The sequence below is a fragment of the Micromonospora sp. NPDC005686 genome, assembly GCF_042871665.1.
Classification (GTDB): domain Bacteria; phylum Actinomycetota; class Actinomycetes; order Mycobacteriales; family Micromonosporaceae; genus Micromonospora.
Map to the genome: position 1 here is coordinate 230,687 of NZ_JBIAIY010000005.1, position 113,426 is coordinate 344,112.

At 73.3% G+C, this 113,426-nt stretch carries 107 protein-coding genes and 1 pseudogene (2 of these 108 running past the window's edge); 34 read left to right on the forward strand and 74 right to left on the reverse strand.

Annotated elements, in window-relative coordinates; translation table 11 throughout:
- The 3 genes and pseudogenes from ACFYON_RS14280 to rimP form a co-directional block, all read right to left on the reverse strand.
- Window positions 1-5: pseudogene (locus ACFYON_RS14280) on the reverse strand (YlxR family protein) (it extends 332 nt beyond the left edge of the window).
- A 15-nt stretch (window positions 6-20) separates the two neighbouring features.
- Window positions 21-1,067 (reverse strand): transcription termination factor NusA, encoded by a 1,047-nt coding sequence (gene nusA, locus ACFYON_RS14285; protein ID WP_354865651.1) that lies wholly within the window; start codon window positions 1,065-1,067, stop codon window positions 21-23.
- Window positions 1,064-1,711 carry a ribosome maturation factor RimP gene (gene rimP / locus ACFYON_RS14290; RefSeq protein ID WP_354865653.1) on the reverse strand — a complete coding sequence of 216 codons (648 nt, stop codon included), beginning with the start codon at window positions 1,709-1,711 and terminating at the stop codon, window positions 1,064-1,066. The genes nusA and rimP overlap by 4 nt, the downstream gene beginning before the upstream one ends.
- A 205-nt stretch (window positions 1,712-1,916) precedes the next feature.
- On the opposite strand from rimP, the gene ACFYON_RS14295 reads away from it, so the two are divergent.
- From ACFYON_RS14295 to ACFYON_RS14325, 7 genes are all read left to right on the forward strand, one after another.
- A complete protein-coding gene (locus tag ACFYON_RS14295) occupies window positions 1,917-2,423 on the forward strand; it encodes a hypothetical protein (protein WP_387187449.1) in 507 nt (168 codons plus the stop codon).
- Complete coding sequence (locus tag ACFYON_RS14300) at window positions 2,420-2,860, forward strand: ferritin-like domain-containing protein (protein ID WP_357707700.1); 441 nt, start codon at window positions 2,420-2,422, stop codon at window positions 2,858-2,860. The genes ACFYON_RS14295 and ACFYON_RS14300 overlap by 4 nt, the downstream gene beginning before the upstream one ends.
- A gap of 69 nt (window positions 2,861-2,929) precedes the next feature.
- A complete protein-coding gene (locus ACFYON_RS14305; protein WP_357707698.1) occupies window positions 2,930-3,511 on the forward strand; it encodes a PadR family transcriptional regulator in 582 nt (193 codons plus the stop codon).
- A 19-nt stretch (window positions 3,512-3,530) separates the two neighbouring features.
- Window positions 3,531-4,262, forward strand: a complete 732-nt coding sequence (locus ACFYON_RS14310) for an ABC transporter ATP-binding protein (RefSeq protein WP_354865659.1) — start codon at window positions 3,531-3,533, stop codon at window positions 4,260-4,262.
- Window positions 4,259-6,937, forward strand: a complete 2,679-nt coding sequence (locus ACFYON_RS14315) for an FtsX-like permease family protein (protein ID WP_387320796.1) — start codon at window positions 4,259-4,261, stop codon at window positions 6,935-6,937. The genes ACFYON_RS14310 and ACFYON_RS14315 overlap by 4 nt, the downstream gene beginning before the upstream one ends.
- Window positions 6,938-6,987: 50 nt before the next feature.
- Window positions 6,988-7,455, forward strand: coding sequence for a nitroreductase family deazaflavin-dependent oxidoreductase (locus ACFYON_RS14320; protein ID WP_354865663.1), 468 nt, complete (start codon window positions 6,988-6,990; stop codon window positions 7,453-7,455).
- Between the two features lie 247 nt (window positions 7,456-7,702).
- Window positions 7,703-8,431: a nucleotidyltransferase domain-containing protein gene (locus tag ACFYON_RS14325; protein WP_354866008.1), complete on the forward strand. Its 729-nt coding sequence runs from the start codon at window positions 7,703-7,705 to the stop codon at window positions 8,429-8,431.
- A gap of 20 nt (window positions 8,432-8,451) precedes the next feature.
- Here the strand turns inward: ACFYON_RS14325 and ACFYON_RS14330 are convergent, their stop codons facing one another.
- Window positions 8,452-9,168: a VIT1/CCC1 transporter family protein gene (locus ACFYON_RS14330; protein WP_354865665.1), complete on the reverse strand. Its 717-nt coding sequence runs from the start codon at window positions 9,166-9,168 to the stop codon at window positions 8,452-8,454.
- Window positions 9,165-10,022 (reverse strand): type I methionyl aminopeptidase, encoded by an 858-nt coding sequence (gene map, locus ACFYON_RS14335; protein WP_354865667.1) that lies wholly within the window; start codon window positions 10,020-10,022, stop codon window positions 9,165-9,167. The genes ACFYON_RS14330 and map overlap by 4 nt, the downstream gene beginning before the upstream one ends.
- A gap of 94 nt (window positions 10,023-10,116) precedes the next feature.
- Here map and ACFYON_RS14340 point away from each other — a divergent pair, with 94 nt between their 5' ends.
- Window positions 10,117-10,431: an STAS domain-containing protein gene (locus tag ACFYON_RS14340; RefSeq protein ID WP_354865669.1), complete on the forward strand. Its 315-nt coding sequence runs from the start codon at window positions 10,117-10,119 to the stop codon at window positions 10,429-10,431.
- Window positions 10,432-10,628: 197 nt separating this feature from the next.
- Here the strand turns inward: ACFYON_RS14340 and ACFYON_RS14345 are convergent, their stop codons facing one another.
- The 8 genes from ACFYON_RS14345 to ACFYON_RS14380 all read right to left on the reverse strand — a co-directional run bounded on the left by ACFYON_RS14345 (window position 10,629) and on the right by ACFYON_RS14380 (window position 22,108).
- Window positions 10,629-11,876 carry an FUSC family protein gene (locus ACFYON_RS14345; RefSeq protein WP_354865670.1) on the reverse strand — a complete coding sequence of 416 codons (1,248 nt, stop codon included), beginning with the start codon at window positions 11,874-11,876 and terminating at the stop codon, window positions 10,629-10,631.
- Window positions 11,877-11,939: 63 nt separating this feature from the next.
- Window positions 11,940-15,605, reverse strand: a complete 3,666-nt coding sequence (locus tag ACFYON_RS14350; protein WP_387320820.1) for a SpoIIE family protein phosphatase — start codon at window positions 15,603-15,605, stop codon at window positions 11,940-11,942.
- A 234-nt stretch (window positions 15,606-15,839) separates the two neighbouring features.
- Window positions 15,840-16,526 carry a gamma-glutamyl-gamma-aminobutyrate hydrolase family protein gene (locus ACFYON_RS14355; RefSeq protein ID WP_387320798.1) on the reverse strand — a complete coding sequence of 229 codons (687 nt, stop codon included), beginning with the start codon at window positions 16,524-16,526 and terminating at the stop codon, window positions 15,840-15,842.
- Between the two features lie 55 nt (window positions 16,527-16,581).
- The gene (locus ACFYON_RS14360) at window positions 16,582-17,349 is read right to left on the reverse strand and encodes a 3-oxoacyl-ACP reductase (protein ID WP_121685892.1); all 768 of its coding nucleotides are present in this window, start codon (window positions 17,347-17,349) and stop codon (window positions 16,582-16,584) included.
- Between the two features lie 5 nt (window positions 17,350-17,354).
- Entirely contained in the window at window positions 17,355-18,701 is a 1,347-nt protein-coding gene (locus ACFYON_RS14365) for an aldehyde dehydrogenase family protein (RefSeq protein WP_387189114.1), read from the reverse strand.
- Window positions 18,702-18,847: 146 nt separating this feature from the next.
- Entirely contained in the window at window positions 18,848-20,212 is a 1,365-nt protein-coding gene (locus ACFYON_RS14370; protein WP_354865676.1) for a glutamine synthetase family protein, read from the reverse strand.
- A 46-nt stretch (window positions 20,213-20,258) separates the two neighbouring features.
- A complete protein-coding gene (locus tag ACFYON_RS14375; RefSeq protein WP_354865678.1) occupies window positions 20,259-20,954 on the reverse strand; it encodes a response regulator transcription factor in 696 nt (231 codons plus the stop codon).
- Entirely contained in the window at window positions 20,942-22,108 is a 1,167-nt protein-coding gene (locus ACFYON_RS14380; RefSeq protein ID WP_354865680.1) for a histidine kinase, read from the reverse strand. The genes ACFYON_RS14375 and ACFYON_RS14380 overlap by 13 nt, the downstream gene beginning before the upstream one ends.
- A gap of 173 nt (window positions 22,109-22,281) precedes the next feature.
- Here ACFYON_RS14380 and ACFYON_RS14385 point away from each other — a divergent pair, with 173 nt between their 5' ends.
- Window positions 22,282-23,472, forward strand: coding sequence for a serine hydrolase domain-containing protein (locus ACFYON_RS14385; RefSeq protein WP_354865682.1), 1,191 nt, complete (start codon window positions 22,282-22,284; stop codon window positions 23,470-23,472).
- Window positions 23,473-23,819: 347 nt separating this feature from the next.
- Here the strand turns inward: ACFYON_RS14385 and ACFYON_RS14390 are convergent, their stop codons facing one another.
- Both ACFYON_RS14390 and ACFYON_RS14395 read right to left on the reverse strand, forming a co-directional pair.
- Window positions 23,820-24,068 carry a flavin reductase gene (locus tag ACFYON_RS14390; protein ID WP_184683135.1) on the reverse strand — a complete coding sequence of 83 codons (249 nt, stop codon included), beginning with the start codon at window positions 24,066-24,068 and terminating at the stop codon, window positions 23,820-23,822.
- Window positions 24,068-24,214: a hypothetical protein gene (locus ACFYON_RS14395; RefSeq protein ID WP_260412869.1), complete on the reverse strand. Its 147-nt coding sequence runs from the start codon at window positions 24,212-24,214 to the stop codon at window positions 24,068-24,070. Before ACFYON_RS14395 ends, ACFYON_RS14390 begins: the two co-directional genes overlap by 1 nt.
- 555 nt (window positions 24,215-24,769) lie before the next feature.
- Here ACFYON_RS14395 and ACFYON_RS14400 point away from each other — a divergent pair.
- Window positions 24,770-25,570: a helix-turn-helix transcriptional regulator gene (locus tag ACFYON_RS14400; protein WP_013474421.1), complete on the forward strand. Its 801-nt coding sequence runs from the start codon at window positions 24,770-24,772 to the stop codon at window positions 25,568-25,570.
- Entirely contained in the window at window positions 25,561-25,755 is a 195-nt protein-coding gene (locus tag ACFYON_RS14405; protein ID WP_184683131.1) for a DUF397 domain-containing protein, read from the forward strand. The genes ACFYON_RS14400 and ACFYON_RS14405 overlap by 10 nt, the downstream gene beginning before the upstream one ends.
- Before the next feature lie 39 nt (window positions 25,756-25,794).
- Here the strand turns inward: ACFYON_RS14405 and ACFYON_RS14410 are convergent, their stop codons facing one another.
- From ACFYON_RS14410 to pcaF, 6 genes are all read right to left on the reverse strand, one after another.
- Window positions 25,795-26,172, reverse strand: a complete 378-nt coding sequence (locus ACFYON_RS14410) for a nuclear transport factor 2 family protein (RefSeq protein WP_354865689.1) — start codon at window positions 26,170-26,172, stop codon at window positions 25,795-25,797.
- Between the two features lie 29 nt (window positions 26,173-26,201).
- On the reverse strand, window positions 26,202-27,776 hold the full coding sequence (locus ACFYON_RS14415; protein WP_354865691.1) for an amino acid permease: 1,575 nt from the start codon (window positions 27,774-27,776) through the stop codon (window positions 26,202-26,204).
- A 262-nt stretch (window positions 27,777-28,038) separates the two neighbouring features.
- Window positions 28,039-28,539: a DUF456 domain-containing protein gene (locus ACFYON_RS14420; RefSeq protein WP_355094556.1), complete on the reverse strand. Its 501-nt coding sequence runs from the start codon at window positions 28,537-28,539 to the stop codon at window positions 28,039-28,041.
- A 9-nt stretch (window positions 28,540-28,548) separates the two neighbouring features.
- Window positions 28,549-30,699 carry an EAL domain-containing protein gene (locus ACFYON_RS14425; RefSeq protein ID WP_354865695.1) on the reverse strand — a complete coding sequence of 717 codons (2,151 nt, stop codon included), beginning with the start codon at window positions 30,697-30,699 and terminating at the stop codon, window positions 28,549-28,551.
- Between the two features lie 4 nt (window positions 30,700-30,703).
- Window positions 30,704-31,522 (reverse strand): SAM-dependent methyltransferase, encoded by an 819-nt coding sequence (locus ACFYON_RS14430; RefSeq protein ID WP_354865697.1) that lies wholly within the window; start codon window positions 31,520-31,522, stop codon window positions 30,704-30,706.
- 114 nt (window positions 31,523-31,636) lie between these two features.
- Complete coding sequence (pcaF, locus tag ACFYON_RS14435; RefSeq protein ID WP_355094554.1) at window positions 31,637-32,842, reverse strand: 3-oxoadipyl-CoA thiolase; 1,206 nt, start codon at window positions 32,840-32,842, stop codon at window positions 31,637-31,639.
- A 98-nt stretch (window positions 32,843-32,940) separates the two neighbouring features.
- Here pcaF and ACFYON_RS14440 point away from each other — a divergent pair, with 98 nt between their 5' ends.
- The 4 genes from ACFYON_RS14440 to ACFYON_RS14455 all read left to right on the forward strand — a co-directional run bounded on the left by ACFYON_RS14440 (window position 32,941) and on the right by ACFYON_RS14455 (window position 37,118).
- The gene (locus ACFYON_RS14440; protein WP_354865701.1) at window positions 32,941-33,906 is read left to right on the forward strand and encodes a glutathione S-transferase C-terminal domain-containing protein; all 966 of its coding nucleotides are present in this window, start codon (window positions 32,941-32,943) and stop codon (window positions 33,904-33,906) included.
- Window positions 33,899-34,567, forward strand: coding sequence for a DUF998 domain-containing protein (locus tag ACFYON_RS14445; RefSeq protein ID WP_354865702.1), 669 nt, complete (start codon window positions 33,899-33,901; stop codon window positions 34,565-34,567). The genes ACFYON_RS14440 and ACFYON_RS14445 overlap by 8 nt, the downstream gene beginning before the upstream one ends.
- Before the next feature lie 136 nt (window positions 34,568-34,703).
- Window positions 34,704-35,984, forward strand: a complete 1,281-nt coding sequence (locus ACFYON_RS14450; protein ID WP_354866012.1) for a dicarboxylate/amino acid:cation symporter — start codon at window positions 34,704-34,706, stop codon at window positions 35,982-35,984.
- A gap of 66 nt (window positions 35,985-36,050) precedes the next feature.
- Window positions 36,051-37,118, forward strand: a complete 1,068-nt coding sequence (locus tag ACFYON_RS14455) for an NADH:flavin oxidoreductase/NADH oxidase (RefSeq protein ID WP_354865704.1) — start codon at window positions 36,051-36,053, stop codon at window positions 37,116-37,118.
- Window positions 37,119-37,138: 20 nt separating this feature from the next.
- Here the strand turns inward: ACFYON_RS14455 and ACFYON_RS14460 are convergent, their stop codons facing one another.
- The 4 genes from ACFYON_RS14460 to ACFYON_RS14475 form a co-directional block, all read right to left on the reverse strand.
- On the reverse strand, window positions 37,139-40,624 hold the full coding sequence (locus ACFYON_RS14460; protein ID WP_354865706.1) for an ABC transporter ATP-binding protein: 3,486 nt from the start codon (window positions 40,622-40,624) through the stop codon (window positions 37,139-37,141).
- A gap of 89 nt (window positions 40,625-40,713) precedes the next feature.
- Window positions 40,714-40,971, reverse strand: coding sequence for a hypothetical protein (locus tag ACFYON_RS14465; RefSeq protein ID WP_354865708.1), 258 nt, complete (start codon window positions 40,969-40,971; stop codon window positions 40,714-40,716).
- 22 nt (window positions 40,972-40,993) lie between these two features.
- Window positions 40,994-41,833 (reverse strand): GNAT family N-acetyltransferase, encoded by an 840-nt coding sequence (locus ACFYON_RS14470; RefSeq protein ID WP_387320801.1) that lies wholly within the window; start codon window positions 41,831-41,833, stop codon window positions 40,994-40,996.
- Between the two features lie 55 nt (window positions 41,834-41,888).
- Window positions 41,889-43,115, reverse strand: coding sequence for an MFS transporter (locus tag ACFYON_RS14475; protein ID WP_354865712.1), 1,227 nt, complete (start codon window positions 43,113-43,115; stop codon window positions 41,889-41,891).
- A gap of 121 nt (window positions 43,116-43,236) precedes the next feature.
- On the opposite strand from ACFYON_RS14475, the gene ACFYON_RS14480 reads away from it, so the two are divergent.
- On the forward strand, window positions 43,237-43,827 hold the full coding sequence (locus ACFYON_RS14480; protein WP_354865714.1) for a PadR family transcriptional regulator: 591 nt from the start codon (window positions 43,237-43,239) through the stop codon (window positions 43,825-43,827).
- 111 nt (window positions 43,828-43,938) lie between these two features.
- Here the strand turns inward: ACFYON_RS14480 and ispG are convergent, their stop codons facing one another.
- The 5 genes from ispG to ACFYON_RS14505 all read right to left on the reverse strand — a co-directional run bounded on the left by ispG (window position 43,939) and on the right by ACFYON_RS14505 (window position 49,588).
- Complete coding sequence (gene ispG, locus ACFYON_RS14485; RefSeq protein ID WP_354865716.1) at window positions 43,939-45,114, reverse strand: flavodoxin-dependent (E)-4-hydroxy-3-methylbut-2-enyl-diphosphate synthase; 1,176 nt, start codon at window positions 45,112-45,114, stop codon at window positions 43,939-43,941.
- 9 nt (window positions 45,115-45,123) lie between these two features.
- Complete coding sequence (locus tag ACFYON_RS14490; protein ID WP_355015022.1) at window positions 45,124-46,368, reverse strand: site-2 protease family protein; 1,245 nt, start codon at window positions 46,366-46,368, stop codon at window positions 45,124-45,126.
- Complete coding sequence (gene dxr / locus ACFYON_RS14495) at window positions 46,365-47,588, reverse strand: 1-deoxy-D-xylulose-5-phosphate reductoisomerase (protein WP_354865720.1); 1,224 nt, start codon at window positions 47,586-47,588, stop codon at window positions 46,365-46,367. Before dxr ends, ACFYON_RS14490 begins: the two co-directional genes overlap by 4 nt.
- A 162-nt stretch (window positions 47,589-47,750) precedes the next feature.
- A complete protein-coding gene (locus ACFYON_RS14500) occupies window positions 47,751-48,980 on the reverse strand; it encodes a PP2C family protein-serine/threonine phosphatase (protein ID WP_354865722.1) in 1,230 nt (409 codons plus the stop codon).
- Window positions 48,981-49,042: 62 nt separating this feature from the next.
- Window positions 49,043-49,588, reverse strand: coding sequence for a GNAT family N-acetyltransferase (locus tag ACFYON_RS14505; RefSeq protein WP_354865724.1), 546 nt, complete (start codon window positions 49,586-49,588; stop codon window positions 49,043-49,045).
- Window positions 49,589-49,639: 51 nt separating this feature from the next.
- Between ACFYON_RS14505 and ACFYON_RS14510 the strand changes: the two genes are divergently transcribed.
- Complete coding sequence (locus ACFYON_RS14510) at window positions 49,640-50,482, forward strand: YhjD/YihY/BrkB family envelope integrity protein (protein WP_354865726.1); 843 nt, start codon at window positions 49,640-49,642, stop codon at window positions 50,480-50,482.
- Window positions 50,483-50,492: 10 nt separating this feature from the next.
- Here the strand turns inward: ACFYON_RS14510 and ACFYON_RS14515 are convergent, their stop codons facing one another.
- Both ACFYON_RS14515 and ACFYON_RS14520 read right to left on the reverse strand, forming a co-directional pair.
- Window positions 50,493-51,662 carry an alkaline phosphatase PhoX gene (locus ACFYON_RS14515; protein WP_354865728.1) on the reverse strand — a complete coding sequence of 390 codons (1,170 nt, stop codon included), beginning with the start codon at window positions 51,660-51,662 and terminating at the stop codon, window positions 50,493-50,495.
- 105 nt (window positions 51,663-51,767) lie between these two features.
- Window positions 51,768-52,187: a 50S ribosomal protein L7/L12 gene (locus ACFYON_RS14520; RefSeq protein ID WP_354865730.1), complete on the reverse strand. Its 420-nt coding sequence runs from the start codon at window positions 52,185-52,187 to the stop codon at window positions 51,768-51,770.
- 124 nt (window positions 52,188-52,311) lie between these two features.
- On the opposite strand from ACFYON_RS14520, the gene ACFYON_RS14525 reads away from it, so the two are divergent.
- A complete protein-coding gene (locus ACFYON_RS14525; RefSeq protein ID WP_354866014.1) occupies window positions 52,312-53,907 on the forward strand; it encodes an NAD(P)/FAD-dependent oxidoreductase in 1,596 nt (531 codons plus the stop codon).
- A 71-nt stretch (window positions 53,908-53,978) separates the two neighbouring features.
- Here the strand turns inward: ACFYON_RS14525 and ACFYON_RS14530 are convergent, their stop codons facing one another.
- Window positions 53,979-55,559, reverse strand: a complete 1,581-nt coding sequence (locus tag ACFYON_RS14530; RefSeq protein ID WP_354865732.1) for a Rieske 2Fe-2S domain-containing protein — start codon at window positions 55,557-55,559, stop codon at window positions 53,979-53,981.
- Between the two features lie 247 nt (window positions 55,560-55,806).
- Between ACFYON_RS14530 and ACFYON_RS14535 the strand changes: the two genes are divergently transcribed.
- Window positions 55,807-56,031, forward strand: coding sequence for a hypothetical protein (locus tag ACFYON_RS14535; protein ID WP_354865733.1), 225 nt, complete (start codon window positions 55,807-55,809; stop codon window positions 56,029-56,031).
- 86 nt (window positions 56,032-56,117) lie between these two features.
- On the opposite strand, the gene ACFYON_RS14540 is transcribed toward ACFYON_RS14535, so the two are convergent.
- The 8 genes from ACFYON_RS14540 to ACFYON_RS14575 form a co-directional block, all read right to left on the reverse strand.
- Entirely contained in the window at window positions 56,118-57,425 is a 1,308-nt protein-coding gene (locus ACFYON_RS14540; protein WP_387320803.1) for a DivIVA domain-containing protein, read from the reverse strand.
- A 22-nt stretch (window positions 57,426-57,447) separates the two neighbouring features.
- Window positions 57,448-58,593, reverse strand: a complete 1,146-nt coding sequence (gene rlmN / locus ACFYON_RS14545; protein ID WP_354865737.1) for a 23S rRNA (adenine(2503)-C(2))-methyltransferase RlmN — start codon at window positions 58,591-58,593, stop codon at window positions 57,448-57,450.
- A 104-nt stretch (window positions 58,594-58,697) separates the two neighbouring features.
- On the reverse strand, window positions 58,698-59,960 hold the full coding sequence (locus ACFYON_RS14550) for a phosphatidate cytidylyltransferase (protein ID WP_354865739.1): 1,263 nt from the start codon (window positions 59,958-59,960) through the stop codon (window positions 58,698-58,700).
- Between the two features lie 257 nt (window positions 59,961-60,217).
- Window positions 60,218-60,775 (reverse strand): ribosome recycling factor, encoded by a 558-nt coding sequence (gene frr / locus ACFYON_RS14555; protein ID WP_354865741.1) that lies wholly within the window; start codon window positions 60,773-60,775, stop codon window positions 60,218-60,220.
- A gap of 86 nt (window positions 60,776-60,861) precedes the next feature.
- Complete coding sequence (gene pyrH, locus ACFYON_RS14560) at window positions 60,862-61,629, reverse strand: UMP kinase (protein ID WP_354865743.1); 768 nt, start codon at window positions 61,627-61,629, stop codon at window positions 60,862-60,864.
- Window positions 61,630-61,786: 157 nt separating this feature from the next.
- Entirely contained in the window at window positions 61,787-62,614 is an 828-nt protein-coding gene (tsf, locus tag ACFYON_RS14565; RefSeq protein WP_354865745.1) for a translation elongation factor Ts, read from the reverse strand.
- 257 nt (window positions 62,615-62,871) lie between these two features.
- Window positions 62,872-63,777: a 30S ribosomal protein S2 gene (gene rpsB / locus ACFYON_RS14570; RefSeq protein ID WP_354865747.1), complete on the reverse strand. Its 906-nt coding sequence runs from the start codon at window positions 63,775-63,777 to the stop codon at window positions 62,872-62,874.
- Window positions 63,778-64,075: 298 nt separating this feature from the next.
- Complete coding sequence (locus ACFYON_RS14575; protein WP_387187514.1) at window positions 64,076-65,116, reverse strand: hypothetical protein; 1,041 nt, start codon at window positions 65,114-65,116, stop codon at window positions 64,076-64,078.
- A gap of 244 nt (window positions 65,117-65,360) precedes the next feature.
- Here ACFYON_RS14575 and ACFYON_RS14580 point away from each other — a divergent pair, with 244 nt between their 5' ends.
- The 3 genes from ACFYON_RS14580 to ACFYON_RS14590 are packed head-to-tail and all read left to right on the forward strand — an operon-like array spanning window position 65,361 to window position 68,417.
- Window positions 65,361-65,720: a YraN family protein gene (locus ACFYON_RS14580; protein ID WP_355096899.1), complete on the forward strand. Its 360-nt coding sequence runs from the start codon at window positions 65,361-65,363 to the stop codon at window positions 65,718-65,720.
- Between the two features lies 1 nt (window position 65,721).
- Window positions 65,722-67,242: a YifB family Mg chelatase-like AAA ATPase gene (locus ACFYON_RS14585; protein ID WP_354865753.1), complete on the forward strand. Its 1,521-nt coding sequence runs from the start codon at window positions 65,722-65,724 to the stop codon at window positions 67,240-67,242.
- Window positions 67,239-68,417 (forward strand): DNA-processing protein DprA, encoded by a 1,179-nt coding sequence (locus ACFYON_RS14590; RefSeq protein ID WP_354865755.1) that lies wholly within the window; start codon window positions 67,239-67,241, stop codon window positions 68,415-68,417. Before ACFYON_RS14585 ends, ACFYON_RS14590 begins: the two co-directional genes overlap by 4 nt.
- A 5-nt stretch (window positions 68,418-68,422) precedes the next feature.
- On the opposite strand, the gene ACFYON_RS14595 is transcribed toward ACFYON_RS14590, so the two are convergent.
- Window positions 68,423-68,764, reverse strand: coding sequence for a hypothetical protein (locus ACFYON_RS14595; RefSeq protein ID WP_355095848.1), 342 nt, complete (start codon window positions 68,762-68,764; stop codon window positions 68,423-68,425).
- A gap of 394 nt (window positions 68,765-69,158) precedes the next feature.
- Between ACFYON_RS14595 and ACFYON_RS14600 the strand changes: the two genes are divergently transcribed.
- A complete protein-coding gene (locus tag ACFYON_RS14600) occupies window positions 69,159-70,142 on the forward strand; it encodes a tyrosine recombinase XerC (protein WP_354866016.1) in 984 nt (327 codons plus the stop codon).
- A gap of 160 nt (window positions 70,143-70,302) precedes the next feature.
- Complete coding sequence (locus ACFYON_RS14605) at window positions 70,303-71,484, forward strand: aminotransferase class V-fold PLP-dependent enzyme (protein WP_354865759.1); 1,182 nt, start codon at window positions 70,303-70,305, stop codon at window positions 71,482-71,484.
- 70 nt (window positions 71,485-71,554) lie between these two features.
- Here the strand turns inward: ACFYON_RS14605 and ACFYON_RS14610 are convergent, their stop codons facing one another.
- Entirely contained in the window at window positions 71,555-72,163 is a 609-nt protein-coding gene (locus ACFYON_RS14610) for a murein hydrolase activator EnvC family protein (protein ID WP_387187424.1), read from the reverse strand.
- Between the two features lie 131 nt (window positions 72,164-72,294).
- On the opposite strand from ACFYON_RS14610, the gene ACFYON_RS14615 reads away from it, so the two are divergent.
- On the forward strand, window positions 72,295-72,954 hold the full coding sequence (locus ACFYON_RS14615) for a methyltransferase domain-containing protein (RefSeq protein ID WP_354865761.1): 660 nt from the start codon (window positions 72,295-72,297) through the stop codon (window positions 72,952-72,954).
- On the forward strand, window positions 72,951-74,057 hold the full coding sequence (locus ACFYON_RS14620; protein ID WP_354865763.1) for a sulfite oxidase: 1,107 nt from the start codon (window positions 72,951-72,953) through the stop codon (window positions 74,055-74,057). Before ACFYON_RS14615 ends, ACFYON_RS14620 begins: the two co-directional genes overlap by 4 nt.
- A gap of 25 nt (window positions 74,058-74,082) precedes the next feature.
- Here the strand turns inward: ACFYON_RS14620 and ACFYON_RS14625 are convergent, their stop codons facing one another.
- The 12 genes from ACFYON_RS14625 to proS form a co-directional block, all read right to left on the reverse strand.
- Window positions 74,083-74,406 (reverse strand): DUF2469 domain-containing protein, encoded by a 324-nt coding sequence (locus tag ACFYON_RS14625; protein ID WP_011905215.1) that lies wholly within the window; start codon window positions 74,404-74,406, stop codon window positions 74,083-74,085.
- A complete protein-coding gene (locus tag ACFYON_RS14630) occupies window positions 74,403-75,281 on the reverse strand; it encodes a ribonuclease HII (protein ID WP_354865766.1) in 879 nt (292 codons plus the stop codon). Before ACFYON_RS14630 ends, ACFYON_RS14625 begins: the two co-directional genes overlap by 4 nt.
- Window positions 75,275-75,742: an NUDIX domain-containing protein gene (locus tag ACFYON_RS14635; protein WP_354865768.1), complete on the reverse strand. Its 468-nt coding sequence runs from the start codon at window positions 75,740-75,742 to the stop codon at window positions 75,275-75,277. The genes ACFYON_RS14630 and ACFYON_RS14635 overlap by 7 nt, the downstream gene beginning before the upstream one ends.
- Window positions 75,743-75,832: 90 nt before the next feature.
- The gene (gene lepB / locus ACFYON_RS14640) at window positions 75,833-76,465 is read right to left on the reverse strand and encodes a signal peptidase I (protein WP_354865770.1); all 633 of its coding nucleotides are present in this window, start codon (window positions 76,463-76,465) and stop codon (window positions 75,833-75,835) included.
- The gene (gene lepB / locus ACFYON_RS14645; protein ID WP_354865772.1) at window positions 76,462-77,343 is read right to left on the reverse strand and encodes a signal peptidase I; all 882 of its coding nucleotides are present in this window, start codon (window positions 77,341-77,343) and stop codon (window positions 76,462-76,464) included. Before lepB (ACFYON_RS14645) ends, lepB (ACFYON_RS14640) begins: the two co-directional genes overlap by 4 nt.
- A gap of 169 nt (window positions 77,344-77,512) precedes the next feature.
- Entirely contained in the window at window positions 77,513-77,872 is a 360-nt protein-coding gene (gene rplS / locus ACFYON_RS14650; protein ID WP_354865774.1) for a 50S ribosomal protein L19, read from the reverse strand.
- Between the two features lie 140 nt (window positions 77,873-78,012).
- The gene (trmD, locus tag ACFYON_RS14655) at window positions 78,013-78,801 is read right to left on the reverse strand and encodes a tRNA (guanosine(37)-N1)-methyltransferase TrmD (RefSeq protein WP_354865776.1); all 789 of its coding nucleotides are present in this window, start codon (window positions 78,799-78,801) and stop codon (window positions 78,013-78,015) included.
- A 27-nt stretch (window positions 78,802-78,828) separates the two neighbouring features.
- The gene (gene rimM / locus ACFYON_RS14660; protein WP_354865778.1) at window positions 78,829-79,368 is read right to left on the reverse strand and encodes a ribosome maturation factor RimM; all 540 of its coding nucleotides are present in this window, start codon (window positions 79,366-79,368) and stop codon (window positions 78,829-78,831) included.
- Complete coding sequence (locus ACFYON_RS14665; protein ID WP_030500803.1) at window positions 79,368-79,628, reverse strand: RNA-binding protein; 261 nt, start codon at window positions 79,626-79,628, stop codon at window positions 79,368-79,370. Before ACFYON_RS14665 ends, rimM begins: the two co-directional genes overlap by 1 nt.
- Complete coding sequence (gene rpsP, locus ACFYON_RS14670) at window positions 79,603-80,079, reverse strand: 30S ribosomal protein S16 (protein WP_354865780.1); 477 nt, start codon at window positions 80,077-80,079, stop codon at window positions 79,603-79,605. Before rpsP ends, ACFYON_RS14665 begins: the two co-directional genes overlap by 26 nt.
- A 242-nt stretch (window positions 80,080-80,321) precedes the next feature.
- Window positions 80,322-80,942, reverse strand: a complete 621-nt coding sequence (locus ACFYON_RS14675) for a DUF402 domain-containing protein (protein ID WP_354865782.1) — start codon at window positions 80,940-80,942, stop codon at window positions 80,322-80,324.
- 49 nt (window positions 80,943-80,991) lie between these two features.
- Entirely contained in the window at window positions 80,992-82,407 is a 1,416-nt protein-coding gene (gene proS, locus ACFYON_RS14680; RefSeq protein ID WP_354865784.1) for a proline--tRNA ligase, read from the reverse strand.
- 92 nt (window positions 82,408-82,499) lie between these two features.
- On the opposite strand from proS, the gene ACFYON_RS14685 reads away from it, so the two are divergent.
- Window positions 82,500-83,075: a TetR family transcriptional regulator gene (locus ACFYON_RS14685; protein WP_354865786.1), complete on the forward strand. Its 576-nt coding sequence runs from the start codon at window positions 82,500-82,502 to the stop codon at window positions 83,073-83,075.
- A gap of 12 nt (window positions 83,076-83,087) precedes the next feature.
- Here ACFYON_RS14685 and ACFYON_RS14690 read toward each other — a convergent pair whose 3' ends face one another.
- From ACFYON_RS14690 to ftsY, 12 genes are all read right to left on the reverse strand, one after another.
- Window positions 83,088-84,167: an amidohydrolase family protein gene (locus ACFYON_RS14690; protein ID WP_354865788.1), complete on the reverse strand. Its 1,080-nt coding sequence runs from the start codon at window positions 84,165-84,167 to the stop codon at window positions 83,088-83,090.
- An 18-nt stretch (window positions 84,168-84,185) separates the two neighbouring features.
- Window positions 84,186-84,764, reverse strand: coding sequence for a Uma2 family endonuclease (locus ACFYON_RS14695; RefSeq protein WP_354865790.1), 579 nt, complete (start codon window positions 84,762-84,764; stop codon window positions 84,186-84,188).
- A 67-nt stretch (window positions 84,765-84,831) separates the two neighbouring features.
- Window positions 84,832-86,385 (reverse strand): signal recognition particle protein, encoded by a 1,554-nt coding sequence (ffh, locus tag ACFYON_RS14700; RefSeq protein ID WP_354865792.1) that lies wholly within the window; start codon window positions 86,383-86,385, stop codon window positions 84,832-84,834.
- A gap of 145 nt (window positions 86,386-86,530) precedes the next feature.
- Entirely contained in the window at window positions 86,531-87,187 is a 657-nt protein-coding gene (locus ACFYON_RS14705; RefSeq protein WP_354865793.1) for a response regulator transcription factor, read from the reverse strand.
- Window positions 87,184-88,296: a sensor histidine kinase gene (locus ACFYON_RS14710; protein WP_354865794.1), complete on the reverse strand. Its 1,113-nt coding sequence runs from the start codon at window positions 88,294-88,296 to the stop codon at window positions 87,184-87,186. The genes ACFYON_RS14705 and ACFYON_RS14710 overlap by 4 nt, the downstream gene beginning before the upstream one ends.
- Before the next feature lie 19 nt (window positions 88,297-88,315).
- Complete coding sequence (locus ACFYON_RS14715) at window positions 88,316-89,137, reverse strand: ABC transporter permease (protein WP_354865796.1); 822 nt, start codon at window positions 89,135-89,137, stop codon at window positions 88,316-88,318.
- Window positions 89,127-90,029: an ABC transporter ATP-binding protein gene (locus ACFYON_RS14720; protein WP_377638568.1), complete on the reverse strand. Its 903-nt coding sequence runs from the start codon at window positions 90,027-90,029 to the stop codon at window positions 89,127-89,129. The genes ACFYON_RS14715 and ACFYON_RS14720 overlap by 11 nt, the downstream gene beginning before the upstream one ends.
- Before the next feature lie 128 nt (window positions 90,030-90,157).
- A complete protein-coding gene (locus ACFYON_RS14725; protein WP_387320807.1) occupies window positions 90,158-92,419 on the reverse strand; it encodes a [protein-PII] uridylyltransferase in 2,262 nt (753 codons plus the stop codon).
- A 17-nt stretch (window positions 92,420-92,436) separates the two neighbouring features.
- Complete coding sequence (locus ACFYON_RS14730) at window positions 92,437-92,775, reverse strand: P-II family nitrogen regulator (RefSeq protein WP_013284578.1); 339 nt, start codon at window positions 92,773-92,775, stop codon at window positions 92,437-92,439.
- Between the two features lie 25 nt (window positions 92,776-92,800).
- The gene (locus ACFYON_RS14735) at window positions 92,801-94,156 is read right to left on the reverse strand and encodes an ammonium transporter (RefSeq protein ID WP_354865802.1); all 1,356 of its coding nucleotides are present in this window, start codon (window positions 94,154-94,156) and stop codon (window positions 92,801-92,803) included.
- Window positions 94,157-94,323: 167 nt separating this feature from the next.
- The gene (locus ACFYON_RS14740; RefSeq protein WP_269701506.1) at window positions 94,324-95,187 is read right to left on the reverse strand and encodes an aminoglycoside phosphotransferase family protein; all 864 of its coding nucleotides are present in this window, start codon (window positions 95,185-95,187) and stop codon (window positions 94,324-94,326) included.
- Window positions 95,188-95,195: 8 nt separating this feature from the next.
- Window positions 95,196-96,386 (reverse strand): signal recognition particle-docking protein FtsY, encoded by a 1,191-nt coding sequence (gene ftsY, locus ACFYON_RS14745; protein WP_355015017.1) that lies wholly within the window; start codon window positions 96,384-96,386, stop codon window positions 95,196-95,198.
- A 146-nt stretch (window positions 96,387-96,532) separates the two neighbouring features.
- Between ftsY and ACFYON_RS14750 the strand changes: the two genes are divergently transcribed.
- The 5 genes from ACFYON_RS14750 (at window position 96,533) to ACFYON_RS14770 (ending at window position 101,452) form a co-directional block, all read left to right on the forward strand.
- Window positions 96,533-98,245 (forward strand): alkaline phosphatase D family protein, encoded by a 1,713-nt coding sequence (locus ACFYON_RS14750; RefSeq protein ID WP_354865806.1) that lies wholly within the window; start codon window positions 96,533-96,535, stop codon window positions 98,243-98,245.
- Window positions 98,242-98,685 (forward strand): MarR family transcriptional regulator, encoded by a 444-nt coding sequence (locus ACFYON_RS14755; protein ID WP_354865808.1) that lies wholly within the window; start codon window positions 98,242-98,244, stop codon window positions 98,683-98,685. Before ACFYON_RS14750 ends, ACFYON_RS14755 begins: the two co-directional genes overlap by 4 nt.
- Window positions 98,686-98,791: 106 nt before the next feature.
- Entirely contained in the window at window positions 98,792-100,381 is a 1,590-nt protein-coding gene (locus ACFYON_RS14760; RefSeq protein ID WP_354865810.1) for an MDR family MFS transporter, read from the forward strand.
- Window positions 100,382-100,383: 2 nt separating this feature from the next.
- Complete coding sequence (locus tag ACFYON_RS14765) at window positions 100,384-100,872, forward strand: universal stress protein (protein WP_354865812.1); 489 nt, start codon at window positions 100,384-100,386, stop codon at window positions 100,870-100,872.
- 49 nt (window positions 100,873-100,921) lie between these two features.
- Entirely contained in the window at window positions 100,922-101,452 is a 531-nt protein-coding gene (locus ACFYON_RS14770) for a DinB family protein (protein WP_354865814.1), read from the forward strand.
- 6 nt (window positions 101,453-101,458) lie between these two features.
- Here ACFYON_RS14770 and ACFYON_RS14775 read toward each other — a convergent pair whose 3' ends face one another.
- From ACFYON_RS14775 to ACFYON_RS14785, 3 genes are all read right to left on the reverse strand, one after another.
- Window positions 101,459-102,076, reverse strand: a complete 618-nt coding sequence (locus ACFYON_RS14775; protein ID WP_387320809.1) for an HAD family hydrolase — start codon at window positions 102,074-102,076, stop codon at window positions 101,459-101,461.
- Window positions 102,073-105,672: a chromosome segregation protein SMC gene (gene smc / locus ACFYON_RS14780; protein WP_354865818.1), complete on the reverse strand. Its 3,600-nt coding sequence runs from the start codon at window positions 105,670-105,672 to the stop codon at window positions 102,073-102,075. The genes ACFYON_RS14775 and smc overlap by 4 nt, the downstream gene beginning before the upstream one ends.
- Before the next feature lie 315 nt (window positions 105,673-105,987).
- Window positions 105,988-106,182 (reverse strand): hypothetical protein, encoded by a 195-nt coding sequence (locus ACFYON_RS14785; protein ID WP_354866020.1) that lies wholly within the window; start codon window positions 106,180-106,182, stop codon window positions 105,988-105,990.
- A 372-nt stretch (window positions 106,183-106,554) separates the two neighbouring features.
- On the opposite strand from ACFYON_RS14785, the gene ACFYON_RS14790 reads away from it, so the two are divergent.
- Both ACFYON_RS14790 and ACFYON_RS14795 read left to right on the forward strand, forming a co-directional pair.
- Window positions 106,555-107,766, forward strand: a complete 1,212-nt coding sequence (locus ACFYON_RS14790; RefSeq protein ID WP_355015014.1) for a CAP domain-containing protein — start codon at window positions 106,555-106,557, stop codon at window positions 107,764-107,766.
- Window positions 107,767-107,843: 77 nt separating this feature from the next.
- Window positions 107,844-108,713 (forward strand): endo alpha-1,4 polygalactosaminidase, encoded by an 870-nt coding sequence (locus tag ACFYON_RS14795; protein WP_387320811.1) that lies wholly within the window; start codon window positions 107,844-107,846, stop codon window positions 108,711-108,713.
- A 148-nt stretch (window positions 108,714-108,861) separates the two neighbouring features.
- Here ACFYON_RS14795 and ACFYON_RS14800 read toward each other — a convergent pair whose 3' ends face one another.
- The 4 genes from ACFYON_RS14800 to ACFYON_RS14815 all read right to left on the reverse strand — a co-directional run.
- Window positions 108,862-111,075, reverse strand: a complete 2,214-nt coding sequence (locus ACFYON_RS14800; protein WP_355015013.1) for an MMPL family transporter — start codon at window positions 111,073-111,075, stop codon at window positions 108,862-108,864.
- A gap of 239 nt (window positions 111,076-111,314) precedes the next feature.
- On the reverse strand, window positions 111,315-112,172 hold the full coding sequence (mutM, locus tag ACFYON_RS14805; protein ID WP_354865826.1) for a bifunctional DNA-formamidopyrimidine glycosylase/DNA-(apurinic or apyrimidinic site) lyase: 858 nt from the start codon (window positions 112,170-112,172) through the stop codon (window positions 111,315-111,317).
- Window positions 112,165-112,959, reverse strand: a complete 795-nt coding sequence (gene rnc, locus ACFYON_RS14810; RefSeq protein WP_354865828.1) for a ribonuclease III — start codon at window positions 112,957-112,959, stop codon at window positions 112,165-112,167. The genes mutM and rnc overlap by 8 nt, the downstream gene beginning before the upstream one ends.
- Window positions 112,956-113,426, reverse strand: the end of a protein-coding gene (locus ACFYON_RS14815) for a phosphate acyltransferase PlsX (protein ID WP_354866022.1). 489 nt of this gene lie beyond the right edge of the window; the window shows 471 of its 960 coding nt (coding positions 490-960); its start codon lies off the right edge, out of view — the gene reads right to left on this strand; its stop codon occupies window positions 112,956-112,958. Before ACFYON_RS14815 ends, rnc begins: the two co-directional genes overlap by 4 nt.

Sequence of the window (113,426 nt, forward strand, 5' to 3'; positions counted from 1 at the left end):
GCCACTGAGTCAGTCTACCCCTAGCTGCCCGAGATCGCGCCGCCCGGCTCCGGTACGTGATCAGCTCCGCCCCGGCCGCCGCCCGGCGCGACGGTCTCCGCGTCGGACCGGATGTCGATGCGCCAACCGGTCAGACGCGCCGCGAGGCGGGCGTTCTGTCCTTCCCGGCCGATCGCGAGCGAGAGCTGGAAGTCCGGGACGGTCACCCGGGCGGTACGGGTGGCCAGGTCGACCACCTCGACCCGCAGCGCCTTGGCCGGCGACAACGCGTTGCCGACGAACGTCGCCGGGTCGTCCGACCAGTCGATGATGTCGATCTTCTCGCCGTGCAGCTCGCTCATCACGGCGCGCACCCGCTGGCCCATCGGGCCGATGCAGGCGCCCTTGGGGTTCACGCCGGGTGTGGTCGACCGTACGGCGATCTTCGTACGGTGACCTGCCTCACGCGCGATCGCGGCGATCTCCACGGTGCCGTCGGCGATCTCCGGGACCTCCAGCGCGAACAGCTTCTTCACCAGCGCCGGGTGCGTGCGGGACAGCGTGATCTGCGGCCCGCGCATGCCCTTGGCCACGTGCACGACCACGCAGCGGATCCGCTCGCCGTGCTGCGGATCCTCGCCCGGGACCTGCTCGGACTGGGGCAGGACGCCTTCGAGCTTGCCGAGGTCGACGCTGACGATGCCCTTCTCCCGGCGCGTCTCGTGCGCCTGCACCACGCCGGTGACCAGGTCACCGTCGCGGCCGACGTACTCGCCGAAGTGCACCTCGTCGGTGGCCTCGCGCAGCCGCTGGAGGATCACCTGCTTGGCGGTCATGGCGGCGATCCGCCCGAAGTCGTGGGGTGTGTCGTCCCACTCCCGGGCCACCGTGCCGTCGGCGTCCATCTCCTGCGCGTAGACCAAGGCGGCCCCGCTCTTGCGGTCGATCTCCACCCGGGCGTGCGGCTCGGCGCCGTCGGTGTGCCGGTAGGCGGTCAGCAGCGCGGTCTCGATCGCCGCGAGGATCGTGTCGAACGGGATCTCCCGCTCGCGCTCCAGGGCGCGCAGCGCCGCGAGGTCGATGTTCACCTCTCCTCGTCCTCCAGATCTTCGTCGTCGGTGTCGTCACCGAAGTCCTCGTCGGCCAGGTCGTCCAGGCGGTTGAACTCCACCTGGACCCGGCCGGGCCCGAGTTCGGCGTACGGGTGTTCGGCGGGGCCGGCGTCGGTCTCCAGCACCACGCGTTCGTCGTCGGCGGCCGTGATCCGGCCGGTGAGCTGACGGTCCCCCGCGTCGCCGCGGACGGTGACCTTGACCAGCCGTCCGGCGTTGCGCCGCCAGTGCCGGGGCAGGGTGAGAGGGCGGTCCACGCCGGGCGAGCTGACCTCGAGCTGGTACTCGCCGGCCACGATGTCGCCACCGGCCTCCTCGGCCGCGTCCAGCGCCGCCGAGACCGCGCGGGAGACGTCCGCCACGCCGTCCAGGTTGATCCCGCCGTCGGCGTCCACGATCACCCGGACCACGTGCCGCCGGCCGGCGCGGGAGACGGAGAGGTCTTCAAGGTCGTAACCGGCAGCGGTGACGACCGGTTCGATCACCTCGCGCAGCCGGTTGCGGCGGGCGGCGAGATCGCCGCGGGGTGCGCCGCTCCGGTCGGTGCCGCGGGGGCCGTCGGACCGGCGGGGCCGCCCGGCGGGCCCCGTCGGCCGGGTGGCACGGCCACGCTGCGTCATTGCGCGCACCTCTCCTGCTGTTGCCACGACCCGCGGGCCGTGTTGTCCGGGCCGGTGCGGGCGTTCGGCCCGTCATACCGGCACGCCACCGGGGCGTCCGCGCCCGGTGGTTGCGCAGAGCGTAACGCTTGTGGCCGTCGACGGACCCGGCGGCGCACCGAGACCCTGGCCCACGAGGCGGCGCGGATGGTGTTGACTCTGTCAGGTGGGGACCGGCAGAACACCATCCAACCAGGTCGGAGCGGGGCATTCCCGGCGCTGGCTGCTGCGCGCCGGCGGGCTCGTGGCGCTCGGCGGCGCGACCGCGCCGCTGACCGGTTGTGATCTTTTCGACCGCGACGAGGAGCCACCGACGCCGGACGCGCTGGAGCCGCTGGCCGCCGAGGCGCTCGCGCTGGAGGCCCGCTACCGGGCCGCCGCCACCGCCGCCCCGGCGCTGGCCGGCCGGCTCACCCCGATTGCCGACGCGCACCGGGCGCACGCCGACGAGCTGCGCCGGGTGATCGGGCGGCCGGCGCCCTCCGGCACACCGGCGGCCGGCACCTCGGCGGGCGCGCCCGCACCCGACACCGTGCTCACCGAGCTGCGCCGGGCTGAGCAGGAGGGCCGGACGAACGCGGCCAGGGCCTGCGCCGAGGCGCCGGCCGAACGGGCCGCCCTGCTCGGCTCGGTCGCGGCCGCGCGGGCCACCCACGTGGAGGCGCTCAAGTGAACCCGACTGCCGACCCGGCCACGGCCCTCTCCGACGCGCTCGCCGCCGAGTACGCGGCGATCTGGGCGTACGGGGTGATCGGCGTGCACCTGACCGAGGCGGCGCGAACCGCGGCCCGCGCCGCCGAGGCGGCCCACCGGTCCCGCCGCGACGCGTTGCTGCTCCAGCTCGCCGAGGGCCCCGGGCAGGTGCCCGCCGACCGGGCCGGGTACGCACTGCCCTACCCGGTGACGGACCGGGCGAGCGCGCTGCGCCTGGCGGTGGAGATCGAGGAGCGGACGGCCGGCCACTGGCGGGCCGCGCTGCCGCACACCACCGGCGCGGACCGGAACACGGCGCTCGCCGCGCTCACCGACTGCGCGTTGCGTGCCACCCGCTGGCGCCGCACGGCGGGCGTGACACCGGTCACCGTTCCGTTCCCCGGCCGCCCGGGGTGAGCGCCGGGCCGGTCACCCGGCGGAATCCTCCGGTTGCATAGCGCATACCAGGTATGCATACTCACGAGCATGTCCATCCGTCACGGCCTGCTCGCCCTGCTCGAACGCGGCCAGATGTACGGCTACCAGCTCCGTGCCTCGTTCGAGGAGTCCACCGGGTCGACCTGGCCGCTGAACATCGGACAGGTCTACACGACGCTGGCCCGGCTGGAACGGGACGGCCTGGTGCGCCCGCTGCCGGAGAACGAGAGCGGGCAGCGGCCGTACGAGATCACCGACGCCGGACGGGCGGACCTGGCGCTGTGGTTCGCCACGCCGATCAGCCGCGCCGACCGGCCCCGCGACGAACTTTCGATCAAACTGGCGCTGGCGCTCACCACCCCGGGCGTCGACGTGCAGGCGGTGGTGCAGACTCAGCGCACCGCCACCATGCGCGCGCTCCAGGAGTTCACCCGGTTGAAGTACACGAGCGACAAGCCGGAGGATCTACCCTGGCGGCTGGTGCTGGACGCGATGATCTTCCAGACCGAGGCCGAGGTGCGGTGGCTCGACCACTGTGAGACGAGCCTGGTCCGGCACCGCCCGGCGCCGATCCGGGCGGTCGACCACAGCGAGGCGGTGGACCGGGCCGGCGACGAAGCCCGCCGGTGACCCGGCACGGGAGGCGCTGATGAACCCGATCGACGGGGTGCTGGAACTACGGGACGTACGCCGGACCCACGGCGCCGGTGAGGCCGCCGTGCACGCACTGCGCGGCGTGAGCCTGACCGTGCGGGCCGGCGAGCTGGTGGCCGTGATGGGCCCCTCCGGGTCCGGCAAGTCCACGCTGCTGGCGTTGGCCGGCGGCCTGGACCGGCCCACCGGCGGCGAGGTGGTGGTCGAGGGCGAGGCGCTGGTCGGCCTCTCCGCCCGCGGGCTGGCCCGGCTGCGCCGCCGCCGCATCGGGTACGTCTTCCAGGACCTGAACCTGCTCGGCAGCCTGACCGCCGTGGAGAATGTGGCGCTCCCCCTGGAACTGGACGGCACCGGCGTACGGGCAGCCCGCCAACTGGCCCTGGCCGCGCTGCGCGAGGTCGACCTGGAGGACCTGGCCGACCGTTTCCCGGACCAGATGTCCGGCGGCCAGCAGCAGCGGGTGGCCATCGCCCGGGCCCTCGTCGGCGAACGCCGCCTGGTCCTCGCCGACGAGCCGACCGGCGCGCTGGACTCCCAGACCGGCGAGGCCGTGCTGCACCTGCTGCGCCGCCGGGTGGACGCCGGAGCGGCAGGGGTGCTGGTCACCCACGAGGCCCGCCACGCCGGCTGGGCGGACCGGGTGGTGTTCCTGCGCGACGGCGTGATGGTCGACTCGACCGCCCCCCTGATCGGCGTCGACCACCTGCTCAGCGGCAGCATCCGGTGACCGGCGGGCGCCTCGCCGCCGCCTACGGGTCGTGGCGGACCGCGCTGCGGATCGCCCGCCGGGAGGCCCGGCGCGCCCGGCGACGCACGCTGCTGGTGCTGGTCATGATCGCGCTGCCCGTGCTCGGCCTCAGCTTCGCCGCGGTCAGCTACGACATGGGGGACCTGACCCGCGCCGAGCGCATCGAACGCCAGCTCGGCGGCGGGGACGTCGCCTTGCGCTGGGACAGCCTGACGCCGGTGAACCAGGACGCCTGGGGCGATTCGGTCTGGCCGGTCCAGGGCGACTGGCTTGCCCGGACCCGTCCGGCGACCGCGGACGAGGTGCGCGCGCTGCTGCCCGAGGGCAGCCGGCTGACCCGCGCGCGATGGTGGATGACGTTCTCGACGCGGGTCGGCCGGCACGTCGAGTCGCTTGAGGCGCGCGCCCTGGACCTGACCGACCCGCTCACCCGGCCGCTGGCCCGGGTCCGCGACGGCCGGCCGCCGGTACGCCCCGACGAGATCGCGGTCAGCCCGGCGGCGCTGCGCAAGCTGGACACCCGCATCGGCGACCCGGTGCGCAGCATCGACGGCACCACGTACCGGGTGGTCGGGGTGGTGGAGTACCCGGACAACCTCCGGGACGTGATCACGCTGCCGGGGGTGACCCCGGAGGGCGCGGTCGGCAGCGACACCTGGCTGGTGGACCTGCCCGGCCCGCTGGACCGAGGGCTCGTCGACCGGCTGAACGCGCAGGGCATCCAGGTCGTCGCCCGCGACCCGCTGCCCTGGCGGCAGGAGGTCACCCACGGCATGCGCATGCCGGACGCCGACGAGGCGGGCGTCGTCGGCGTGGTCGCCGGCCTGGGCCTGCTGGAGGTGGTGCTGCTGGTCGGCCCGGCCTTCGCGGTGAGCGTCCGGCGCCGGCGGCGGGATCTGGCACTCGTCGCGGTGGCCGGTGGCGACGCCTCCCACCTACGCCGGATCGTGCTCGCCGACGGGGTGGTGCTCGGCGCCGGCGGAGCCGTCCTCGGCCTGCTGCTCGGCGTCGGCGCCGCTTTCGCCGGCCGGCCGATCGTCGAGCAGTACGTGCTCGGGGAGCGCCTCGGGGCGTACCGGATCTTCCCGGCCGCGCTGGTGGCGATCGCCGCGACGGCGGTGCTGGCCGGGATGCTGGCGGCGATGGCCCCGGCCTGGACGGCGGCCCGGCAGGACGTGGCGACCGGCCTGGCCGGCCGGCGCGACGCCACCCGGCCACGCCGCCGCTGGCTGCTGGTCGGGGTGGCGCTCACCGTCGCCGGGACCGCGCTCGCCGCGTACGCCGCCGGCCGCACCTCGCAGACCGGCGTGCTGGCCGGCGTCGCCCTGGGCGAGCTGGGGCTGGTGTTCTGCACCCCGACGCTCCTCGGCGTGCTGGGCCGGGCCGGCCGGCTGCTGCCGCTGACCCCCCGGCTCGCGTTGCGCGACGCCAGCCGCAACCGGTCGTCGGCCGCGCCCGCCATCTCGGCGGTGATGGCCGCGGTCGCCGGAAGCGTCGCGATCGGCGTCTACGTGGCGAGCGACGAGACCCGGTCGCGGGAACTCTGGCAACCCGGCCTGCCGCCGGGGAACGTGCTGCTCACCCACTCCGGCGAGACCCCGGCGGACCCGCCGTCGGCAGAGATCGTCGCCACCCGGGCCCGCACGGTCCTGCCCGACGCCACTGTGACGCCCGTCTCCGTACCCGGTTGCGCCGCTCCCGCCGGTGAGAAGGACGACTGCGCACCGTCCGCGATCCTGCCGCCCGAGCAGCGCTGCCCGCACTTCTCCGACGACCCGGTCCCCGACGCGGCCCGGCGCGATCCGCGCTGCGTGAGTCCCTTCCAGGAGCCGGTCGACGTCCATCTGCCGACGCTCGTGGACGACGGCGCCGCGCTGGCCGCGCTCACCGGAGCGCCGCCCGACGAACTGGCCGCCGCGCGCCGGACGCTCGCCGCTGGCGGCGTCGTGGTCACCGACGCCCGGCGGACGGTGGACGGGCAGGCCCAGGTGGAGGTCAACTACAGCTCCGGCCGCTCGCCCACCGGGCGCCTCCTGCCCGCGTACGTGCTGCGCGGCGGTCTCCCGGTCGCCCGGCTGGTGCTCTCCCCCGCCGCCGCGGACACCCTCGGCCTGGCCGCCGTGCCGATGGGCTACCTGCTGGACACGGCCGGCTCGCCCACCGACCGGCAGATCGAGATGCTGACCGACGAGCTGTACGACATCGGGCCTCTGTCGGCGCAGGTGGCGACCGCCGACCCGCCGTCGGACCAGCGCCCCATGCTCCTCCTGCTGGCGGTGGCCTCCGGGGTGATCACGCTCGGCGCCGCCGCGGTCGCCACCGGCCTCGCCGCGGCCGAGGGCCGCCGGGACCTGTCCACGCTCGCGGCGGTCGGCGCCGATCCCCGGGTACGCCGCCTGCTGTCGCTCTGCCAGGCCGGAGTGATCGCGGTGCTCGGCTCCGCGCTGGGCATCGTCGCCGGGCTCGGCTCCGCCGTGGTCGTCCTCGCCGCGCTCAACCAGCGGTACGCGGAGTCCTGGCCGGTGCAGCCGCCGTACCCGGTGACAGTGCCCGGCGTGACGCTCGCCGCGCTGGTCGTGGTGCCGCTGGTGGCGATGGGCGGCGCGGCGCTGTTCACCCGCTCCCGCCTGCCGATCGAACGCCGCCTCGACTGACTGACCGTCCGAGGGATGACGGGGCACGGCGCGGACGGCACACTTGTCGGATGTCAGCCCTGGGATCCCTCACCCGCCGTCTCGGTCACCAGCGTTGGTTCGGCGCCACCATGCGCCTGCTCGTCCCGGCCGACCGGCTGGTCGGCCGGATCACCAAGGGGCGCGTGGTCGCCTTCGGGCTCGTGCCCACGCTGGTGCTCACCTCCACCGGCCGCCGCTCCGGCAAGCCCCGCAGCAACCCCCTGGTGTACGTCCCCGACGGCGACGCCTACGTGGTGATCGGCTCGAACTGGGGGCAGCAGCACCAGCCGTCCTGGACGTTCAACCTGATGGCCGACCCGGCCGCCGAGGTGGACGTCAAGGGGCGCCGGGTCCCGGTCACCGCCGAACAGGTCACCGGCGAGGAACGGGAGCGGTTGTTCGCGCGGCTGGTGCAGGAGTGGCCCGCGTACCGCACGTACGTCGAGCGGGCCGGCGGCCGCGAGATCCGCGTGTTCCGCCTGATCCCGAACGCCTGAGCGACGGCTCACCGTGGCCGGAATCGTGGAGACCTTCGACCGTTGCCGTCCGGATCAGCTGACCTGTGTCGTCGACGCTCTCGCCGACCTGTACGCCCTGGTCTACGCCGAGCCGCCCTACCTCGAAGGCCCGGCCCAGGTCGCCCGGTTCCGGGCCGGGTTGCCCGCCGAGGCGGCACAGCCGGGATTCCGCCTCGTCCTCGCGAGGGAGGGCGAGGAGCTGATCGGAGCGGCATACGGGTGGACCGTGGCTGTCGACGTGAACGCCGAACGGCGTCTGGACGATCCGCGGTGGCGGGTGGCCGAGCGGGTCGGTGACGCCGTCCTGCGGCGGTTCCCGGCCGACGCGCTGGCGGTCGCCGTACACGGTCCGCTCGCGCACGGCGACGACGACGGCGGCGGGGACCGCGAGGTCGGCCTGCTGGTCGTCACCTACCGGCCGGGCGCCGGGCCGCCACCTGCGACCCGGCGGGTGGACGAAGTGCTCGTGGACCTCACGGTGGCCGGGGCGGACGACTACCTGCGCCGCGCGATGACGATCACGTCCGGCTGGCCGCTGGCCGCGGACCGGTACGTCACCACCCGCGCTCTGCACGACCCGACCGGCTGGCTGCGGAAGCTGCGCGACGAGCACCTGGCGCGGCTGGCGCGGGCCCGGCCGGCGGAGTTCACCACCGCCGCGCGGCAGGCGTGGTACCGGGGCAGCGCGGCGCACGCCCGGGCGCTGCGGCTGGCCGAGTGGTACGAGACGGATCAGGCGCTGGTCATGCTCGGCGAGGCGCGGCTGGCCGCCGCGACGGTGCAGGGGCTGTTCAGCCGCACCTACTTCCGCGATTCCGGGGACGCGGTACGACGTACTGGGCTGGCGGGCGCGGACATGACCGAGGTGGGCGCGGCGCTGACCCGCCAGGCCGAGGAACTGGCCGCCCGGGGCCGCCCGGTCGACGGCACCATCGACGACCTGCTGGACGGTTGACGGCCGCGGCCGGCTGACGGTCAGCCGATGCCGCCGCCGACGCCGATCAGCGTGCCGATCAGGTAGGTGGCGCCGGCCGCCAGCGCGCCGAGCAGCAACTGCCGCAGGCCGCTAGTCCACCATGGCCGGTAGGTGAACCGGGCCACCACCGCACCGGCGACGAAGAGACCCACGCCGCCGACGGCGAGCGCCAGCCAGAGGCTGGTGAAGCCGAGCAGGTACGGCAGCAGCGGCACCAGCGCGCCGACGGAGAAGCAGACGAACGACGAGATCGCGGCGGCCCACGGGCTGGGCTGGTCGTCGGGGTCGACGCCCAGCTCCTCCCGTACGTGCACCCGCAGCGCCTCCTCCGGGTTGGCGCGTACCGCCTCGGCGACCTGCGTGGCCAGCTCCCGGGGCAGCCCGCGGGCCACCCAGACGTCGGCCAGCTCCCGGGCCTCCGCCTCCGGGTGGCGTTCCAGCTCGCGCCGTTCCTTGGCCACCTCGGCGGCGACCTGCTCGTTCGCGGAGCGGACGCTCGTGTACTCGCCGAGGCCCATCGAGATGGCGCCGGCCACCAGCCCGGCCGTGCCGGTCAGCACCACGCTGCGCGAAGACACCCCGCCGCCCCCCACGCCGGCGATCAGCGCGATGTTCGTGACCAGCCCGTCCATCGCGCCGAAGACGGCCGGACGCAGCCAGCCGCCGGAGACATCCGCGTGGTGCGCCTCGCGCAGCGCCGCCGGGGTGTCGGTCACGGCAGCGTCAGGATCTCGTAGCCGTCGTCGGTCACGACGATGGTGTGCTCGAACTGGGCCGTCCACCTGCGATCCTTTGTGACCACGGTCCAGCCGTCGTCCCACGTGTCGTACTGGTAGGTGCCGAGCGTGATCATCGGCTCGACGGTGAACGTCATGCCGGGCTCCATCACGTCGGTGGGGCGCGGGCTGTCGTAGTGCGGCACGTAGAGGCCACTGTGGAACGCCTCGCCGATGCCGTGCCCGGTGAAGTCGCGGACCACGCCGTAGCCGAAGCGTTTCGCGTACGACTCGATCACCCGGCCGATGACGTTGATCTGCCGCCCCGGCGCGATGGCCTTGATGCCGCGCATCATCGCGGTGTGGGTCCGCTCGACCAGCAGGCGGGCCTCCTCGCTCACCTCGCCCACGCAGAACGTGGCGTCGGTGTCGCCGTGCACGCCGTTCAGGAACGCGGTGACGTCGACGTTGATGATGTCGCCGTCCTGGAGCACCGTGGAGTCGGGGATGCCGTGGCAGATCACCTCGTTGAGGCTGGTGCAGCACGATTTGGGGAAGCCCCGGTAGCCGAGCGTCGACGGGTAGGCGCCGTGGTCGCAGAGGAACTCGTGCACCACCCTGTCGATCTCGTCGGTGGTCACCCCGGGCTTGCAGTGCTCACCGGCGAGCTGGGTGGCCTGGGCGGCGAGACGCCCGGCCACGCGCATCTTCTCGATGGTCTCCGGCGTCTGCACGTGCGAGCCACGCCACTCCTGGGGACGCTTCTTGCCCACGTACTCCGGGCGTGGGATGTGGGCGGGGACCGCTCGCCACGGGGAGAGCGTGCCGGGGGTCAGCGGCGCACGGACGGTCATTGCTCAAGCCTATCGCCGGGACGGGTGTGCCCCCCGCCACAGGCCCGCCGGGCAGGTTGTTGCCGCGCCGGAAACGCTGTGCCATTGTTGCTCCGTGGATCAAGAGGGCGCGGCGCCCGTCTTCTCCGTGACCGCGCAGGTCGACGGCGGCCAACTCCGCGTCCAGGTGACCGGCCAGGTCGACATGGCGACCGCCGACACCATGTTCCAGACCGCGCTCCGCGAGCCCGCACAGCGGCTCACGCTCGACCTGCGGGCGGTCACCTTCTTCGACTCGGCCGCCATCCACGCGGTGGTCCGGCTCGCCCGACGGTTCCCGGCCGCGCTGACCGTACTGCCCTCCCCGCAGGTCCGGCGCGTGCTGGACATCTCCGGCCTGGGCGAACAGGACTGGCTCGCCGAAGCCTGAGACCGGGCTCCGTCCTCCGGATTCCGGAGGGGCACTCGCCCGTTCGGGTGCCGAAGGGGACGAAGCTGGTGAAGCTGGTGTTCGACGCGGGGCTCTTCACCCTCGCCGAGGACGCGGAGGTCACCCTCTGACAGCGCCGGTATGACCTGCGACTCCACAGACGGGCGGGCGCCTGACCGGCTCGGGCACCCGCCGGTCTAGGAGGCGTCTCCCATGCCGGGCGGCAGGGACGGCCGGGATTCCGGCCGCCTGCGGTCCGACGCGAGGCTCCGCCCGCCCACCTCCCCCGCGGTGTCCGGGGCGAGCTCACGACGTAACGACTCGGCGTCGCGCTTGCGTACCCCACTCGCCCGGATCGTGTTCACCGCGATGATGGTGACGTCGTTCGCCACGTTGATGCCGCTGACCAGCAGGCCGCTGGTCAGCGCCTCCTGGGCCAGGCGGAGGGCCGACATCGCGGCTCGCTGGGAACGGGAGGGCCGGCTGGTGGACGGGGACCAGCCCCCCGTGACGGTCCGCGCGGCCTCGGCGAGACACCGCGCGGCCTCGCCGAGCGACGACGGAACGGGCTCGTCGTCACGGATCGCGCGTTCGAGGTTGAGCGCGACGTCGCGGCACTGCAGCAGGGATCGGATCATGAGTTCGGCGCCGTGCCGCCAGCCCTCCAGCGTGCTCTGGTTGTGCCACCGCAGCGGCGAGATGCGCACCACCTCCTCGGCGGCCGACAGCTCGGTCTCGACTTCCGAGGTGTCGATGCCCCGCAGCGTGTCGAGAACCTGGTGGGCCAGGTCGGCGTTCCGGGTCCGGGCCGCCTCGGCGATGCGGTCCAGTTGGGTGGCCATCTGGTGGAGCAGGGGCCGGCCGGCCCGCCGGATCCGGTAGACCGGGTGCAGCGGCAGCACCACCACCGCGACCAGGAGGCCGACCACCCCACCGACGACGCCGTCGACGAAACGGGGCAGCGCGATGTGGGTATTGGCCGGGAACAGAACGGCGATCACCATCGCGCTGCCGCCGACCTGGCTGACGAACGCCCCCTCGTCGCTGAGCAGGACGGCGAAGAGAAGGGAGATCGTCACGACGACGCCGATCTGCACGTATCCCTGCCCGACCCAGGAGACCAGCAGGTCACCCAGCGTGATGCCCACCGCCACGCCGGCAATCAGCAGCAGCGTACGGCGGAAGCGCTGGCTCACCGAGCTGGCGATGGTGCCGACCGCGACGGCGGGCGCGAACAGCGGTTGCGGGTTGTGGATCAGATCCTTCGCGACCCACCACGCGAGCGCGGCGGCCGTCCCGGACTGCACCGCCACGAGCAGGCTCAGGCGCACCCGCCGTAGCCGCTCCCGGACGGTGGCCCGGCCGGTACGTCGGACCGCTGCCCACGCCGCGCCGACCGGGTCGTGTCGACCGCTCCGAGATCCGCGGAACGACTCACGTCCCATGAGGCAATCCTAGTGATTCCGCCCCGTTTGATCCGCTTTACCCGACAATCCGGCTCGGCCGGATCAGTTCTGGTCGGCCAGCCGACGACGCAGCGTCAGCTCGGTGCCGTGCTCGGTACGAGTCACGTCCATCTCCCCGAGCGCCTGGATCAGCGCCAGCCCACGCCCCCGGAAACTCGACCCGCTCGACTCCCGCCAGCGCCCGCTGTCCCGGATCGTCGCCGTGACCGTGCGGTCGGCGATGGTCACCTCCACCTCGATCGTCGGGTCCACCGGGTCGACCGGGTGCTCGATCGCGTTCGCCGCCGCCTCGGAGACCGCCACGGTCAGGTCGAACAGATCGGGCTCACCGACCTGGTGGGCGACGAGGAAGTCCTCCAGCCGCTTACGGAGCACGCTGAGCCGGGTCGGGTCGGCGGGCAGGCGCAGCGCGAAGCGGTTCAGCTCGGTCGCCTCCAGCGCGAGCACCGCCACGTCGTCGTGCCGGGACCGGCCGGCGACCCGCTCGACCACGGCGTCGACCAGGTCCGCCACGTGCCCGCCGCGGCCCGTCGCGTCCGCCCGCAACTGACTCAGACCGGCGTCGATGCCCGCGGTCCGGTCCTCGATCAGGCCGTCGGTGTAGAGCAGCAGCCGGCCACCCGGGGCCAGCTCCCCGTCGACGGTCGGGTAGACGACGCCGGGGATCGCCCCGATCGGCGCTCCGAGGGCCCGATCGTGCAGGAACGCCACGTCCTCTCCGCGGATCACAAGGGGTGAGGGATGACCCGCGCTGGCGTACCGGATCCGCCCGGTGCGCGGGGAGAAGCCGAGGCAGACCACTGTGGCGAAGGAGCCGCTGCCGGCGGAGTGCACCAGCCGGTTGAGCCGGGTCAGCGCCTCGCCCGGGTCATAGCCCTCCAGGACGTACGCCCGAAGCGCGTTGCGGAGCTGGCCCATCGCCGCGGCGGCCCGCACGCCCTTGCCCACCACGTCACCGATGACCAGCACCAGGTCGTCGTCGGGGGTGACCATCACGTCGTACCAGTCGCCGCCGACCTCCACGTCGGCGCTGCCGGGCAGGTAGCGGCTGGCCATCACCGCGCCGGGCAACTGCGGCAGGGTACGCGGCAGCAGGCTGTGCTGGAGCGTGGTGGCGATGTGGTGCTCGGCCTCGTAGAGCTGAGCGTTCTCCAGCCGCACGCCGACCAGCCGGGCCAGCTCGGCCAGCGCCGCCTGCTCGGCGCCGCCACCCTCGCGCCACACCCGCAGCTCGCCGAGCTGCTCACCGGACGTGCCGGTGAGCGGCAGCACCACCGCCGGTTCGGCGGGCATGTCGCCCCCGGCGTCCTCCTCGTGACGCGCCCCGGTGGCGGTGACCCGGACCCGGCCGGCCTCGGCCAGCGTCAGGGCGTGCCGGGCGGCCACCCGTACCACCTCGGCGGTGGACCGGGCCGTGTTGATCGCCACCGCGGCGTCGGCGAGCGCCCGCAGCCGGCGGATGATCTGCCCGCGTAGCTGGCCCAGCTCGACGTTGGCCCGGACCCGGGCCACCAGCTCGTGGCTGGAGAAGGGCTTGGTGAGGTAGTCGTCGGCGCCCGCTGACAGACCGGCGACCTCCTCGGCGGCGCCGGCCCGGGCGGAGAGCAGCACGATCGGCACGTGCCGGGTGGCCGGCTCGGCACGCAACGCGGCGACCAGCCCGAAACCGTCCAGCCGGGGCATCATCACGTCGGTCAGCACCAGGTCGAACGGGGCCTCGACGGCCAGCCGCAGCGCCTCCGCGCCGTCCGGCACGGCCACCACCTCGTACGCCGGGGAGAGCAGCCGTGAGACGTGCTCGCGCAGGTCGGGGTTGTCGTCGGCGAACAGGATGCGCCCGGAGCCGCCCGCCGCGCCGTTCGACGCGGGCAGGCCGACCGGACGTGCCACCGCGTCGGTCCAGGGCGCCGTCTCGGCGACGTAGAGCCGGGCCTGTTCCGATTCGGTCAGCGGAACCGGGGACAGCGCGGCCACCCGGTCGGCGGGCAGGTGCGCGTACCCGAACGGCAGCGTGACGGTGAACGTGGTGCCCCGGTCGACGACGCTGTGCGCGGTCACCGTGCCGCCGTGCATCTCGACCAGTTCGCGGACCAGGGCGAGCCCGATGCCGGTGCCCTCGTGGGTGCGCGAGCGGGCGCCGGCCACCCGGTGGAACCGCTCGAAGACCTGCGGCAGTTCCTCCGGTGCGACGCCGACGCCGGTGTCGGCCACCTCCAGTACGGCGGCGCCGTCGGTGGCGCGTACCCGGACCCGGATCTCGCCGTCGAACGTGAACTTGACCGCGTTCGACATCAGGTTGAGGACGATCTTCTCCCACATGTCCCGGTCGACGTAGACCGGCGCGGGCAGCGGCGGGCAGTCCACCACCAGACGCAGCCCGGCCCGCTCGGTGGCCGAGCGGAACGTGCTGGCCAGCCGGGAGGTGTAGTCGGACAGGTCGGTGGGCTGGTAGCGGGCGGCCAGCCGGCCGGACTCCAGCCGGGAGAAGTCGAGCACCGTGTTGACCAGCTTGAGCAGGCGCAGCCCGTTGCGGTGCATGACGGCGAGCCGGTCGAGGTAGCGGTCCGGCAGGTCCCGGTCGGCGAGCATCTCCTCCATCGGCCCGAGCACGAGCGTGAGCGGGGTACGGAACTCGTGGCTGACGTTGGCGAAGAAGTTGGTCTTGGCGCGGTCCAGCGCGGCCAGCTCGGCGGCCCGGGCGCGTTCCTGCTCGTACGCCCGCTGCTTGCCCACCGCCCGGGAGACCTGCGCGGCGACCAGGTCGACGAAGTCGCGGTAGTCGTCGGTGAACGGCAGCCGGCGCGACATCCCGAGCAGCAGCATCCCGGCCGGCTCGTTCGTGGCGGTCAGCGGCAGCAGGAGCGCCTGGTCGGCGGCGTCCGGCGGCACCGCGCCGGGCAGCTCGGCGGTGCTGATCCAGCGCGGCTCGGTGAACGGCTCGCCGTCGGGCAGGCCGGGCGGCGGACCGGCGACGGTGGCCGGGTCCACGCCGGAACAGCCGCCCGCTACGAGCGTCCCGCGCTCGTCGGGGAACCACAGCGCGCTGAACGGCACGTCGGCGCGGTTGGCGTCGAGCACCCGGGTGACGGCCCGGCCCAGTTCCAGCATGCCCGGCACGTCGCCCAGCTCGTTGCCCAGCTCGGCGAGGGCGCGCAGCCGGCGTTCGCCGAGCACCCGGCCGGTGGTCTCGTTGACGAAGCAGAACACGCCGCCGACGGCGCCGTCGGCGTCACGGATCGGGTCGTACGAGATGTCGAAGTAGACGTCCTCCAGGAAGCCGTGCCGGTTGAGCACGAAGGGATGGTCCTCACCCCGGTAGGCCACGCCGGTGCGGCGTACGCCCTCCAGCAGCGGGCCGAGCACGTCCCAGGTCTCCGCCCAGTGGCGTCGCGCGGACCGGGCGATCACGGCCGGGTGCTTCTCGCCGATCGTCGGCCGGTAGGCGTCGTTGTAGAAGGCGAGGTGCTCCTCGCCCCAGAAGACGACGATCTGGGCGCGGGACGACAGCATGGTGCTCACCGCGTGGGCGAGCGCGGCGGGCCAGCGCTCCGGGCTGCCGAGGGGTGTCGTGGACCAGTCGAAGCCGCGCAGCCGGCCGCCCATCTCACCGCCGGCGTCGAACGCCGCGTCGAGCAGCGGCGGCAGTGACGTCTCGCCGGCCTCCGGAGACGAACGACGGTCGTCCCCGCCCCGCAGGGCCGAGCCCATGTAGCCTCCCGCTCCGGCCATGATCACGACGGTCCGCGATGCTCTTCGCCGACCGTCCCCGCCTACTACCCCGACGGACGAGCAACGTAACGCACCCGCACCGGTAGACGCTGCTCACCTCCGCCTCATCCTGGCGTAACCGACCTGCGGGTGCGACTCGGGCGGTCCCCGGCCGGGGCGACGGGACGGCTGATCCGGCTGTCCCCACCTACGACACGCGTTGTGTGATCTGGCCTACATCGCGGCACGGACCAGCGCGGCCACCGGCCGGGGGTCCGGCTCGTTCTCCGGATGCCACTGCACGCCGAGCACGAAGCGCCGCGCGGGATCCTCCACCGCCTCGATCACCCTGTCGTCGGCCCAGCCGGTGACCGCCAGGCTGCCGGGGTCGGCCACCGCCTGATGGTGGTACGAGTTGACCCGGTCCACCCCGGCCATCACCCGCCCGGCCCAGCTGTCCGGGACGAAGCGCACCGGATGCGACCCGTACACGCCCGGCGCGGGACGGTGCCGGTCGTGCCCGACCACGTCCGGCAGGTGCTGGTGCAGCACGCCGCCGTACGCCACAGCGAGCAGTTGCATCCCCCGGCACACGCCCAGCACGGGCAGGTCGGCGGCGAGCGCGGCGGTCAGCAGCATCGTCTCACCGGCGTCGCGCTCCGGGCGGCTCTCGGTACGCGGGTCCGGCGGCTCGCCGTACCGCTCCGGACCGACGTCCGCGCCGCCTGCGAGCAGCAGCCCGTCCAGCAGCCCCAGCACGTCCGCGTCGGCGTCGTCGGGAGGCAGCACCACGGCCCGGCCACCCGCCGCGGTGACCGCCCGGACGTACGCGTGCGGCACGAGCGTCGCCGGCACGTCCCGCCAGACTGCCCAGCCGGCCGGCTCGACGTACGCGGTGATGCCGATGACCGGCCTACTCACGCTGCTGGCCTGGTTCGCGACTGCGGGGCTCGCAACCCCGGCTCACTCCTCGCGCTCACAGGGGAGTGACGTAGGCGCCGGTGATGCCGCCGTCGACGACGAACTGCGCGGCGGTCATGAACGACGCGTCGTCGCTGGCGAGGAACGCCACCGCGGCGGCGATCTCGGCCGGGTCGCCGAACCGGCCCATCGGCACGTGCACCAGCCGCCGGGCGGCCCGCTCCGGGTCCTTGGCGAACAGCTCCAGCAGCAGCGGCGTGGCCACCGGCCCGGGGCACAGCGCGTTGACCCGGATGCCCTCGCGGGCGAACTGCACACCCAGCTCCCGGGTCATCGCCAGCACCCCGCCCTTGCTCGCCGTGTACGCGATCTGCGACGTGGCCGCGCCCATCAGCGCCACGAACGAGGCGGTGTTGATGATCGAGCCCTTGCCCTGCCGGCGCATGTGCGGAATGACGTACTTGCAGCACAGGTAGACGCTCGTGGTGTTGACCCGCAGCACCCGTTCCCAGGCGTCCAGCCCGGTCTCCAGGATGGAGTCGTCGTCCGGCGGCGAGATGCCGGCGTTGTGGAACGACACGTCCACCCGGCCGTGCCGCTGCACCACCCCGTCGAACAGGTCGCGGACCGCCGTCTCGTCGGCCACGTCGGCGGCCACGAACTCCCCGCCCACCTCCTGCGCCGCCCGGGTGCCGGCGTCGGCGTCGATGTCCACGCAGACCACCCGGGCGCCTTCGGCGGCGAAGCGCCGTACGGTGGCCAGCCCGATGCCGCTGCCGGCGCCGGTCACGACCGCCACCCGGTCGGAAAGCCGTCCCTGCACTGTGATCACTCCTCGGTGCCGATGAACACGTTCTTGACGTCGGTGAAGGCGTGCAGCGCGTCCGGACCCAGCTCCCGGCCGAGGCCGGAGCGCTTCATCCCGCCGAACGGGGTCCAGTAGCGCACCGAGGAGTGCGAGTTGACGCTGAGGTTGCCGGACTCGACGGCGCGGGCCACCCGTACCGCCCGCCCGACGTCCCGGGTCCAGATCGAGCCGGAGAGCCCGTACTCGGTGTCGTTGGCGAGCCGGATCGCGTCCGCCTCGTCGTCGAACGGCAGCACCGAAACGACCGGGCCGAAGATCTCCTCCCGCCAGTGCCGGTCCGCCGGGGAGCCGGCGAGCAGCACCGTCGGGGCGTGCCAGAAGCCGGGGCCGTCGGGGCACGAGCCGGTGAAGGCCACGTCCGCCCCGTCGACGTACCCGGCGACCCGGTCCCGGTGCGCGGCCGAGATCAGCGGGCCCATCTCGGCGGTCTCCCGGGCCGGGTCCTCGACCCGGAACGCCCGCACGGCCGGTTCGAGCAGTTCCAGGAACCTGTCGTACGCCTGGCGCTGGACCAGGATGCGGGAGCGGGCGCAGCAGTCCTGGCCGGCGTTGTCGAAGACCGCGTACGGCGCGGTGGCCGCCGCCTTCTCCAGGTCGGCGTCGGCGAAGACGATGTTCGCGGACTTGCCGCCCAGCTCCAGCGTCACCCGCTTCACCTGGGCGGCGCAGCCGGCCATGATCCGGGTGCCGACCTCGGTCGAGCCGGTGAAGCAGATCTTGCGGACCGCCGGATGGGTGACGAATCGCTCCCCCACCACGCTGCCCTGGCCGGGCAGCACCGTGAACACGCCCTCGGGCAGGCCGGCGTCGCGGGCCAGCTCGGCCAGGCGCAGCGCGGTGAGCGGGGTCAGCTCGGCCGGCTTCAGCACCACCGTGTTGCCGGCGGCGAGCGCCGGGGCGAATCCCCAGCCGGCGATCGGCATCGGGAAGTTCCACGGCACGATCACGCCGACCACGCCGAGCGGTTCGTGGAACGTGACGTCGAGCCCGCCCGGCACCGGGATCTGGTGTCCGGTCAGCCGCTCCGGCGCCCCCGCGTAGTAGTCGAGCACGTCGCGGACGTTGCCCGCCTCCCAGCGCGCGTTGCCGACGGTGTGCCCGGCGTTGCGCACCTCCAGCTGGGCCAGCTCCTCCAGGTGCGCGTCGACGGCGGCCGCGAATCGCCGCAGCAGCCGCCCCCGATCCCCCGGCGCCACCCGACGCCACGTCTCGAAGGCGGCGGAAGCCCGCGCGACAGCCGCATCCACGTCCTCGACGGAGCACCCCGCGACCTCCCCGATCCCTGCCCCGTCGACAGGCGAAATCACCTCACCCACGCGTCCCCCTCCCCCGTCGATCTTGCGGTTGGCGCCCCGGCAAAAGCCGCACAGCACCCCGGCCGAGGGCTGCAAGTACAAGATCGCCGGGACCGAGGTCGAGGGCTGGGGCGCACCGGAGAGGGAGCGGCGCGGCGTCAGAGGCGTTCGAAGCCACGGGTCAGCTCCCAGTCCGTCACCGCGGCGTCGAAGGCGGTCAGCTCTACCTTCGCCTGGTTGGCGTAGTGGTCGGCCACCTCGTCGCCGAACGCCTCCCGGGCCACGGCCGAGCGCTGCCACAGGTCCAGCGCCTCGCGCAGCGTGGTCGGCACCCGCTCGGCTTCCGGGTCGTCGTACGCGTTGCCGGTGCACTCGTCGGCCAGCTCCAGCTCGTTCTCGATGCCGTGCACCGCCCCGGCCACCAGCGCGGCGATCGCCAGGTACGGGTTCACGTCGGCTCCCGGCACCCGGTTCTCCACCCGCATCCCCTGCCCGTGCCCGACCAGCCGCAGCGCGCAGGTGCGGTTGTCGGTGCCCCAGCGCAACGCGGTCGGCGCGAACGAGCCGGGCTGGTAGCGCTTGTAGGAATTGATGTTCGGCGCGAAGAACAGGCTGAACTCGCGCATGGTGGCCAGCAGACCGGCCAGCACCCGCTGCCCGGTGACGCTCAGGTGCGCCGGCCCGTCCCCCAGCATCGCCGACGAGCCGGAGGCGTCGCGCAGCGAGAAGTGGATGTGGCAGGAGTTGCCCTCCCGCTCGTTCGGCTTGGCCATGAACGTGATCGCCATGCCCTCCTGGGCGGCGATCTCCTTCGCGCCGTTCTTGTAGATGACGTGGTGGTCGGCGCAGCGCACCGCCTCGTCGTACCGGAACGCGATCTCGTGCTGGCCGAGGTTGCACTCGCCCTTCGCGCTCTCCGGGGTGAGCCCGGCGCCGGCCATCTCGGTGCGGATGCGGCGCAGCAGCGGCTCGACCCGGGCGGTGCCGAGCAGCGAGTAGTCGACGTTGTACTGGTTGGCCGGGGTCAGGTCGCGGTAGCCGCGCCGCCACGCCTCCTCGTACGAGTCGCGGTAGAGCACGAACTCCAGCTCGGTGCCGGCGTACGCGGTCAGCCCGTGCGCGGCCAGCCGGTCGAGCTGTTTACGCAGGATCTGCCGGGGCGAGGCCACCACCGGGCCGGAGCCGTCCAGCCACTCCAGGTCGGCAAGCAACAGCGCGGACCCGGGCTGCCAGGGTGTCCGGCGCAGCGTGTCCAGGTCCGGGCGCATGGCGAAGTCGCCGTAGCCGCGTTCCCAGCTCGACATCGCGTACCCGTCGACGGTGTTCATGTCGACGTCCACGGCGAGCAGGTAGTTGCAGCCCTCGCTGCCGTGCGAGACCACCTGGTCGAGGAAGTAGGGCGCGTGGAACCGCTTGCCCTGCAGTCGCCCCTGCATGTCGGTGAGGGCGAGCACCACCGTGTCGATCTCACCCTCGCCGACCGCGACGCGCAACTGTTCCAGCGTGAGCGGAGTCTTCCTCATCGACGCGCCTCCATCACCAAGGTCTACTGGCAGAACCGGATCACCGTCAATGCCCCCTGCGGCCACCGTCGCAAACGCGATCGGTCGAGGGCGGAAGCCCACCCGCCCCGTTGAGGTAGGTGAGAACGGCCAGGACGCGGCGGTGGCCGCTGTCGGTCACGGCGAGGCCCAGCTTGGTGAAGATGTTGCCGATGTGCTTGTGCACGCCGTTGTCGGTGATGACGAGCCGGTCGGCGATGGTGGTGTTGTCGTGTCCCTGGGCCATCAGCGCGAGCACCTCGCGTTCGCGGGGCGTGAGGACGGCGATGGGGTCCCGGCGGCGGGCGAGGAGTTGGGCGATGACCTCGGTGTCCATGGCGGTGCCACCGGCGGCCACCCGGCGCAGCGCGTCGACGAACTCGTCAACCCGGCTGACCCGATCCTTGAGGAGGTAGCCGACACCGCCGCCGGTGGTGGCAAGGAGTTCCGCGGCGTACTGCTGCTCGACGTACTGCGACAGCACCAGGACCGGCAGGTCGGGATGCTGTCGACGGGCCGTCAGGGCGGCCCGGATGCCCTCGTCGCGGAACGACGGCGGCAACCGGACATCGACTATGGCGACGTCCGGCCGGTGGTCCCGCACGGCGGTGAGGAAGCCCGCCGCGTCGCCCGCGATGGCGGCGGTGTCGAATCCGACGCTGTTGAGCAGCAGTTTCAGCCCGGTGGCCAGCAGCACGTTGTCTTCGGCGATCACGACCTGCACGGCAGCTCCATGGTGATCGTCGTCGGCCCGCCGGCCGGGCTGTCGACGTCGACGGCCCCGTCGAGCGCGAGCACCCGGCGACGGATTCCAGCCAGGCCGGTGCCGCCCCGGTCGTCGGCGCCGCCGACGCCGTTGTCGGTGATCGCCACCGACAACCGGTCGGCCCTGCGGATCACCGTGATGCCGGCCGCGGTCGCCCGGCTGTGCTTGGTGACGTTGGTGAGCGCCTCGGCGACGGCGAAGTAGACGACGGCCTCCACGGCCGCCGGTACGGTGTCGAGGTCGCCGACGTCCAGCCGGGTCGGCACGCCGCAGCGGGCCGTCACCGCGGTCAACGCACCGGTCAGGCCGCGGTCGGCGAGGATCGGCGGGTAGACGGTGCGGATCACCTCACGGAGTTCGGTCATCGCCTCCTCGGTTCCTTCGTGGGCGTCCCGGAGAAGATCCTCCAGGAGCTGCTCGTTCCGGGGGTTGTCGTACAGCACCCGTCGGGCCACGGCCAGCCGCATGGCGATGGCCACCAGCCGGGCCTGGGTGCCGTCGTGCAGGTCGCGCTCGATCCGGCGCAGCTCCGCGCCGTGCGCGTCGAGCACGTCCGCCCGGGTACGGGTCAACACGGCGACGCGGTCGGCGAGCTGTTCGGCCGTGGAGTGCGACAGCACCGCCAGACAGATCCGGGCGTGCGCGCGGGCGATCGGCGGCAGTGCCAGGTACGCCAGCGCCGCGAGCAGGAGCATCTGTAGGGGCCCGAGGGTGAGAGCCGACGTCCAGCCGGTCACCGGGATGTCGATGAACAGCCGGGGCCGTTCTTCCGGCGCGAACGCCCACCACAGTGGTGTGGCGACCGCGGCAGGCACGAGGTTGCCTACGCACAGCAGCGTGAGCAGGCCGAGCACCGTCCCGGTGAGGGCGTTCACCGGTAGCCAGAGCAGGTCGCGGAGCGTGGCCGGATCGGCCCAGGCCCGGCGGCCCGGCGCGGGCAGGGCGGGACGCGCCGTCAAGGGCGTCCCGAGCAGGCGGCCGGCTCGGCCCCGGTGCCAGTTCGCCCACCTCCGGGCGAGCCTCGGATGGCACAGCAGCGGCAGCGCGAGCAACGTCGCGACTCCGGTGGCCAGTGCCGCCAGCAGGAACACGGCGGCACGCCACACCTGCACCCACCGTCGTCCTGACGTCACAGCATGCCTTTCCGCGTACCGCCGGGGCGGTGTCCCGGCCCGACGCCAAGTCTGCCCGGCGCCTGCCGCCCGGGGCACTACAGGCAGCTGTACCTGAAATCCGGTGGTACGAGGTATCGGCCCGCGTCAACGCCGCTCCTAGCGTCGACGGCATGAGATCGAACAGCAGAAACCCCTCGCTACGACGAGTCGCGTTGGGTGCGGCGGCCGGACTTGTCGCCCTCGGGGTCACGGTCACCGGGCTCGGCCCCGCGGAAGGATCGGCGACCCGTCCGGGCCACCCGGACAGCAGGCTGCAACGGGACACCGACGCGATCCACGCCCTCGGGGTGACCGGCGTCCAAGCCCGGGTGACCGCCCCCCTCGGCCGGCACCTGGTCGCCACCAGCGGCGTCGCCGACCGTGCCACCGGACGCCCGGTGCCACCGACCGGACGCTTCCGGATCGCCAGCACCCGCAAGGCGTTCGAAGCCGTCGTCCTCCTCCAACTGGTCGAGGAGCACCGGCTGTCCCTCGACGACACCGTCGAGCGGTGGCTACCCGGCGTGGTCCGCGGCAACGGCAACGACGGCCACCGGATCACCGTGCGCCACCTCCTGCAGAACACCAGCGGCGTCCACGACGACCTGCCCGGCTACACCACACCCGAGGAATACCTCCAGCAGCGGTACGACGTCTACACACGCGAGCAACTCGTGGCGCGGGCGATGAACCACCGGCCGGACTTCGCGCCCGGAGCGGGCTGGAACTACTCCAACACCGGCTTCGTCCTGGCCGGCATGATCATCGAGCGGGCCACCGGCCGGTCGCTGCGACAGGAGGTCACCGACCGGATCGTCAGTCCGCTCGGCCTGCGCGACACCACCTGGCCCGGGACCTCGCCGTCCCTGCCCCGGCCGCACGCCCGGGCATATCAACTGTTCGAGACCGGTGAGCTGGTGGACGTCACCGAGCAGGTTCTGGTCGACCCGGACTCCATCGTCTCCAGCACCCGGGACCTCGACCGGTTCTTCCGGGCACTGCTGGGCGGCCGGCTGTTGCGCCCCGCACAACTGGCCGAGATGAGACGTACGGTCGGGATCAACGAGGACATCGGCGCGATCTGGCCGGGCGGCCGCTACGGGCTCGGCCTGGTCAGCCGCCCGCTGCCCTGCGGTGGCGTCTACTGGGGCCACGACGGCGGCGACGGCGGCTACATCACCGTCACCGGCGTCAGCGACGACGGCCGGCGCAGCGCCGTCGTGTCCATGTCCGCCTCGCTCGGCGACTCGCTGGACCACCTCCTCGGGCAGCAACGCGGCGCCGACACGCTGATCCAGAACGCGCTGTGCGGCCGGGTGTGACCGGACCAAGCCGCGTGCTGTGAACGAGAGCCCGACCGGCGAGCACGCCGGTCGGGCTCGTTTCGGCGGCAGGCGAGTGCCCAGCTCAGCCGCCGGAGCGGCATGGGCGTAGGCCGTCGAGGACGGCCGCGCCGTACTGCCGCACCTACGCTCCCAGGGCGCCGGCCACATCGTGCAGATGTCGAGCATCGCCGCGGGTGGCGCCCGGCGGCGCGCTCTGGGCCGCGACCAGCAACCGCGACGGCCGCGGCACCCCGACGGCCGGCGACGACCGCATCCTCCGCTTCCCGCTCACCCACCGCCGCCCCACGATCTGACCCCGGGGGTACGCGGACAGCGTCCCCGCGTCAGCCACGAACCCGCGCCCAGGCCAGGAAGCGGCCGTGCAGATCCGGCGCGTGGTCGGGATTCAGCCGGGCGAGGTGTTCCCGCGCTTCGGCCATCAGCCCGCCGAGATAGAGAAGCAGCGCGGTGCGGTTCTCCCGGTACTCGACGAGCAGCGACAGCCGGGCCGGCTGGCAGGGCCACTCCGCCCCGCAGTTGCGGCACCGCCAGAGCGGGCGCATAGGCAGGTGCGGAACCACGCGCCGGCCCATCACCGCAGCCGACGGGCGATCGCACGCGCCTCGTCGTCGGTGAGCGGAAGGAACCAGAAGAACCGCCTGACGATCTCGGGCGGTTCCGGCCCCTCGACGCGGCCACGCAGATCCCGGATCGCGCCGCGTACGAGGAACGCCATCATCCGGATGAGCGCAGCCGGATCGAGCTGATCTCGCGGAATGCGACGCAGGGTGGGACACGGCCACGGCTCCCGACAGCGCTCGCATTCCCAGTCCGGCTGGTACCCGACGTGCCCGATGGCGCTGAGGACACCGACCAGAGCCGTCACCAACGGCCCCCGTTCGCCCGCCACTCCTGCGCCCGTGTCAGACGACCGGGGCTGCCCGGGCGAACCGTGGGAAACACCCGGGTCGGCTCGCGCATCCACGCCGGCAGGTTGCTGCCGGGGTCGCGCTTCGGCAGGGTGGACAGCTCCCGGGTACGGCACCGGAACCATCGGACACGCACATCGGCCTCCTCGTTGTATGGAGGGGGCCGCCCGGCATCGTCGGGACCGGGCGGCCCCGGGCTGGAATCCGCCCGTGCTCGCCTGCGACGAGCGGATCCGCATGCGTGACAGTCTGGTGAGGACACCGCTACGGTCGGAAGGCATCGAGCCTGGTCACGGCGCACGAGTGAAGCACCGGGCCGGCCGGCAGATGTCGAATGAAGTTCACGCACGGACTGTGGAGGAACTGTGGAGGAACCGACCGCCGAGTTGATCCGTGCGCAGCTCCGCCGACTACGGAACGTTGCCGGTCTCAATCAGGAGGAATTCGGCCGGTTGGTCCACTACTCGCCGTCAATGGTGTCCGCCGTCGAAACCGGCAGCCGTCCGTACGACCGGCTCTTCTTGGCTCGTGCCGACGAGGTGCTGAACTCCGGCGGCCTGCTGGTGTCCCTGCTCAAGATGGCCGAACGCGAGGGCTTGCCGTCCTGGCTCCGACCATGGCTCGATGCCGAACGCAACGCTCGACAGCTTCGGTGCTTCCACCCGACTCTCATTCCAGCCCTGCTTCAGACGGAGAACTACGCCCGAGCGGTGATTCGCTGTGACGACCTACTCAGCGATGCCGACGTGGAGAGCCGCGTGGCAGCCCGTATGGATCGCCAGGAAGTCCTGCGGCAGCCATCTCCGCCCCAGCTCATCGCTGTACTCGACGAGGGAATGCTGCACCGCCGCGAAGAGAGCTTCCGCGGCCTGATGGCTCAGCAGATCGAGCACCTGGTCGTCTGTGCCGAGCGCCCGCACATCAGTATCCACGTGCTTCCACTACAGGTCGGGTTGCACATCGGCTTGTCCGGTCCGTTCACTCTGGCGAGAGGCGCGGAGGGCGGTTGGGTCGCCAGTATGGAATGCCAGCTCACCACGAGCGTGATCGACGGCGACGCCGACGTGGCTACGCTTCAGTCGAGATGGGAGATGATCCGGAGTGAAGCTTTGCCCCGCCGGCAGTCTCTCGAACTTCTGAAAGAGGTGGAGACGTCATGGATTTGAGCGGCGCGACCTGGCGAAAGGCGACCCGGAGCGGCAACACCGACTGCGTCGAGGTGGCTGACAACCTGACGGAAGTGGTGCTGGTACGCGACAGCAAGGACCGCGACGGCGCCACCCTCCACCTCACCCCGTCCTCGTGGCGGTCCTTCATCGCACTGGCCAAGCAGATCGGGCCTGCGACCTGACCGACAAGCCGTCGCCGAGATCTCCGGACGGCCCAATACTCACATCGGCTGGACCCAGGCGGCTCGCCACTGGGGGGACGGGTCCGCCCCGAGGCTGGTCCAGTACTCCCGGCCCTCGGCGATCCTCCCGTCGCGCACGGTCCAGAACGAGGCGACCCGGAACACACCCACCCCCTCGTGCGGCACCTCCACCTCGGACACGACCGTGTCGCCCGCCGCCACCACCCGCAGCACCCGGATCGACCAGCCCTCCGGGTACTCGGCGTTGATCCTCACGTAGTCGTCCCGGCCCACGATCCGCTCGGCGCTGACCGGCCACTCCACCACCACGTCCTCGGCCAGCAGCTCGCCGACGCCGGTCCAGTCCCGGGCCTGCATGCGCTCCCACAGCGTGCGTACCACCGCATCCGTCTCCATCGCCGGATCATGGCAGTACCCACCGACAGCTACGACGGCTCGGCGGGTTCCGGCTCCGGTTCGGACTGCTCGACGGTGCGGCGCGGGCCGGTGAACCACTTGCGGGCAGAGGCGTACCACCAGATGCCGACGGCGAGCAGCACGCCGCCGATCGCGATGGGCGCGTAGTTGACAGCCGTCCAGCTGAAGTCGGGGTTGCCGGGCACGCCGGCCGGGACGATCGGCAGCACGAAGTAGATCGAGATGACGGCGATCTCGACCACCGCGATCCAGCCGAGCAGCTTGTAGCGGCGGCCGAGCGTCCACGGGCCGGGGGTGAACCGGTCGCCCATCCGCAGCCGGAGGAAGATCGGGATGATGAAGGACAGGTACAGCCCGATCACCGCCACCGACACCACCGCGTAGAACGCCACCGGGATGCCGCCGCGCTGGTAGAGCGCGGGCAGCGTGAGCACCAGCCCGGCCAGCGTCGCCCCGATGATGGCCTTGACCGGCGTGCCGTTGCGATCGACGGTCGACCAGAGCCGCCAGCCCGGCACCGCCCGGTCGCGGCTGAACGCGTACGCCATCCGCGACATCGACGTCACGCAGCTCATCCCGCAGAAGAACTGCCCGATGGTGGAGATGATGATGACGGCCTTGAAGAAGAACGGCGTCAGCGCGGTCTCGAAGATGGCCCCGGAGAAGCCGCCCGCCTCGTTTATCGCGTCCACGTCGGTCGCCGCGAACAGGAACGCCAGCAGCAGGATCCAGCCGCCCACCGCCGAGTAGAAGATCGACCGCCACAGCCCTTGCGCGGCGGCCTTGGAGGCGCCGCGCGTCTCCTCGGAGACGTGCGCGCAGGCGTCGAAACCGGTGATCGTGTACTGCGTCAGCAGGAAGCCCAGCGGCAGCACGTAGAACCAGAACGCCAGCCCGCCGGTGTCGCCGTCACCGAAGCCGGAGTTGTTGAACCGCTCGGTGAAGACGAACCGGAAGCTCTGGTGGTCGTCCGGGACCAGGACCAGGATCAGCACCACGACGGCCGCGCCGGCCACGTGCCACCAGACCGAGACGTTCTGGAGTACGTCGATGACGCGGTGCCCGTAGATGTTGATCAGCCCGTGCAGCGCGAGGATCACCACGAACAGCCCGAACGTCTGGTGCCCGGTGCCGGCCCAGCCGTCGAAGAGCGCCGACAGCGTCAGGTTGAGGAACGTGGCGCAGCCGTAGTCGACAGACGCGGTCACCGCGACCAGCCCGATCAGGTTGAGCCAGCCGGTGAACCAGCCGTGCACCGGCCGGCCCATGGTCGCCGCCCACCAGTAGATTCCGCCCGCCGTCGGGTACGCCGACACCAGCTCGGCCATGCAGAGCCCGATGATCAGGATGAACAGCGAGATCAGCGGCCAGCCCCAGGAGATCGCCACCGGGCCGCCGTTGTTCCACGCCTGGCCGAACGTGGTGAAGCAGCCGGCCAGGATCGAGATGATGGAGAACGAGATCGCGAAGTTGGAGAAGCCGCTCCACTTGCGGCGCAGCTCCTGTTTGTAGCCGAGTTCGGCGAGTCGCCGGGCGTCGTCGTCCATCGGCTGCTCGGCGGTCGGCGCGGGCGTCGTGGCCACTGCACACCTCCTCGAGGCGATGCTCGTGCGAGTGCTCGCAGTGTGCTCCCGGCCGATCAAGCCGGTCAATACGTACTCCCGTAATTACGTTGTGGCCGGATTCCACCGCGGGCATCATTGTGGGCGTGACCAGGCCCGACCCGACGGGCCGGCACCGGGCGCTCGGCAACGTCCGGTCCGCGGCGGCGCGCGGTGTCCACCTCTCTCTCACTGATGTACGGCGATCGGCCGTACCCTCCGGACACCCCGCGCCGCCGCACCTCTAGACGAACAGCAACCCCGCGACCCACAGCGCGGCGATCATCAGGCCGGCGGTGAGCTCCAGGACCATCGACAGGCCGGCCGCCTTGAGCGCCTGCACGGTGGCCGGCCAGGCCAGGCGGGTGTCGCCGAGCCGCAGCCGCTCGGCGCCGAAGATCCCGCCGACGAAGCCGATCGGCAGCCCGACCACCGGGATGACGAAGAACCCGATCACGCCGAGCAGCCCGCCCGCCAGCAACGACATGGCGGGCACCCCGGTCCGCTTCAGGTTGCGGCCGGGCCAGAGGTACTTGAGCACGGTGCCGCCGGCGGCGATCACGGTGGCGCCGGCGAGCACCACCCAGCGGCCCGGCCCGGCGTCGCCGAACAGCGTCCACACCAGCACGCCGCCCCAGCACAACGGCAGCGCCGGCAGCCCCGGCACCACCACCCCGGCCAGGCCGGCGACGATCGCCAGCGCGGCGACCACGGACACCACGGCCTGCGCATCGGTGAGGCTCACGGTGCTCCCTTACCCACCCAGGCGGGCGCGGATGCCGTCGGCGGGCATGGGGGCGCCGAACAGCCGGCCCTGCCCGGTGTCGCAGCGCAGCGCCCGCAGCCGTTCGGCCTGCACCTCGGTCTCCACCGCCTCGGCCGTCACCGACAGCTCCAGCGCGTGCGCCAGCCGGACCAGCGCGTCCACGATCCGCTCGTCCCGGTGGTCGGCGACCTCGTCCCCGCCGTCACCCCTTATCCCCTCGACGAACGGGCCCGCCAGCTTCACGCAGTGGATCGGCAGCCGCCGCAGGTACGCCAGGTTCGAGTAGCCGGTGCCGAAGTCGTCGATGGCCAGCCGCAGCCCGAGGCCGGCGAGCTGGTGCAGCGTGCGCAGCGGCTCACCGGCGCTGCCCATGACGGCGCTCTCGGTCAGCTCCAGCTGCAACAGCTCGGCGGGCAGGCCGGTGTGCTGCAACGCCTCGGCAACCGTCTCCACGATGGTCGGGTCGTCGGCCTGCCGGGCGGCCAGGTTGACGCTGACCACCGGTGTGGTGTCCGGGTACGCGCGCCGCCACGACTCGGCGTCGCGGCACGCCTGGCGCAGCACCCAGGCGCCGAGCCGGACGATCAGCCCGGTCTCCTCGGCCAGCCCGATGAACCGGTCCGGCCCGATCAGCCCCAGCTCCGGGTGCTGCCAGCGCACCAGCGCCTCGACCGCCACCATCGTGCCATCCAGCAGCGACACGATCGGCTGGTAGTGCAGCACGAACTCGCCCCGGTCCAGCGCGGCGGGCAGGTTGGCGGCCAGCGCGGAGCGGGCGATGTCGGCGGCGCTGCGCTCCGGGTCGTACACCGCCCAGCGCCCCCGGCCCTCCGCCTTGGCCCAGTAGAGCGTGGTGTCGGCGGCCTTCATCAGCTCACCGGCGCTGGTCTCGGCCGTCGGGCAGTCCACGATGCCGATGCTGGCCGACACGGCGAGCTGCTGGTCGCCGACGTGCACCGGCGCCGAGACGGCGGCCAGGGCCAGCTCGGCGACCTCGACCGCGTCGTCGATGCCGCCGTCGGAGTCGACCAGGATGACGAACTCGTCGCCGCCCATCCGGGCCACCAGGTGGCCACGCCCGGCCACGCAGTCGCTGAGCCGGCGGGCGATCACCTTGAGCAGCCGGTCGCCCAGGTCGTGACCGAGGCTGTCGTTCACCGCCTTGAAGCCGTCCAGGTCGATGAAGCAGAGCCCGACGCGCTGGTCCGGGCCCGCGGCGTCGAAGACCGCGCCCAGCTCCTCGAAGAACAGCGTCCGGTTGGGCAGGCCGGTCAGCGGGTCGTGCAGCGCCTGGAAGCGCAGCCGCTGCTGCAACTCGTACCGCTCGGTGATGTCCTCCACCATCGCCACCGTGAACCGGGGCCGGCCGTCGTCGTGCCGGACGAGCGAGACCGCGAGGTCGGTCCAGACCACGCTGCCGTCCTTGCGGTAGTAGCGCTTCTCCACCCGGGCGCTGTCCCGCTTGCCCTCGATCAGCTCCTGGTACAGCTCCCACATCCCGGCCGCGTCGTCGGCATAGGCCAACGCCGACACGTTCATCCGCCGCATCTCCGCGACGGTGTAGCCGAGCATGTCCGCGAAGGACTGGTTGACCTCGATGATCTGCCCGTCGACCCCGGCGATGCCGATGCCGATGACGGCGCCCGTGAAGACCGCCCGGAAGCGGGCCTCGCTGTCCCGCAGCGCCTGCTCGACGGTGTCCCGGGCCTGCCAGGCGGACCGGGCGATCCGCTCCTGCTGGCTGAACACCCGGTCGCGCAGCGCGCGGGCGAATCCGGCGGCGAACGCGCCCTGGAGCAGAGCGATCCGCTCGCGCAGCTCGGGCGACTCCGTCCGCGACGGCAGCACCCACTGCAGGAACCGGTCACCGAGCGCCTGCACCGACCAGTCGAGCACGCCGGGCTCGGTGAGATGCGCCTCGACCAGGGCACGCCCCACCTCCTCCGCCGGGCAGGCGGAGAAGGTGGGGGCGAGCAGGGCCTCGCCGAGCCGCTCGGTGAGCGGCACCAGCAGGCGCTCGGTCTCGGCTGCGCTCAGCGGCACGAACCCGATGCGGCGCACCGCGCGAGCCCACTCGGCGGCGTACGCGGCGGCGCCGGGCCGGCTGACGTCTCCCCCGTCGCTGTCCGGGGCGCGCACGGGCTCAGCCGTCGGCGCGGTCGTGCCGGGCCACGCCGCCGAAGGCGCCGAACCGCTCCGGGTGCTCGTCCACGTCCGACGGCGCGTCGGGCCGCCACAGCGGCATGTGCACCACGCCCGGTTCGAGGATCGTCCAGTCGCCGAAGAAGCCGGTGATCTCGGCCCGCGAGCGCAGCGTGATCTCGGTGGCGGTACGCGCCGACAACCGCTGCGCGTCCAGCATCTCCTGCGGCTGATCCTCGAACGTGGAGTGGGAGATGACCAGGTAGCTGCCGGGCGCGGCGGCGGCGCGCAGCGTGGCCAGGATGTCGGCCGGGCGGTCGGCGTCCGGCACGAAGTGCACCACGCCGGCGAGCAGGATGCCCAGCGGCCGGTCGAAGTCGATCAGGCCGCTGGCGCGGGCGTGCTCCAGGATCAGCTTCGGCTCGCGCAGGTCGGCCAGGACCGCCGTGGCCCGGTCGTTGCCGGCGAGCAGCTCGTGGCTGTGCGCCACGGCGACCGGGTCGATGTCCACGTAGACGATGCGGGCGTCCGGGTCGGCGGCCTGGGCGACCTCGTGCACGTTGCCCACGGTGGGGATGCCGGAGCCGATGTCGAGGAACTGGTCGATGCCGGCGTCGAGCAGCACCCGTACGGCCCGGCGCAGGAACTCCCGCCCGGAGCGCATGGTGGCGGCCAGGTTCGGCGTCATGGCCGCGATCTGTTCGGCGAGCTGCCGGTCGATCTCGAAGTTGTGCGCCCCACCGAGGAAGTAGTCGTAGACCCGGGCGGCGCTCGGCCGGGTCAGGTCGATCTCGGTGGGCAGGCTCTCCGGCGTCTGCATCGCTCGGTCCCCCAGGTCGTCGTCCGCCGTCGATGGCGGATCATGTGGTCCAGACCACTCTAGGCCGGTACGGCCAGGTACGGGAGATCCACTGGAGGCGATGCTGCGCCGCTGTCAGGCGTCCGACTCCAGCAGCAGCGAGATGCCCTGTCCGACGCCGACGCACATGGTCGCCAGCGCCCGCCGGCCGCCCCGGCGGCGCAGCTCCAGCGCGGCGGTCAACGCCAGCCGGGCGCCGCTGGCGCCGAGCGGGTGACCGAGCGCGATCGCCCCGCCGCCCGGGTTGACGTGCTCGGCGTCCTCCGGCAGGCCCAGCTCGCGCAGCACCGCCACCGACTGCGCGGCGAACGCCTCGTTCAGCTCGATCACGTCCACGTCGGCCAGCGACAGGCCGGCGCGGTCGAGCAGCTTCCGGGTCGCCGGGACGGGCCCGATGCCCATGATCCGTGGCGGTACGCCGGCCGACGCGGCGCCGCGTACCCGGGCCAGCGGGGTGAGGCCGTAGCGTTCGACGGCGGCCGCGGAGGCGACGAGCAGCGCGGCGGCGCCGTCGTTGACGCCGGAGGAGTTGCCGGCGGTCACCGTGCCGCCCTCGCGGAACGGGGTGGGCAGCGCGGCCAGCTTCGCAAGCGTCGTCTCGCGCGGGTGCTCGTCGGCCTCGACCAGCTTCGTCTCGCGCTTGCCGGCCGGCACCGTCACCGGGACGATCTCCTCGGCCAGCCGGCCGTCGGCCTGCGCCCTGGCGGCCCGCTGCTGCGACCGGTACGCGAAGGCGTCCTGCGCGGCCCGGTCCACGCCGAACTCGGCCGCCACGTTCTCCGCCGTCTCCGGCATCGAGTCGACGCCCCAGCCCTTGCGCATCAGCGGGTTGACCAGCCGCCAGCCGATGGTGGTGTCGTACACCTCGGCGGTCCGGGCAAACGGCGTGGCCGCCTTCGGCATGACGAACGGCGCGCGGCTCATGCTCTCCACGCCGCCGGCCACCACCAGGTCGGCATCTCCGGCGACGATCGCGCGGGCGGCGCAGGCGAGCGCGTCCAGACCGGAGCCGCAGAGCCGGTTGACGGTGCTGCCCGGCACCTCGTCGGGCAGGCCGCCGAGCAGCGCGGCCATCCGGGCCACGTTGCGGTTGTCCTCGCCGGCCTGGTTGGCGCAGCCCAGGATCACGTCGTCGGTACGCGCCCAGTCGACCGAGGGGTGGCGGGCCACCAGCTCGCGGATGACGTGCGCGGCCAGGTCGTCCGGACGGACCCCGGCCAGGGCGCCGGCGTACCGGCCGATCGGGGTGCGGACTCCGGCAACGAGATAGGCCACTGACATCGCGCGTACGTCCTTCGGGGGTGGGAAGGGGTCGGTCGGCGGGTCGCGGGGGTACCCGGCGCCAGGATATCCGTGACCGGAGCGGATAGGTTTGCCGCATGTCCGGGGCCCAGTTCAGCGCAGAGACAAGCGGCGGCGGCGCGTTCGTCCGCCAGCCCAACCGGTTCACCGGCCGGGTCACCCCGCACTCCACGTCACCGGAGGGCGGCGGGCCGGACGAACAGGGGCGCTGGCCGCTGGAAGCCGGCCGCTACCGGCTGATCTGGTGCCGGGCCTGCCCGTGGGCGCACCGGGCCCGGATCGTGCGCGGCCTGCTCGGCCTGGACGAGGTGATCTCGCTGGGCACCGTCGACCCGATCCGGGACGAGCGGGGCTGGCGGTTCGCGCTCGACCCGGACGGCTTCGATCCGGTGCTCGGCATCGGCTTCCTGTCCGAGGCGTACCTGTCCACCGACCCGGAATACACCGGCCGGGTGACGGTGCCGGCGCTCGTGGACACGCTCACCGGACGGGTGGTCACGAACGACTATCCGCAGCTCACGCTGGACTTCTCCACCGAGTGGCGGCGGTTCCACGCGCCGGACGCGCCGGATCTGTACCCGGTCGAGTTGCGCCCGGAGATGGACGCGCTGATGGCGGAGATCCACCGGGACGTCAACAACGGCGTCTACCGGTGCGGCTTCGCCACCTCTCAGGAGGCGTACGACGAGGCGTTCACCACGCTGTTCGCCCGCCTCGACGCGCTGAGCGAGCGGCTGTCCGGTCGGCGCTACCTGATGGGCGACGCGATCACCGAGGCGGACGTGCGCCTGTTCACCACGCTGGTGCGCTTCGACGTGGCATACCACGGCCACTTCAAGTGCAACCAGCGCAAGCTCACCGAGATGCCGGTGCTGTGGGCGTACGCGCGGGACCTGTTCCAGACGCCGGGCTTCGGCGAGACGGTGGACTTCGACCACATCAAGCGGCACTACTACGCCACCCACGACATGATCAACCCGACCCGGATCGTGCCGCTGAGTCCGGATCTGTCCGGCTGGACCACCCCGCACGGACGTGGCTGAGGACACCGGCCGCCGGATCGCCGCCGCGTTCGCCGCCGTCTGCCTGGCCGCCGGCGTGACAGCGGTGACGATCACGGTGGTCGTCGGCCCCGTTCCCGGCCCCGCCGCGTACGTCAGTGAAGCCGGTGTCACCGACAGCGGGTACGCCGGGGCGTACCGGATCGGGATCTTCTCGGTGGCCGCGTCGCTGCTGCTGCTCGCCGGGGCGCTGCCGCCGGGGGTGCGGGCGGCGGCCGGGCTGCTCGGCGTCGGCGCGGTCGCCACGGTGCTCTCCGGCGCCGTCACGTGCAGCGAGGGCTGCCCGCTGCCGCCGTTCGAGGCGACCACGGTGGCCGACCTGGTGCATGGCGGTGCGAGCATCGCGGCGACCGCCGCGGTGGTGCTCGCCATGCTGGCGCTGCTGTTCTCCCCGGCGGCGGACGTGGGGCTGCGGCGGATCGCCGCGGTCGGCGCGGCGGTGGCGCTGCCGGTGGCCGCCGTGGTAGCGGCGGCACTGCTCCTGGTCGGGCGCAGCGCGCTGCTCGGGGTGTCGGAACGGGTGCTGCTGGTCGTGGTCGCCGCCTGGGGACTGGTCACCGCCGGTTACCTGGCTGTAAGGAGCCTCACCGGCGACGGTCCTTCCGTTCCCACCCAGGACGGGAGTAACGTGTCGCGACGATGACCAATGTCTGGTGCCTCACCGAGCGCCTGTACGTCGATCTGCGACGGCAGGCCAGCGGCGTCTGTCCGGCGTAGCTCCACGCCCTGACGCCCGCCTTCCCTCTCCAGACCCTGGACCCGTCCTCATGACCTCCGCCCTGCGCAGAATTCCCTTCTCCGTCCAGATCCTGCTCGGCCTCGTGCTGGGCGTGGCGCTCGGTTTCCTCGCCCGCGCCGCCGACCTCGCCTGGCTGACCAGCACGCTCGACACCGTCGGCGGCCTCTTCGTCCAGTTGCTCAAGCTCGCCGTGCCGCCGCTGGTCTTCACCGCCATCGTGGTCAGCGTGGTGAGCCTGCGCGGCGTCGCCAACGCCGCCCGGCTCGCCGTCAAGACGCTGCTCTGGTTCGCCGTCACCGCGCTCATCGCGGTGAGCATCGGCATCGGTCTCGGCCTGCTCACCGACCCCGGCCGGGGCGTGAACCTGGACCCGGCCGGCGCCACCGCGCCGAAGACCACCGGCTCCTGGATCGACTTCCTCACCGGCATCGTGCCGACCAACCCGGTCGGCGCGTTCGTCGAGGGCAACGTCCTGCAGATCGTCTTCCTCGCCCTGGTGGTGGGCGCCGCCGCGCTGCTGGTCGGCGACGCCGCCGAGCCGTTCGTGGCGCTCAACCGCTCGCTGCTGTCGATCGTGCAGAAGGCGCTCTGGTGGGTCATCCGGCTCGCCCCGATCGGCACGCTCGGCCTGATCGGCAACGCCGTCGCCTCGTACGGCTGGGACCTGCTCGCCCCGCTCGCGAAGTTCACCACAGCCGTCTACGTCGGCTGCGCGCTGGTGCTGTTCGTGGTCTACCCGGTGCTGCTGGCGGTGGCCGGCAAGCTCAACCCGCTGCGCTTCTTCGCCGGCGCCTGGCCCGCCATCGAGCTGGCCTTCGTCTCCCGCTCCTCGGTGGGCACCATGCCGGTGACCCAGCGCTCGGTCGAGCGCCTCGGCGTCCCCCGCGAGTACGCCTCCTTCGCGGTGCCGTTCGGCGCCACCACGAAGATGGACGGCTGCGCCGCCATCTACCCGGCGCTCGCCGCGATCTTCGTGGCGCAGGTGTTCGGTGTGAACCTCGGCGTCACCGACTACCTGCTGATCGCGTTCGTCTCGGTGGTCGGCTCGGCCGCCACCGCCGGCCTGACCGGCGCGATCGTCATGCTGACGCTGACCCTGAGCACGCTGGGCCTGCCGCTGGCCGGGGCGGGCCTGCTGCTGGCCATCGACCCGATCCTGGACATGATCCGCACCGCCACCAACGTGGCCGGGCAGGCGGTGGTGCCGACCATCGTGGCCGCCCGGGAGGGCACGCTCGACCGGGCCGCGTACGACTCGGCCGGCAAGCGCGACCTGATCGAGCCCGCCGAGACCGAGCGGCTCGACCCCGTACCCGCCTGATCCACACTCCTTCGGGTGCGTCTCCCACCGGAGGCGCACCCGAAGCCATGACCGGAGGATCCGAGAATGAGCGCCCTGTTCACCCCGCTGGCCCTGCGCGGCGTCACCCTGCCCAACCGGATCGCGCTGGCGCCCATGTGCCAGTACAGCGCCGGGCCCGACGGCCTGCCCACCGACTGGCACCGCGTCCACCTGGGTTCCCGCGCGGTCGGCGGCGCCGGCCTGGTGATCACCGAGGCGACAGCCGTGGTGCCCGAGGGCCGGATCAGCCCGCAGGACACCGGGCTCTGGTCCGGCGCGCACGTCGACGCGTGGCGGCCGATCACCGCCTTCGTCGCCGGCCACGGCGCGGTCCCGGCCGTGCAGCTCGCGCACGCCGGGTTCAAGGCGTCCACGTACCGGCCGTGGGCGTCGGCGCGCGGCGGCGTGCCGGACGCCGAGGGCGGCTGGACCCCGGTCGGGCCGGGTGACCAGCCGTTCGTGCCGGAGTACCGCACGCCGACCGCGCTGGACGAGGCGGGCATCGCCGCGGTGGTGGACGCCTTCGCCACCGCCGCCGGGCGGGCGCTGGACGCCGGGTTCGCCGCCGTGGAGATCCACGCCGCCCACGGCTACCTGCTGCACGAGTTCCTCTCCCCGCTGACCAACCGGCGCACCGACGGCTACGGCGGCGACCGCGCCGCCCGGATGCGGCTCACGCTGGAGGTGGCCCGCGCGGTACGCGCCGCGGTGGGCGAGTCGGTGCCGGTGCTGACCCGGATCTCCGCGACCGACTGGACCGACGACGGCTGGACCGTCGAGGACAGCGTGGTGCTCGCCGGGGAACTGGCCGCCGCCGGTGTCGACCTGGTGGACACCTCCTCCGGAGGCGCGGCGGTCCAGGCGTCCATCCCGGTCGGACCCGGCTACCAGGTGCCGCTGGCGGCCCGGATCCGCCGCGACGCCGGAGTGCCGACCGGCGCGGTGGGCCTGATCGTCGAGCCCGAGCAGGCCGAGCAGATCGTGGCCGGCGGCGAGGCGGACCTGGTGCTGCTGGGCAGGGAACTGCTGCGCGACCCGTACTGGCCGCACCGCGCCGCCGCCAAGCTCGGCGCCACCCCCACCTGGCCCAACCCGTACACCCGGGCGCTCTGACCGCCCGGAGGCCCGGGCGGTCAGCCGGCCAGGTGGTTCCAGCGGGGTTCCAGGTCGGCCCAGGTGCCCTGGTCGGCGACGGTGCCGTCGATCAGCACCACCACGTGGTCGGCCCGGACCAGCGCGGCCCGCTTGGCGGTCGAGCCGACCACGGTCACCCCGTACTCGCGCAGCGCCGCCCACAACGCCAGCTCCGTGCTGACGTCCAGCGCCGACGACACGTCGTCGGCCACCAGCAGCTCGGTACGCGGAGCGAGCGCGCGGGCCAGCGCCAGCCGCTGGAGCTGGCCGCCGGACAGCCGGGTGCCCTTGTGCCCGATCAGCAGCCCGAGCCCGCCACCGGCCGCGGCCAGGTCGTGTTCGAGCTGCGCGGTCGAGACCGCCCCGGCGGCGTCCACCTGATGGCCGAGCGCGATGTTGTCGGCCACCGTGCCGGAGAGCACCCGGGGCAACTGGCCCACGTACCCGACCTGGTTGGGACGCAGGAACATCTCCGGCTCGGTGACCGGGTCGCCGTTCCAGCGCAGCTCGCCGACGTGGTGCACGATCCCGGCGAGCGCGCGCAGCAGCGACGACTTGCCGGACCCGACCGGGCCGACGACGAGCACCAGCTGCCCGCGCTCGACCACCAGGTCGACGTCGCGGACGGCGAGCATGCCGTCGGAGTGCAGCGCGCCGAAGCCGGACAGCTCCAGGCGGCGCAGCGGGTGCCGGGGCGGCGGCTCGGGCGCGGGCGCGGTGCCCGCCACCAGGTCCAGCCCGGGCACCGGCGCCGCGTACACGGCCGCGCCGGTCATCGCCACCGTCCGCTTCGTCCACACCCGCGCCGACGGGTACTGCGAGACCAGTGACGCGGTGGTCCACGCGAACCAGCGGGCCGCGCCCAGGGTGGAGACGGCCACCAGCGTGGCGCCGGCGGACAGCCCGCCTGTCAGATAGAGCGCCCACGCGCCGATCGGCAGCAGGCCGCTGGCGACCGCTGGGGTGGACCGGGCCCACACCTGCATGGCGATCTCGCGGCGCTGCCGCTCGCTGCGTACCTCGTCCAGCCGGGCGAGGTGACGCAGCACCGGGCGGGTGGCGCCGGCCAGCTTCACCGTCCGGGCGGCGGACAGCGCGGAGACCAGCGCGGTGGCGAACGCGGCGCGCGCCTTCACCGTGCCGGCCGCGGTGCGTTCCAGCCGGGGCCCGAACAGCGTCGCCGCCAGCCCGGAGACCACCATCGTGCCGACGAAGAACAACGCCGGTACGAGACTGCCGGTCACCAGCGTCATGGTGACCACGATGACCAGCGAGATGAACTGGTCCATCAGGTTGTCGGCGAGGTGCACCACCCGGTCGGTGTCGCCGCCCTGGGCCACCACCTCGGCCGGGGTGTGCCCGCTGACCCGTCGCGCGCCGGTCTGCCCGTGCACCAGCCGGGCGCTGATCCGCAGCATCTGCCGGATCCACCACTGCGGGAACCACAGGTTGGTCAGGTACGGCAGCGGCAGCACCACGAGCAGCGCGGCCACGATGCCCAGCGCCGGCAGCCACGGGTCGCCGCCGCCGACCAGGTCGGCCCAGAGCCAGGGCAGCACCGCGCCGTCCATCCCGAGCACCGTCATCACGATGAACAGGCCGACCGAGATCAGGCCGTACCGGGGGTCGTTGAAGCCCAGCCGGAGGATCTCGCGCATGGTCCGCGCGGGGGGCGGGGGCGGCGCCGGTGGCGGGTCGGCGCGCGGCACGGCGACCGGCCGCGTCGCGGTGGCGGCCGGCGTGGCGGGCGCGTCGTCCCAGGCGGGCGCGTCGAGCAGGTCCACGCCGCCGCGCCGGGTGCCCACCCCGGAGTACGCACCGGCGTGGCTGGTGGCGAGTAGCTCGGCGAAGCGGGCGGACTCGCGCAGCGGACCGGCCTCCAGCACGGCCCCGTCGGCCATCACCACCACCTCGTCGCAGCGGCGCACCGAGGAGAGCCGGTGCGCGATGACGATGCCGATCCGGTCGGTGAGCAGCCTTTCGGTGGCCTCGCGTACCCGGTTCTCGGTGACCGGGTCGAGCCGCGCGGTGGCCTCGTCGAGGATCACCACGTGCGGGTCTCGGACCAGGATGCGGGCGAACGCGACGAGCTGTTCCTGCCCGGCGGAGAGCACGTAGCCGCCGTCGCCGAGCCGGGTGTGCACGCCGTCGGGCAGCTCGGCGATCCAGGCGGTCAGGCCCAGCTCGGCCAGCGCCCGTTCGGCGGCGTCCAGCAGCTCCGGGTCGAACAGCGCCACGTTCTCGGCCATCGTGCCGGCCAGGATCTCGGTGCGCTGCGGCACCACCGCGATCCACCGGCGCAGCTCCTCGACGTCCAGGTCGACCAGGTCGGTGCCGCCGAGGAAGACCGTGCCGCGCGGCACCTCCACCGCCCGGGTGAGCACCTTGGCCAGCGTCGACTTGCCCGAGCCGGTACGCCCGACCAGCGCGTACGAGCGGCCCCGGACGAAGTCGAGGTGCACGTCGCGCAGCGCCGGCCCACGGTCGTCCCCGCCAGCCGGGTAGCGGTAGGTGAGCCCGCGGACGGTCAGGTCGCCGTCGACAGGGGCGGCCCCGCCGTCCGGTTCCTGTGGCGACCCGGCGAGCAGTTGCACCCGGCCCCACGCGCCGAACGCCTGCTGCAGGTGCGGCACCCAGCGGGCGATGTGCTCGACCGTCGCGCCGAACGCGATGGTCAGCAGCCAGATCGCGGTGAGCCGGGCGGCGTCGACGCGGCCGGTGGCGAGCGCCCACGCGCCGCCCAGCACCACACCGGCGACGCCGACCCGGACCGCGCCGGCGGCGATCGAGGTGACCCGGGCGGAGAGCCGGAACACCCGGACGCACCGGGCGATCACCTCGGCCGCGCGGCGGGCGTAGAGGCGCAGCACGTACGGCCGGGCGAGGCTGGTGCGCACGTCGTCCTGCCCGTGCACCGCCTCCTCCATCACTGCCGCGAGGTCGGACCACGCCTCCTCCTCGGCCATCCGGGCCGGGGCGATCCGGGCGGTCGGGCGGCGCAGCGTCACCGCGAGCAGGGCGGTGAGCAGGATCATGCCGACGCCCGCGGGCCACCAGACGATGAGGGCGCTGACCGCCGAGAGGGCGCAGACCGCGAGGCCCTGCGCCAGCCGTACGCCGGTGTTCCGCATCTCGGCGGCTACCTGGTAGACGTCGTTGTCGATCCGGTCGAGCAGTTCGCCGACCGGTGTGGTCTCCAGGGTGGACAGGTCCTGGCCGAGCGCGACCCGGCAGAGCCGCCGCCGCACGTCGGCCGACCAGTCGGCGGTGAGCCGGGCCATGATCAGGCCGATCAGCAGGTCGGTGACGACAGCGGCGACGAGCGCCACCGCGAGCACGACGAACCAGCCGGACGAGCGGTGCACCAGCACCGGCCCGGCCAGCGCGGAGGCCGCCGCCTGACCACCGGCGCCCAGCACGATCAGCAGCAGGACCGCCGCCATCCGCCGGGGCGCCGTGGCCCAGAGATCTCGGAGCAGGCGCATGGAGGTCCTCCGGACTCGGATCGGTGGGGGCGGTGCCCTCAGCCTCACCCTTCCGGCGGCCCGGAATCAACCGAATTACCGACCGCTGGTCAGGTCCGGGCGACCCGCCGGACGATGCCGAGCAGCCAGTCCACCGCCACCACCAGCCCGACGCCGAACAGCGCCGAACTCGCGGTACGCACGTCCAGACGGACCAGTGCGCCGAGCGCGTCCAGCGGCGGCAGCCCGTCGACGGCGGCCCGGAAGTCGGCGCTCAGCAGGCCGATGCCGTGCCGCAGCAGCTCCTCGAACAGGACGGTCCTGGACTGAAAGAAGCCCTGTTCGGCGATGAGGTCGACCGCCGCCACGAACCTCTGGCGGGGGTGATCCTCAGAACAGCACTGTGGCGAGCGCGCCCACCGGGCGGAAGCCGCAGCGCTCGTAGACCCGCCGGGCGGGCAGGTTGAAGTCGTTGACGTAGAGGCTCACGGTGGGCGCGATCCGGTCCAGCGCGTCCCGGACCACGGCGGCCATCGCCGCGGTGGCGATGCCCCGGCCGCGCCACTCCGGCGCCACCCAGACGCCCTGCACCTGCGCGGTCCGGCGGGTCACCACGGCCAGCTCGGCCTTGAAGACCACCCGCCCGTCGACGAAGCGGGCGTAGGCGCGGCCGGCGCGGACCAGCTCGGTCACCCGCCGCCGGTAGCCGAGCCCACCGTCCTCGGCCAGCGGCGACACCCCGACCTCCTCGGTGTACATCGCCACCGCCGCCGGGAACAGCCGGTCGACCTCGGTGCCGCGCACCCGGCGCACGTGCGGGTCGGGCGCCACGGCCGGCAACGCGTCCGTGGCCAGCAGCGGCTGATTCGGGCGTACGTCCCGAGCCGGCCCCCAGTGCGCGGAGAGGCGGTCCCAGAGCCCGAGCACCGCGTCGGCGCGGCCCACTATCGAGGAACAGAGCCGGTCCTCGGCGCTCAACTGGTCGGCGAACGCGGTCACCGCCGACTCGGACGCGAGCACCGGGGTCAGGTTGCCGCCCAGCCAGCAGATCGACTCCAGGTTGCGGCGGGCGCCGTACCCGAGGATCCGCGCCTCCGCCCGCCACCAGGCCAGCCCGCGTGCCGACACCCGCTCGGCGACCTGCGCGCCGGCGTACGGGTCGAGATCGAGCAGCCGCTCGACCGCGCGGCGCTCCGACTCCCCCAGTTGGCGTACCGGCATCGTGAGCACGGTTACCAGCCTGCCAGATCCACCCCGGCACACGCGGGCCGACCGGGTACCCCGCTCAGGCAGCCGGCACCGGCAGCGGCTCGGGCGCGGCCGGCCGGGTCCGGGCGGCCCACCGCACCACCGGCGGCACCAGCGCGCCGAGCAGCAGGAACACCACGCCGATCACCAGCCAGCCGGGTACGCCCCACCCGATCGCCAGCGTGGTCACCACCACCGGGGCGACCATCGAACCGAGTTGCATGCCCATGCCGTACGCGCCCTGGTACTGGCCGTGCGCGTGCGCCGGGGCCAGGCCGAAGGAGATGCCCCAGCCGGCCGCCGCGTGCCACAGCTCCCCCACGACGTGCACCAGCGCACCGGCCAGCAGCAGCGGCACCGCCACCGCCACCGGTACGCCGCCGCCGGCCGCGAACAGCGCGCAGGCGACAGCCAGCAGGACGCCGGCCCGGCGGGCGGCCCGGCCCGCGCCGGTCAGGTCCTCGGTGCCGCGCGAGGCGCGGACCTGGAACAGGATCACCACCACCGTGTTGACGAGCAGGCAGACGGAGATGAGCCAGTTCGGCGCCGTGGTGTGCCCGGCGATCCACAGCGGCAGGGCGATGTTGATCAGCGAGAAGTGCATGGACATGAGCCCGTCCAGCACGGTGAAGGCGAGGAACGGGCGGTCCCGCAGCGCGATCAGCCGTGGTCCGTGCGCCGGGGCGGGCATCGGGGGCACCGGCGGGAGCCGCAGCAGCACCGCCGCGGCGAGCACATAGGTGGCGGCGTCGAGCAGGATCAGCGTGACGTACGCGCCGCGGGTGTCGGCGGCCAGCGCGAACCCGGCCAGAACCGTGCCCACCGAGATCCCGACGTTCGTGACCGCGCGCAGGTAGGCGCGGGTGCGCACCCGCTGGTCGGGTGGGACGGCGCCGGCGATCAACGCGCCCCGGGCACCCCGCGTGCCCGCGTCGGCGACCGCCATCAGCACACCGACGAGCAGGAAGCCGGTGAACGAGCGCACCGCGACCAGGGCGGCGGTGCACCCGGACGAGGCGAGCAGCGCGGCCATCTGGAGCCCGCGCGGGCCGAGACGGTCGGCGAGGTAGCCCATCGGCGTGCTCGCCAGCAGGCTGACCAGTCCGGTGAGGGTGAGCGCCACACCGACCTGGGCCACCGTGAGCCCGACCGACCGGGTCAGGAACAGCGCGCTGGCGGTGAGCCACGTGCCCCGCCCCACCGTGTTGACGAGGGTGGAGAGGGCGAGGGTCCGGGACGGGCCCGGTTCGGGGAGCAGGCGCACCCCGACACCCTAGCGAGACGTACGTACGGTTTGCAGCCGGATTTCCTCACCATCTTGTCGGCGATGCATTGCCGATATATCGTTGATGCATCAGCGACACGACGCCAGAAGGAGAACGCTGATGGGCTTCCATCGACGACGGATGCACGCCGCGCACGACGAGATGCACCGCCACGGCGGCTTCGGCTTCCCGCCCGTACCCCCGGGTCCGCCGCCTTTTTCCCCTGGACCGCACGGTCGCGGCCGGGGACGCGGCGGCCGGGGACGCGGACGCCGGCCCAACGTGCGCGGCGCCGTGCTGGCCCTGCTCACCGAGCGGCCGATGCACGGCTACGAGATGATCCAGGAGATCGACTCCCGCACCGGTGGGGCCTGGCGGCCCAGCCCCGGGTCGATCTACCCCACGCTGCAACTGCTGGAGGACGAGGGCGTCATCGCGACCGCCGCCGACTCCGAGGGCGGGCGCAAGCGGTTCGCGCTCACCGAGGCGGGCCAGGCCGAGGCGGCCGACGCGGCGCAGACCCCGCCCTGGGCGGAGTTCGCCGAGCAGACCGTCAACAGCTGGCACGACATCCGCGACGCCGGCGGGCAGGCCATGCAGGCGCTGCGGCAGGTGATGACCACCGGCACCGACGACCAGCGCGCCCGGGCCGCCCAGGTGCTCGACGAGACGCGGCGCAAGCTCTACGCCATCCTCGCCGAGTCCGAGTGAGCACCGCCCGGCTGGTTCGCCCTCTCCCCCCCTCGCCGCCGTGCCCGGCCCTGAGACGGCGCGTGCGGCCGCCCCCGGAGGGGGACGGCCGCACGGCGACGCGGGATCGGATCAGTGCACGGTGACGGTGGCGCCGCCCGGCACCAGTTCGCGCAGTTCCTCGGGGATCTCGGCGCCCATCTCGTCGGCGATCCGCAGCGCCTCCTCGATCAGCGTCTCCACGATCTGCGCCTCGGGGACGGTCTTGACGACCTTGCCCTTGACGAAGATCTGGCCCTTGCCGTTGCCCGAGGCCACACCGAGATCGGCCTCGCGGGCCTCGCCCGGGCCGTTCACCACGCAGCCCATGACCGCGACGCGCAGCGGCACCGGCAGGCCCTCCAGACCGGCGGTGACCTCCTCGGCCAGCTTGTAGACGTCGACCTGCGCCCGGCCGCAGGACGGGCAGGAGACGATCTCCAGGCCACGCTCACGCAGCCCCAGCGACTCCAGGATCTGGTTGCCGACCTTGATCTCCTCGACCGGCGGGGCGGACAGCGAGACCCGGATGGTGTCGCCGATGCCCTCGGCCAGCAGCGCGCCGAACGCCACCGCCGACTTGATCGTGCCCTGGAACGCCGGGCCCGCCTCGGTGACGCCGAGGTGCAGCGGGTAGTCGCACTTCTCGGCCAGCAGCCGGTACGCGCGGATCATCACCACCGGGTCGTTGTGCTTGACCGAGATCTTGATGTCCCGGAAGCCGTGCTCCTCGAACAGCGAGCACTCCCACAGCGCCGACTCCACCAGCGCCTCGGCGGTGGCCTTGCCGTACTTGGCCAGGAGGCGCTTGTCCAGCGAGCCGGCGTTGACGCCGATCCGGATCGGCACGCCCGCGTCGCCCGCGGCCCGCGCGATCTCCTTGACCTTGTCGTCGAACTGCCGGATGTTGCCCGGGTTCACCCGCACCGCCGCGCAGCCGGCGTCGATCGCCGCGAAGACGTACTTCGGCTGGAAGTGGATGTCGGCGATCACCGGGATCTGCGACTTGCGCGCGATAGCGGGCAGCGCCTCGACGTCGTCCTGCGACGGCACGGCGACCCGGACGATCTGGCAGCCGGACGCGGTCAGCTCGGCGATCTGCTGGAGCGTGGCGTTGACGTCGGCGGTGAGGGTGGTGGTCATGGACTGCACCGAGACCGGCGCGCCACCACCGACCGGCACCGGACCGACCATGATCTGGCGGCTGGCCCGGCGCGGGGCCAGCGGCGGCGGCGGTACGGGGGGCATACCGAGACTGACAGCGGTCACTTCAGGCACTCACCTTGAGAAGAGCGTGATGGGGTTGATGACATCGGCGGTGACGGTCAGCAGCGTGAACGCGCCACCGATCAGGATCACCGCGTACGTGAACGGCATGAGTTTGAGGTAGTCGACGCGGCCGGGGTCGGCGCGGCCGATGCGCGCGTAGAGCCAGGACCGCGCCCGTTCGAACCAGGCGATGGCGATGTGGCCGCCGTCCAGCGGCAGCAGCGGCAGCAGGTTGAACACGCCGATGAAGAAGTTCAGCGACACGAACAGCATGAAGAACACCATCCAGGCGTTGTTCTCCACGGCCTCGCCGCCGAGCCGGCTGGCGCCGACCACGCTGATCGGGGTGTCCATGTCGCGCTCGCCGCCGGTGATCGCGTTCCACAGCGCGGGCACCTTCTGCGGGATGCGCTGCATGGCGTGGGCCGTCTGCACTGCCATGTTGCCGGTGAAGTCGGCGGTGGCGCCGAACGCGGCGACCGGGCCGTACTCCACCCGCGTCGGGGTGCTGGGCGAGAGCGCCACGCCGAGCGCGGAGACCGACGAGGCGGCCCCCTTCGGATCGTTCAGCGGCGGGCGCTGCACCGGGGCCAGGTCGACCTTGGCGTCCTGCGACCGGCCGTCGCGCTCGAAGGTGACGGTGGCCGTGCCGGGTGGGGTGGCGCGGACCACGTCCTGCATGTCGCCCCAGGTGGACACCGGCTTGCCGTTCACCGCGGTGATCCGGTCGCCGTCCTTGAGCTGGGCCCGCGCGGCCGGGCTGGCCGGGTCGCCGGACTCGCAGGCGCGAACCTTGTCCACCGTGACGCACGGCGTGAGGGCGACCACCGCCGGTTCGGCCCGGTAGCCGGCCTCGGTGCTGGGAAACTTCGGGTTCGGCAGCCCGACCGACACCGCGATGATCCAGAGCGCGATCAGGGCCAGGGCGAAGTGGGTGATCGAGCCGGCGGACATCACGATCGTCCGCTTCCACACCGGGTAGCGCCACATGGCGCGCTTCTCGTCGCCCGGCTCGACGTCGTCGTCCTGCGGCGTCATTCCGACGATCTTGCAGAAGCCGCCGAGCGGGATGCCCTTGACTCCGTACTCGGTCTCGCCCCGCCTGAACGACCACAGCGTCGGCCCGAAGCCGACGAAGTAGCGCGTGACCTTCATCCCGAACGCCTTGGCGGTCAGCATGTGCCCCGCCTCGTGCAGGCTCACCGAGATGAGAATCGCCAGGGCGAACAGCACCACCCCGAGCAGATAGCTCATCGAGCTCCTTCCACCGACCCGACGATGATCTCCTGGGCGTGCGCCCGTGCCCACGACTCGGCGGCGAGCACGTCCTCGACGGTACCTGGTTCGTCGAAATCGGGAGCGTCCTCCAGCACCCGCTGGAGGGTGTCGACGATGCCGAGGAACGGCAGCCGACCCGCGACGAACGCGGCCACGCACTCCTCGTTCGCCGCGTTGTAGATCGCCGGACGGCAGCGCCCGGCCTCGCCCGCCGCCTTGGCCAGCGCCACCGCCGGGAACGCCGCGTCGTCCAGCGGGAAGAACTCCCAGGTGTGGGCGGCGGTCCAGTCGACCGCGGCGGCGGCGGCGGGCACGCGGTCCGGCCAGCCGATGCCCAGCGCGATGGGCAGCCGCATGTCCGGCGGGCTGGCCTGGGCGAGCGTCGAGCCGTCGGTGAACTCGACCATCGAGTGGATCACCGACTGCGGGTGGACCATCACCTCGATGTCGGCGTACGGCACGTCGAACAACTCGTGCGCCTCGATCACCTCCAGCGCCTTGTTGACCATCGTGGCGGAGTTGATCGTGACGACCGGGCCCATGTTCCAGGTGGGGTGCGCCAGCGCCTGCTCCGGCGTGACGGCGGTCAGCTCGTCGCGCCGCCGTCCCCGGAACGGGCCGCCGCTGGCGGTGACCACCAGCCGCCGTACCTCGCCCCGGGCGCCGCCACGCAGGCACTGCGCCAGCGCCGAGTGCTCCGAGTCCACCGGAACGATCTGGCCGCGGCCCGGGTGCCGCGCCAACGCGGCCTTGACCAGCGGGCCGCCGGCCACCAGCGACTCCTTGTTGGCAAGCGCGAGGGTACGCCCGGCGTGCAGCGCGGCCAGCGTGGGCGGCAGGCCCAGCGAGCCGACCACGCCGTTGAGCACCACGTCGCACGGCCACTGCGCCAGCTCGGCCATCGCGTCCGGACCGGCCACGATCTTCGGCAGCTTGAAGTCACCGGTGGCCCAGCCACGCCGGCTCGCCTCCGCGTAGAACGCGAGCTGGAGATCCTGCGCGGCGGACGCGCGGGCCACACCGACCGCCTCCACGCCCAGCTCCAGCGCCTGTGTGGCGAGCAGGTCCACGTTGCCGCCACCCGCGCCCAGCGCCACCACCCGGAAGCGGTCCGGGTTGCGCTTGACGATGTCGATGGCCTGGGTGCCGATCGAGCCGGTCGAACCGAGCAGCACGAGATCTCGGGGAGTGGTCACCGGCCCATTGTTCCCCAGCGCCCCACCCCGGTTCGTCCCGGAGTGCCCGGCGGCATGATCGACTCCAGTTCGCCGAGGTGGCGGTGCACGGCGAGAAGCGTCGGCGACTCGCTGACCTGCCCGGCCTCCACCTCCGCGTACGGCCGGCGCTCCAGGACGAGGCTACGGGGACGCGATCGTCCCGTCGGGCGCGGTGAGGTGCTCCAGGTGCCCCAATGGCAGGTGCGAGGGCTGCCACTCCAGGAACATCGCGGTGGCGTCGTCGTCGAGCTGGTCCTGCTGATAGGCGAGGACGGCGCGCACCAGCCGGCGCATCGTCTCCGGGCTGGGCAGCCGGTCGTTGAGGGCACGCTCGACGAAGTCGACGAGTCGGTCCAGCCCGAACCGTTCCCCGTCGTCGCCCCGGGCGTCGGTCATGCCGTCGGTGTAGGCGAGGACGCGGTCACCCGGGTGCAGCGCCTCCTCGTGCGCCCGCGGGCGCCGCGTCGACAGATTGCCCAGCCCGAGCGGCAGCGCGGTCGGCCCGGGCAGTGCCCGGACGGCCTTGCCGTCCCGCAGCAGCATGGCGCCGGGGTGGCCGGCGTTGATGATCCGCAGCAGCCCGGTCCGCCGGTCGAGTTCGGCGAGCAGCGCGGTCGCGAACATGCCGGGGTGTTCGGAGCGGACCCACCTGTCGATGCTGATCGCCGTGTCGACCAGGTCGAGACCGGTGCGCCGGGCGTTGCGATACGCGCTGACCACGAGCGAGGCCATCGCGCTCGCCTTGATCCCGTGCCCGCAGGTGTCGAAGAGCCCGACGCTGAGCACGTCACCGTTGAGCGCGTAGTCGAAGATGTCCCCGCCGACGTCGTAACACGGTTCGAGAATGGCGGTGACCACCAGGTCGTCCGTCGCGAAGGTCAGCGGCGGCAGCAGCCCCCACACGGTCTCGGCGGCGACCTGCATCGGCAGGCGGCGGCGGATCCGTTCCACGACGTCGCCGTAGAGCCGGCGGTTCACCAGGACCTGGGCGACGGCGACCGCCACCTCCCAGGCCGGCCGGTCCAGCGCGGGGTCGCCGGCGCGCGGCGACACGATCTCCAGCGCCCCCAGCCGTTCGCAGCCGAGCAGCAGGGGCACCCAGAGCCGGTCCGGGTGATCGGGAGCGCGCTGCACCTGGAGGCCGGTGAACGCCCGACCGGCCAGCGTCGTCTCGATCGTCAGCTCGTCCCGCGGCGCGCCCACGCCGACCAGGGGTACCAACGAGGACTGCGTGTAGTCAGCCAGGTAGATCACGATGTCGCTGGCCCCGATGGTGGGCGCGACCCGGTTCACCAGGAGCGCCAGGTCGTCCGGACCACCCCGGGCGGCGTTGAGGTGCAGCCAACGCGCCGCGTCGCCACCGTTGACCATCCGTGCCTCCCCCGTGTCTCCACCACCGTAGGAGGCCGAGGGCGAACTGCCAACGGCGCGGCTCAGGTCGGGCGTTCGAGGACGAAGGTCTCCAGTTCGACGCCGCCGTACCAGTCGGTGCGCACGCCCACGTGCGTCATGCCGAGCCGCCGCGCCACCGCCATCGACGGGTCGTTCCCGGCCGTCACCACCGCGTACACCCTCGGGGTGCCGGTGGCGAACTCGCGTTCCAGCACCGCGCGGGCCGCCTCGGTGGCGTAGCCGTTGCCCTGCGCGTCGGGGTGCAGGTGCCAGCCGACCTCGATGTCGTCGGTCAGGGTGAGGGCGTCGCGTCCCGGCAGCGGCTTGAGCAGGATGCTCCCGGCCACCGGTCCGCCGCCGCGCGGCTCGATCGCCCACAGGCCCCACCGGCCGGCGTACGGCGAATGGCGCTCCCGCCACGACCGGACCCGCTCGCGCGCCTCGGCGGGGTCGGTCATCCGCCCCTTGCCGCCGCCCAGCCAGCGCATCACCTCGTCCCGGGAGTAGATGTCGTAGATCCGGGCCAGGTCGCCGGGCGACTCAGTCCAGTCCCGCAGCACCAGCCGCTCGGTCATGGCGATCGTCATGCCGCCGGATCGTAATGCGTGGCGCGGGGTCGTACGGGGAACGAGAGGGCGATGGGCGACGGGTGGGATCGGGCGAAGCGGATCACGGCTGCGGCATTCCGGCCGGTCCGCGGCCGGGATCTCTCACTGCACGCCGCCGCCATCACCTTCTACGGCGCGATCGCCGTGGTGCCGGTGGCGCTGCTGGCGATCTGGCTGACCGGGCTGCTCGCCGGGGCGGACCGGGTGCGGCGGCTCACCGGCTACGCGGTCGACACGCTGCCCACCGAGATCGGCGCGCACCGGGCGGTCGCCGCGCTGGTCGAGGCCGGGCTGGGACTGACCCCGCTGCTGGCGCTGGCCTCGCTGCTGCCCGCCTCGCTGTACGGGGAAGGGCTGCGCCGCGCCTTCGTCTCGGTGGCCGAGCCGCGCGCCGAGTCCGGCGCGCTCGTCGGCTGGCGCGGCCGGCTGCTGCTGCTCCCGCTGCTGGCGCCGGCCCCGGCGCTGCTGCTGTCGATCCTGCTGGCGCTGCCACTGACCACCCGGCTGGTACGTCAGGGCGGCTGGATCGGCGCGCTCGGCGTGGTGCTGTCGTTCCTGGCGGTATGGCTGGTGCTCACGCCGGTGCTGATCTGGGTGTTCCGGGTGGTCGGCCCGGCCTCGCCGGACTGGCTCTCCACCGTCGGCCTGGGCTCGTTCACGGCGGCGAACCTGTCCGGCTTCCTGCACGGCTTCGTGCTGTTCTGCTCGCTGCCGCTGAACCTGGGCGTGCCGTTCGGCGGCTTCGACGAGATCGGCGGCGGCGTGGCGGTGCTGCTCTGGCTCTACCTGTTCCACGTGATCGTGCTGTCCGGCTACTCGGCCACGCTGGCGGCGAGCCGGTGGCGGGCCGCCCGGGTGGCGGCCCGCGCCTGACGGCTGCCGGTCAACGCCGGAACGGGCCGCGCACCTCGTACGTGATACCGCCGGTGCCGGCCCGGGCGCCGCTGGTGCCGCGTTGCGAGGAGAAGTAGAACCGGCTGCCGTCCGGGGAGAACGCCGGACCGGTGATCTCCGACTCGGACTGCCCGAGCAGCCGCAGGAACGGGGCCACCACACCGGCCGGCGTGATCACGTTGATCTCCATGTCGCCGCCGTCCTCGGCCACGTAGAGGTCACCGCCGGCGGTGCCGGTGACGTTGTCCACGCCGGTCAGCGGCGCGGCGCCGGCCGGCACCAGCGAGTCGTCGTACGCGAGGTCGAGCCGCTGGTTGACCGCGTCGTACGCCCACACCCGGTTGTCGCCCTTCGTGGTGAACCAGCAGGTGTCGTCGGCGTACCAGCAGCCCTCCCCACCGGCGAACGCCTGCGCCGCGCCGACCTGATGGCGGGTGGGCAACGGGAACCCGTCCCGGTCCGGCAGGTCCCGCCAGGTCACCGCACCGGTGACCTGGCCGTCCGGGGCGCAGAGCACCTGCACCCTGCCGGTACGCAGGTCGCCCCAGGTGTCCGGGATGAACCGGTAGAAGCAGCCGTCCGGCTCGTCCTCGGTCAGGTAGACCACCCGCCGCACCGGGTCGCAGGCCGCCGCCTCGTGCTTGAAGCGGCCCATCCGGGTCCGCTCCTCGCCGGACCGGCCGCCCTCGGGCCAGGTCTCGAACACCCGGCCCAGCGGCACCTCCTCGCAGGACAGCCAGGTCCCCCACGGGGTCGGCCCGCCGGCGCAGTTGACGTTCGTGCCGCCGAGGATCCGGTACGCGGCGACGATCGCGCCGTCGGCGGCGAACCGCACCGCCGAGGCGCCGCCGGCCAGCGGGACCTCCGAGTTGGAGACGTAGATCCAGCCGTCGCCGGACGGGAAGCAGGCGCCGCCGTCGGGCGCCGGGTGCCAGGTGTACGACGTGCCGGCGACCCGCTGGCCGGACCGGGCGATCACCCGGCTGGTGAAGCCGGCCGGCACCTGGAGGCTGTTGGCGTCGGCGGCCAGCAGGTCGCCGTACGGGCCGGGGCCGGGCTGGGCGGGCTGGGCCGGGGCGGCCGCGGCGGCCCAGACGCCACCGGCGAAGGCGGCGGCGCCACCGGCGGCGGTGACGCGCAGGACGGTACGACGATCCATCGGGGGTGACCTTCCCGGAAGCGGTGGGTGTCCCGTCGACGGTAGAACGGAAGTGCATCGACCGCCGCCACTACGGGGTGAACGCCCGGTGACGGCGCTGCCGGGTCAGAGGCTCTCGACGTACCGCTTGGCCTCTGCCAGCGACATGTGCGTGTGCTCCCGCACCACCTTGACCGCCTGGATCTTCTTCCCCCGGTGGAGCAGTCGCGCGGCCTCGGCCCGGACCGCGTCGTCGACGACCGTTCCCGGTGCCGGGGCGCCCGGCGACCAGGTTCCGCCGGAGGAAAGCGCGTCGACCGCCTGCTTCGCCTCCAGCAGCGACAGCCCGGTCTGCTCGCGCAGCAGCTTGACCGCCTCGACCTTACGACCCGCGTGGATCAGGCGGAGCACCTCGGCCTGGCCGCCGCCGGCCGGACGGTCCGGGGCGACCAGGTCCCGGGGGCGGTCGCGCCGCAGCACGAGCAGGAGGAGGAACACCACCACGACGAGCGCCACCGCGAGCGCGACCTGGACAGCCGGGGACATGCCAGGAACGGTAGCGCCCCGCCGCGAGCCCTCCCGCCCGTGCCCGGCCGCAGCTACGCTCCGCGGCATGAGCGAACGCACCGAGCGCAGCGAGGGCCGTGAGCACATGCCCGACCAGCAGCCCATGAGCGACGCGAGTGAGCTGCCGTCCCGCGCCGACGTCGTGGTGGTCGGCGCCGGGCACAACGGCCTGGTCTCGGCGATCCTGCTGGCCCGCGCCGGCCTCGACGTGCTGGTGCTGGAGGCGTCCGGCGTGATCGGCGGGGCGACCCGCACCGAGAACCCGTTCCCGAAGGTGCCGGGGCTGCGTCACTCCACCGGGTCGTACCTGCTCGGGCTGATGCCGCCGGAGCTGCTGGCCACGCTCGACGTGAGCATCCCGGTGCTGCGCCGCGACCCGCACTACTTCCTGCCCACGCCGGGCGGGCTCGGCTCGCCGTACCTGCTGGCGGGCAGCGACGTGGCGGCCACCCGGCGGCAGCTCGCGGAGATGTTCTCCCCCGCCGACGTGGCCGCCGACGACGCGCTGCAGGCCGAGCTGGCCCAGCTCCGGGAGGATCTCGCCCCGGCGTGGCTGGCCGAGCCGCTGCCGGTCGAGGAGACCGCCGAACGCTACGTGCGGCCCGCGCTGCGGCAGGTCTTCGCCGACCTGGTGCGTGGCTCGGTCGCCGACCACCTGGCCCGCTTCGACTTCCGCTCCGAGCTGCTGGTCAGCATGTACGCGGTCACCGACGGCCTGTCCGGGCTGAACGCCGGCCCGGACGACCCCGGCACCGGTCACAACTTCCTGGTGCACAACATGTGCCGCCTGCCGGGCGCGGACGGCACCTGGATGATCACCCGGGGCGGCATGGGCACCGTGTCGCGCACGTTCGCCGAGGCCGCCGAGCGCGCCGGGGCGCGGATCGTGGCCGACGCGCCGGTCACCGGAATCCGGCTGGCCGGGGACGCCGCCGCCGGGGTGACACTCGCCGACGGCCGGGAGGTGGACGCCTCCGTGGTGCTCGGCGCCTGTGACCCGTACCGGCTGATGGAGCTGTTGCCCGACGGCGCGCTCCCGGCGGAGCTGGGCGCGCGGATGGCGGCGGTCCGCAGCCCTGGCACCACACTCAAGCTCAACCTGGCGCTGACCGGGCTGCCCCGCTTCTCCTGCCTGCCGGAGGACGCGCCGAGCCCGTTCGGCTCGACCATCCACCTGCTGCCCGGCTCGGCGTCACTGGTCGGCGAGGGCGGCGAGTCACCGATGGCCGCGCTGCGCGGCATGTGGGCGGACGTGCGGGCCGGGCGGCTGCCGGACGAGCCGACCATCGAGTGGTACCTGCACACCACAGTCGACCCGTCGCTGTCCGACGACGCCGGGCACCACTCGTCGGCGCTGTTCGTGCAGTCGGTCCCCTACGAGCTGGCCGGCACCACCTGGGAGGCCGCGCTGCCCGGCTACGTCGAGCGGCTGATCGCGATCTGCGAGCGGTACGCCCCGGGCGTCGGTGACCTGGTCGCGGACGCGGTGCCGCTGCCGCCGCCCGGCATCGAGGCGCACTTCGGCATCACCGGCGGGCACATCCACCACGTCGACAACACTGTGTCGTTCACCGACCGGATGCCGTACGCCACGGGGGTGGACGGTGTGTACGCGGGCAGCGCCGGCTGCCATCCGGCGGGCAGCGTGATCGGCGCGGCAGGGCACAACGCGGCCCGCCGCATCCTCGCCGACCTGTAAGGAAGGGACCTCTGTCCACACGGCGTCCGGGTGAGCCCGATGGCGCTCACCCGGATGCCTGTACCCGACCGTCAGATGACCGCTTCCCCGGCCGGTGCCGGCGTCCCGGCGTCGGCGCGGTGCGCGCGGATCTTGTGCCCGACACTGGTCAGGCACCGCCCGCTCGCCAGGTCGAACTTCCAGCCGTGCAGCTGGCAGGTGAGCTGGTCACCCTCGACGATGCCGAACCGGCTCAGATCCGCCTTCAGGTGCGGGCAGCGCCGCTGCACCACCCAGCCGTCGAGCGTGATGTCCTCGGCGTCGACCGCCCGCTCGTGCTCGTCGTACCAGCCCTCGGCGTACTGGAGGCGCTCCTCGGACAGGCACTTGAAGAAGGCGTAGACGAACTCGTTGTACTGGCCGATGCGGGCCGCGGAGAATCGGCAGGAGAGGAAGAGGGAGTTGACCCAGTCCACCTCGCCGATGTGCAGCAGGTGCTCGATCAGCGCCCGCTCGGTACGGAACCGGTAGCGGACCTTCTCGTCCGCGTACGGCCGTACCTCCTTGCCCGGGAAGTCCACCACGATGGATTCGACGCTGTCTCCGTCGTAGCCGACCAGGTCGAAGCGGACCGGGCCGCCGACGCCCTTGGCCAGGTAGATCGACTCGTCCAGCAGCGGCTCGATCCGGCGCTTCATCTCGCCCAGCACGTCCACCTCGGGGTGCCGCCAGGACGCCTTCTCGGCCTCGATGACCGGGCGCTTGCGCTCCCGCATCTCCTCCAGGTGGGCGACCTTGTTCGCGAAGAACTCCTCCACCGGCACCGGGTGCGTGGTGGTCGCGCCCTCGGTGGTGATCTCCGAGACGCTGCCCGGCAGCAGCACGATGCCGTTCGTGCCGCCGACCTTGGCGTACTCGGACAGGAACACCGACTGGTCGGGGAAGATGTTGCCCTCGTCGCCGAAGATGTCGTTGAACTGCCACAGCTCGTCGTCGAGGAAGCACGGCGGGCCGGCGATCGGGAAGACGTGGTCGGCCTTCAGGTCGTCGATGTAGCGCCAGGTGCGGTCGAACTGCCGGTCCCGCTTCTGCTTGCCGAACGCCGTCTTCGCCGCCTGCGGCAGCTCGTAGACCATCGGGTACCAGATCGCGCCGGAGAACTGGAGCATGTGCGCGTGTACGTGGCCCAGCTCGGCGAAGACGGTCAGGTCGGTCGGGCGGGCGTCGTTCTGGTTGAGCAGCCGGACGCCGTCGTACTCGACCCAGAGCGAGGAGTCGCCGATCGGGCCGTCGGTCGGGCTGGTCAGCGCCTGAATCATGATCTTCAGGCCGCCGGGCAGCTCCACCACCTGCTCGTTCGGTGCCTTGAGGAACTTCGTGAAGCCCAGCTCCCGGAACTCGTCCTCCATCTCCGAGGTGGGGAACTCGGGCAGCAGCACGGTGGCGTCCTTCGACACGAAGTCACGCAGGTGCTTCGCGTCGAAGTGGTCCCGGTGCAGGTGCGACACGTACAGGTAGTCGACCTGGCCGAGGGCGGCCCAGTCGAGCTGGGAGTTGTCCGGGAAGGGGAACCACGAGGCGAAGTAGGCGGGGTTGACCCACGGGTCGCACAGGATGCTGCCCGCAGCCGTGTCGATCCGCATGCTGGCATGCCCCGTACCGGTCACTCGCACCGCAGTCCTCCTCAAAAAGGCATCAGGTGTACGTCAAGACGCTACCGGAGGCAGTGTGCTCGCCGTCCCGCGACGCCCGGTAGTGGCCTGGGCCCCGACCGGGACAGGACCAACGACCCGGGCCGGCCGGACGGCCCGCTGTCGCCCGCCCGGGTCATCCCCGGCACAGGAGGTCGGACCCTGCGCCGGGCCCGGTTACCGGCGTGCCAGACTGATCGGAGATCCGATCGCGAGGGAAGGACCGACAGTGGCAGGAGACGAGCCGGTAACCGCGCCAGATCAGCACAAGCCCGGACACCGCAAGTCCGGACGGATCGGTGCGGTGCTGTCGGCGGTGGCCTTGGTTCTGATGGGGTTCTGCGGGATCGAGGAAGGCCGGGTGGAGCACATCTGGCTCTTCGGGATCGCCGGGCTGCTGATCGCCATCGTCATCGGCGACGCCGTGCTGCGCCGCAACGGTCTGCGGTCCTGACGCGCGGCGCCCACGGTAGTGCGCGAAGGGCCCGCCCCCTGTCCGGCCTGTCCGGGGGCGGGCCCTTCGTCGTCTCGTGACCGCCGTCAGCGGCCGAGCAGGATGTCCTGCACGTCCTTGAGCGCGGCGTCGACCTCGGCCTCGAAGTAGCCACCGGGCACCAGCCCGAAGCGCAGCGTGTCCAGTTCCTTCGGGCTCACCGGCATCGGGTTGCGCCCCTGCATCCCGCCGAGCAGCGTCTCGAAGAACCGGTCGACCTGGCCCGGGTCGTACCCGCTACCGAACCGGCGGACCTGGAAGCTGCGCCGGATCTGGTCGACCCGGTGCAGGTCGCTGCCGGGCGGGCCGGCCATCGGCGGCCCCACCATCGGCGGACCGGCGGCCGGCGGACCCACGATCGGCGGGCCGGTCATGGACGGGCCCGGGCCGTAGCCGTGGTCCGGCGGACCGTAACCCGGGTCCGGCGGGCCGTAGCCGGGCTCGGGAGCGCCGTAGCCCTGCTGCGGCAGCGCGGGCGGACCACCGGGGCCACGACCACGCAGCTCGCGCTCGGGCATGCGGATCTCGGCGGTCATGTCGGCCCGGCCCCGCCGGCCGGCCTCGAACCCGTCGAAGCGATCCTCCGGGCCGAACGCGCCGGTCCCGCTCTCCGGGCCGTAACCGCCCGGGCCGCTGTCCGGCGGACCGTACCCGCCGGGATCCTTGTCCGGACCGTAGCCGCCAGGGCCGTTGTCCGGGCCGTAACCGCCCGGGCCGCTGTCCGGCGGACCGTACCCGCCGGGACCCTTGTCCGGACCGTAGCCGCCGGGGCCGTTGTCCGGGCCGTAACCGCCCGGGCCGGGCGGCAGACCGCGCGGCGGCGGGCCGCCGTGTCCCATCGGCGCACCCGGGCCCATCGGGCCGGGGCCACCCGGACCGCGCGGGCCGTCGTAGCCACCGCGCGGGCCGTCATAGCCACCGGCGAACGCGCCGGTCGGCTCGTCGTAGCGGCTGCCGTAGCGGTCGGCGGGCGGGCCGGGCTGGGCCGGCATCTGCCGGGGCGGCATCGGCGGCTGCGGCACCGGCGACATGCCCCGGTCGTCGCGCATCGGCGGCGGGCCCAGCCGGTCGGCCATCCGGGGGTCGCCACCGCGCCCGGCCGGTGCGCCACCGCGCTCCTCCAGCTCGGCGAGCTGCCGCTCGACCCGGTCGAGGTGCAGGTCGACCTGCCACTCGTCGTAGCCGTTGAAGCGGACCCGGAAGACGACGTCGTGGACCTCCTGGGAAGCCACGGGCGCGCCGACCGGCTGGCCATCGAGTGTCGCCTCGACCCGGTCCAGGAAGGCGTCGACCTCATCGACCTTGTAGCCCCTGCGGAGCGCCTTACGCCGGAAACGCTGACCCTGACTCGCCACTATGTCTCCTGGTCTCGTACCGCTACGCCGTTGCCGCGCGTGAGTCGCCGTCCGTGTCCTCGGCGGCGGCGAGCTGCCCACAGGCCCCGTCGATCTCGCGTCCCCGGGTGTCGCGCACCGTGGTCGACACACCGGCGTCGCGCAACCGCCGGACGAACTCCCGCTCGACCGGCTTCGGGCTGGCGTCCCAGCGGCTGCCCGGAGTCGGGTTGAGCGGGATCAGGTTCACGTGGGCCAGCTTGCCGGCCAGTAGCCGCCCGAGCAGATCGGCTCTCCACGGCTGGTCGTTCACGTCCTTGATCATCGCGTATTCGATGGACACGCGACGTCCCGTCGTGGCCGCGTAGTCCCACACCGCGTCCAGCACCTCGGACACCTTCCAGCGCTGGTTGACCGGGACGAGTTCGTCGCGCAGCTCATCATCGGGGGCGTGCAGCGACAACGCAAGGGTCACGGAGAGGTCTTCGCTGGCCAGTCGGCGGATCGCCGGCACCAGGCCGACGGTCGAGACGGTGATGTGCCGCTGCGACAGCCCCAGCCCCTCCGGCGCCGGGGCGACCAGCCGGCGGATCGCCGCCACCACCCGCGCGTAGTTGGCGAGCGGCTCGCCCATGCCCATGAACACCACGTGCGACAGCCGCGGCGGCGACCCGGCCACCACGCCGGAGGCGGCCACCCCGGCCAGGTAGACCGCCTGGTCGACGATCTCGGCGGTGGACAGGTTGCGGGTCAGCCCGGCCTGGCCGGTGGCGCAGAACGGGCAGGCCATGCCGCAGCCGGCCTGGCTGGAGATGCAGACGGTCACCCGGTCCGGGTAGCCCATCAGCACGCTCTCCACCAGCGAGCCGTCATGCAGCCGCCAGAGCGCCTTGCGGGTCGCGCCGTCGTCGCAGGCCAGCTCGCGTACCGGGGTCAGCAGCGTGGGCAGCAGCTCGCCCGCCAGCCGCTCCCGGGTCGCCGCCGGCAGGTCGGTCATCCGCTCCGGGTCGCGCACCAGGCGGCCGAAGTAGTGGTTGGAGACCTGCTTGGCACGGAACGCGGGCTCCCCCAGCTCGGTGACGAGCGCCTGCCGGCCCGGCAGGTCCAGGTCGGCGAGGTGGCGGGGAGGCATCGCGGGCCGGCGGCCGCGGGCGTCGGGGTCTACGGAGATCAGCGGGAGGCTCGTCATGGCGCGTCCAGTCTGACACGCTCCCGCCCGGACGCACCCGCCCCTACGTGTCGAATCGCCCCCGGCCGGCCGGGCCGCCCCGGCTCGACGCCGTGATTCACGCCTCAACCCGTCACCGGGACGAAGACCGCGAGCAGCAGGTACGCCACCGGCACGGCGAACAGGACCGAGTCGAGCCGGTCCATCAGGCCGCCGTGCCCGGGCAGCAGGTTGCTCATGTCCTTGACGCCGAGATCCCGCTTGATCATCGACTCGGCGAGGTCACCGAGCACCGCCGCGACCGAGATCGCCATCCCGAACAGTGCGCCCCACCAGGGGGCCACGTCGAACAACGCCCACAGCAGCGCCGCGCTGCCCGCCGCCGCGGCGGTCACCGAGCCGGCGAAGCCCTCCCAGGACTTCTTCGGGCTGATCGTGGGCGCCATCGGATGCTTGCCGAACGACACGCCCGCGGCGTACCCGCCGGTGTCGGAGAGCACCACCGCCGCCAGCGTCACCAGCACGCGCAGGGCCCCGTCGCCGGGTGCCGCCGCGAGCATGGCCGCGAACCCGGCGAGGAACGGCACGTACACCGCGATCAGGGTGGCCGCGGTGAGATCGCGCTGGTAGTCACCCGGCCCGTCGCCCAGCCGCCAGATCATCGTGCCCAGCACCGTGACCAGCAGCCCGAGGCAGAGCGCGTCGGGACCCGCGTACCAGGCCAGACCCACTGTGATCACGCCACCGGCGACGAGCGGCGCCAGCGGCGGGTGGGCGCCGCTGCGGCGCGCCGCGCGGGCCATCTCCCAGATGCCGACGCCCACCGCCGCCGCGAGCACGGCGAGGAACGCCGGCATGAAGAAGAACAGCGGCACCACGACCGCCGCGGCGAGGGCCACCCCGACGCCGATCGCCGCCGGCAGGTTGCGCCCCGCCCGGGACGTCGTCGGCGCGACGCTCGGCGGACGTTCCGCGCTCGCCCGCCGCCGCCCCCGGCCCCGGCGACCGGCCGGCGGCTCGGGCTCGGGCGTCGGCGCGGGCTCGTCGCGTACCGCCGGAATCTGGTCGGTGGGCTCGTCCCGCACCGGCGCGATCTGCGCGGTCGGGTACTCCTCGTCGCGGGTGGGCTCACCCCACGGGCCGTCGTGCTCCGGCCCGGCGGGCCGCCCACGGTCGCCGGCCGGCGGTCCGTCGTACCGGCCGGGGCCGTCGTGGTGCCGCGAGGTCGTCGGGTACGGCCCGGCGTACGTGTCCGGGGCGGCGTACGTGTCCGGGGCGGGTCGCCAGGGGCCGGGCTCCAGCTCGGTGTCCGGCCAGGGCAGGGACGGGGCAGCCGGGCGGTCCCAGCCGCGCGGCTCGGTGCTGCCGTAGGGGTCGGGGTGGGACATCACGCACCGGCAGCCGGTACGAGAGCCACCACATGACGCAATACCAAGACCATCCCCTACCGGCGTGAGACTTCCTGTTTTACCGACCGACGGCCGGGCGACTCCCGCCGCTCACCCGTGGTGGTCGGGAATCGTGCCGAGCCTACTGCACCCGCCGGAGCGCCGAGGGTGTGCGCCGCCGGGCACGACGACGGCACCGGGCCGTCGCCCCGTCGGGGCGACGGCCCGGTGCGGTGCCGTGTGGGGTACGCGGGTGCTCAGACCTCGAGCAACTCGCTCTCCTTGTGCTTGACCAGCTCGTCGACGCCTGCGACGAAGCGCTGGGTCAGGTCGTCCAGCTCCTTCTCCGCGCGCCGGCCCTCGTCCTCGCCGACCTCGCCGTCCTTGACCAGGCGGTCCAGCTCCTCCTTGGCCTTGCGGCGGATGTTGCGGACGGCGACCTTGGCCTCCTCGCCCTTCTGCCGGGCGACCTTGATCATGTCGCGGCGCCGCTCCTCGGTCATCTGCGGCAGGACGATGCGGAGCTGGTTGCCCTCGTTGTTCGGGTTGGCCCCGAGGTCCGAGTCGCGGATCGCCTTCTCCATGGCGCCCAGCTGCGAGTTGTCGTACGGCTTGATGATCACCATGCGCGGCTCGGGCACCGCGATGGACGCCATCTGCGGCAGCGGGGTCGGGCTGCCGTAGTAGTCGATGAGGATCCGGGAGAACATGGCGGCGTTGGCGCGTCCGGTACGGATCCCGCCGAACTCCTCCTTGGCGTGCTCGATGGCACGCTCCATCTTCTCCTCCGCCTCGAGGAGGGTGTCGTCGATCACCGGTCTCCTCGCCTCCTTCTGTCGCTCGTCGTGTGTGGTGCGGGTGCTGCCGTGGCAGAGGGACCGTCGCCGGTCCGGCGGGCCGGTCAGGCCGTGATCAGGGTGCCGATCTTCTCACCGCCGACGGCGCGGACGATGGTGTCGTCGCCCTGCGCGCCGAAGACCAGCATCGGCAGGCCGTTCTCCATGCAGAGGCTGAACGCGGCGGCGTCGGCCACCCGCAGGTTACGGCGCAGCACCTCGGAGAAGGTGATCGAGTCGAGCTTGCTCGCGGTCGGGTCGATCCGGGGGTCGGCGGTGTAGACCGCGTCCACGCCGTTCTTGCTCATCAGCACGACGTCCGCGCGGATCTCCAGCGCCCGCTGGGCGGCCACCGTGTCGGTGGAGAAGTACGGCATGCCGGCGCCCGCGCCGAAGATGACCACGCGGCCCTTCTCCAGGTGCCGGATCGCACGCAGCGGGATGTACGGCTCGGCGACCTGTGCCATGGTGATCGCGCTCTGCACCCGGGTCTCGATGCCCTCCTTCTCCAGGAAGTCCTGGAGGGCCAGGCAGTTCATGACCGTGCCGAGCATGCCCATGTAGTCGGCGCGGGCCCGGTCCATGCCGCGCTTCTGCAGCTCGGCGCCGCGGAAGAAGTTGCCGCCGCCGACCACCACGGAGACCTGCACGCCGCGGCGTACCACGGTGGCGATCTGCCGGGCGATGCCCTGCACGACGTCGGGGTCGACACCGATCGCACCGCCGCCGAAGACCTCACCGGAGAGCTTCAGCACCACCCGGCGGGACCGACCGGGCGGAGGGGCGGTCGGATCTTCCACCGCCAGGTTCCGGTCACTCACAACCTGCGTCATCCGCCCCGCCCCTTCTCCCCGCGCATTGCGCGGCTGTCGCGTACGTGCCCCTGCCGACCCTATGTGACGAGGAGGCCGCGGTGCCTGTCGCGTACACCGGCGGCCTCCTCGTCTACGTTCTCCCCTGTGCCCGGGCCGGAGGGCCCGGTGCGGCGGCTCAGGCCTGGCCGACCTCGAACCGCAGGAAGCGCGTCACCTCGATGCCGGCGTCGGCCAGCACCTGCTTGACGGTCTTCTTGTTGTCGGCGACCGACGGCTGCTCCAGCAGGACGAAGTCCTTGAAGAAGGCGTTTACCCGGCCCTCGACGATCTTCGGCAGCGCCGCCTCGGGCTTGTTCTCCTCGCGGGCGGTCTGCTCGGCGATGCGCCGCTCGGACTCGACGGTCTCGGCCGGCACCTCGTCGCGGGTGAGGTACTTCGGCCGCATCGCGGCGATCTGCATGGCCACCGCACGCGCATCCGAGGCAGCGGCCTCGTCGCTCTTGCCGGTGAACTCGACCAGCACGCCGACCGCCGGGGGCAGGTCCTGGCTCTTGCGGTGCATGTAAACGGTGGTGTTGCCGTCCAGCTTGGCGAAGCGGTTGAGCACCAGCTTCTCGCCGATCTTGGCGGACTGCTCCTGGATCAGGTCGGCCACGCTCTTGCCGTCGATGCTGCTGGCGAGCAACTCCTCGGCGTTGGTGGCGCCGCTGGTCACGCCGTGCTCGACCAACTGCTGGGCCAGCGCGATGAAGGCGTCGTTCTTGGCGACGAAGTCGGTCTCGCAGTTGAGCTCGAGCAGCGCCTGGCCGGAGTGGGCGACGAGGCCGTTGGCGGCGGTACGCCCGGCCCGCTTGCCGACGTCCTTGGCACCCTTGACGCGCAGGATCTCGACGGCCTTGTCGAAGTCGCCCTCGGCCTCGGTCAGCGCCTTCTTGGAGTCCATCATGCCGGCGCCGGTGAGGTCGCGGAGCTTCTTGACGTCCGCGGCGGTGAAGTTGGACATGACTCTCTCTTCGGTGTCAGTGAGGTGGTCTGGGGTGCTGGTTACCCGGTTCCGGGCCGGTTCTGCCCGGCGTACCCGTGGGGGGGGGGGGGGGGGGGGGGGGGGGGGGGGGGGGGGGGGGGGGGGGGGGGGCGGGGGGGGGGCGGGGGGCGGGGGGGGGGGGCGGGGGGGGCGGGCGGGGCGGGGGGGGGCCGGCGGCCCCCCCCGCGCCCCCCCCCCGGGGGGGCGGGGGGGGGGGGCCCCCCGCGACGGCGAGATCACTCCGCGGCGGCGGTCGCCGGCTGCTCGGCGGCAGGCGCGGCCGGCTCCGCGGCGGCGGGCTCCGCGGCAGCGGCGGCGGGCTCCGCGGCGGCGGCGGGCTGCTCGTCGGCCTTCTTCGGCTCCTCGAGCAGCTCGCGCTCCCACTCGGCCAGCGGCTCGTTGGCGCCGACCTGGCCGGCCTCGGGCTTCTCGTCCGCGCCGCGGTTACGGCCGGAACGGGCGATCAGACCGTCGGCGACGGCGGCGGCGACGACCCTGGTCAGCAGCTCGGCCGAGCGGATGGCGTCGTCGTTGCCCGGGATCGGGAAGTCGACCTCGTCCGGGTCGCAGTTGGTGTCGAGCACCGCGATCACCGGGATGCCCAGCTTGCGGGCCTCGTCGACGGCGATGTGCTCCTTCTTGGTGTCGACGATCCACACCGCGGCCGGGAGCTTCTGCATGTCCCGCAGACCACCGAGGGTCTTGGTCAGCTTGATCTTCTCGCGGGAGAGCTGGAGCGTCTCCTTCTTGGTGTAACCGGCGGCGGTGCCGCTCAGGTCACCCAGGGCCTCCAGCTCCTTCATCCGCTGCAGCCGCTTGTACACGGTCTGGAAGTTGGTCAGCATGCCACCGAGCCAGCGGTGGTTGACGTACGGCTGGCCGACCCGGGTCGCCTGCTCGGCGATGGCCTCCTGGGCCTGCTTCTTGGTGCCGACGAACAGGATGCTGCCGCCACCCGCGACGGTGGTGCGGATGAACTCGTACGCCTTCTCGATGTAGTCGAGCGTCTGGCGCAGGTCGATGATGTAGATACCGTTGCGCTCGGTGAAGATGAAGCGCTTCATCTTCGGGTTCCAGCGCCGGGTCTGGTGCCCGAAGTGCACACCGCTTTCCAGCAGCTGACGCATGGTCACGACGGCCATGGTGGGTTACTCCTATTTCGTCCCTGGTTGTCCGTCCGGCCGGTGGCCGGACGCCTGGCGCCCGGTCGCCGGCCAGGGTGGGCCCGGTACGTCAACCGGGACCAGGGAGGCCGTCGCCCCACGGAGAAGACCGTGGAGAGGGCACGCGAGGTCGACCGCGCGAGGCGGTCGCCAGTCGACCAGTGTACGCGCCGTCTCCGCTGCCCGGCCCTCGGGTGCGGAGCACGCCGTGCGGGCCGGCGCTCGCGGGCGTGGCCCGCCGCTCGCCGTGCCGGGGCCCGCGGGCGTTTCGTTCCCCTCAGCCCGCCGCAAGGGCGGCGGCGAGGAAGAGGACCAGCCCGACGGTCAGGTACGCGGTCGGCGGACGCAGCCAGCCCCGGCTGCCGTCGGCGAGCGCCAGCCCTCCGGTGCGCAGCCCGTACAGGCCGGTGCCGAAGATCGGCAGGCCCACCACCAGGAACATGCCCACCACGACGTGTGACGTCGACACCGGGTCACCGAACATGCCGTGCAGCAGCACCCGCACCGCCGGCGCCTCCAGCACCAGCACGAGCACCGCGAGCAGGATCGCCAGCGCCGGGCGCCGGGTCCGGTAGACGCCGTCACCGGGCGGCGGCCCGTCCGGTCGCGGCAGCACCGCGGGCATCGGGCCGGTCGGCATCTCCAGCGGATTCGGGCTCGCCGCCGGCTGGGCGGGACCGCCCGGGCGCTCGCCGATACGCAGCGGAGTGGGCTCGCCGGGGTTCAGCCGTCCCGCGGCGGACGGCTCGGTCCCGCCGTCCGGGCCCGCGGCGCCGGGCGGCGCCGGCTCGACGACCGGGTAGCCGCCGATCGGGCTGAGCCGAGGCTGATCGACGGCGCCGGCGACGCGGGCGTCAGCGCCGCCGGCCGGGTCGCCGCCGTGCGCGATGAGGCCGTACGGGTCGGCGCCGGCCGGGGCGGTCGACGGCGTACCGAGCGGGCTCGCCAGCGGGTTCCCGTGCGCGGCGGTGCCGAGCGCGTCGACGCCGCTGCGGGCCACCGGGCCGAGCGGGTCGGCCGCCGACTCCCGCGCCGCGCGACGAGCGGCTCGCGACCCGGGCAGCTCACCGGAGACCTCCGGGTCGTCCGGCCGCTGCGACCGCCAACTGCTCGTGTCGTCCACCAGCGGATCGGCGGCGGAGTAACGGCCCGGCTCGGCGTACCGGTTCTCACCGGCCCGCTGCTCAGGCGTGCGGTAGTCGTCGTCGCGGTAGCGGGGCTCACCCGCGGCGCGCCAGTCCGACTCGTATCCGCGGTCGCCCCAACGCGACCCCTGCTCATCCTCGGAATAGCTCCGTCGTCCGTCCACGACCGGCACGGTATGCGACACGCACCAGCCGCGCCATTCGGGCACCCGGCGATATCGGCCCAGGTCAGCGCCGATATCGCCGGGTTGCCATCGCACTACTCTGCGTGGTCGCAGGGCGTGAGGGTCCGCTCGTCATGCCTCTCCGTAGCAGATCGGACTCATGATCGTCGTTCCGTCCACAAGCCCACCCCTGTCCACAGGCGACCGGACCGGCCCACTCGTGATCACGGCCGCCGGACGCATCCTGACCGGCATGACGAACCGGAACCGAGCCGTCGGGGCGTACGGCGAGCGGTGCGCGCTGCGGCACCTGATCGAGGCGGGCCTGCGCCCGGTCGCCCGCAACTGGCGCTGTCCCGAGGGCGAGATCGACATCATCGCCTGGGAGGGCCCGGTCCTCGCCATCTGCGAGGTCAAGACCCGCCGTACCGAGCGGTTCGGCTCCCCCGCCGAGGCGGTCGTCCAGGCCAAGGCCCGCCGGCTGCGCGGCCTCGCCGCCCGCTGGCTCGCCGAGACCGGCACCACCGCCGACGAGGTCCGCTTCGACGTCCTCTCCGTCCGGCTCCCGCTCACCGGCCCCGCCCGCGTCGAACACCTCCGCGGAGCGTTCTGACATGGGGTACGCGAAAGTGCTGAGCGTCGGCCTGGCCGGGGTCGCCGGGCACCTCGTCGAGGTCGAGGCCGACCTTGCTCCCGGACTGCCCGCCGTGATCATCTCCGGCCTGCCGGACACCGCCCTGCACGAGGCGCGCGACCGGGTCCGCGCCGCGATCGTCAACTCCGGCCAGAAATGGCCCAACCGCCGCATCACCCTCAACCTGCTCCCCGCCACGCTGCCCAAGTACGGCTCGGCGTTCGACCTCGCCATCGCGCTCGCCGTCCTGGCCGGCGCGGGCGAGCTGCCGCCGGTGGCCCTGGACGCCACTGTCGTGCTCGGCGAACTCGGTCTCGACGGCACGGTACGCCCCGTCCGCGGCACGCTGCCCATGGTCGCCGCCGCCGCTCGCGCCGGGCACACCCGCGTCGTCGTACCCGCCGGCAACGCCGCCGAGGCGGCGGTCATCCCGGGAGTACGGGTGCAGGCCGTCGACACCCTGCACCGGCTCGTCGCCCACGTCCGCCACGGCAGCCCGCTGCTCACCCCACCCGGTCAGGTCCCGGTCGGCGGGCCGGCCGGACCCGACCTCGTCGACGTGGCCGGGCAGCCGCTCGGCCGGCGTGCCCTGGAGATCGCCGCCGCCGGGGGCCACCACCTCGCGCTGCTCGGCCCACCCGGCGCCGGCAAGACCATGCTCGCCGAGCGACTGCCGTCGATCCTGCCCGAACTGGACGACGAGGCCGCTCTGGAGGTGACCGCGCTGCACTCGATCGCCGGCCTGCTGCCACCCGGCGGCGGGCTGCTGCGCCGTCCCCCGTTCCAGGCGCCGCACCACACCGCCACGGTGCCCGCGCTCGTCGGAGGCGGCTCCGGGCTGGCCCGGCCCGGCGCGGTGTCGCTCGCCCACCGCGGGGTCCTGTTCCTCGACGAGGCGCCCGAGTTCAGCAAGGGCGCGTTGGAGGCGTTGCGGCAACCGCTGGAGAGCGGCCGGGTGCGGGTGGCGCGTACCCGCGGCGCCACAGAATACCCGGCCCGCACCCAACTGGTGCTGGCCGCCAACCCCTGCCCCTGCGCGAAGCCCTCGGGAGACGTCGACTGCGAGTGCCCGCCGCTGACCCGGCGACGCTACCTGGGGCGGTTGTCGGGTCCGCTGCTCGACCGGGTGGACGTGCAGGTCCGGTTGACGGCGGTACGCGCGGCGGAGTTGCTGAGCACCGACGCCGCGCACGAGTCCTCGGCCACCGTCGCCGCCCGGGTCGTCGCCGCACGGCACGCCGCGGCCGGCCGCTGGGCGGCCACCGGGCAACGGGTCAACGCCGACGTCCCCGGCCCCTACCTGCGCCGTCCGCCGTGGCACCTACCGGCCCGGGTCACCACGGATCTGCGCCGCCGGCTCGACACCGGTTCGCTGTCCGCGCGTGGCTACGACCGCGTACTGCGTCTCGCCTGGACCATCGCCGACCTGGACGGGCGGGACCGGCCCGGCCGCGACGACGTGGCGGAGGCCATCCAGCTCAGGACGGGAGAGGTCGGGTGAGCGCCGACGACCGCCGGCTGGCGCGGGTCGCGCTCACCTGGCTCGCCGAGCCCGGCACCCGCTCGGTGTACGCCCTGGTCGAGCGGATCGGCCCGGTCGCCGCGCTCGACCTGCTGCTGTCCGGCGAGGCGCCGGACCGGGCGCTGCGGTCGGCCGTGGCGGCACGCGGCGCCGCCGGTGACGCCCGCGCGGTGGCGGCGGAGGCGCTAACCCGCGGTGAACGGCTCGGGGCCCGGCTGGTCACCCCCGAGGACGACGAATGGCCCGCCCAGGTCGAGGATCTGCGACGGCTGACGCTGTCCGGGGCCACCCGGCGGGTCGACGCGGAGACCGATCCGCCGCTCTGCTTCTGGGTACGCGGAGCGTGGCCGCTCGGCGAGACTCTGGCGCGCTCGGTGGCGGTGGTCGGCGCCCGGGCGGCCACCCCCTACGGCGCGCACGTCGCCACCGAGCTGGGCTACGGCCTCGCCGACCGGGAGTGGACGGTGGTGTCCGGTGGCGCGTTCGGCATCGACGCCGCAGCGCATCGCGGGGCATTGACAGCGGGCGGACGCACCGTCGCCGTGCTCGCCTGCGGGGTGGACCGGCCGTACCCGATGGGCAACGCCGCGCTGTTCGACCGCATCGCCGACACCGGCCTACTGGTGAGCGAATGGACTCCCGGCGCGGAGCCGCTGCGCCCACGGTTCCTCATCCGCAACCGGGTCATCGCGGCGGCGACGAACGGCACGGTGCTGGTCGAGGCCGCCGCCCGCAGCGGCGCCACCCAGACACTCAACCGGGCGCTCGGCCTGCACCGGCCCGCCATGGTGGTGCCGGGCCCGGTGACCTCAGCGATGTCCGTCGGCGGGCACGAGGTGCTGCGGGAACAGCCGCGGGCCCGGCTGGTCACGAACGTCGCGCACGTGCTGGAGGAGGTGGGACGCATCGGGTACGACCTCGCTCCGCCCGCGCGAGCGCCCGAACGTCCACGGGACCGGCTCGACGAGGAGGCCACCCAGGTACTGGAGGCACTGCCCCGCCGCCGTGCCCTCGACCTGGAGAGCGTCGCGGCACGCGCGGGGATGGACCTGCGCACCACCATGCGCAAGCTGTCCATGCTGGAGGAACTGGCGATGGTGGTACGCCGCGACGACGGCTACGCCCTCGCACCGCCACCGGCAGCCCACCCGTGAACGCGTCAGTCGCCCTCGAACCGGATCTCGGCGTCGCGGCGCTCGGCGCATCGGTGGACGAGCCGGGCCAGCCGGCGGACGTGGTCGGCCTCCGCCTGCGCCCGGGCCACCTCGGCCAGGCACCGCAGCTCGGCGAGCAGCTGCGCCAGGCGCTCGGCGCCCACTGTCAGCTCACCGAGCGGGTCGACGCGGTCCAGCAGTGGGGTCCGGCCACCGCCGCGGACACGCTTGAGCAGGTCGAGCAGCAGATCCTGCGGGTCCGCCACCACCTCGATCGAGACGTACACGGGTCGGCGGCGGCTGTCGCCCGCGGATACCTGCCGGTAGAGGACGGCGTCCACTCCCACTCTCGGCCCTCCTCGTAGCGGCGTCACCGACGCGGGGACGCGTTCGCCCGATCGCGGCCGGATCGACCTCCGTCGGGGTCGGCTCGGGCCACGCTGCCCGCCGGTCGCCGCACCGGAGCGTGCCGCAGCATGAGTTTCCCCTGTCCAGACCCGCTTCTGCCACCCCACTCAGCGCGCCGGCAGGTAATCGACGCCGGGAGACGGGAACCACGGCCGGGCCGACACGGCGAACGGCGGGGATGGCGGCACGGCGAACGTGGGGCCTCCAGCCTTACGCTGGGGCGGTGACGGCTGTCCGCCTCCCCCGCCGCGAGCGCGTGCGCTCGGGCCGGATGCCGCGGTGAGCAGGCAGCGGCGCGGCACGCGGGACGCGCACGAGGAACTGCCTGCCTCGATGCGCGAGGCGGTGGACGACTTCGCCGACCACCTGTCGCGGGTGCGTAACCGCTCCGTCCACACCGTCCGGGCGTACGTCACGGATCTGGTGTCGCTGCTGGACCACGCGGCCCGGATGGGCTGCGCGGAGTTGCCGGAGCTGGACCTCGCCGTGGTGCGTAGCTGGCTGGCGAAGCAGCGGACCATGGGAGCGGCCCGGACGACGATGGCGCGGCGTGCAGCCGCGGCCCGGACCTTCAGCGCCTGGGCGCACCGGACCGGCCTGCTCGCCGACGACGTGGCGGCGCCACTGGCCAGCCCTCGGGCCCGGCGGGAGCTGCCCACCGTGCTGCGGGCCGACCAGGCCGCCGCTCTGGTGGAGGCCCCGTCGCGGCAGCGCCCGAGCCCGGCCGAGGCCGACCGCCCGAGGGTCCACCTCGACCGCGCCGGGCTCGGACGAAGGGTCGCCGCCGAATCGGCCGGCGACGCGCCGCCCGACGCGGTGCTGCTGCGCGACCGGCTGCTGCTGGAACTGCTCTACGGCACCGGGGTACGCGTCAGCGAGGCGTGCGGCCTGGACGTCACCGACGTCGACCAGGCCCGCCGGGTGGTACGTGTGCTCGGCAAGGGCGGGCGGGAACGCTCGGTGCCCTACGGGGTGCCGGCGCAGCGCGCGCTCGACACCTGGCTGCGCGACGGCCGGCCCGCCCTGGTGGCCCCGGGCTCGGGCCGGGCGCTGCTGCTCGGGGCACGGGGCGGGCGGCTCAACCCGACCACCGCGCGGCGGATCGTGTCCGGCTGGACCGAGGCCGCCGGTGTGCCCCGGGTGACGCCGCACGGGCTGCGCCACTCCGCCGCGACGCATCTGCTCGAAGGGGGCGCGGACCTGCGGGCCGTGCAGGAGCTGCTGGGGCACTCGTCGCTCGCCAGCACCCAGATCTACACGCACGTCTCGGTGGAGCGGCTCCGCGCCGCGTACCGGCAGGCGCACCCCCGCGCCTGACCGCCGCGAGCGCACAGGCAACGCCGGTGGAACACCACGGGTGTCTACGGCGCGCAGGACACCCATCACGTTCCACCCGAGCAGGCGGGGCGGGCGGGCGGCGGAGCGGTTGGCGGGCGAAATCGACCGGGCATGATCCATCTCGGGCTAGGATCGGCGGATGACGGTGCCGCAGCCGCCCGAGCCGATTCCCGGTGCTCGGCTGCTCTTCTCCCTCGATCCCTCCGTCAGCCACCTCAATCACGGCTCGTTCGGCGCCGTACCCATCGCCGTGCAACGCGCCCAGCAGCGCCTGCGCGACGAGATGGAGGCCAACCCGCCGCGGTTCTTCACGCGGGGCCTGGTCGACCGGATCGCCCACGCCCGGCGGCACCTGGCCGCGTTCCTCGGCGCCGACCCGGACGGCACCACGCTCGTCGGTAACGCCACCGCGGGCGCGGCCGTGGTGTTGCAGTCGCTGGGGCTGCGCCCGGGCGACGAGATCGTGACCACCGACCACGGGTACGGCGCGGTGGCGCTGTCCGTCGCCCGGGAGTGCGCCCGTACCGGTGCGGCGTCCCGCACCCTGCCGGTGCCGTCGACCGCCACCGACGAGGAGGTGGTCGAGATCATCCGCGACGGGCTGCGCCCCGGGCGCACCCAGCTGCTGATCGTCGACCAGCTCACCTCGCCGACCGCCCGGCTGTTCCCGACCGCGGCAATCGTCGCGGTGGCCCGGGAGCAGGGCGTGCCGGTGCTGGTCGACGCCGCCCACGCACCGGGCATGCTGCCGGCCACCGTCGCGTCCGTCGGCGCCGACTTCTGGGTCGGCAACCTGCACAAGTGGGCGTACGCGCCACGCGGCACCGCCGTGCTCGTGGTGGCGCCGCAGTGGCGGGAGAGGATCCAGCCGCTCGCCGTCTCGTGGGAGCAGGACAGCGGCTTCCCGGTCCGTGTCGAGTGGCAGGCGACGCTCGACTACACCGGCTGGCTGGCCGCCCCGGTGGGCCTGTTCACGTTGCGCAGCCTGGGCGTGGACCGGGTACGCGCGCACAACGCGGCGCTGGCCGCGTACGGGCAACGGGTCGTCGGGGACGCGCTCGGTGTGGCGCCCGAACGGCTGCCGGAGCCCGGCGGACCGGCGGTCGCCATGCGGCTCGTGTCGCTGCCGCCCGGTGTGGCGACCACGCTCGACGCGGCCCGGGAGCTACGGACCCGGATCGCCGAGCGGATCGCCGCAGAGGTGTCGATCGCCGCCTGGAACGGGCGCGGCTACCTGCGGCTGTGCGGCCAGGTCTACAACACCCCCGACGAGTACGACCGACTGGCCGTCCGGCTGCCCACGCTGCTCGCCCAGGGCTGAGCGGCCCGCGCGCCGACCGCCGACCGGCGCTCGTCGGTCACCGGCGGCATCGGTCACCTGGTGACGTCGCTCAGCCGGCGACGTCGGCGAGACCGCCGGAGACAGGGTGCAGCGGGAGCAGCCGGACACGACCGAGGCCGAGCAGTGCCAGCGGGTCGAGGTATTCCGCGTCGCGGCGCAGCCCCCAGTGCAGGCAGGCCGCCTCGGCACAGCCGGGGTGCCCGGCGAGCAGGGCGCCGACCGGCGTGCCGGCGTCCACAGGGGTGCCGGCGGTGAGCCGGGAGCGGACCGGTTCGTATGTGGTGCGCAGGCCGTCGGAGTGGCCGACGGTGAGCACCGGCCGGCCGGCGACGGCGCCGGCGAACAGGACGGTCCCGGCGCCGGCCGCCAGCACCGGCGCACCCGGCGCGGCGGCGAGGTCGACGCCCCGGTGCCCGGACAGCCAGGGCTGCGGCGGCGGGTCGAACCGCCGCACCACCCGTGGCGTACCGGCCAGCGGCCACCGGAACCGGCCAGTGGCACCCGCAGGCGAACCCGACGACGGCCCGACCGCGAGCGAGTGGGCCCCCGGTCGAGACGACGGTGCCGCCCGGGACGGCACGGAGGCGCCCGGCAGGCAGGCGACGAGGAACAGCACCACCAGCCCGGCCCTGCCGGCATGAGAGATAGAAGGGCGCACGCCGGCCACCCTGCCGCCCCGAGCACCGGCCCGCGAACCCCACCCGACCGGCCTGTGGACAACGCCCGGCTTGTGGACGAGCGCCGAAATCGGAGCGGATCTGCTACGGCCCGCACGCCTATGCTGGCCGGGTGACGAAGGACTGGTACGCCTGGCACAGCGACTACGACCAGCCCGAGTCCGCACTGGCGCGGCGGCTCGCCGAGGTGCGGCGGCGTGTCTCCGACGCGCTGGACGCGGCGCCGTCCGGTCCGCTGCGCGCGCTGAGCCTGTGCGCGGGTCAGGGCCGCGACCTGATCCCGGTGCTGGCCGCCCATCCCCGGGGCGGCGACGTGACCGCGCGCCTGGTCGAGCTGGACCCGCGCAACGCCGATCTGGCCCGTCGCGCCGCCGCCGACGCGGGGCTCACCGGCGTGGAGGTGGTGACCGCTGACGCCTCGCTGACCGACCGCTACGCCGATCTGGCCCCGGCGGATCTGGTGCTGGTCTGCGGCATCTTCGGCAACATCGGCGACGACGACATCCGGGCGACGGTGCGGCACTGCGCCTCGCTCTGCACCACCGGCGGCACGGTGCTGTGGACGCGGCACCGGCGCGAGCCGGACCTGGTGCCGGTCATCTGCGAGTGGTTCGCCGAGGAGGGCTTCGAGCCGGTCGCCGTGGGCAGCCCGGCCGACGGCGTGGGCGTCGGCGCGCACCGCTTCACCGGCACACCCCGCCCGCTGCCGCCAGGGGTGCGGATGTTCCAGTTCGTGGGCTACGACGTGCTGGAGCGGACGGAGCAGCGATGACCACAGTGGACGACGTCAGCCGGCCCTCTCGCCTGGCCGGGCCGGACGAGGCGATCAGCGCCGAGGAGCTCCAGCTCGCCGCGCGCAACCACGGCATCCCGCTGGAGGCGCTGCGGTACGACGTGACCCCGGCGGGCCTGCACTACCTGCTCATCCACTACGACATCCCGGACGTCGACCCGGCGGCGTACGCGTTGAGCGTCTCCGGCGCGGTCGAGCGTCCACTGCGGCTGGACCTGGCGGCGCTGCGCGACCGGCCCCGGGTGACCCACCGGGTCACGCTGGAGTGCGCGGGCAACGGCCGGGCGCTGCTGCGTCCCCGTCCGGTCAGCCAACCCTGGCTGGTGGAGGCGGTGGGCAACGCGGAGTGGACCGGCACGCCGCTGGCGCCACTGCTGCGCGAGGCCGGCCTGTCCGGCGACGCGGTGGACGTGGTGTTCACCGGCGCGGACCACGGGGTGGAGCGCGGCGTCGAGCAGGACTACCAGCGGGCGCTGCCGGTGGCCGACGCGCTGCGCGAGGAGGTGCTGCTGGCGTACGAGATGAACGGCGCTCCCCTGCTGCCGCAGCACGGGGCGCCGCTGCGCCTGATCGTGCCCGGCTGGTACGGCATGGCGCACGTGAAGTGGCTGCGCGACATCACTGTGACGACGGAGCCGTTCGACGGCTACCAGAACGCGGTGGCCTACCGGCTGCGGCGCGACGCCGACGACCCGGGTGTGCCGGTGACCCGGATCGAGCCGCGTGCCCTGGTGCGTCCGCCCGGGTTCCCGGACTTCATGTCCCGCACCCGGGTGCTGCGTCCCGGACCGTGCACTCTGGACGGCCGGGCCTGGTCCGGCCACGCGCCGGTGACCTCGGTCGAGGTGACGGTGGACGGCGGCGAGACGTGGGCGCCGGCGGTCCTGGACGAGCCGGCCGGTGGCGAGTGGGCGTGGCGCCGGTGGTCGGTGAGCTGGACGGCCACGCCGGGGCGGTACGTGCTCGGCGCCCGGGCGACCGACGCCTCGGGGCGTACCCAGCCGGTCGAGCAGTCGTGGAACCGGGGCGGGTTCGCGAACAACCTGGTGCAGCGGGTCGAGGTGGTCGTGCCGGCGGAGTGATCCGGGAGCGTTCCGCCGCCTGCGGTCAGCTCCCGAATCCGGAATCTGCGGGAAGCGAGATGTCGGGCTTTTCGAGCTCTTCCACATTGACGTCCTTGAACGTCATCACTCGAACATTCTTGACGAAACGGGCAGGACGGTACATGTCCCACACCCAGGCGTCGTGCATCTCGACCTCGAAGTAGACCTCGCCGTCGGAGTTGCGCACGTGCAGGTCGACCTGGTTGGCCAGGTAGAAACGGCGCTCGGTCTCCACCACGTAGGAGAACTGGCGGACGATGTCGCGGTACTCCCGGTAGAGCTGCAGCTCCATCTCGGTCTCGTACTTTTCGAGATCTTCCGCGCTCATCGCACTCCGCCTTCCATGACCACATCTTCCCCCACCGACGCCGGAGGTCGCGGCTGCTCGCCCAACGCCACGCCGACGGTACCCCCTGACGCGCCGCCGCGCCCCATCGGCTCGTCTGGGCGGCCGGCGAACACGCCGGGCCCCAGGCCCGGCAGCCCGGCCACGGGCTCGGGCGGCGCCCCGCCGGCGTCACCCGCCGGGCGGCGGGCGCGGGGAGGCCGGCCGTCCCGTCCGGAGACGGCGGCCACGTTCACGTACGAGAAGCGGTGTTCCCGGCAGGGCCCGAGCGCGCGCAGGGCGGCGCTGTGCTCGGCGGTGATGTAGCCCTTGTGCTCGGCGAACCCGTAGCCGGGGAACCGCCCGTCCAGCTCCACCATGATCCGGTCCCGGGTGACCTTCGCCAGCACGCTCGCCGCCGCCACACACGCGGCCACCCGGTCGCCCTTCCAGACCGCCAGGCCCGGCACGTCCAGCCCGTCGACGCCGAAGCCGTCGGTCAGCACGTACTCCGGGCGGGTGGTGAGCGAGGCGAGCGCCCGCCGCATCGCGGCGAGGTTGCACACGTGCAGCCCGCGCGCGTCGACCTCTTCGGCCGGGATGACGACCACGGCGTACGCCAGGGCCCGTGCCACCACCTGCTCGTAGACGCGCTCGCGGGCGGCGGCGGTGAGCAGCTTCGAGTCGGCCAGCTCGTCGATCTCGCCGCGCCGGCCCTCGGGCAGGATCGCGGCGGCGGCCACGAGCGGCCCGGCGCAGGCGCCACGACCGGCCTCGTCGGCGCCCGCCACGTGCCGGAAGCCGCGCCGCTGCAGGGCCCGCTCCAGCGCGTAGAGGCCGCCGTCACGGCGGACCACGGTGCGCGGCGGGGTCAGCATGCGCCGCCTCCCGCCAGTACGGCGCCGAGCCGGCCGGGCAGGTCCGGCGGGTAGTAGCGCTCGGCGCAGGCGGCCAGCTCGGCGACCGGCCACCAGCGGTGCCCGTGCACGCTCGCCCGTTCGACGTCGTTGAAGCCCGCGGTGTCGACCTCCCAGCCCGACACCCGGACCAGGTAGAACTGCTGCTCCTGGCGATACCAGACACCGTCGAACGGGAACTCGACGGTGTCCGACCAGACCGGCGTGCCCAGCTCGGCCGGGGCCAGCCGCAGGCCGGTCTCCTCGGCCAACTCCCGGGCGGCGCCGTCGGCCGGGGGCTCCCCCGGCTCCAGCCCGCCGCCGGGCGTGAACCAGTAGCGGTGGCCCGGCCGGGCCGGATCACTGCCCTCGAACAGCAGCACCCGGTCGGACGCGTCGACCAGCAGCACCCGGGCCGCGCGACGAGGGGTGAAGACAGTCACCGGAACAGCCTGCCAGACGCCTGTGACGAACGACCACGCCCCTCCGCCGCCGGCGCCGGGCCGACGTGCCGGCGCGTGGCGCGGGCCCGCTCAGGGATTGGGGATCCCGTCGAACTGCTCGGGCACGGTGAGCCAGGTCGCGCGGCTGACCGGCCAGAAGATCGTGAAGGCCCGCCCGACGACCTCGCCCTCGGGGATGGTGGCGACGTTGATGTCCTCGCCTGACTGCTGCCAGTGCTCGAGCGAGTCGCCGGACGCCTCCCGGTGGTCACCCATGACCCACAGGCGCCCCTTCGGCACGGTGATGTCGAAGTCCTGGTCGGCGGGCTTGTTGCCGGGGAAGATGAACGGCTCGTCGATCGGCTTGCCGTTGACGACCAGCCGCTCCTGTCCGCCGGTGCGGTCGCAGCAGACCACGTGATCGCCGCCGACGCCGATCACCCGCTTGATGAAGTCCTCGCCGTCGGGGTTGCCGCTCCACTCGGTGGGCGCCTTGAAGACGATCACCTCCCCCCGGTGCGGCGAGCGGAAGTCGTAGACCAGCTTGTTGACAAGCACCCGGTCGTCGATCTTGAGAGTGTTCTCCATGGACGGTGACGGGATGAAGAAGGTCTGCAGCACGAAGGCACGCACCAGCACCGCGACCAGAATCGCCACGCCCAGGAGGATGGGCAGCTCCTTCCAGAAGGAGCTGCGGGGCTTCTCGGTCTGCTCGTCGATCACGGGAGGAGCCTACGTCGCCCGGTGCGGCGCGGTCGTCCCGAACCCGCCAGAACGGTGAGCGTCGCCGCGACCGGAAGGATCAGGACGACCCCGCCGAGCGGGTCGGGATCCACCGGGACCGGCCGGGCCGGCGCGGCCTCCGCGCGCGGCACGCTGGTGAACGTCTCCGGTACGGGCAGGGTGGTCCATCGCTGCGACGGCCAGACGATCATGAAGGCGCGGCCGACCACGTTCTCGATCGGCACCGGCCCCTGACACCGGGCGTCCTGCGAGACCAGCCGGTGGTCCCCCATCACGAAGATCTGCCCCGGCGGCACCACCACCTCGGTGAACTGCCGCGACCGGCACTCCTTGGGATTGGGCGGCAGCTCGACCGGGGAGTCCTCGGAGACGTACGCCTGCTCGTCCAGCGGCACCCCGTTGACCACCACCCGGCCGTCGTCGCAGCACCAGATCTTGTCGCCCGGTACGCCGATGACGCGCTTGATGAAGTCCTTCTCGCCGGGGCGGCTGACGCCCACCAGGTCGCCGAGCGTACGGCCGACCCGGCCGGCGAAGTTGGCCGGCGGCGCGGGCGCCTCCTGGGCGACCCAGCGGTCGGTACCCCGGAAGACCACCACCTCGCCGCGGACCGGATCGCGGACGTCGTAGACGACCTTGTTGACGAGCACCCGGTCGCCGATGAGCAGCGTGTCCTCCATCGACCCGGACGGGATGAAGAACGCCTGGAGCAGGAACGTGCGGATCAGCACCGCGAGGCAGAACGCCACGATCAGCAGCAGCGGCAACTCCTGCCAGAGCGGCATCTGGCGGCGGCCACGCCGGGCCCGTCGGCGCCAGGGGTCGGCGGCGCCGTCCTCGTCAACCATCTGCACCATGCCACTCTCCGGTCCGCGGAAACGACACTACCGCCCGGGAGTCCCCTCGGAGACCCCACGGGCGGTAGTGGACCGTTTCGCACCGTCCGGTCGCGCCCGTACCGACCAGAGTAATGCGATCCGGTCGATACGACATCCGCGCAGCTCGGGCGGCGTGGCGTACGGGAATTCAGTTCGCCGGCTGCTTCTCCCGCAGCTCCTTGATCTTGGCCTTCTTGCCGCGCAGCTCACGCAGGTAGTAGAGCTTGGCGCGACGCACGTCACCGCGGGTCACGATCTCGATCCGGTCGATGCCCGGGCCGTTGAGCGGGTAGGTCCGCTCCACGCCGACGCCGAAGCTGACCTTGCGGACCGAGAAGGTCTCGCGCAGACCGTCACCCTGGCGGCGGATGACGACGCCCTGGAAGATCTGGACCCGGGACCGGTTGCCCTCGACGACCCGCGCGTGCACCTTGACGGTGTCACCGGCACGGAAGTCGGGCAGGTCGGTACGCTTCGACTGGGCGTCAAGGGCGTCCAGGATGTTCATCGCTGCGTCCTCGTGAGGCTCACGGCGCATCGTCAGTCGATGCGCGGATGGGTGATTCTGACCCCCGGGCGACCGGCGAGACCGGCCCCGGCCGAGGGTCCTCGCATCCGCTCACGGCGTGGGCGGATGCGGCAACCCCTCTACTTTGCCACATGCCCCGGTGACGAGGAAAATCCGCCCCGGTCCAGCGCGGCCCGGTCCCGCCCGTCGAGCGTCCCGGGGGCCAGCGCTTCGATCATGTCGGGGCGCCGGGCCGCGGTCCGCAGCAGCGACTCGTCCCGCCGCCAGCGGTCGATCCGGGCGTGGTCGCCGGAGCGCAGCACCTCGGGCACGTCCAGCCCGCGCCAGCTCGCCGGCTTCGTGTACAGCGGGGCCTCCAGCAGGCCGTGCGCGTGCGACTCCTCGTCCAGCGACCCGGCGTTGCCCAGCACGCCGGGCAGCAGCCGGGTGACCGCCTCCAGCATCACCAGCACCGCCACCTCGCCGCCGAACAGCACGTAGTCGCCGAGGGAGACCTCGGTCACCGGCATCCGGCTCGCGGCGTGCTCCAGCACCCGCTGGTCGATGCCCTCGTACCGGCCGCAGGCGAACAGCAGGTGCGACTCGGCGGCCAGCTCGTGCGCCATGGCCTGGGTGAACGGGACGCCCGCGGGCGACGGCACGAGCAGCCGGGGCAGCGTGTGCCCGTCCGGGCTCAGCTCACCGGGCGCCAGCGCGTCCAGCGCCTCACCCCACGGCTCCGGCCGCATGACCATGCCGGGACCGCCGCCGTAGGGCGTGTCGTCGACGGTGCGGTGCACGTCGTGGGTCCAGGTCCGCAGATCGTGTACGGCCAGCCGCAGCGTGCCGTTCGCGCGGGCCCTGCCGATGAGCGACAGGTCCAGCGGGGCGAAGTACTCGGGGAAGATCGACACGATGTCGACGCGCATGCGGTGGCTCCAGCCGGAGGTCGAGAGCTAGAGATCGAGCAGGCCACCGGGCAGGTCGACGACGACGCGACCGCCGGCCAGATCCACCTCGGGCACGATCGTCTTGACGAACGGGACAAGCGCGGTACGCCCGTCGGGACGCCGCAGCACCAGCAGGTCCGACGCGGGCGCGTGGTCGATGCGGGTCACCTCGCCCACGTGCTCCCCGTCCCGGGTCACCACGGCGAGCCCGACCAGCTGGTGGTCGTGGAACTCCTCCGGGTCCTCCGGCGGGTTGACGTCGGCGCTGTCCACGCCGAGCAGCGTGTTGCGCAACGCCTCGGCGACGTCGCGGCCCAGCACGCCCTCGAAGACCACCAGCAGGCGGCCCTGGTGCCAGCGGGCCGACTCGACGGTCAGCGTCGGCGGCACCCGCCAGGCGCCGGGCTCCGACGGGGTCACCCCCGGCTCGGTGGTCAACACCGAACCGGGGGCGAACCGTGCTTCGGGCTCATCGGTGCGCACTTCCACGGTGACCTCACCGCGGATGCCGTGCGGTTTGCCGATCCGGCCGACGACGAGAAGCATCAGTACGAGTCGACGATGTCGACGCGTACCCCACGCCCGCCGATGGAGCCGATCACCTGGCGCAGTGCCTTGGCGGTCCGGCCGGACCGCCCGATCACCGTGCCGAGGTCCTCGGGGTGCACGCGGACTTCGAGGCGCTTGCCCCGACGGGAGTCGACCATGCGCACCCGGACGTCGTCCGGGTGGTCGACGATGCCCTTGACCAGGTGCTCCAGGGCGGGACGCAGTGCCATGTCAGGCCTGCTCGCCGGACTCGGCACCGGTCTGCTCCTCGGCCTTGGGGGCCTCGGTCTTCGGCGCCTCGGCCTCCGGCTTGGCGGTCTCCGGCTTGGCGGCCTTCTTGGCCGGCTTGGCCGGGGTGTCCGCCACGCCGGCGGCGGCCTTCGCCTCGGCCTCGTACGCCGCCTTGCGGTCGGCCCGCTCGGGGGCGACCTTCAGCGGCGGCGGTGCCGGCAGGCCCTTGAACTTCTGCCAGTCACCGGTCAGCTCCAGCAGGCGCTGCACGGCCTCGCTCGGCTGGGCGCCGACCGACAGCCAGTACTGGACCCGCTCCGACTTGACCTCGATCACCGAAGGGTCTTCCTTCGGCTGGTACACACCGACGAACTCGATCGCGCGACCATCACGCTTGGTGCGCGAGTCGGCGATGACGATGCGGTACTGCGGGTTGCGGATCTTGCCCATCCGCAGGAGCCGGATCTTTACGGCCACAGTTGTTTCGCTCCTGTTGCGATCTCACCGGCCCGTTCGGGCGGTGTGGCGGGTGAGCGCCGACCGGCACAGTGGGGTTTGGGCCGGAGACTGCTCGGTGAACTGGCGACGCGCCCGGGTTAGAGGGCGCCGGACGCGCGCCGGATACCAGCGGTCCATTCTGCCAGATGCGGCCCGGAACTCTCACACCGGACCCGGACATCACGCCCGGGGCGGGTCGGGCCGTGACGGAGGACACCGGTTCAGCGCACCGGCGGGCGGTCCCACCCGGGCGGAAATTCGTCCGGTACGTCCCATTCCGGAGGTGGGGTGAAGTCGCACCAGGTGCCGTCGAACGGGAACTCCCCCGCCTCGGCGATCCGGATCACCCGCTCGCCCTCGGCGCGTACCGCCTTCTCGTCGGTCACCCAGTAGTGCTCCGGGAGGGCCAGCCGCTCGGCGAACTCGTCCTCGTCCTTCCACTCCCAGCTCAGGTCCGGACGGACCACCACGTCGAGGTCCTGGTCGATCATGTCGACGCCGGCCACCGTGCCGTCGTCCCAGCGGACGCCGGGCTCCTCCAGGTTGACGTACCAGTTCTGGAATCGGCCCGCCGCGTCGCGGAACCACCAGACGGAGTGGGCGGCGCCCGCCGGCAGGAACTCCAGCACCGGCGGGCCGTTCCACCGCCCCCGAGCGAGCCGGTAGGACGACGTCGCCCACTCGGTGAACGGCACGGCCCGCATGCCCAGGCCGGCGGCTGTCACCTCGTGCGCGACGGGCGTGTCCCGCGCCACCCAGAGCAGCAGCCCACGCTCGTCGTCGGAGACCACCCGGGCCGACCGGACCCAGCCGATCCGGCCGTGCCGCACGTTCCGGTGCATGATCAGCCGCCCCGGCTCGAACCGGCCGGAAGGATCGCCGGGCCGCACCTCAGTAGGCGCGGGCGAGGATCGCCACCAGGTCGGGCTCGTCCTCCGAGTCCGGCACCGAGCCGTCGGCGCGCACCAGGCAGCGGACCGTCACGCCCTGGCCGTTCGCCTCGGCCTCGCCCTCGACGCCGACCGCCGACCACGGCACCCGCGCCCAGCCGGTGGCGGACGCCTCGATCGCCTCGGCAAGCGTCGACACCTCGACGGTGCGGGACCGGCGGAACTCCAGCGCCTGGTCGTGCAGCGCCCGCTGGTCGGCCTCCAGCGCGGCCAGGACCGCGCCGACCACGTCGGCCACCGGCGTCGGGGCCTTCGAGCCGTCCGTACGCCGGACCACCACCGCGTTGCCGGCGGCCAGGTCACGCGGGCCGACCTCGACGCGGACCGGGTAGCCGCGCAGCTCGGCGTCGACGGCACGGCGGCCGAACGCGGTGTCGGTCCGGTCGTCCAGCGCCACCCGCACCCCGGCGTCGCGCAGCGCGTCACAGAGCTTTTGTGCCGCCTCGGCAGGGCCGCCAGGGCCCTCGCCGTCCTTGACGATCATCACGTACGCCTGCACCGGCGCCAGCTTCGGCGGCACCCGCAGCCCGTTGTCGTCGCCGTGGCACATGATCAGGCCGCCGAGCATCCGGGTCGACGTGCCCCAGGAGGTGGTCCACGCGTGCTCCCGGCCGCCCTCGGCCGAGGAGTAGCTGATGTCGAACGCCTTGGCGAAGTTCTGCCCCAGCTCGTGGCTGGTGCCCAGCTGGAGCGCCTTGCCGTCGCCCATCATGCCCTCGCACGTGTACGTGGCGGTCGCGCCGGCGAAGCGCTCCCGGGCGGTCTTCAGGCCGACCACCACCGGGATGCCGAGCACGTTGACCATCAGGTCCTCGTACGCCTCGTGCAGGATCCGCCGGGCGTAGGCGCGGGCGTCGTCCCGGGTGGCGTGCGCGGTGTGCCCCTCCTGCCAGAGGAACTCGCTGGTGCGCAGGAAGATCCGCGGGCGCAGCTCCCACCGGACCACGTTGGCCCACTGGTTGAGCAGCAGCGGCAGGTCGCGGTACGAGTCGATCCACTTGGCCATGAACTCGCCGATGACCGTCTCGCTCGTGGGGCGGACCACCACCGGCTCGGCGAGCTGCTTGCCGCCACCGTGCGTCACCACCGCCAGCTCCGGCGAGAAGCCCTCGACGTGCTCGGCCTCCCGCTTGAGGTAGCTCTCCGGGATGAACAGCGGGAAGTAGGCGTTCTCCGCGCCGGCCGCCTTGATCCGGGCGTCCATCTCGGCCTGCATCCGCTCCCAGATGGCGTAGCCGGCCGGTCGGATCACCATGGTCCCCCGGACCGGGCCGTTGTCGGCCAGCTTCGCCTTGGCGATCAGGTCCTGGTACCAGCGGGGAAAGTCCTCCGCACGGGGAGTGAGCACGCGTGCCATGACCGCACATCCTATGCGCCGTGCGGGGCGCGGATGCGCGGGGGAGCCGGGCCGCGCCGTTTCGGGCGGCGCACCCGTAGACTTCGACGGCTATGGGTGAGACGCGGGACGCGATCGTGGAGGCCGCTCGGGGGCAGACCGTCGCCTACGGCTGGGACCGCGTCCGGATGGGCATGGTGGCTCGCGCCGCCGGGGTCAGCCGGCAGACGGTCTACAACGAGTTCGGCACCAAGGCCGGGCTGGGCGAGGCGCTGGCCCGGCACGAGGTGGACCGTTTCGTCGGCCAGGTCCGGTCCGCACTCGCCGAGCACGACTACGACGTGCGCGCGGCCGCGTACGCGGCGATCCACCGCACCCTCGCCTCGGCAGCCGAGAACCCGCTGGTCCGAGCCGTGCTGACCAGCACCCGGGGCGGTTCGGATGAGCTGCTGCCGTACCTGACCACCCGGTCCGAGCTGGTGCTCGCCGAGGCCGCGGCGGCGCTGCTGAAGTGGACCGGCGCACGCCTGCCGGACGCCGACCCGGCAGCTCTGGCGTTCGCCGCGGACAGCGTCGTACGCCTGGTGGTGAGCCACATCGTGCTGCCCGGGGGGCCGGTCGACGAGACCGCCGACCGGCTGGCCGACGTGGCGGTACGCCTGTTCCTGATGGCGGCGGCGAAGCGCTAGGCCGGCGGCCGGTCAGCGGACGATTCGGCCGCGCAGCACGATCCGGCTCGGCGTCCGGACCACCCGCAGGTCGCGGCGCGGGTCCTCGGGGTAGACCACCAGGTCGGCGAGGCCGCCCTCGACCAGCCCGGGGAAGCCGAGCCACTCCCGGGCCCGCCAGGACGCGGCAGCGAGCACGTCCGGCGCGGACATCCCGGCCTGCTCGTGCAGCAGCAGCATCTCCTCGGCCGCCAGACCGTGGTCGATGCCGCCGCCCGCGTCGGTGCCCACGTAGATCGGCACACCGGCCTCGTGCGCGGCCCGCACCACCTCGGGGAAGCGGTCGCGCAGCGCGAGCATGTGGTCGGCGTACCCGGGGAACTTCGCCCGTGCCTGCTCCGCGATGTGGCCGAAGGTCCTGATGTTGATCATCGTGGGGACCAGCGCGGTGCCCTGCCGGGCCATCAGGTCGATCAGGTCGAGGCTCAGCCCGGTGCCGTGCTCCACCGAGTCCACCCCGGCCCGCACCATGATCTCCACCGCCGACTCGGAGAACGTGTGCACCGCCGCGCGTACCCCGGCAGCGTGCGCGGCGGCGACCGCCGCGGTCATGGTGTCGGCGTCCCAGGCCGGCGCCAGGTCGCCCACTCCCCTGTCGATCCAGTCGCCGACCAGCTTGACCCAGCCGTTGCCGGCCGCGGCCTGCGCGGCGACTGTCGCGGCCACCTCGGCGGCGCCGACCTCCACGCCGATGTCGCGCAGGTAGCGCTTCGGCGGGGCGACGTGCCGGCCCGCGCGCGCCAGTCGCGGCAGGTCCGCCTCGTCCTCCAGTTCGGGGTACGGGTACGGCGAGCCGGCGTCGCGGATGGCCAGCACGCCCGCGTCCCGGTCGATCCGGGCCAGTTCCCGGGCCTGGTCGAGCGAGGTGATCGGGCTGCCGCCGCGGGCGATGCCGATGTGGCAGTGCGCGTCGGTCAGGCCGGGCAGCACGAAGCCGCCGTCGGCCACCGTCTCGGCGCCGGGCACCGGTTCGAATGTCACCCGGTCGCCGACCAGCCAGACGTCCCGGACCTCGTCGTCGGGAAGGAACACACCGCGCACGTGCAGAGCCATGTGCACAGTCCTACCCGATCAGTCCTCCTCGCCGGCGAGCAGGTCGTTGCGGCGCGCGGTCAGCGCCGGAAGGTCGACCGAGACCTTCCAGGGCCGCTCGGTGACGAACACATCGTCTGTCTGACCGACCTGCTTGTACTCGAGATTGGCGCCGAGCACGTACTCGGTCAGCGTGATCTTCTCCTTGATGGGGTCGAGCACCCAGTAGGAGCGGACGCCCGCGTACGCGTAGACCCTGGCCTTGTCGTACATGTCGCGGAAGGTGGAGGTCGGCGAGATGACCTCGACGGCGAGCACCGCGTCCTCGACCGGCAGCGGGCTCCGGTTGGCGTTACCCCGCACGACCGCGACGACGTCCGGCCGGGGCTCGTTCCGGTGGTCGACCCGCATCGACAGGTCGATCCCGACCTGGTACTCCTTCGGGCAGTTGACCTCCAACGCGAGCAGGAGACGGACACACATGTCCTGGTGCAGCAGAGTGGGCGACGGCACGATCAACCTTCCGTTGATCAGTTCGTACGGAAGGTCCTTGGGCAGTTCGCCCAAGTCGTCGACCGTCCACTCGTGCCGCTCCGGCAGGATCGGGGCCGCGGTCATTGACATCTCCTTTTAGGGGGCGACATCACCCTAAGAGACAGCGATGTCGCCCGCCGTCACCGACACGCTAGCGGGGACCCTTGTCGCCGCCCTTGCCGAGCTTGTTGAAGTCGATCTTCGGGAGCTTGAAGCCCGGCGGCAGGCCCTGCCCACCGGCCAGGTCACCCGGGTCCAGGCCCGGCGGGAGCTGCGGCATCCCGCCCGGGAAGCCGCCCGGCATCCCGGCACCGGTACGCGGCCGCCCGCCACCCTTGGTGCCCTTGCGCTTGTTCTTCGGCGACTTGGTCGCCTTGCGCCGGCCACCGCCGGGCAGGCCCATCATGCCGCCCATCTGCTTCATCATCTTCTGCGCGTCGGTGAAGCGGTTGAGCAGCTGGTTGACGTCCATGACGGTGACGCCGGAGCCGTTCGCGATGCGGGCCCGGCGGGAGCCGTTGATGATCTTCGGGTTGGTGCGCTCGGCCGGGGTCATCGACCGGATGATCGCGGTGACCCGGTCGAAGTGCTTGTCGTCCAGCTCGGCGAGCTGGTCCTTCATCTGCCCCATGCCCGGCATCATGGCCAGCACGTTGGCGATCGGGCCCATCCGCCGGACCGCGATGAGCTGATCGAGGAAGTCCTCCAGCGTGAAGGTCTCCCCGCCCATCAGCTTGGCGGTCATCTTCTCCTTCTGATCGGAGTCGAAGGCCGCCTCGGCCTGCTCGATCAGAGTGAGGACGTCGCCCATGCCGAGGATCCGGCTGGCCATCCGGTCCGGGTGGAAGACGTCGAAGTCCTCCAGCTTCTCGCCGGTGGAGGCGAACAGGATCGGCTGGCCGGTCACCTCGCGGACGGACAGCGCGGCGCCACCGCGGGCGTCGCCGTCGAGCTTGGACAGCACCACGCCGGTGATGCCGACGCCGTCACGGAACGCCTCGGCGGTACGCACCGCGTCCTGACCGACCATCGCGTCGATGACGAAGATGACCTCGTCGGGCTGGACCGCGTCGCGGATGTTCGCGGCCTGCTGCATCATCTCGGTGTCGATACCGAGCCGGCCGGCGGTGTCGACGATGACGATGTCCCGGGCGGCGCGGCGGGCGTGCTCGATCGAGTCGCGGGCCACCTGCACCGGGTCGCCGACGCCGTTGCCGGGCGCCGGGGCGTACACCTCGACGCCGGCCCGGCCACCGAGCACCTGGAGCTGCCCGACGGCGTTGGGACGCTGGAGGTCGGCGGCGACGAGCAGCGGCTGGTGGCCCTGGCTCTTGAGCCAGCGGGCCAGCTTGCCGGCGAGCGTCGTCTTGCCGGAGCCCTGGAGGCCGGCCAGCATGATCACCGTCGGCGGGTTCTTGGCGAACTGGAGCCGCCGCCCCTCGCCGCCGAGGACGTTGATCAGCTCCTCGTTGACGATCTTGACGATCTGCTGCGCCGGGTTGAGCGCCTGGGAGACCTCGGCCCCGCGCGCCCGCTCCTTGACGTTCGAGATGAAGCCCTTGACCACCGGCAGGGCGACGTCGGCCTCCAGCAACGCCATCCGGATCTCGCGCGCGGTGGCGTCGATGTCGGCGTCGGTGAGCCGGCCCTTGCCGCGGAGCTTGGTGAAGATCCCGGACAGGCGGTCACTCAAGGTGTCAAACACGCGAACATCCCGTTTGTCGTTTTCGGCGGGCACATGCTGCCGGGCCGGTGGTCCAGCCCACCGATAGGGTAGCCCGCCGCCCGCACCCCCGCTCCGGCCCGGCCGCCCACGCGCCCGCTCCGTCCGAGGGCGGGCCCGGCCGGGGTCAGGACACCACCAGGCCCGACTGGTACGCGAAGACCACCAGCTGGGCCCGGTCCCGCGCGCCGAGCTTGACCATGGCCCGGCTCACGTGGGTACGCGCCGTCGCCGGGCTGACCACCAGCCGCCCGGCGATCTCGGCGTTGCTCAGGCCCTCGCCCACCAGCGCCACCACCTCGCGTTCCCGGTCGGTGAGCGACCCGAGCCGGGGATGCGGGCGCGGCACCCGGGCCGGCCGGGTGGCGAACTCCCGGACCACCCGGCGGGTCACCGACGGGGACAGCAGCGCCTCCCCCTCGGCGACCAGGCGGATCGCCCGCAGCAGGTCGGCCGGACGGGTGTCCTTGGTGAGGAAGCCGCTGGCGCCGTGCCGGAGCGCGTCGAAGACGTACTCGTCCAGCTCGAACGTGGTCAGCACCACCACCCGGGTGCCGGCCAGCGCCGGGTCGCCGACGATCCGGCGGGTGGCCTCGATGCCGTCGACGCCGGGCATCCGCACGTCCATGAGCACCACGTCGGGGCGTTCCCGGCGGGCCGTCTCCACCGCGGCGAGCCCGTCGGCGGCCTCACCGACCACCGACAGGTCGTCCTCACTGTCCACCAGGGCGCGCAGGCCGATCCGGACCAGGTCCTGGTCGTCGGCGAGCAGTACGCGGATCATGCGGCCTCCCGCAGCGGCAGCGTGGCGTGCACCCGGAAGCCACCGGGCGCGGCCGGCCCGGCGCTGAACGTACCGCCGAGCGCGGTGACCCGCTGGCCCATCCCGGCGAGACCGGACCCGCCGGACGGCTCCAGCGCGGCCTCCCGGCCCCGGCCGGTGTCCGTCACCTCCACCGTCACCTCGCCCGGGGCGTACCCGACGCGGACCGCGGCGGTGGCCGGGCCGGCGTGCCGCAGGACGTTCGTCAGCGCCTCCTGCACCACCCGGTACGCGGCCAGGTCCACCGCCACCGGCAGGGCGAGCGGCGCGCCGGTCACCTCGACGGTGACCGGGACCCCGGCGCCGGCCAGCCGCTCGCGCAGGTGCGGGAGCTGGTCCAGCCCCGGCGCCGGCGCGCGTTCGTCGGCGACCTCCTCGCGCCGGACCACGATCAGCGTGACCCGCAGCTCGTCCAGTGCCTCCTTGCTGGTCCGGCTGATCGCGGTGAGCGCCGCCTCGGCCTGTTCGGGCCTGCGGTCCAGCAGGTGCAGGGCGATCTCGGCCTGGAGGTGGATCGCGGCGAGCCCGTGGCCCACCACGTCGTGCACCTCGCGGGCCACCCGCAGCCGCTCCGCGTCGGCCAGCCGGCGGGCCTCGTCGGTCCGGTTCCGGGCGGCGGTCTCCCGGCTCAGCCGCGCGGTGACCCCGGCCGCGAACGGCACCACCACCCACGCGGCCACCGGCATCAGCCCGACCAGGCCGGGCGAGCGCGCGCCGAACAGGACGTAGGCCAGCAGCGCCGCCAACGCGCCCGCGCCGGCCACCGACGCGTCGCGCACCGGCCGGTACGCGGCCACCGTGTAGACCGCGACGAAGAACGAGAGCAGGATCGGGCCGTACGGGTAGCCGAGCACCAGGTACGCCGTGGTCGCCACGGTGACCACGGCGAGCGTGACCAGCGGCCGGCGCCGGCGCACCGCCACCGCGAGCGCGGCGACCACCACCAGCGGGTAGGCGCCGGGGCCCGCGTCCACCCCCTGGTTCACGCCGGCCGGCGCGGTGCCGGCCAGACCGATCGCCAGCAGGGCCACGGTGAGCAAGGCGTCGGGCCACCGCCGTTCCCGGTCCATGTCCCCTCCCCGTCCCGGCTCAGCCGATGTCCCGCCGGCGCAGCAGCGCCGCGCCGGCCGACGCGAAGACCACCAGGTACACGGCCACCACCAGGGCCGCCCGTCCGCCTCCGACGACTGCGGCGACACCGGGCGTGTCCCCGGGCGCACCGAGCGCGGCGGCCAGCGACCCGGCGTTCGGGCCGGGCAGCCCTTCCTGTGCGGTCGCCACCCAGTCGACCAGCGGGGCGGCGATCGCGGCGAGCAGGTTCTGCACGGCGAGCATCCACACCAGCCCCAACCCGACCGGCAGCGCCACCGCGCGCAACGCGACCGCGAGCACGGCACCGAGCATGGCCCACATCGTGGCGATGAGCCACCCCGCGCCGACGCCGGTGAGCAGGTCGCCGGCCGACGGCCAGCGCACCGGCTGCGCCTCGGCGGATGCGACGAGCACCGACGCCACCGCGCCGACCGCGAACACCGCCAGCACCACGGCGAGCGCGGCGACCGCGAGGACGAGCAGCTTGCCCGCGTACACCTGGAGCCGGGTGGGTCCCTGGGTGAGCACCGTCTTCCAGGTCCCCCAGGCGTACTCGCCCCCGACCGTGAGCACGCCGAGGATCAGCAGGATCGCGCCGAGGAACACCGGCAGGCCGCCCAGCGAGTTGCCGACCAGGTGGTCGGGGAGCATGGCGGGCAGGGCCCGGTCCGTGTTCGGGCCGTCCGTGCCGCCGGCCACCCCGGCGTACGGGAAGACGTAGGTGAAGATCAACGACAGTGCCAGCGTGATGCCCAGCAGCAGCCAGGTGGCCGGGCGCCGGACCAGCTTGACCAGTTCGGCGGAGAAGCTACGCGACATCGGCCGTACCCCTCTCCACCAGCTCGAAGAAGACCTGTTCCAGATCCCGGTCCCGGTGCCGCAGCTCGCGTACCGCCAGCCCGGCGCCGACCAGCTCGGCGTTCAGCCAGGCCGCCCGGTCCGGCTCCACCGACAGGTCCAGCCCGCCGTTGACGACGCGGACCCGGTCGGCGCCGACCAGCTCCCGGGCCCGGGTCACCGCCTGGTCGAGCGGGTCCGCGAGCACCCGCAGGCCGGCCGAGCCGCACAGCTCGGCGACGCTGCCCTCGGCCACCATCCGGCCGCCGGCGATCACGCCGATCCGGTCGCAGATCTGCTCGACCTCGCCGAGCAGATGACTGGAGACCAGGACCGTGCAGCCTGCCGCGCCGAGCCGCCGGATCAGGGTCCGCATGTCGGCCATGCCCGCCGGGTCGAGGCCGTTCGTCGGCTCGTCCAGGATCAGCAGGCGCGGGTCCTTCAGCAGCGCGGCGGCCACCCCGAGCCGCTGCTTCATGCCCAACGAGTAGCCGGTGTACCGGTCACCCGCGCGGCCGGTCAGGTCGACCAGGTCGAGGACCGTCGCGATCCGGTCCGCGCCGACCCCGGCGTAGCGGGCCAGCACACGCAGGTTGTCCCGGCCCGACAGGTACGGGTAGAAGGCCGGCCCCTCGATCAGCGCGCCGACGCCGGTGAGCCGACCGGCGCCGGGGGTGCGGCCGAGCAGCCGCACCGTCCCCGCGCTGGGCCGGACCAGGCCGAGCAGCATGCGCAGCGTCGTGGTCTTGCCGGCGCCGTTGGGGCCGAGGAAGCCGTACACCTCGCCGGCCCGGACGGTCAGGTCGAGATCGCGTACGGCGGTCAGGCCGCCGTACCGTTTGCTGAGCCCTTGGGTCTGCACTGGCAGGTTCATGCCGTCGAGCGTCGCGCCGACGACCGGGCGGCGCGTCGGCCCGTCGGCGGCTCCCGGCGTACGTCAGCGGACGTAGCTCTGTCAACAGTGGCCCCTGCTCCACCGGAGGCGTCGAGAAGGGCCCTTCCCTACACGGCGCCCAGCACGGCGGCCTCGATCCGGGCCCGTTCCTCGTCCGAGGGCCCGCCGCCGACCAGGTAGAACGCGTCCACCACGTCGCCGCCCAGCGTCGAGATCCGGGCCGCCCGCACCTGGGCGCCCGCCTCGTCCAGCGCACAGGTCACCCGGTACAGCAGCCCGGCCGCGTCGGCGGCCCGCAGCTCCAGCAGCACCGCGTCGGTGGCCGCCTCCCGGTGCCAGACCACACGGGGTGCGGCGCCCTGGCTGCGCGCGGCCAGCGCCCGGCCGCGCAGCCGCTGGATGACCGAGACGTCGCCGCCGACCGCGCGGCGCAGGTCGGCGCTGAGCGCGATCGGGTCCGGGGCCAGCCCGTAACGCGGCTGCACCCGGCACTCGACCAGGGCGCGGCCGTCGACTGTGGCGGCGTCCGCGGAGATCACCTCCAGGCGGTGCAGCGCCAGGCACCCGGCCACCGTCGCGAGAAGCCCGCGCCGGTCGGCGGCGGCCACCGACACCCGGTCCTCCCCCAGGTGTACGACAGGCAGTGGCCCGGCCACGAGCGCCGGGTCCGGGGCCGGCGGGGCGGGCACCACGCCGGTGTCCAGCGTGGTCCGCACCCGGCTCACCAGCTCGGCGATCAGCCGGCCCTTCCAGCCGGACCAGGCGGCCGGGCCGGTGGCGGCGGCGTCGGCGCGGACCAGGGCGTGCAACAGTTCCAGCGTGCCGGTGTCACCGACGCGCTCGGCCACACCCGCGACGGTCTTCGGGTCGGACAGGTCGCGCCGGGTCGCCACGTCGGGCAGCAGCAGGTGCAACCGGACCAGCGTGCCGATCAGCTCCGCCTCGTCCGGCGGCAGGCCGATCCGGGTGGCGACCGCCTCGGCCAGCGGCGCGCCCACCGTCGAGTGGTCTCCCTCCAGCCCCTTGCCGATGTCGTGCAGGAACGCGCCGAGCAGCAGCAGGTCGGGTCGTTCCACGTCGCGGGTGTGCCGGCTCGCCTCGTACGCGGTCTGCACCAGGTGCCGGTCGAGCGTGAACCGGTGCACCGGGTTGTGCTGGGGCAGGCTGCGCATCCGGGTCCACTCGGGCAGCCAGCGGTCGATCAGCCCGTACCTGTCGCAGGTCTCCCAGGCGGGCACCAGGCCGGGACCGGCGCCGAGCAGGGTGATCAGCGCGTCGCGGGCCGCCGGCGGCCAGGGCGCGGGCAGCGGCGGGCAGTACGCGGCCAGCCACTCGCAGGTGGCGCGCGCGATCGGCAGCCGGGTGGTGGCGGCAGCGGCGGCCACGCGCAGCGACAGGCTCGGGTCGGGGCGGGCCCCGATCGCGGTGCGGGCGAGCACCAGTTCCCCGTCCTGCTCCACCACGTCCCGGGCGACCGGGCGGCGCAGCGGACGGCCGGGCGCGGCGCGGTGCCGGCCGGAGCGGAGCCGGTCGGCGGCCCGCCAGGCGTCGTCGAGGGCGTGACTCACGGTGCGGGCGTCGCCGGCCACCAGCCGGAGCAGCGCGTCGCCGTCCTCGGCGCCGAGGAGCCGCGCCACGCCGTCGCGTTCCTGCGCGACCACGCGGTCGCCCCGGCGGCCCACCTGCTGGTGCAGCGCGTCGCGGGTGTCCAGCAGCCGCCGGTGTGCCGCGTACACGGCCGGGCGGAGCGCGTCGGTGACCCCGGCGGTGGCGATGGCGCGCAGGATGCCCACGTCGCGCAGCCCGCCGGCCGCCTCCTTGAGATCGCCTTCGAGCAGGAACGCCAGTTCGCCGTGCGCCTCCCAGCGGGCGGTGGTGATCTCGCGCAGGCCGGGGAGCTGACGGATCGCGGTCCGCCGCCAGTGGTCCGTGGCGGTGCGGGCGAGCTGGTCGGTGAGCGCCGGGTCGCCGGCCACGTGCCGGGCGTCGAGCAGTCCGAGGGCGACCTTGACGTCGTCCTGGGCCACCGACAGCGCCTCGGCGACGGTACGCACCGAGTGGTCCAGCCGCAGCCCGGCGTCCCAGATCGGGTACCACAGGGACGCGGCCAGCTCGTCGATGCCGGGCACCCCGGCGTGCAGCAGCACCAGGTCGAGGTCGCCGTAGGGGGCGCACTGGCGGCGGCCCAGCCCGCCCACCGCGACGAGCGCGACCCCGTCGCGGTCCGGGAAGGCCCGGCGCAGCCAGGCGTCGAGCGCGGCGGCCCGCGCGGTCCGGGCCGCCGCGCCGATGCCCGCGGGAACGCCGACGACCTCGTTGACCACCGCCGGACCCCCGGAGGGGCCGGTGGCGGTGGTCAACGAGGTCATGTCGGCGGATCCGGCGATCAGAGGGCGTCGAGCCCGCGCTCGCCGGTACGCACCCGGACGACCTCCTCGACGCCGGTCACCCAGACCTTGCCGTCGCCGATCTTGCCGGTCCGGGCGGCGCCGACGATCGCGTCCACGATCTTGTCGACGTCCATCTCGTCGGTGAGCACCTCGACCCGGATCTTGGGCAGGAACTCGACCGTGTACTCGGCACCCCGGTAGACCTCGGTGTGCCCCTTCTGCCGGCCGTAGCCCTGGACCTCGCTGACCGTCAGCCCGGCCACGCCGAGGGCGTGCAGGGCCTCCTTCACCGCGTCCAGCTGGTACGGCTTGATGACCGCGGTCACCAGCTTCATGTCCAACCCCTCCATCCCAGGAACGTTAACCGGCGACCTTCTCGCTTACCGGCGCGGACTCGTCGGTCTCGACGGCGGGCTCCGTGGCCGGCTTGCCGGCGCCGATCCCCGCCATCGCGAACGCGCCACCGCTGCTGCCCGTGGTGGGCGACAGGTCGTAGCCGCTCTCCGCGTGCTCGGCGATGTCGATGCCGTCGACCTCGGCCTCGGCGGAGACCCGGAGGCCGATCGTCTTGTCGATCACGAAGCCCAGGACGAAGGCGACCACGAAGGAGTAGACGCTGACGATCAGCGCGCTGAGCGCCTGCTTGCCGAGCAGCGTGGCGTCGCCGCCGACGAACAGGCCGTCGGTCTCCACCAGCGAGCTCACCGAGGCGGTGCCGAACAGGCCGATCCAGAGGCAGCCGATCCAGCCGCCGACGAAGTGCACGCCGACCACGTCGAGGGAGTCGTCGTAGCCGAGCCGGTACTTCAGGCCGACCGCGAGGGCGCAGACCGCACCGGCCACCACGCCCAGCAGCACCGCTGCGGCCGGGGTGATGAACGCACAGGCCGGGGTGATGGCGACCAGACCGGCGATGGCGCCGGACGAGGCGCCGACCAGGGTCGGCTTGCCGTCGCGCACCCACTCGACCACGATCCAGCCGAGCAGCGCCGCGGCGGTGGCGACCTGGGTGTTGATGAACGCCAGCGCGGTGACCCCGTCGGCGGTCAGCTCGGAGCCGGCGTTGAAGCCGAACCAGCCGAACCACAGCAGCGCGGCGCCGAGGGCGACCATCGGGACGTTGTGCGGCTTCATGCTCTCGCGCGGCCAGCCGACCCGCTTGCCGAGCACGAGCACCAGCGCGAGCGCCGCGGCGCCGGCGTTGATGTGCACAGCGGTACCACCGGCGAAGTCGATCGCGCCGATGTCGCCGCCGATCAGCCCGCCGCCCCAGACCATGTGGGCGACCGGGAAGTAGACCAGGGTGGCCCAGCCGAACGCGAACAGCAGCCAGCCGGCGAACTTCACCCGGTCGGAGAGCGCACCGCTGATCAGCGCCACGGTGATGACCGCGAACATCATCTGGAAGGCGATGAAGACGTAGATCGGGATGCCCGTCTCGCCCCACAGGTCGTTCTCGCCGACGAAGGTCTTGGTGCCCAGGTACTGGCCCAGGTCACCCCAGAACTTGCCGCCCTCGCCGAAGGCGACGGTGAAGCCGTAGAAAAGCCACAGGATGCTGACGAGCCCGATGGACGAGAAGCTCATCATCATCATGTTCAGAACGCCCTTGGACCGGTTCAGTCCGCCGTAGAACAGCGCGAGACCGGGGGTCATGAGCAGCACGAGGGCAGTCGAGACAAGCAACCAGGCAGTGTTCCCGGTGTCGATCTCCACGCTGCCTCCTCTCGTTGTCGTATTCCTCCCTCCGGCTGAAGACCTGGCAGCATCGCCCGTCAGCCGGTTGCGCGGAAGCTTTGTCGCCGGCTGTTTCCTTCAGCGACACCGCGCGATTTCCGACACGTGACGGGTTGTTTCCGGCGTGTGAAGAACGCCGATCTTGCTCAGCGGAGCGCGGCCTCCAACTGGTGCCGCTCGTAGTCGAGCAGCCGCAGGTCGCGCATAGGGCGACGCAGGTGGCCCTTGTGGACGATCCGGACGAACGCCGGCTCACCGGCCGCGGCCATCCGCCGGATGCCCTCGACGTGGTCGACGATGCGCTTGCGGATGGTCCGGATGAGCCGGTGCCGGTCACGCGGGATCAGCCCGTACGCGTCGGCGAACAGCCGCAGCCGGCGCGGCCGGTCCGGGTGCTTCCAGCCGAGCGTGATCGAGTCGCGGTCCGAGAAGATGGGCACCCAGGTCCAGGCCGCGTACGCCACGTCGTAGATGCGGGCGCCGGGCGAGGCGAGGTCGAAGTCGATCAGACCCAGCGTGCCGTCCGGCCGCCAGATCACGTTGTGCGGCGCGGCGTCGTGGTGACAGATGACCTCGGTGTCCGGCGGGGGCGGCCCGAAGGAGCGCCAGACCGCCCCGGGCGGCGGGGTGAAGCCGTACTGCGCGTCGTGGAACATCCGCAGCATGGTGGCCACCGTGACCAGGGCCTCGTCGGTGACCCAGTGCGGGGCCAGCGGGTACTCCCCGCACTCCCCCTCCAGGTACGACAGGACCTCCCGGTTGCGCTCGTCCATGCCGAGCGCCCGGGGAGCGCCGGTGAAGCCGACGTACTCCAGGTGGCGCAGCAGCGCGTGCACGGAGGGCGTCCACGGGCCGGCGTTGCGCCGGACCGTGTCTCCCACACGGACCACGGTGCTCACGTTCCCGCCGTGCAGCGGGATCTCCTGCGAAGTCACGTACGGTCTCCCGAGGCGTGGCGACGGGTGGCTGGGGTCGCGCCACCCCGCGTAGGCGCGATCGTCAGTCGTCACGGGAGAGGCTACGCGTCCCGGGCGAGCGGCTCGGTGCCGAGCAGCGCGTCGACGAACTGTGCCGGGTCGAACGGGGCCAGGTCGTCCTTGCCCTCGCCGAGGCCGACGAGCTTGACCGGGATGCCGAGCTTGCGCTGCACGGCGATCACGATGCCGCCCTTGGCCGTGCCGTCGAGCTTGGTCAGCACCACGCCGGTGACGTTCACCGCCTCGGTGAAGACCCGCGCCTGCTCCAGCCCGTTCTGGCCGGTGGTGGCGTCCAGGATCAGCAGTGTCTCGTCGATCGGGCCGTGCTTCTCCACCACCCGCTTGACCTTGCCCAGCTCGTCCATCAGGCCGATCTTGTTCTGCAGCCGGCCGGCGGTGTCGATGAGCACGGTGTCCACGCCGGTGTCGATGCCGCGCTTGACCGCGTCGAACGCGACGCTCGCCGGGTCGGCCGCCTCGGGCCCGCGGACGGTCTCGGCGCCCACCCGGCCACCCCAGGTCTCCAGCTGGTCGGCGGCGGCGGCCCGGAACGTGTCGGCCGCGCCGAGCAGCACGCTGCGGCCGTCCGCGACGAGCACCCGGGCGATCTTGCCGCAGGTGGTGGTCTTGCCTGCGCCGTTGACGCCGACCACGAGCACCACCGCCGGGACGCCCTCCTTGGGCGCGGTACGCAGCGAGCGGTCCAGCGTCGGGTCGAGCGCGTTGACCAGCTCGGCGGCGAGCAGCGCCCGCAGTTCCTCCCCGGTACTGGTGCCGAGCACCCGGGTCCGCTCACGCAGCCGGTCGACGATGTCGCGGGTGGCGTCGATGCCGACGTCGGCGGTGATCAGGCTGTCCTCGATCTCCTCCCAGGTGTCCTCGTCCAGCCGATCGCGGCTGAGCAGGCCGAGCAGGCCCTTGCCGAAGACGTTCTGCGAGCGGGACAGCCGCGAGCGCAGCCGGACCAGCCGGCCGGCGGTCGGCTCCGGCACCTCGACCGGGGGCGCCTCGACCGGAGGGGCGGGCGGCGCCTCGACCACCACGCCGGTGGTGAGTTCCGCCTCCGGGGCCTCGACCGGCGGGCCGGCCAGGTCCTCCTCCGTCCGGGTGTCGACCTCCGTGCGCGGCAGCGGTGGCTGCGGGCGCCGGCGCAGCCGGGGCACCACGAGGCTCAGGCCGCCGATGATCAGCACGCCGAGCAGGGCGAGAGCGACGAGGAGGTATTCCGTCATGCCCGAAATCCTGTCAGATGGCGGCGACGGCGTCCCACTCACCGCCTCGGCACGCGAACAACCTGCGGGTACGCTCGCACCGGAAGGCGTACCGCAACCGCCGGCCGGGTAGGAAACAGCCGAAACGATCTTGTCGGAGGTACGTGGTGCCCGGTTCCCGCCTGCTCATCGGCCCGCTGCTGCGCCGGGTCGTCGACACGCGGGCGACCGTCTGGGTGGAGACAAGCTCGCCCGCCGTGGTCACCGTCCGCACCGCCGACGGCGCCACCGGCAGCGCGCCCACCTTCTCCGCGTACGACCACCACTACGCGATCGTGGTGGTGACCGGGCTCACGCCGGACAGCACCACGACCTACGACGTGCTGATCGACGACGAGGTGGCGTGGCCGCTGCCGGAGTCGTCGTTCCCGCCCAGCGTGATCCGGACCCGCGCGCTCGACGACGCCGACCAGCCGGTGCGCCTGCTGTTCGGCTCCTGCCGGGAGACCACCCAGCACTCCACCGCCCGCCGGTTGCCGCCGGACGCGCTGGACGCGTACGCCCGGCGGGTGATGGCCGCGCCCGACCAGGCTGTGCTGCCCGACCTGCTGGTGCTGCTCGGCGACCAGGTGTACGCGGACGAGACCTCGCCGACCGTGCGGCGGCTGCTCAAGCGGCGCCGGAAGCGGCCGAAGGACGCCCCGGCGACGCAGGTGGTCAGCTTCGACGAGTACACGAAGCTCTATCTGGAGTCGTGGCGCGACCCGGAGATCCGCTGGCTGTTCTCCACCGTGCCGAGCGTGATGATCTTCGACGACCACGAGGTGATCGACGACTGGAACACCTCGCAGTCGTGGCGCGCGGACATGCGCGAGCAGCCATGGTGGGCCGAGCGGATCCGCAGCGGCCTCGCCTCCTACTGGATCTACCAGCACCTGGGCAACCTCAGCCCGGACGAGATCGCCGCCGACCCGGTGTACGCGAAGGTGATCGCCGCCGAGGACGCCACGGGCGTGCTGCACGAGTTCGGCGAGCGGGTCGACAAGGAGGCCGACCTGGCGCACGACACCGAGCGTTGGCGGGCCGTGCAGTACCAGTGGAGCTACGCGCTGGATCTGGGCCGCACCCGTCTGGTGATGCTGGACAACCGGTCCAGCCGGGTGCTGCTGCCCGGCAGCCGGGCGATGCTGCCGCCGGGCGAGTGGTCGTGGTTCCTCGACCAGGCGCACGGCGAGTACGACCATCTGGTGGTGGGCAGCTCGCTGCCGTGGCTGCTGCCGCCGGGCATCCACCACGTCGAGGCGTGGAACGAGCGCCTGGCCGACTCCAGCCGTCCGTGGGTGGCCCGGATCTCCGAGCAGATCCGCCGGGCCCTGGACCTGGAGCACTGGGCGGCGTTCCGGCGCTCGTTCGAGGCGCTGGGCGAGCTGTTCGCGCGGCTGGGCAGCGGCACCGCGCCGCGCACCGGGGCGCGGGTGGGCGCCGGGCCGGCGTACGCGCGACCGGCGTCTATCAGCGTCCTCTCCGGCGACGTGCACCACTCGTACGTGGCGCGGGCCCGGTTCGCCGACCGCGACGTCCGTACGCCGGTGCACCAGCTCACCTGTTCGCCGATCCACAATCAGGTGCCCGCCGGCATGCGACCGCTGATGACGCTGGGCTGGAATCCGGGGCCGGCCGGGGCGACCCGGGCGCTGGCGCGTTCGGCCGGGGTACGCCGCCCGTCGGTGCGCTGGCGGAAGCTGGCCGGGCCCTACTTCGGCAACGCGGTGGCCACGCTCACCCATCAGGGGCGTAAGGCGGCCGTGGTGGTCGAGGGCACGACCAGCGACGGCGAGCTGCGACCGGTGGCGCACCAGCAACTCAGCGACGGGGCTTGAGTAACCTTCTGGGCGTGGACGAGACGCTGCGCGCCGTGGAGCACGAGTTGACCGCGTTGCTGCGCCGCGGCCGGGCGCTGTCCTGGGAGATCGCCCGCGAGGTCCACCCGAACCTGGAACCGAACGCGTACGGCCTGCTGCTCTGGCTGCGCCGCTACGGCTCGATCCGGCTCACCGACCTGGCCGCGAAGCTGGGCATCGGCAAGGGCACGCTCAGCCGCCAGATCGGCGGTCTGGAGGCGCTGGGCCTGGTCCGCCGCGACCCGGACCCGACGGACCGGCGGGCGGCCCAGCTCAGCCTCACCGAGGAGGGCACCCGGCGGTTCGACGCGGCCCGCGCGGCCCGACTCGGACAAATCCGACGATCGCTGGAGAGCTGGCCGAAAGAGGACGTGGCGGACCTGGCCCGGCTGATGCACAGGTTCAACGAGTCGTTCTGAGCCCACGGCGGGGAACAATCCCGGCCCGGCCGAGGTTCTTCCTCAAGATAACGGCTCTTATGGTTGCCCGAGGCAACCTTCTCCCCCGCTCCGGAGGCACCCCACGATGACTCAGGCGACTGCGCCCGCGCGGACGACCGCCGTCGACATGTCCCACCGGCAGATCCTGGAGGCGCTCTCCGGCCTGCTGCTGGGCATGTTCGTCGCGATCCTCTCCTCCACCGTCGTCTCCAACGCGCTGCCGCGGATCATCACCGACCTGCGCGGCGGCCAGTCCGCGTACACCTGGGTGGTCACCTCGACGCTGCTGGCGACGACCGCGACCACACCCATCTGGGGCAAGCTCTCCGACCTGTTCAGCAAGAAACTGCTGGTGCAGCTCTCGCTGGTGATCTTCGTGCTGGGCTCGGTGCTGGCCGGGCAGGCGCAGACCACGGGCGAGCTGATCGCCTGCCGGGTCGTGCAGGGCGTCGGCGCGGGCGGCCTCACCGCCCTGGCCCAGGTGATCATGGCGACGATGATCGCCCCACGTGAGCGTGGCCGCTACAGCGGCTACCTCGGCGCGGTGATGGCCGTCGGCACCATCGGCGGGCCGCTCATCGGCGGCGTGATCGTGGACACCTCCTGGCTCGGCTGGCGCTGGTGCTTCTACGTCGGCGTGCCGTTCGCCGTGCTCGCCCTCATCGTGCTCCAGCGGACGCTGCGCCTGCCGGTGGTCAAGCGCGAGGTGAAGATCGACTGGTGGGGCGCCACGCTCATCACCGCCGCCGTCTCACTGCTGCTGGTGTGGATCACCCTGGCCGGCGACAGGTACGACTGGATCTCGTGGCAGAGCGGTGTGCTGGTGGCCGGCGCGGCGCTGCTCGGCGCGCTCGCCGCCCGGGTCGAGACGCGGGCCGCCGACCCGATGATCCCGCCGCGGCTGTTCCGCAACCGCACCATCACGCTCGCCGTGATCGCCAGCATCGCGGTCGGCGTCGGCATGTTCGGCGCCTCGGTCTTCCTCGGGCAGTACTTCCAGATCAGCCGCGGCGCCAGCCCGACCATGTCCGGCCTGATGACGCTCCCGATGATCGGCGGCCTGCTGGTCTCCTCCACGGTGGTCGGCCGGATCATCACCGCCACCGGCCGCTGGAAGAGCTGGCTCGTCATCGGCTCGGTGCTGCTCACCGCCGGCTTCGCGCTGATGGGCACCATGCGCGCGGACACCCCGTACTGGCACCTCGCCGTCTTCATGGCCCTGATCGGCCTCGGCGTCGGCATGAGCATGCAGAACCTGGTGCTGGCGGTGCAGAACACGGTCCACCCGGACGACCTGGGCGCGGCCAGCTCGGTGGTGGCGTTCTTCCGCAGCCTCGGCGGCGCGATCGGCGTGAGCGCGCTCGGCGCGGTGCTCGGGCACCGGGTCACCGGCTACATGGCCGACGGCCTGAGCCGCCTCGGCGTACCGGCCTCCGGGTCGGGTGGCGGCGGGCTGCCGGACGTGCACACGCTGCCCGGTCCGATCCGGACGGTGGTCGAGGCCGCGTACGGGCACGCCGCCGGTGACATCTTCCTGGCCGCCGCCCCGTTCGGGCTGCTCGCCCTGATCGCCGTGGTCCTCATCCGGGAGGTGCCGCTGCGCCGCTCGAACGCCGAGCCGGTCCCCGCCGTACGGGAGACGGCCGAGGCGCTCCACGCCGGAGGGCGGGACTGACCATGGGCGCCGCGGAACGCGAACGGTACGGTCCGCAGACCCGGCCGCTTCCCTACGAGCGCGGTACCGACGGGCCACGGGTGGTGCTCGTCGGCGTGGACGGCAGCCGCACCTCGATGCGGGCCGCCGCGTACGCCGCCGGACTGGCCCGGCGGCAGGGCGCCACGCTCGTGGCGGTGTTCGTCAGCGCGCCGGCCACGTACAGCGCGATGCTCTCCGGCGTGGTGGCCGGGGCGGTCCAGCAGACCCACGACGAGCTGGCCGACGAGCTGCGCGCCGAGTGCCGGCGCGGGGCCGAGGAACTGGACCTGCCGGTGACGTTCCTGTGCCGCCGCGGCGACGCCTACACCGAGCTGTGCCGGGCCGCCGACGAGCACCGGGCCGACATGGTGGTGGTCGGCTCGTCCGAGCAGGCCGGGCACAGGCTGGTCGGCTCGGTCGCCGCCCGGCTGGTCCGCACCGGACGCTGGCCGGTCGTCGTGGTGCCCTGAGCGGTAAACGCCTCGCGAGGTGAAGAGGCCCCGCCTAGCATGTACGCCCATGACCTGGACCGCGCCCAAGATCGACCCCCGCCACGAGCCCTACGTCGCCGACGAGCGCACCATGCTGCAAGGCTGGCTCGACCTCCACCGTGACACCCTGCAACACAAGTGCGCCGGGCTGACCGCCGAGCAACTGCGCACCCCCAGCGTGGAGCCCTCCGGGCTGACCCTGCTCGGGCTGGTCCGGCACCTGGCAGACGTGGAGCGGTGGTGGTTCCGCCACCGCGCCGCCGGCCTGGACCTGCCGGACCTCTACGACTTCAGCGTCGACCCGGACGCGGACTTCAACGACATCGCCGACGCCGACCCGGCCGAGGCGTTCGCCACGCTGCGCACCGAGATCGAGGCAGCCGACCAAGCGGTGGCCGGCCTGCCGCTGGAGCACACGTTCCTGCGCCGACGGCGCGACGGCGGCACCGACGAGATGAACCTGCGCTGGGTGTACGTGCACATGATCGAGGAGTACGCCCGGCACAACGGCCACGCCGACCTGATCCGGGAACGCGTCGACGGCGTCACCGGCGGCTGATCCGGCTCAGTACGCCAGCGCCGCCCGCAGGTAGCGCAGGTCGGCCGGGCCGCTCCAGCGGTGCGCGGACAGGCCCGCCACCCGGGCGCCCGCCACCGCGCGGTCCTCGTCGTCGACGAACAGCACCCGCCCCGGCGGCGTACCCAGCGCCTCGCAGGCGGCCTGGAAGTACTCCTTGGCCGGCTTGTGCACCCCGACGACCGAGGAGTTGACGATCACGTCCAACTCGTCGGTCAGGCCCAGCGCGGCCAGGTCGGCGTCGAGCAGGTCGGTGGCGTTGGTGCCCAGCCCCACCCGGATGCCCGCCGCCCGCACCTCGCGGACGAACGCCAGCACCTCCGGGTCGACCTCGCCGCGGTAGCTCTGCCACTCCGCAACGGCCGCACGCGCCCGATCCACGCCGACCGCGGGGGTCAGCGCGTCGGCGACGCTCATCATCCACTGGGCGTGGCTGACCTGGCCGGTCAGCACCGGCTGGAGCATTCCCCAGGACATCGCGATCTCACCGAGGACACCCTCGGTCAGCCCGTACTCCCGCTCGACACCCGCGGCCACCGCCGGATCCCAGCGGCGCAGCACGCCGTCGAAGTCCACCAGGAGCGCCGTGGCGCGTTCCCGACTCACTCGCTCGTCACCTGTTCCTCGTCGTGGGCCCGGTTGAGCCGCTGGCTGATCACCTGGGTCACGCCGGCACGCATTGTCACTCCGTAGAGCGCGTCGGCGATCTCCATGGTCCGCTTCTGGTGCGTGATCACGATCAGCTGGCTCTTCTCCCGCAACTGTGCCAGCAGCGTGATCAGACGGCCCAGGTTCACGTCGTCGAGCGCCGCCTCGACCTCGTCCATGATGTAGAACGGGCTGGGCCGGGCACGGAAGATGGCCACGAGCATCGCCACGGCGGTCAGCGACCGCTCCCCGCCGGAGAGCAGCGAGAGCCGCTTGATCTTCTTGCCCGGCGGGCGGGCCTCGACCTCGACACCGGTGGTGAGCATGTCCTCCGGGTCGGTGAGAATCAGCCGGCCCTCGCCGCCCGGGAACAGCACGGTGAAGACCTGCTCGAACTCCCGGGCGGTGTCCTCGAACGCGCTGGCGAAGACCTCCAGGATCCGGTCGTCCACGTCCTTGACCACGGTGAGCAGGTCGCGCCGGGTGGCCTTGAGGTCCTCCAGCTGCTCGGAGAGAAACTTGAAGCGCTCCTCCAGCGCGGCGAACTCCTCCAGCGCGAGCGGATTCACCTTGCCCAGCAGGGCCAGCTCCCGCTCCGCCTTGGCAGCCCGCTTCTCCTGCACCGGCCGCTCGTAGCGGACCGGTTCCGGCACCGGCCGGCCGTCCTTCTCGGCCAGCGCCACGTCCGCGTCGGTGGGCGGCACGAGCTGGCCCGGGCCGTACTCGGCGACGAGCGTGGCCACGTCCAGCCCGAAGTCCTCGGCGGCCTTGGCCTCCAACTGCTCGATGCGCATCCGCTGCTCCGCGCGGGCCACCTCGTCGCGGTGCACCTGACTGGTGAGCCGTTCCAGCTCGGCGGCGAGGCGCTTGGCCGCGCCGCGTACCTCGGACAGCTCGGCCTCACGGGCGGCGCGCTCGCGGGCGACGGCGTCGCGGTGTTCCTCGGCCCGGGCGATGGAGACGGCGAGCCGGGTGAGCGCCTCGCGGGCGCCGCCGACCACGGCCCGCGCGATGTGGGCGCCGCGGGTGCGGGCCGCCCGCCGGGCGGCGGCGCGCTCCCGCGCCGCACGCTCGGCCGCGGCCTGCCGGGCCAGCGAGTCGGCCCGCCCGGCGATCGAGGCCACCCGTTCCTCGGCGGTACGCACGGCGAGCCGGACCTCCATCTCGTTCTGCCGTGCCTGCGGCACCATGGCGGCGAGCTGGTCCCGCTCCTCGGTGGACGGTTCGGCGTCGATCGGGGTGGCCTCGGCCAGGCGCAGCCGTTCCTCCAGCTCGGCGAGCGCGGCGAGGTCCCGTTCCCGGGCCGCCTCGGCGCGTGCCCGGGACTCGCCGAGCCGGTCGGTCTCCGCCTTGGCCGACCGGGCTGCCGCGCCCAGTTCGGCCAGCCGGCGCGCGGCGGCGTTGCGGTGACTCTCGGCCTCCCGCTTGGCTGCGGCGGCGTGCTGCACCGCCTCCTTGGCGGCGGCCACCTCGGCGCGCGCCTCGGCCAGCTGTTCCCGCAGCTCGGCTGCGGTCCGCTCGGCGGTGGCCCGGTTGGCCCGCGCCTCCTCGACGGCGGCCTGCACCTCGATGAAGCTGGGCGCCTTCGCCGACCCGCCTGCCGCCGCGTACGCACCGACCACGTCGCCGTCGGGGGTGACCGCGCGCAGCTCCGGGTTGGCGGCGACCAGCGCGGACGCGGCGGCCAGGTCGTCGACGAGCGCCACGTCACGCAGCGCCCGGTGCACGGCCGGGCGGATCGCGGCCGAGCACTCCACCAGGTCGGGGGCCCAGCGGGCGCCCTCGGGCAGCTTCGGGCGCAGCGCGTCTGCGGGGCCGTCCATGCCCGGTCCGGCCGGGCTGCCGACCAGCAGCCCGGCCCGGCCGGCGTCGGAGATCTTGAGCAGCCGCATCGCCTCGACCGCCTCGTCCACGCCGCTGACCGCCACTGCGTCGGCCAGGCCGCCCAGCGCGGCGGCGAGCGCCGCCTCGTCGCCGGGCGCGACCGTGAGCAGCCCGGCGAGGCTGCCCAGCAGGCCGGGCACCTGGTCGGCGCGGGCCAGAAGCTCACCGGCGCCGTCCTTGCGGCGCAGGCCCATCGCGAGCGCCTCCTCGCGGGCCTTCCAGGTCGCGGCGTCCTTCTCGGCGGCGCGCTCCCCGTCGGCCAGGCTGCGCACCGCGGCCTGGGTCCGCTCGTGCAGGGCCACCACCTCGTCGTGGCGGGCGTCGAGGTCGGCGTTGTCCCGGTCGGCCTCGGTCGACTGCTCGGCGACCGCGTCCAGGTCGGCCTGCGCCCTCTCGGCCCGGCCCATCGCGTCGGTGTGCGCGGCGGCGAGCCGTTCGATCTCCTCACCGGCGCTGGTGGTCCGCGCCCGGGCGGAGTTCACCTGGCCGGTCAGCCGGGCCAGCCCTTCACGCCGGTCGGCGATCGCCTTGGCGGCGGCGACCAGCTCCCGTTCGGCGGCGGCGAGCTGGCGTTCCAGTTCCTGCCGGTGCTCGACCGCCTCGGCCAGCCGGATCTGGTCCTCGGTGAGCGCGGCGCGCAGCTCCTCCTCCTGCTCGCGGATCCGCCGCGACTCCGCCTCCAGCTGCTCCGGGTCGCGCCCGGGGCGCTCGTCGTCCCCGGCGGCGCTGAGGTGGCGCAGCCGCTCCCTGGCCAGCTGCTCGATCGAGCGGAACCGCTCCTGCAGCGCGGAGAGGCGGTACCAGGTGTCCTGCGCGGCGGCGAGCAGCGGTGCGTCCTCGGCCAGCGCCGCCTCCAGCTCACCGAGGCGGCCCTGCACCTCGCCGTGCTCGGCCTCGATCAGCTCGCGCCGCTCGCGCAGCGCGGTCTCGTCGGCGATCTCCCTGTCCAGTGTGGTCCGCAGCGTGTGCAGGTCGTCGGCGAGCAGCCGCAGCCGGGCATCGCGCAGGTTGGCCTGGATCGCGGCGGCGCGCCGGGCCACCTCGGCCTGCCTGCCCAGCGGCTTGAGCTGGCGGCGCAGCTCGGCGGTCAGGTCGGTCAGGCGGTTGAGGTTGGTCTGCATCGCGTCGAGCTTCCGCAGCGCCTTCTCCTTGCGCTTGCGGTGCTTGAGGACGCCCGCCGCCTCCTCGATGAACGCCCGCCGGTCCTCCGGCTTGGCGTGCAGCATGCCGTCGAGCCGGCCCTGCCCGACGATGATGTGCATCTCGCGGCCGATGCCCGAGTCGGAGAGCAGCTCCTGGATGTCCAGCAGGCGGCAGGAGTCGCCGTTGATCTCGTACTCGCTCTCGCCGGAGCGGAACATCCGGCGGGTGATGGAGACCTCGGTGTACTCGATCGGCAGCGCGCCGTCGGTGTTGTCGATGGTGAGGGTGACCTCGGCCCGGCCCAGCGGCGCCCGCCCGGCGGTGCCGGCGAAGATGACGTCCTCCATCTTGCCGCCACGCAGCGCCTTGGCGCCCTGCTCACCGAGCACCCAGGCGATGGCGTCGACGACGTTGGACTTGCCGGAGCCGTTCGGGCCCACCACGCAGGTGATCCCGGGCTCCAGCTTCAACGTCGTGGCGGAGGCGAAGGATTTGAAGCCCTTCACCGTCAGGCTCTTGAGATGCACCTTCTCGATCCTCGTCCGGTGGCCGCCGTACCGTCGCCGGCTGCGCGGACCTGGTGAACCCGCAGACTAACCCGGGAGAGGGACGCCACCGCCACGCGACCCACCCGCCGTCGGCGGTGTCCGCTTTCCGCCCGGCGTCGGGGAACGGAACCGAAATGCATGATCACAATTACTGGGCGCAATTCCGTACGGCTCCGCAAGATCGGGAATTGCGGCGGCGGCGACGAAAAGGGTACGAACATGGCTGCGCGCCGGCACTTTGCGTGTCGGCGCGCTTTTCGGTGTGGTGCGTTTCAGTTTTCCGGTGACTGAAGATCAGGTCAGCGCGGGCTCGGCCAGACGGAGGAGGTCATCGGCCTCCGCCGCTGCCGCCGCAAGCCGATCGTTGTCGGCGCGCAGACGCGTGATCTCGAACTCCAGTGCCTGAACCCTGGAACGCAGACGGGTGACCTCGTCGAGCAGACGCCGGTCGGGCGCTGCACTTACGTGGCCGTAGAGGGCCTTCGCCATGCTGAACTCCTTGATGTGCGCTGCCGGAAAGGCCGGCCAACGCGCGCCCATGATGTTCGCGGCTGCCATTCCCACTGCACGGGACATGGCTGGGCGCGACTGGCGACACCTACATATTGAGCCGAAAACCCCTCCGGCGTCAAGTTGACCAAGGCCGTAGATCATCTCCACGTCGGCCGGTCCACTCGTCAGGGGGTCGCCAGAAGGCGCGGACACGCTCTGTCCGGACGCCTTTACTGTACGCCCGGAACGCGCGAACGCCCTACCCTCCGCACCGGCTTCGCCTTAACTCTTTCTTAGCCACGTTGCCGCAGCTCCGAACGCGCCCGTAGCGTCACCCCGGCCCGCAACCGACCCGTGGAGGGGACAGGCGTGTACCGCTGGAACGACCCGATCGAACCGGAGGGCGCCCCTCGACGCCCCGAGCAGCCGACCGACGAGGGTCCGGCGTGGCTCAGCGACCGGCCCGAGCCGCGGTCGTCGTACCTGTTCGGCGACGGTGCACAGCAGCCGCCCGCCGGTCACGGACGCGCCGGCTACGCCGCCGAGGACCACCGCCCCGAGAGCACGCCCCCGGCCTATGGGCCGGCCGGCTCCTACCCGCCGCCCCGCGACCGCTGGAACGGTGAGGAGCAGCCCACCGCCGCGTGGCAGGGCGAGCAGCCCACGTGGCAGGGCCGGGAACAGCCGGCGGCGTGGCAGGGCCAGGAACAGCCCACCGCCTGGCCCGGTCACGAGCAGCCGGCCGGCGGCTGGGAGCAGCCCACCGCGACCTGGCAGCCGGCCACCGACACCCCGGCCGACGAGCGGCGGCGCCCGAAGCGGCGCCTGTCCCGGCCGCTCGTGATCGGCGGGGCCGCCGCCGCGGCGACGCTCGTGGTGAGTCTCGGGGTGGGCGCCGTCCTGCTGCCCGGCGGCGACCAGGGCACGAAGCGCACCTCCGCCGACGCGCCGGTGGCCGCCGCGCCGCAGGCGCCCGAGGGCGCCGAGGAGGCACCCGCCGACGCGCTCGCTCCGGAGTCGGCCAGTCCGTCCGCCGTACCGACCACCGCCGCGCCGAGCCCGACGAAGAGGGCCACGCCGAAGTCGAGCCGCAGCACCGCGCCGTCGCGGCAGCAGGAGCGCAGCAGCGCCCCGGGCGGCGGCTCGTCGAGCGGCGGCACCGGGAGCACCGGCACCAAGGCCGCCGCCACGACCGGGCTCAGCGCCGAACTCCAGCAGGTCGTCACGATCGTGAACCAGGAGCGGGCCAAGGCCGGCTGCAAGGCGCTGACCGTCAACGCCAAGCTGAACCTGGCCGCCCAGCGGCACAGCCAGGACCAGGCCGACCACAAGAAGATGGACCACACGGGCAGCGACGGCAGTCAGCCCTGGGACCGGGTCAAGGCTGCCGGCTACTCGTACAGCATGGTGGGCGAGAACGTGGCCTGGAACTACCAGACCCCGGCCGCCGTCATGGAAGGCTGGATGAACTCCGAGGGCCACCGGAAGAACATCCTCAACTGCTCGTACACCCAGATCGGGGTGGGCGTGGCGCGCAGCAACGGGCCGTACTGGACGCAGGTCTTCGCCACCCCGCGCTGACCACGCGTCGTGACCGGCCCGGCGCTCGTTGACCCATCGGGGGCGGCGCCGGGCCGCCCGCGTCCGGGGAGCTGTCGATGCGGATCCGGCCGGTGTGGGCCGTGCCGCGCTCCCGGCCGGCCCGCGTCCGCCGACGTGGTCCGCGCCGGGGCGCAGCGCTCGCGCTGACCGCCCTGCTGCTGGTCCCGGTGCCGGCCTGCCGCCGGCCGATCACCCCGCCCGGTGCGCCCACGCCCTGGCCGGCCGCGCAGGCCGGCCGCTGGCGTTGGCAGTGGCAGCTCACCACCCCGCTGGACGTCACAGTCGACGCCGACGTCTTCCTCCTCGACCCGGTGGCGGCCACCTCGGCCGAGACCGCCGCGCTGCGCGAGCGGGGCCGCCGGCTGGTCTGCCACGTCCGGGTCGGCACGTCCGCCGCCGACGAGCCGGACGCCGCCCGCTTCCCCGCCGCCGTGCGCGGCGCCGCGGTGCCGGGACGACCGGGGAGGCGGTTCCTGGACGTACGGCGCTGGGACGCGCTCGCGCCGGTGCTGGCCGACCGGTTCCGGCTGTGCCGCGGCAAGGGGTTCGGCGCGGTGGCCCTGGCCGACGCGGACGGCTACCGGCACCGCCCCGGCTTCCCGCTGGACTTCGACGACCAACTGCTGTTCAACCGCCGGCTGGCCGGGCTGGCCCGCGGGCTGAGCCTCTCCCCCGGCCTGGTGGACGACGTGGCTCAGGTGGCCGCGCTGGCCCCCGACTTCGACTTCGCGGTCAACCAGGAGTGCGTACGCCGCCGCCAGTGCGCGAAGCTGCTGCCGTTCGTCGACGCCGGCAAGCCGGTCTTCCACGTCGAGTACACCGGCGAGCCGGCGGACTTCTGCGTCACCTCGGTCGGCTACGGCTTCGCCTCGATCCGCAAGGATCGGACGCTGGACGCCTGGCGGGAGCCGTGCGCGCTGCCGTGACGCCTCGGCGCCCCCGCCCGTCGGGAGCGGGGGCGCCGAGGTTCGGGTCAGTGGGTGGTCGCGCCGGTGCCCGGGGTGGTGGTCTCACCGCCGCTCCCGGGCATGTCGCGGAGACCGGATGTCCCCCGGGGGCGGCCCGGGCACCTGGTCAGCCGGCGCCGACCAGCTCCGGTGCCGGGGCGGGCGGCGGCCCGACCGCCGGGGCGGCGGTACGGCGGCGCATGAAGCGCGGCGCCCACCAGTTCGCGTCGCCCAGCAGCGTCATCACCGAGGGCAGCACGACCGCGCGGATGATCGTGGCGTCCAGCAGGATCGCCGCCGCCAGGCCGATGCCGAGCTGCTTGAAGTCGATCGTGCTGAGCGTGGCGAAGATGGAGAACACCGCCACCATCACCACCGCCGCGCTGGTCACCACACCGGCCGACGAGATGATGCCGTGCGCCACCGCCTCCCGGTTGGGCATGCCCCGGTCGACCGCCTCGCGGATCCGGCTGACCACGAAGACGTGGTAGTCCATGGACAGTCCGAACAGCACCACGAACAGGAACAGCGGCAGCCAGGTGACGATCGCGTCCATCGAGGTGAAGCCGAGCAGCCCTTCCGCCCAGGTGCTCTGGAAGACCAGCACCAGCAGCCCGTACGCGGCGCCGGCCGAGAGCAGGTTCAGCACGATCGAGGTCAGCGCCACCACCACCGACCGGAACGTCCACGCCATCACCAGGAACGTCAGCGCCAGCACGAACGCCGCGACGATCGGCAGCTTCGCCCAGATGTGTGCCGCGTAGTCCTCACTGGCGGCCACGCCGCCGCCGACCGCGTACTCCACGCCCGGGATGCCGCCGAGCGTCGCGGGGAGCAGGTCCTCGCGCAGCTCGTGCAGCGACCGGGACGCCTCGTCGGAGCGGCTGGCGTGCGGCGTGGCCACCTCCAGCACGGACACCCGCCGGTCCGCGGACACCTCGATCTCCGGGCCGTCCCCCTCGGCCGGCGCGAAGAGCGGGTCGGCGGCGGTGCGGCCGGCCAGGTCGGTGAGCGCGGCCCGCACCCGGTCGGCCTGCTCGGCCGGCGCCCGCACGGCCACCGTGTGGCTGGTGCCGTTGCTCGGGAAGGCGGCGGTGAGCCGGTCGTACGCCTGCATGGCGGCGGTGGTGCGCGGCACGTCCTCCGGGCCGGGGAACTTCAGCTTCATGCCGAGCGCGGGCGCGGCGAGCGCGAGCAGCAGCGCGACCGAGATCAGCAGCGTGGCCACCGGCGCGCGCAGCGCCGGCTTGAGCACCGCCGGCCAGAAGCGGGGCCGGGTCGGCTGCCCGTCGCGCGGGGCGGTGAGGCGCCACAGCAGCGGCACCCGCGGCCGGTCCACCCAGCGGCCGAGCTTCGCCAGCAGCGCCGGCAGCACGGTCAGCGAGCCGATCACCGCGACCGCCACCACCAGGATCGAGCCGACCGCCAGCGAGGAGAAGATCGCGTCCTGGGCGAGCAGCAGACCGCCCATCGAGATGATCACGGCGGTGCCGGAGACCACCACGGCGTGCCCGGAGGTCTCCGCCGCGATCTCCACCGCGTCCAGGCCGGACCGGCCCCTTGCCCGCTCCTCCCGCTCCCGCCGCACGTAGAACAGCGAGTAGTCCACGCCGACCGCCAGGCCGATCAGCAGGATGACGCTGGCGGTGGTGTCGGTGGCCGGCACCAGGTGTGAGGCGAGTGTGGACAGACCCATCGCGGCGGCCACCGAGGAGAGCGCCAGCAGCACCGGCACCCCGGCGGCGATCAGTGCGCCGAACGCGATGATCAGGATGGCCAGCGTCACCGGCAGGCTGAGCAGCTCGGCGCGCTTGAAGTCCTTGCCGAGCGTGTCGTCGAGCGCCTTGTCGATGGACGGGCCGCCGACCTGCTCCACCCGCAGTTGCGGGTGCGCGTCCTGCACCTTCGCTGTGGTGTCCCGCAGCGGCTGCACCCGGTCGCCGGCGGTGCCCGGGTCGCCGGACATGGTGATCGGCACCAGCAGCGCGCTGCCGTCGCGCGACGGCATCGGCGTACCGATCGACGCCACGCCGTCGACCTGCCGCAGCCGGTCCGCCGCGTCCTGGGCCGCGGCCTTCGCCGCGGCCTGGTCGAGCGAACCCGAGCGGGCGGTGATCAGCACGTTCTCGGTAGCCGGCCGGTCGAACCCGCCACTGTCGACGATCAGCTGTGCCCGTCCGAACTCGCCGATCGCCTGATCCTCGTCGGTGGCCTCGTTCAGCCCGGCGGCGCTGCCGCCCACGAAACACACCGCCACGAAGACCACCCACAACGCGATCGCGCGCCACGGATGCTCCGCACTCCACCGTGCCAGCCGCACGGTCACCGGTCGCCTGCCCATGTTCCGGGTTCCACCCTCCTGATGCCGGCCCTGCGCCGACGCAGGATGACGCTAGGCAGGCGGTAGGGCCGCGACATCGGGGAACGGCCCCCGCTCGTCCCCGATCCGGCGGGCGCGGTCCGCGCGGCCCGGAACGGCCGTACGGACCGGGCGGAAAAGGGCATCTCCGGGTACGCTCCGGCGCGTCTCCGGGGACCGTCCGGCGATGCACACCGGCGCAACCCCGAATCGGCTCGGGGTCATCCCCGGAGGGTGCCCCTGGGCCGGGGCTGACATCGCGGGCAGCTGTAGGAGGAGCGGTTCATGAACGCCTCGCGCCGGATCGGCGCCCCGCAACGCGGGCAGGGCTCCCCCTCCCGGCCGTACGCGTTGAGCGACCGGTCGAAGTAGCCGCTCTCGCCGTTGACGTTCACGTACAGCTCGTCGAAGCTCGTGCCGCCCTGCTTGATCGCCTCGGCGAGCACGTCCCGGACGTGCCCGAGTAGCCGCAGCGCGGCCGGGCGGGTCAGCGCGTCGGTGGGGCGGGCGCCGTGCAGCCTCGCCCGCCACAGTGCCTCGTCGGCGTAGATGTTGCCCACCCCGGAGATCAGCGTCTGGTCGAGCAGCGCGCGTTTGACCTCCGTACGCCTGCGGCGCAGCGCCGCCACGAACGCCTCGTCGGAGAACTCCGGGTCCATCGGATCCCGCGCGATGTGGGCGATCTCGGCGGGCAGCTCCGCCCCGTCGGCGGACACGGACAGCCCGCCGAACGTGCGCTGGTCGACGAAGCGCAGCTCCGGCCCGTCGTCGGCGAACCGGAACCGGACCCGCAGGTGCAGCTCGTCGGCCGCGCCGACCGGCTGCAACAGCAACTGGCCGGACATGCCGAGGTGACCGATCACCGCGTCGCCGCTGTCCAGCGGCAGCCACAGGTACTTGCCCCGGCGGCGTACGCCGGTGATCGTCCGCCCGGCGAGCACGTCGGCGAAGTGCGCGCCACCCGGCGCGTGCCGGCGTACCGCCCGGGGGTGGCGCACCTCGACGGCGGCGATCCGCCGGCCGATCACCCACTGGGCCAGCCCCTGCCGGACGGTCTCGACCTCGGGCAGCTCAGGCACGGCCGGCGCCCGCCTCGACGTCCGCCTCCTCCTGGGCCTGCGCCTCGGCCTCGACCCGCGCCGCCGCCTCGGCCTCGGCCTGCTCGTTCAGCGTCCGCCAGGCCGACTCGGCCGCGCGCTGCTCGGCCTCCTTCTTGCTGCGTCCCTCCGCGCCGCCGTAGCGGTTCCCGGCGACCACCACCCAGGCGGTGAACGTCTTGAGGTGATCCGGTCCGGTGCCCTCGATCCGGTACTCCGGCACGCCCAGCCCGAGCGCGGCGGTCAGCTCCTGGAGGCTGGTCTTCCAGTCCAGCGCCGCGCCCCGGCCCGCCGACTCGGCCATCAGCGGGTCGAACAGCCGGTGGATGACGATGGCCGCGGTGTCCAGGCCGTACTGGAGGTAGATCGCGCCCAGCAGCGCCTCCAGCGTGTCGGCCAGGATGCTCGCCTTGTCCCGTCCGCCGGTGGCCTCCTCGCCCTTGCCCAGCAGCAGGTACGCGCCGAGCCCGTCCGGGCCCAGGCCCCGCGCCACGTCGGCCAGCGCCCGCATGTTGACCACGCTGGCGCGCAGCTTCGCCAGTTGCCCCTCGGGCAGGTCGGGGTGGTTGTGGAACAACGCGGTGGTGATCACCACGCCGAGGACCGAGTCGCCGAGGAACTCCAGCCGCTCGTTCGTGGGCAGGCCGCCGTTCTCGTACGCGTACGAGCGGTGGGTGAGCGCGCGTTCCAGCAGCTCCGGGTCGAGCGACACCCCGAAGGCCGTCTCAAGGTGGCCGACGGGAGCACGCCGCCGCTTGTCGTTGGTCATGGTGCTACCTCGGTGTCGTGTCGGTCAGAAGTGAGATCGTGCGGGATGTCGGCGAGCAGGGTGCGGACCGTCCCGGCGGCGTCGCGGCGCCACAGGTGGGCGGCCAGCGCGATACCGGAGGCGACGTCCTCGGAGCCGGCCGCGCCGTGGCACACGACCACGGTGCCACCCACCCCGAGCAGGGCGGCGGCACGCGGGGCGCCACCGCGCGACGGTGGGCCGCCGGCCATGGCGTACGCGCCCTCGATAGCCTTGAGCAGGACGTTTCCGGTGAAGCCGTCGGTCACCACGACGTCGGCGCGGGCGCCGAGGGAGATGTCGTACCCCTCGACCAGGCCGACGTAGCGGCCGTCGCAGGGCAGCGGCGCGGCGGCGAGCGCGGGTGCGGCGGCGCGGCGCAGCCGGTCACCCTTGCCGGTCTCGTGGCCGACCGAGAGCAGCCCGACGCGGGGCGCGGTGAGGGCGTG

Bases quoted from the DNA above. Each gene is read 5' to 3' on its own strand.
- rimP (WP_354865653.1), bottom strand. From the start codon at position 1,711: ATGACGCAGCGTGGCCGTGCCACCCGGCCGACGGGGCCCGCCGGGCGG.
- ACFYON_RS14305 (WP_357707698.1), top strand. From the start codon at position 2,930: ATGTCCATCCGTCACGGCCTGCTCGCCCTGCTCGAACGCGGCCAGATG.
- ACFYON_RS14310 (WP_354865659.1), top strand. From the start codon at position 3,531: ATGAACCCGATCGACGGGGTGCTGGAACTACGGGACGTACGCCGGACC.
- ACFYON_RS14320 (WP_354865663.1), top strand. From the start codon at position 6,988: ATGTCAGCCCTGGGATCCCTCACCCGCCGTCTCGGTCACCAGCGTTGG.
- map (WP_354865667.1), bottom strand. From the start codon at position 10,022: ATGACCGTCCGTGCGCCGCTGACCCCCGGCACGCTCTCCCCGTGGCGA.
- ACFYON_RS14345 (WP_354865670.1), bottom strand. From the start codon at position 11,876: ATGGGACGTGAGTCGTTCCGCGGATCTCGGAGCGGTCGACACGACCCG.
- ACFYON_RS14350 (WP_387320820.1), bottom strand. From the start codon at position 15,605: ATGGGCTCGGCCCTGCGGGGCGGGGACGACCGTCGTTCGTCTCCGGAG.
- ACFYON_RS14370 (WP_354865676.1), bottom strand. From the start codon at position 20,212: ATGAGGAAGACTCCGCTCACGCTGGAACAGTTGCGCGTCGCGGTCGGC.
- ACFYON_RS14385 (WP_354865682.1), top strand. From the start codon at position 22,282: ATGAGATCGAACAGCAGAAACCCCTCGCTACGACGAGTCGCGTTGGGT.
- ACFYON_RS14390 (WP_184683135.1), bottom strand. From the start codon at position 24,068: ATGGGCCGGCGCGTGGTTCCGCACCTGCCTATGCGCCCGCTCTGGCGG.
- ACFYON_RS14395 (WP_260412869.1), bottom strand. From the start codon at position 24,214: ATGATGGCGTTCCTCGTACGCGGCGCGATCCGGGATCTGCGTGGCCGC.
- ACFYON_RS14405 (WP_184683131.1), top strand. From the start codon at position 25,561: ATGGATTTGAGCGGCGCGACCTGGCGAAAGGCGACCCGGAGCGGCAAC.
- ACFYON_RS14410 (WP_354865689.1), bottom strand. From the start codon at position 26,172: ATGGAGACGGATGCGGTGGTACGCACGCTGTGGGAGCGCATGCAGGCC.
- ACFYON_RS14430 (WP_354865697.1), bottom strand. From the start codon at position 31,522: ATGCAGACGCCGGAGAGCCTGCCCACCGAGATCGACCTGACCCGGCCG.
- pcaF (WP_355094554.1), bottom strand. From the start codon at position 32,842: ATGTCAGTGGCCTATCTCGTTGCCGGAGTCCGCACCCCGATCGGCCGG.
- ACFYON_RS14440 (WP_354865701.1), top strand. From the start codon at position 32,941: ATGTCCGGGGCCCAGTTCAGCGCAGAGACAAGCGGCGGCGGCGCGTTC.
- ACFYON_RS14455 (WP_354865704.1), top strand. From the start codon at position 36,051: ATGAGCGCCCTGTTCACCCCGCTGGCCCTGCGCGGCGTCACCCTGCCC.
- ACFYON_RS14460 (WP_354865706.1), bottom strand. From the start codon at position 40,624: ATGCGCCTGCTCCGAGATCTCTGGGCCACGGCGCCCCGGCGGATGGCG.
- ACFYON_RS14480 (WP_354865714.1), top strand. From the start codon at position 43,237: ATGGGCTTCCATCGACGACGGATGCACGCCGCGCACGACGAGATGCAC.
- ACFYON_RS14490 (WP_355015022.1), bottom strand. From the start codon at position 46,368: ATGAGCTATCTGCTCGGGGTGGTGCTGTTCGCCCTGGCGATTCTCATC.
- ACFYON_RS14500 (WP_354865722.1), bottom strand. From the start codon at position 48,980: ATGGTCAACGGTGGCGACGCGGCGCGTTGGCTGCACCTCAACGCCGCC.
- ACFYON_RS14505 (WP_354865724.1), bottom strand. From the start codon at position 49,588: ATGACGATCGCCATGACCGAGCGGCTGGTGCTGCGGGACTGGACTGAG.
- ACFYON_RS14510 (WP_354865726.1), top strand. From the start codon at position 49,640: ATGGGCGACGGGTGGGATCGGGCGAAGCGGATCACGGCTGCGGCATTC.
- ACFYON_RS14515 (WP_354865728.1), bottom strand. From the start codon at position 51,662: ATGGATCGTCGTACCGTCCTGCGCGTCACCGCCGCCGGTGGCGCCGCC.
- ACFYON_RS14520 (WP_354865730.1), bottom strand. From the start codon at position 52,187: ATGTCCCCGGCTGTCCAGGTCGCGCTCGCGGTGGCGCTCGTCGTGGTG.
- ACFYON_RS14525 (WP_354866014.1), top strand. From the start codon at position 52,312: ATGAGCGACGCGAGTGAGCTGCCGTCCCGCGCCGACGTCGTGGTGGTC.
- rlmN (WP_354865737.1), bottom strand. From the start codon at position 58,593: ATGACGAGCCTCCCGCTGATCTCCGTAGACCCCGACGCCCGCGGCCGC.
- ACFYON_RS14550 (WP_354865739.1), bottom strand. From the start codon at position 59,960: ATGTCCCACCCCGACCCCTACGGCAGCACCGAGCCGCGCGGCTGGGAC.
- pyrH (WP_354865743.1), bottom strand. From the start codon at position 61,629: ATGACGCAGGTTGTGAGTGACCGGAACCTGGCGGTGGAAGATCCGACC.
- tsf (WP_354865745.1), bottom strand. From the start codon at position 62,614: ATGTCCAACTTCACCGCCGCGGACGTCAAGAAGCTCCGCGACCTCACC.
- rpsB (WP_354865747.1), bottom strand. From the start codon at position 63,777: ATGGCCGTCGTGACCATGCGTCAGCTGCTGGAAAGCGGTGTGCACTTC.
- ACFYON_RS14580 (WP_355096899.1), top strand. From the start codon at position 65,361: ATGACGAACCGGAACCGAGCCGTCGGGGCGTACGGCGAGCGGTGCGCG.
- ACFYON_RS14585 (WP_354865753.1), top strand. From the start codon at position 65,722: ATGGGGTACGCGAAAGTGCTGAGCGTCGGCCTGGCCGGGGTCGCCGGG.
- ACFYON_RS14600 (WP_354866016.1), top strand. From the start codon at position 69,159: ATGCGCGAGGCGGTGGACGACTTCGCCGACCACCTGTCGCGGGTGCGT.
- ACFYON_RS14605 (WP_354865759.1), top strand. From the start codon at position 70,303: ATGACGGTGCCGCAGCCGCCCGAGCCGATTCCCGGTGCTCGGCTGCTC.
- ACFYON_RS14620 (WP_354865763.1), top strand. From the start codon at position 72,951: ATGACCACAGTGGACGACGTCAGCCGGCCCTCTCGCCTGGCCGGGCCG.
- ACFYON_RS14625 (WP_011905215.1), bottom strand. From the start codon at position 74,406: ATGAGCGCGGAAGATCTCGAAAAGTACGAGACCGAGATGGAGCTGCAG.
- ACFYON_RS14630 (WP_354865766.1), bottom strand. From the start codon at position 75,281: ATGCTGACCCCGCCGCGCACCGTGGTCCGCCGTGACGGCGGCCTCTAC.
- lepB (WP_354865772.1), bottom strand. From the start codon at position 77,343: ATGGTGCAGATGGTTGACGAGGACGGCGCCGCCGACCCCTGGCGCCGA.
- rplS (WP_354865774.1), bottom strand. From the start codon at position 77,872: ATGAACATCCTGGACGCCCTTGACGCCCAGTCGAAGCGTACCGACCTG.
- trmD (WP_354865776.1), bottom strand. From the start codon at position 78,801: ATGCGCGTCGACATCGTGTCGATCTTCCCCGAGTACTTCGCCCCGCTG.
- rimM (WP_354865778.1), bottom strand. From the start codon at position 79,368: ATGCTTCTCGTCGTCGGCCGGATCGGCAAACCGCACGGCATCCGCGGT.
- ACFYON_RS14675 (WP_354865782.1), bottom strand. From the start codon at position 80,942: ATGCACCGGAACGTGCGGCACGGCCGGATCGGCTGGGTCCGGTCGGCC.
- proS (WP_354865784.1), bottom strand. From the start codon at position 82,407: ATGGCACGCGTGCTCACTCCCCGTGCGGAGGACTTTCCCCGCTGGTAC.
- ACFYON_RS14685 (WP_354865786.1), top strand. From the start codon at position 82,500: ATGGGTGAGACGCGGGACGCGATCGTGGAGGCCGCTCGGGGGCAGACC.
- ACFYON_RS14690 (WP_354865788.1), bottom strand. From the start codon at position 84,167: ATGGCTCTGCACGTGCGCGGTGTGTTCCTTCCCGACGACGAGGTCCGG.
- ACFYON_RS14695 (WP_354865790.1), bottom strand. From the start codon at position 84,764: ATGACCGCGGCCCCGATCCTGCCGGAGCGGCACGAGTGGACGGTCGAC.
- ACFYON_RS14705 (WP_354865793.1), bottom strand. From the start codon at position 87,187: ATGATCCGCGTACTGCTCGCCGACGACCAGGACCTGGTCCGGATCGGC.
- ACFYON_RS14710 (WP_354865794.1), bottom strand. From the start codon at position 88,296: ATGGACCGGGAACGGCGGTGGCCCGACGCCTTGCTCACCGTGGCCCTG.
- ACFYON_RS14715 (WP_354865796.1), bottom strand. From the start codon at position 89,137: ATGTCGCGTAGCTTCTCCGCCGAACTGGTCAAGCTGGTCCGGCGCCCG.
- ACFYON_RS14720 (WP_377638568.1), bottom strand. From the start codon at position 90,029: ATGAACCTGCCAGTGCAGACCCAAGGGCTCAGCAAACGGTACGGCGGC.
- ACFYON_RS14725 (WP_387320807.1), bottom strand. From the start codon at position 92,419: ATGACCTCGTTGACCACCGCCACCGGCCCCTCCGGGGGTCCGGCGGTG.
- ACFYON_RS14730 (WP_013284578.1), bottom strand. From the start codon at position 92,775: ATGAAGCTGGTGACCGCGGTCATCAAGCCGTACCAGCTGGACGCGGTG.
- ftsY (WP_355015017.1), bottom strand. From the start codon at position 96,386: ATGACGGAATACCTCCTCGTCGCTCTCGCCCTGCTCGGCGTGCTGATC.
- ACFYON_RS14760 (WP_354865810.1), top strand. From the start codon at position 98,792: ATGACTCAGGCGACTGCGCCCGCGCGGACGACCGCCGTCGACATGTCC.
- ACFYON_RS14765 (WP_354865812.1), top strand. From the start codon at position 100,384: ATGGGCGCCGCGGAACGCGAACGGTACGGTCCGCAGACCCGGCCGCTT.
- ACFYON_RS14770 (WP_354865814.1), top strand. From the start codon at position 100,922: ATGACCTGGACCGCGCCCAAGATCGACCCCCGCCACGAGCCCTACGTC.
- ACFYON_RS14785 (WP_354866020.1), bottom strand. From the start codon at position 106,182: ATGGCGAAGGCCCTCTACGGCCACGTAAGTGCAGCGCCCGACCGGCGT.
- ACFYON_RS14795 (WP_387320811.1), top strand. From the start codon at position 107,844: ATGCGGATCCGGCCGGTGTGGGCCGTGCCGCGCTCCCGGCCGGCCCGC.
- ACFYON_RS14800 (WP_355015013.1), bottom strand. From the start codon at position 111,075: ATGGGCAGGCGACCGGTGACCGTGCGGCTGGCACGGTGGAGTGCGGAG.
- rnc (WP_354865828.1), bottom strand. From the start codon at position 112,959: ATGACCAACGACAAGCGGCGGCGTGCTCCCGTCGGCCACCTTGAGACG.